The sequence below is a fragment of the Actinomycetospora chiangmaiensis DSM 45062 genome (assembly GCF_000379625.1).
Classification (GTDB): domain Bacteria; phylum Actinomycetota; class Actinomycetes; order Mycobacteriales; family Pseudonocardiaceae; genus Actinomycetospora; species Actinomycetospora chiangmaiensis.
This window is the reverse complement of record NZ_KB903243.1, coordinates 375,089-462,485: the sequence shown is the minus strand read 5'-3', so window position 1 is coordinate 462,485 and position 87,397 is coordinate 375,089. Positions and strand designations below refer to the sequence as shown.

Genomic DNA, 87,397 nt, shown 5'->3' with positions numbered 1-87,397 from the left:
GTTCGCGGGCGACCTGCATGGCGGTCTGCTCGCTGAGGCCCTTGGCCGCGTAGATCGCGGCGAGTTCCTCGAGTTCCTCCTCGGGGTCCTCGGCGAGTTCGCGGCGTTCCTTGGCGAGCAGGGAGCGTTCGGCGTCGCGTTGGCTGGAGACCGAGACGTACTCGCCGAGGGCCATGGAGACCGCGCCGGCNACNAGGCCGGCGACGCCGGCGGTGAGGATGGGGCCGCTGGCGATGGTGGCGCCGGCGACGCCGACGACGATGCCGGCGACCGAGACGATGCCGTCGTTGGCGCCGAGGACCCCGGCGCGCAGCCGGTTGAGCCGGTTCTCGTTCTGCTCGACGTGCGGCTCGTCCTCGTGGGTCGGCAGGACCTCGCCCGGCAGGTCGACCTCGGTCGGGTCGACGGTCTTCTCCTCGTTCACGCCGAGAAGTGCAACCCGCTCCCGGGCGACGGGCGAATCGGCTCCTCGGTCGCACCGTGCGGCGGGGTGAGCTGAGGCATTCCTAGATCCCGGGGCACCGTGGCCGTCGAACCGGACATCGGCGCGGTGTCGACGAGGCCGGCGCGGACGCCGCGTCGTCGAGCGGTCGGGAGTGCGCGCCGACTCCCACGGACTTCGGCGTCTTCCTGCAAGATAGGCATGCCTCAATCGACGGCGAGCGAGACGAGGCTCACGACGTGCGCGCCGCCCGATCGAGAGCTCCGTGTCGCGCGTACACGACCCTCTCATGATCCGGCCGTGACGATCCAGGGGTGAACGCTCCCTCCCCGCAGGGCGGACGGCTGTCCGCCCGCGTGCTCCCGGCCACGCCGCTGCGCACGGCCGCGACGAAGGTCCCCGAGGTCACGGCGTGGTTCTGGGTGGCCAAGGTGCTGACCACGGGCATGGGTGAGACGACCTGGGACTGGTCGGCGAACACGCTCGGACCGGTGCCGGCGATCCTGCTCTCCGGGATCGGGTTCGTCGTGGCGATCGTCCTGCAGCTGCGGTGGCCCAGCTACCGGCCCGCGGTGTACTGGTTCGCGGTCCTCATGGTCAGCGTGTTCGGGACGACGTGCGCGGACGCCGTCCACGTCGTGCTCGGCGTGCCCTACGCGGTGTCGGCCCCGGTGTTCGCAGTGGCGGTGCTCGTCGCCTTCGGCCTCTGGTTCCGTGTCGAGGGGACGCTGTCGGTGCACAGCGTCGACACCCGTCGGCGGGAATTGTTCTACTGGACCGCGGTCATCCTCACCTTCGCCCTGGGGACGGCGCTGGGCGACCTCACGGCCACGACCTGGGGCCTCGGCTACGCCGCGTCGATCGCGCTGTTCGGGGTGCTCTTCGCGGTGCCGTTGGTGGTGCACCGGTCGTCGACCGGTCCGGCGGTGGCGAGTTTCTGGTTCGCCTACGTGATGACCCGTCCGTTCGGTGCCTCGGTGGCCGACTGGCTCGGGGTGCCGCCGGCGCGCGGCGGAATCGGTGTGGGGACCGGAGTGGTGTCCCTGGTGGCGTTGCTCCTGATCGTCGCCGTGGTGGCCGGGATGGAGATCGCCGCCCGGCGTCCGGCTTCTCCCGGCCCGCAGCACGTGGACCGGTGAGTGTCCGCCAGGGGCAGCGGGGACGACACGACCGGTCCACCCGGACCGCGGTGACCCGGGCGTTCGCCGCGCCCGGGCGCGGCCGGTGGCTCCGGCGGTGCCTGGTCGCGGTGCTCGCCGTCGCCGTCGTCGTCGGGGCGGCGACCGGCCTCCTGCTGGCGGCGACACCGTCGGCCGCCGACGCGGAGGTGCGCACCCACCGGCTCGCGGCATCGCGGGGCGTCCTCGACGACGGCGCTCCGGTGCCCTCGACCTTCGCGACCGCGCTGATCGCCACCGAGGACAGTCGCTTCCTCGACGACCCCGGGATCGATCTCCGGGGCGTACTGCGCGCCGCAGGCGAGGGACTGGGGGTGCCCGGTGCCGCCGGCGGCGCGACGCTCGAGCAGCAGCTGGCGAAGCTGCTGTACTTCGACGGGCAGCGCACCACGGTCGACCAGGTCGAGGAGGTGGCCCTGGCGCCGAAGCTCGACGCGGCGTGGTCGAAGCCCGAGATCCTGCAGATGTACGCCGTGACCGCCTACTTCGGGCACGACGCCTACGGGCTGGACGCAGCGTCGTGCCGCTACTTCGGCGTGCCGCCCGCGGCGCTGGACTGGGACCGGGCGTCCCTGCTCGCGGGTCTGGTCCAGGCGCCCACGGACTACGACCCGTACCTGCACCCGGACCTCGCCCGGGCGCGCCAGGCGCACGTGCTCGACCGGCTCGTCGCGACCGGAGCCATCACGCGCGAGCGCGCCGACGCCGCCCGGGCCGCGCCCTGGAACCTCCGCGACCCCGGCGGGTCCGCGTCGACCGTGTGCCGGGGCTGAGCCGCGACGCGGATCGAGCCGGCGCGGCGGTGGGGCTCATCGGGTCGACGGCGGGACGGGCCGGCGGATGGTCCCGCGCGCGACGAGTTCGAGCACCACGGTGACCGCGACGGTCTCGGCGGCGAGCAGCCCGATGAGCACGAGCAACTGCGCCGCGGCGGCCTGCACCGGGTCGCCGCTGCCGATGAGCACCCCGACGAACGCCCCGGGCAGGGTGACCAGCCCGACGGTCCGGGTCTGGTCGAGCGGGGGGAGCAGCGCCTGGGTCGCGGACGGCCGGCACACGAGCATGGCGGCGTCGCGACGACGTCCGCCGAGCGCCAGCGCGCCCTCGTACTCGTCGCGGCGCGCCTCGAGCTCGTCGAGCGCGCGGCGCCCGCCCAGCGAGGTGGCCGTCATGGCCCCGCCGATGACGATGCCCGCGACCGGCACCACCGCGATCCCGCGCAGCGGGACGGTGCCACTGACCAGCGCGACGGCGAGCACGGGGGCCACGCCGGCCGCGATGGCGACGGCGGCGAGCAGACCCGTGCGGTCGCGGGTCATCCGCCGCGCCGAGGTCCACGACGCGGTGGCGAGCATCAGGACGACGAACACCACGGTCAACGGCCACGACCGCACCACCGCGACGATCACCGCGGCCACGAGGGCCAGCTGCACGACCGCCCGGACGGCCGCGGTGAGCAGGGCCCGGGAGATCGCGAAACGTGCCAGCACAGCGGTGCCCACCGCGACCCCGACGAGCAGGACGAGGGCGACCGCCAGGCCGGGACCCACGGCGACGGTCGCTCCACCCATGCGGGTCAGTGTGGGCGGCGTTCGTGAGAACACGAGGAGAGCGCACATCGTCGTCACATGACGGGTCGGCGAGCGTGGTCGCGTGCGACGACCCGTCGATCCCGCCCCGGCCACCGTCCGGATCCTCCCGGGCACGGAGACGACCGGCGGGACCTGCTCCGTCGAGATCGACGATCCGATCCTCGAGATGCTGGTCCGGGTCACCCTGGATACCACCGCCGCGCCCGTCGAGGTCATGTCCCTGACCCTGCTGCCGCGCGTCGGCGGCCGGCCGCTGCGGTCCGTCGTCCGGCCCGACCTCCGCCCGGACCTCTACGTCGCGCTGGCCCTCGCGACGGTCGCCGACGAGCACGATCGCCACGAGGCGTCGCCGCCGGAGACCGCGCCTGCGGCGGTCTCCCTGCCGCGGCGGCCCGGTGCGGTCAACGCGGCCCGTCACCGCCCTGACGATCTCGACGCTCCGATCGACCTGGCGCGGGTCGCCGCGGTCTACCGCGCGGCACGCGTCAGCGCGGATCGTCAGGAGCGCCGCGCGCCGGTCGCCGCGGTGGCCCGGGACCTGGGCGTCCACCGGACCGACGCCGCCCGCTTCGTCCGGGAGGCGCGGGCCGTCGGCCTGCTCGAGGCGGCCCCGCCGGGCGACCGCTACCGCGGCTGAGCCGACCCTGCCGGGGACAGGCCGCGCTCAGGGGACGGGGAGCGCCTCCGCGGACCGATCGTCTGTCGTCCGCCCGGGGTGGTCCCGGGTCGGCGGCGTCGAGTGGGTCACTGCGATCCCGGCGACGACGGCGACGGCCGACGCGGCGGCGAGTACGAGGGCGGCCGGGGTGGTGGCGATCCGTTCGCCGAACCAGGTGATCCCGGCGAGCAGGCCGACGACCGGGTCGATGACCACGATGAGGGAGACCGCGGCGGCGACGCGGCGGGCGCGGTGCAGCGCGTGTTGGCTCAGCAGCACCGCCGCCGGGCCGAGCACGGCCGCGACCCAGAGCGCGGGGTGGGTCAGGGGTGTCGACCAGCCCGCGGCGAGCTGGGCGCCGACGGACTTCAACGCCACGGCGGTGACGCCGTAGCCGAGGCCGGTCGCGGCGGCCAGGGCGAGGCCGCCGCCGGCCGACCACCGGGCCCGCAGCGCGGCGACGGCGACGGCGGCGAGACCGAGGCCGCCCAGCACCGTCATGACGGCCGCGCCGGGGGTGGCGGCCGTGGCCGTCGTCGGGGAGAGCGCCCCCAGGACCCCGACGAGCCCGGTCGCGGTCAGGGCCGTCCCGGCCCACCCCCGGAGCCCGGGACGGCGGCCGAGCAGCAGCCACTCCGCGAGCGTGGTGGCCGCGATGCTCGAGACCATGGTGGTCTGGACGACCACCAGCGAGCCGAGGCTGAGCGCCAGGAACTGCAGCGCGAGGCCGCCGACGGAGGCCGACGTGCCGATCCACCACCAGGGGCTGGTCAGCAGGCCCGCCAGGAGCGGGCCCGAGGCGATCGGGCGGGTCATCCCGCGTCGCTGCGCGACGCTCGACACGCCGAGGAGCGCGGCGGCGAGCACCGCGATGCCCGCGGCCGCGAGGTCGGCGCTCATCGGCGGATGGAGGGCGTGAGGGCGGTCGCGAGGATGCCGTGCACCACGGCGGCGGGGTCGGCGCCCGCCGGCCAGAGGGTCCCGACGGCGGGTCCTCCCGCGACGACGCGGTCGACCGCGGCCGCCAGGGCCGCCGCGTCGTGGGGCCACGGCGCGACCCCGGCGCGGTCGAGCACCTCGGCGTTGGCGCGGCCGTGGCCGGGGATGGGGAGGTAGGTGATCGCGGGCAGGCCGACGGCGAGGGCCTCGGTCAGGGACAGCCCGCCCGCGTTGTGGACCAGGACGTCGCAGGCGCCCATGAGGGCGGGCACGTCGTCGCGCCAGCCCAGGGCGACCACGCGGGGGAGCCGGGCGAGCCGGCGCCGCAGCCGGTCGTTGCGACCGCAGAGCACGACGACCCGCAGCGTCGGATGGGCGATCAGGTCGGCCACGGTGCGCCGGACCGATCCCATGCCGAGCGACCCGGAGCTGATCAGCGCGACGGGGGCGTCGTGGGGCAGGCCGAGTTCCGCGCGGACCGAGGCGCGGACCGCGGCGCGGACCCGTCGTCGGGCGGGGGCGGCGAGCGGCCCGGTCGCGCGGGCCCGGACCCCGTAGCGGGCGGCGTCGTCGGCGGTGGCGCGGGTGACCGTGAGGTGGTGGTCGACGGCGGGGTGGCACCAGGTGGCGTGCGCGGCGGGGTCGGTGAGGTAGGTGACCGCGGGGACGGTGAGCCGGCCCCGCTCGCGCAGCGCTCCGAGGGTCTGGCCGGCGAGCGGGTAGGTCGTCACGACGACGTCGGCGTCGCGGGACCATCGCTCGACGGTCGCCTCCGCCTGGCGGCAGACCCAGTCGGTGACGCGACGCAGCGGGCCGTGGTGCTCGAGGCCGTGGAACAGCAGGTCGAACGCGACGGGCGCGTACTGCACGGTGGGGGCGTAGAGGTCCTTGAGGACGTGCCGGGCGTAGGCGGGCAGGGCGTCGAGGTAGTCGTGGACCTCGACCTGCTGCCCGCGCGCCCGCAGCCGGCGCGCGAGCTCCCGCGCCGCCCCCTCGTGCCCCTGACCGACGGTGGCGCTCAGGATGACCACCCGCCCCCGCAGCGCGACGGTGCCGGCGGACGGCAGCGCCGTCGGGGCGCGGCCCACCACCAGCGGCACCAGCCGACGGGCGGCGGGAGCGGGAGCCGGGGCAGCGGGAGCGGACATGGTCGACGGACCTCCGAGGCGTGATCAGCGGGCCGTGGGTGGCGGCCCGGACTGATCGCCAGGGTCGGCGGTGCGGGTGAGTCGGCGACGTGGTGCCGGTCAATGTCGGGTAAGAGCCGTGTGCGCTCGCTCACGATCTCCGTGGTCCGCGACCGGTGCCGCGCGGTGGGGCGGCCGTCGTGTCCTGCCGGGGCCGGGCCGAACCACCGCGGGACGCCGACCTGACGCACACGTGACGGACGCGTCCGTCTCAGTCGCCATTCATCGCGCCCACACATGGCGTCCCTAGCGTCGCCCGGCGTGACGGCGCTCGGTGTGGATCGCGTCCTGGACGTGTCGTTGCTCGTCGGGGTCGCGCCGGTGCTGGCCACCGCGTGCGGCGCGGTGGCGCTCGCGGGCCTGCTGTGCGGTCGCCACGGCGCCCGGCGCAGCCGCGTCGTCCCCTGCGCCGCACTCGCCGCGGCCGCCGCGGCCGCGCTCACGGCGCTCGTCGTGAATGTCGCCTGGCGCCCGTTCCCGGACGTCGTCCCGGTGGCCGTCTTCGTCTGGGTCGGGGTCGCCGCCCTCGGCATCGGCGCCGCCCTCCCGTGGGTGCGGCGGGGCACGGTCCGACGCCGGATCACCGCCCTCGTCGCTCTCGTGTCGGTGATCGGCGCCGCGGGCATCCAGGTCAACGTCCTGTACGGGTACGTCCCGACGGTCCGGACGGCCCTCGGGGTCTCCGACTCCCGCGACGTCGACTTCGCGGCGCTCCCGCCGCCCCGACCGATGCGGCGGGCCCGGGACGTGCGGAGCTGGCGCCTGCCGCTCTGGGCGTCGCGACGGGGCGCCGTCACGCACGTCGACATCCCCGCTCTCGAGTCCGGCTTCCCGGCGCGGACGGCCTCGATCTACCTCCCCCCGGCCTACGCCGTGACCGACCACCCCGCCCTCCCCGTCCTCGTGCTGATCGCGGGCGCCCCCGGCTACCCGCAGGACTGGCTCACGGCGGGACGGCTGGCCGAGGTGGGGGACGGCTACGCCGCGGCGCACGAGGGGCTCGCACCCGTCGTGGTGCTCGCGGACGGGACCGGTGGTGTCCTGGACAACCCGCTGTGCATGGACTCGCGCGCGGGCAACGCGGAGACCTACCTCGCGCGCGACGTGCCGCAGTGGGTCGACGGCCACCTCGACGTCGACCACGACCCGCGACACCGGGCGATCGGCGGCTTCTCCTACGGCGGCGCGTGTGCGCTGCAGCTGGCCACCAGGGCACCGGGCACGTACCCGACCTTCCTGGCCGTGAGCGGTCAGGACGAGCCGTCCCTCGACACCCACCAGGAGACCGTCGCCCTCCTCTTCGGCGGGGACGAGACGGCGTTCGCGGCGCGCAACCCGATGGAACTGCTCCGCACCAGGCGGTACGAGGCGTCGGCCGGGATGGTCGTGTCCGGCCGCGACGACGCGGTGGACCGGGCGGCCGCCGGGAACGTCGTGGCCGCGACACGGGGTGCGGGGATGGACGTCCGCGCGGTGGATCTCGTCGGCGGCCACACCTGGGCGGTCGCGATCGAGGCGTTGCGGACGGCCCTGCCGTGGCTCGCCTCGCGCAACGGTCTGGACGGGACGGACTCCGCGCCGGCCGGCCCGCGTCGTCTCCTGGCGCACCCGTGACCGCCCGTCTGCTCGTGGCGCTCGCCGTCGGGTTCCTGCTCGCCGGGTGCGCGGCGTCCGGCCCGCGGGCGCCCGAGGTCGGGGTCTCGGCGGAGTTCTGGAGCGACCCGGCGTCGAGCGCGGTCCGTCAGGCCGAGCAGTGGCGCTCCGGGGACCGCCGGGACGATGCCGCGCAGCTGGACAAGATCGCCCGACGTCCCCGGGCGGTGTGGCTGGGCAGCGGGGATCCGTTCCCGAGGGCCCGCGACGTCCTCTCGCGGGCCGGCGCCGCCGGCCGGACCGCGGTCCTGGTGGCCTACGACATCCCCGGCCGCGACTGCGGCCAGTTCTCCGCGGGCGGCGCCGGCAACGACGCCGAGTACCGCACGTGGACCGGCCGCCTCGCCGAGGCCGTCGTGGGGCAGCGGCGGCCGGTCGTGGTCCTCGAGCCGGATGCACTCGCGCAGTCCCTGTCCTCGTGCCGCGACCGCGCGGTCCAGGCGCGGCGGGAGGCCCTGCTCTCCGGGGCGGTCGCGACGCTCACGGCCGTCGGCGCGGAGGTCTACCTCGACGCCGGGAACCCCGGCTTCGTCACCGACACCGCGACCCTGGCCGACTCGCTGCGCCGGGCCGGGGTGGGCCGGGCCGCCGGGTTCGCGCTCAACGTGGCCAACTTCCACCCCACCGACGAGGTCGTGGCCTACGGTCGGGCGATCTCCGACCGGCTCGGCGGCGCGCGGTTCGTCGTCGACACCGGCCGCAACGGTCGGGGGGTGTACGCCGGCCCGGACCGACCGACCTGGTGCAACCCGCCGGGCCGCGCCCTCGGTCCGCCGCCGACGCGCTCGACGGGGGATCTGCGGGTGGCGGCCTTCCTGTGGATCAAGGGACCGGGCGAGTCGGACGGCTCCTGCCACGGGGCGCCGGCCGCCGGCACGTTCATGCCGGACTACGCCCTGGACCTGGCCCGCGCGAGCGATCCGTGACCTCGGTACGAGCCGGCGCCGAGCAGGACGACACGCGGGCGGGCGCTCATCGACCGCACACCATCGGGGGACGAGAGTGGGCAGCGTGAAGGACTCCAGCCCGGGCCGGCCGACCGCGAGCCGGCCGTGATGCACGACGCGGTGCTCGGCGCCGTCCTGCTGCACGTGCTCGGGGTCGGCTTCCTCGCGGCCGCCGCGTCCTCCTGGTTGCGACGGCGGGCGACCGGCGCCGGGCGGCGTCCCGGCGTCGCCGTGAACGCCCTCATCGCCGTGCTCGCGATGGTCGACGCGGGCGTCACCGTCGTCGACGAACCCTTCCGCCTCGCGCAGTGGTCGGCAGGGGTGCTGCTCGCCGCGCTCGTCGTCGGTGTCGTCGTCGTCCGTCACCGCCGGCCGACGCGCCGCCGGTCGGCGACCGCTCCGCCCGGTGCCGTGCCGGCTCCCCGCACGGCCGAGGCGGACCTGCCGCTCACCTCGACCCGGACCTAGCGTCCGCCCGGTGGTTCCTCCTCCCACCGGCTCGTCCCTCACGGGCCGTGCCCGGGCCGGTCAGCGCACGGCGAACCAGATCAGGCAGCCGATCCCGACGGCGATGCAGTAGACGCCGAAGGGGCGCAGGGAGCGGTGCTCGAAGTAGCGGGTCAGGAAGCGGACCGACAGGTACGCCCCGACGAAGGAGAGCAGGCTGCCCGCGAGGATCTGGGGCCGGACGCCGTCGCCGAGCGGGCCGGCGAGATCGCCGAGCTTGAGCACGCCCGCGGCCAGGATGACCGGGGTGGAGAGCAGGAACGAGAAGCGGGCGGCGTCCTCGTGGGAGAGGCCACGCAGCAGTCCGGTCGCCATGGTGACGCCGGAGCGGCTGATGCCGGGGCACAGGGCGGCGATCTGGGCGGCGCCGATCCCGACGGCGCGCGGGACGGGCATCCGGGCCAGTCGGGTGTCCGCGGCGACCCCGTCGCCGGTCGGGGCCGCTCCGGTGCGGGGGCCGACCTGCAGGGCGACGGTGCGTGCCGCGGGGTCCCCCTCCGCGCTGGAGGCGGGGACGCGCGCGGTGTCGGGAGCCGCCGCGCGCCGTCGGAGGGCTTCCGCGCCGAGCAGGACGAGGCCGTTGAGGACGAGGAAGAGTGCGGTGGGGACGGGGCGGGAGAGGTAGACCCGGAACGCGTGCTCGAGCAGGAGGCCCGCGAGCCCGACCGGGATCGTCCCGAGCACGAGGAGCCAGGCGAGCCGCTGCTCGGAGGAGACGACCTCGCGGCGAACGACGCTCGTGACGAGCCCGCGGACGATGCGCACCCAGTCACGGCGGAAGAAGACGATCAGGGCCAACGCGGTGGCGACGTGCAGGCCGACGATGAAGGCGAGGTAGGGCGACTCGGGGGCGGACACGTCGAGGTCCTGCGCCCAGCTCCCGCCGACGACGGCGGGCAGCAGGATGCTGTGGCCGAGACTCGAGACGGGGAAGAGTTCGGCCACGCCCTGGAGCGCCCCGATCACGATCGCCTCGAGCCAACTCAACTGGTGCACGGCGGGAACTCCTGGGAGCGCGGGCGCGGGCGGGCCCCCTGGGCCCGCCCGCGCGCGATGGACGACGGACGGATCGTCGTCGATCCGCGTGTGACGGTGATGAGAATGGAGGTCAGCCCAGCGCGTTCAGGAGGTCGTCGAGGGCCGCGGTCTCGGCTCTCGGGTCGGGGTTGTCGGCACGCAGGGCCTTGAGCACGGTGTCGATCTTGCGGTCCACCCGGGTCCAGGCGGCGTCGTCGCGGGCCTGCAGCCGGCCCTGGGCCTGGTCCCAGGCGGTCTCGAGGTCGGTGACGCGGTTCGTGGCGCCGGCCTGGTCGCCGCGCTGGAGCAGCCCCCGGGTGTCCGCGGTGATCGTCCGGAACGACGACAGGTCCCCGAGTGAGGCGTTCGGACCGCCGGCCGCCGCGGTGCCCGGGGCGCCTCCGGGCGCGGCCGCGCCGGCGGACGTCGGGGCGGTGTCGGCGCCCAGCGCGTTCACCCGCGCGACGTAGCCGACCGCGGACAGCACGAGCAGGACGGCGACCACCACCACGGTCTGCAGCAGTCCGTGGCGGGCGGGGGCGCGGACGGCGCCGGTCTCGGCGGCCGCATCGTCACCGATCACGTCGACGCGGGAGATCTGCAGGTAGGTCACCGCGCCCAGGATCGCGACGAGGAACACGATGCTGGTGACGGTGGTCCCGATGCCGAGGCCGCCCTGGTCGGTCGGCTGGGCGAGCAGGTCGCCGAGCGAGGCGCCGAGTGGGCGGGTGAGCACGTAGATGATCCAGAACGCGAGCACCGGGTGCAGGCCCAGACGCCACCCGATCGCGACGACGGCGATGACCGCCAGGACGACGAGGGCCGAGACGACGTAGCCCAGGCTCAGTGCCTGTCCCATGAGGTCGCCCGTCGCGGTGCCCAGGGCGAAGGTCACGAAGATCGCGAGCCAGTAGAACGTCTCGCGGCGGCGGTTGGTGATTGCGTGGATCGAGAGCGTTCCTTCCGCCGAGTACCAGGCCCCGAACACCACCGCGAGGGCGATCCCGAAGACCAGCGAGCTCAGCAGCAGCGGGACACCGAGGTTGTCGGTCAGGTTGTCGGTGACCAGCGTGCCGAAGACGCTGACCAGCGTGACGGTCGCCCAGTAGAGGCCGGGCACGTACTCCCGCGCCCGCAGTTGCAGGGCCAGCAGGATCGCCAGGACCACCCCGGTGACCACCGACGTGCCGGTCAGGCCGAGGCCGAGGTCGACGTTGAGGAAGTCCGCGGCGGTCTCGCCGACCGTGGTGCACAGGACCTTGATCAGCCAGAACCAGACGGTGACTTCCGGGACCTTGTTGAGCATCGTGCGCGGCGCGGTCGCCGCGTATGGGGAGGACATGGGGCGAAGGGTGCGAACGGTCGATGTGAGGACGGTGTGGACCATCCGGTCGAGTTCCCGGCGCCGGGGTGGGGCGGGACGGTGGGGGGCGCCGTCCCGCCCCGGGCGTGACGGGACCCGTCAGCCCTGGCCGGGCGCGTCCGGGGTGTCCCCCGCCTCGGGTGTGTCGACCGCGCCCGGAGCGTCGGGGGTGTCCCCGGGCTCGGGGGTGTCGACCGCGCCCGGGACGTCCGGCGCGTCGACCCCGGCGGTGGCCGGAGCGGGCGCCGTCGCGGCGGTGCCGGCCACGGCCACCCCGGTGCCGCCTCCGACGATCGCCACGGCGGCTGCGGCCGCGATCAGGTATTTCCTGCGCATCGGGTTCTCCTCTCGTGCCCGACCCTCGGGCGCCACGAGACTGCTCAGCCGCCGATGAGACCGTGATGTACCGCTACTGAACGCCCCCGACCGGCGCCGGGCCGGTGTCGGTCCGGTCGGCAGCGACGGGGAGATCGATCGTCACGAGGGCGCCGCCGTCCGGACGGTTCTCGGCCCGGACGGAGCCCCCGTGCGCGACGGCGATGGTCTCCACGATGGCCAGGCCGAGCCCGGAGCCGCCGTCGGAGCGGGCCCGGGCGCTGTCGGCGCGGCGGAACCGTTCGAAGGCGTGCGGGAGGAAGTCGGTGGGGAACCCCGGGCCCTCGTCGGCGACCGTGAGGGAGACCGCGCCGTCGTGCCGGACCACGGCGACGGTGACCCGCCCGTGCTCGGGCGAGTGGCGCAGCGCGTTGGCCACGAGGTTGTCCAGGGCCTGTCGGAGCCGGTCGGGATCGACGTCGGCCTCGAGGTGGCGTGGCGCGTCCACCACGACGTCGACGTCCCGGGCGTCCCCGACCGCGGCGGCGGCCCGGGCGGTCTCGGCGGCGACCCGCGTGAGGTCGGCGGGGCGGACCCGCAGCAGGCCGTCGCCGTCGGCCCGGGCGAGGGTGAGCAGGTCCTCGGCGAGCCGGATGAGCCGCTCGGTCTCGGTGGCGGCGGAGGCGACGGCGTCGGCGAGGTCCGCGCGGTCGCGCCCCGGCCGGCCGGCCAGTTCCAGTTCCGCGCGCAGGGTGGCCAACGGCGTGCGCAGTTCGTGGCTCGCGTCGGCCACGAAACCGCGTTCGCGCTCGAGTGCCTGTCGTTGCCGGTCGAGCAGCGCGTTGAGCGTGGTCGCGAGCGCGGCGATCTCGTCGCGGGTGGCCGGGACCGCGAGGTGGGTGCCGTCGTCGTGTTCGGCGAGCTCGGCGCTCTGCCGCCGCATCCGTTCCACCGGGCGGAGGGCGGCGCCGGAGAGCCACCACGCCCCGATCCCCGCGAGGAGGGCCGCGATCGGGCCGCCGATCAGCAGGCCGACCTCGACGTGTTCGTCCGCGGTGTCGGCGATGTCGGTCCCGGTGCCGACCACCAGGATCAGCCCGGCGGCCCGGGAGAGCCACGCGGCGCGGTAGCGGGTGCCGTCGTCGTGCTGGTCGACGGTGAACACGGACGACCCGTCGCCTTCCACGCGGCCGGCCACGAGGTCGTCGAGGGTGGGGCGGTCCAGGACGGGGCGCGGGCCGAGGTCGGGTGAGGCGAGGACGACCCGGCCGTCCGTTCCGATCACCTGGACCGGCTCCTCGTCGCGGAAGGTCCGTAGCGCGCCGAGGCCCCCGGTGGCGTACTGCTCGGTGAGGGTCGCGGCCCGGCTGGCGAGTCCGACGTCGAGCGTGGCGTACAGACTGGTGCGCAGCTGCAGGACGAACCCGAGCCCGACGACCGCGACGAGCAGGAAGACGCCCAGCATGAAGCCGAGCGTCAGACGGACCCGTAACGGCACACGAGCCTCCTCGGTCGGGTTCGGTCTCAGCGTCCGGGCACGGTGTCCGCGGACGGGGCACCGGTCGCCCGCAGGCGGTAGCCGGCGCCGCGCACGGTCTCGAGCATCTCGCTGCCGTAGGGCTTGTCGATCTTGCGGCGCAGGTAGGAGACGTACTGGTCGATGACGTTGGAGACGCCGTCGTAGGCGAAGTCCCAGACGTGCTCCAGGATCACGGTGCGGGACAGGACCTGGTCGGGGTGGCGCAGGAAGAGCTCCAGCAGCGCGAACTCCTTGGCCGACAGGGCGAGCTCGTCCTCCCCGCGCCACGCCCGGCGGCCGGCCGGGTCGAGCGCGAGGACCCCGACGCGCAGGATCGTCGGCCGGTCGGTGGCGCCGCGGCGGATGAGGGCGCGCAGCCGGGCGGCGAGCTCCCCGAAGCTGAAGGGCTTGGGCAGGTAGTCGTCGGCGCCGGCGTCCAGGCCGCGGATGCGGTCGCCCACGGTGTCGCGGGCGGTCAGCATGAGGATCGGGGCCCAGCGTCCCGACTCGCGCAGCCGTCGGCAGACCTCGAAGCCGTCGGCGCCGGGCAGCATGACGTCGAGCACGATCGCGTCGTAGCCGAACTCCTCGGCCTGCCAGAGCCCGTCGGCCCCTGTGGCGGCGACGTCGACGGCGTACCCGTCCTCCTCGAGCCCGCGCCGGATGAGCGCGGCCATCCGCACCTCGTCCTCGACCACCAGCACCCGCATGTGGCGCATCCTGCTGAGCCGATGATGAGCCCGACATGTGAGGTCGGAGAGAGTGCTCTCATCTACCTGACACGGTCGGCGGACCACGCTCGCCGGCATGACGACGACATGGCAGCTGCGTCGTCGCCGCGCTGGGCCTGCTCGAGCCCGCGCTGGCACCCGCGCCGCAACCGGGAGCTGGGACCCTGCCGGCGTGACGTCGTCCGCCCTCCTGCGCCGTGGTCTCGTGCCGCTGCTGGTGGCGGTCGTCGTCGTGCTCGCGGCCGGGGCGTCGGCGGTGGCGCGCCCGACCGGGGAGGCGCCGGTCGGGGGCGGCCGGCCGCACCCGTCGTCGGGAACCGGCCCCGACCTGCGGTCGGTGTTCACGTCGACCTCGGACGGGACCCCGCTCCACGTCTCCTTCTGGTTCCCGACGGGTGCGGCGCCGGCTCCCGTACTGGTCTGGGTCCACGGCGGGGGGTGGATCGCCGGCTCCGACGTCGACCGGCCGGCCGACCTGCGCCGTTTCTCGCAGGAGGGCTGGCTGGTGATGAGCGTGGAGTACGAGCTCGCCGTGCCGGGGCGGCCGACCTGGGATCTCGCCGGGCCGCAGGTCGCCTGTGCCCTCGGCCGGTTCGCCGCCGAGGCGGGCCGGCTGGGCGGGGACCTCGGGCGGATGGTGCTGGCCGGGGCGTCGGCGGGCGGTCAGTTGGCGGTGTCGGTGGGCTACCGGGCGGCGACCGGGACGCAGGACTCCGCGTGCGGGCTGCCGGTGCCGGCCCCGCGGGCGGTGGTCGCCGAGTACCCGGCGCTCGACCCGGTCGACGGCTACGAGCACGGGCTGCCCCACGCCGACGCCCGCGCCTTCAAGCGGGCCTACACCGGAGGCTCGCCGGCGGAGGTCCCGGAGCGCTATCGGGCGGTGTCGGGGATCGACGCGTTGAGTCCCGTGGCCCCGCCGACCCTGGTGGTGCAGGGGGGTGTGGACCGGCTGGTCCCGGCGGCGGGTCTGGACCGGTTCGTCGCGGCGGCGCGGGCGCGGGGGGTCGAGGTCGACCGGATCGTCGTGCCCGGGGCCGACCACGCCTTCGACGCCGTCGACGGGTCGCCCGGACAGCGCGTCGGTCACCGGGTGATCTCGGACTGGGCCCGACCACGCGTGGCGTGCTGCTGACCGGGCGCCCGACGGGACCGCACCGTCAGCTGCGGGTGTCGGGGGTGGGCAGGAGGTAGAGGGCGGCGAGCAGGAACATGAGGCCGAGGAACACCGGCACGCTGAACAGGCCGATCGCCGTGGCGACGGGATAGCTGAGCAGCCCGAGGTTGTACCGGCGGTTGCGCACCGCGAGCAGCTCCGGCGACACGCCCGGCTTGTGCAGCTGCGGGCGGCTGATCAGGTAGCGCCACATCGTGTTGAAGGCCACGGCCATGGCGGTGCTGGTCAGACCGTAGATGAGGACCGTGGTGATCTGGTCCGCGCGGTCGGCGTCATAGGTGTACTCGGCGAGCAGCGCCGTGGGCCACGGCAGGACGCTGACCGGGAGCAGCAGCAGCAGGTTGTGCAGCTGCAGGCGGTGGTCGGTCCGGGCGAGCAGGTTGACCGTGGCGTGGTGGTTGAGCCAGATGATCCCGACGATGAAGAAGGACGACAGGTAGGCCACGTACTGCGGCCACTGTTGTCCCAGCGCCGCGGCGAGGTGCCCCTCCGCGCCCGTCGGGACCTTGATGTCGAGGATGAGCAGCGTGATGACGATGGCGAAGACGCCGTCGCTGAACGCCTCGAGCCGGCCCACGCTCATCCCGAGACCGCGCGGCGTGCTCGCGCCCGGTCCGGCCAGGGGTTCGTCCACCGTTCCGCTCCTCGCTCGTGCCCACCGCGCCGGCGTGGTGAGCCTAGTCGCCGATCCGCCTTGACCGTCCCGACGTGACAGCGATAGCTTTCGCAAGTCATGACTAACGCGAGGTCGATGATCGAGGCGCTGGGTGAACCGATGCGCGTGACGCTGCTCGAGCGGCTGCTCGACGAGCCCGCGACCGCGACCGATCTCGCCCGCGGGTTGCCCGTGACGCGGTCGGCCGTGTCCCAGCACCTGCAGGTGATGAAGGCCGTCGGGCTCGTCAGCGACGTGCCGATCGGGACGCGCCGTGTCTACGCCGTCGACCCGGACGCGTTGGCGCTGCTGCGCTCGTACTTCGACGCGTTCTGGAGCCGCTCGCTGGACGCGTTCCGCCACGCCGCCGAGGCCGGGGCACCCGGCCCGGCCACGACACGGCGACCGGACGTCGCCGACCACCACCGGGAGGATTCGTGACGAACCAGTCGGGATCGACGTGGGTGAGCACCCGGATCGACGTCGCCGCCCCGCGCGAGCACGCGTTCCGCGTCTTCACCGAGGGCATCGCCACCTGGTGGGACGAGGACAAGCACATCCTGCAGGCGCCCCTCGCGGACATGGTGTTCGAGCCGTACGTCGGCGGCGGCATCGTCGACCGGGGCACGGACGGCAGCGAGTGCCGCTGGGCCCGGGTGCTGGCCTACGAGCCCCCGGACCGCGTCTGCTTCAGCTGGGACATCAGCCTGTCCTGGCAGATCGAGACCGACCCGGCGCGGACCAGCGAGGTCGAGATCACCTTCACCGAACTCGATCCCGCGCGGACCCGTGTCGAGCTCGTCCACCGCCACCTCGACCGTCACGGGGAGGGCTGGGAGGGGATGCGCAACGCGGTCAGCTCGGGGTGGAGCCTCGAGGGCTTCGCGAAGACCGCGGAGCAGCCCTTCAGCGGGGTCGCGCTGGGCCGGTCGCTGCCCGTGGTCAGCGACGCGACCATGCAGGAGCGCCTCGCGGGCACGAGGGACTACACGGCGGTGGTGCTGGCGGCCACGGAGTCGTTCGCCCGCCCCGCCCACGACGCGCTGGTCTGGGAGCACGGCCGGCGGAACATGGCCCTCGTCGAGGCCGGCCTGCTCACGGTGGTACTGCCCGTCACCGACGGGAGCGGTGTGGCGGGCTACGGGGTGTTCACCACCGACGTCGAGCAGACCCGGCGGATCCTGGACGACGACCCCGGCGTGCGCGCCGGCATCTTCCGCTACGAGGTCCACCCGGTCCGCGGCTTCCCCGGCGCCGCCCTGCCCTGAGCCGACGTCCGCCGTGGTCGCCGGCGCGGTCGGCGACGGCACGCTCCGGGCCTCAGGGCGCCTCGAGATGGTGCTGCAGGGCGTCGAGCCGGTCGTCCCAGGAGTGCGCGAGCGCCGTGAGGAACTGCCGGGCGAGCTGTACCGGCGCGGTGCGCAGCCGGTAGCGCACGCGGCGGCGCTCGCCGTGTTCCGGGGTGACCAGACCGGCGTCGGCCATCAGGGCGAGGTGTTTGGCGACGGCCTGACGGCTGATCGGGAGCCGGGCGGCCAGGTCGGTCGCGGTGGACGGGCCGTCGGTGGCGAGGGCGGCGAGGATGGCGCGGCGGGTCGGGTCGGCGAGCGCGACGAAGACCTGCTCGGCGGCGGCCTCGATGTCGACGACGTCAGCCGCCATCGACGTGCTCCGCCAGCTCGGTCAGCTCCCGCGACCAGCCCTCGTCGTGCGACGTGTAGGTCTCGCGGCGGATGTCGACGGGGAGCTGGGCGAAGCCGCTCTCGACGACGCGCAGCAGGGTGCCGGCGCCGGCGGGTTCCAGCGTGAACTCGACGTAGGTCCGGCGGGGGTCGTCCGCCGGCAGGTCGGGCAGCCGCCAGGTGTAGGCGAACACCGTGGGTGGCTCGACGCGCTCGATCCGCATGTCGACCGTCATCCCGCCCGCGAAGGTGATCGTGGCTGCGCCGCCGGGACGCAGGTCGATCGTCGCACGCTCGCCGAACCAGGCACCGAGACCGTCGGCCGTGGTGAGTGCCTGCCATACCTCGTGCGGTGCGCGCTCCAGGGTCACGGCACGCTCGATACGGTCGGGGAAAGCCATGACTCCGCCCTTCGGGAAGCGACTCGTCGATGATGTCGGGCCGGTCCAGCCGGCCCGGGAACGGCCCGGGCCAGGCCGGGCCGTCCCCGGCGGAATCGGCGTCAGCGGCCTTCGGCGGCCCGACGGGCGAGGTCACGCGGACTGCGGTTGGGAGCGCCGGGGCCGCCCTCGACCAGCTCGCGCAGGCTGGTGCCCACGAAGTGGTCCCAGCTGCGGCTGCACATGTCCTTGCACTCGAGCTCGTCGGTCAGGCCACGGTGCTCGAAGGTGATCTCGCTGTGGTCGTCGTCGAGCGGCGTGATGGTGAAGGTCGGCCGGGTGCCGACCCAGTCCGGCATGAAGGTGCACTCGGCCACCGTCCAGCGGACGGTGCCCGGACGGGTCGCCTCGTCGACGTGGACGAGGAGCGGTGGCTGGCCGGCCACCATCGGGAACCGCAGCTCGCCCCCGGTCAGGCCCGAGCCCGTCACGGGACTCCACCAGGCGGCGAGCCCGCTGGTCGTGGTGACGGCGTCGAAGACGACCTCGGCCGGAGCGTGGACTCGGACGGTCGTGCGGTAGTCGGTGCTGGTGGGCATGGTGCTCTCCTCGGGTCGGACCGGCATGGCAATCAGCTGGTTGCTACTCTGCAGCAACCGATGGGTTGCGTCAACGCCCGGACCTCGGGGCGCGTCCGTGTGCGGCACGGCCGCCTGCCAAGGAGCGCGTTGCGGACGCGCGTGGAGCGGCGAGCAGGGCAGGATCCACCCCCATGGGGCGTCCGCTGCGGAACGTGCTGGCGGTCGTGGTCCTCGGCGTGCTCCTGGCCGGCTGCGCGACCACCGAGCCGTCGGTCCCACCGCCGTCGCCGGTGCCGTCGACGGCGTCTCCGAGCCCGTCACCCGTTCCCGCTCCCGACGACGGGCCCGGTTCCCCCGGCACGGCGGGCTGGCAGGTGAGCCACCCCGGACCCGAGCACGCGATCGAGGGGTTCGCCGACCACACCAGCGTCCTGCCCGGAGCGCCCGTGCGGTTGTTCGTCTCCACCGTGTCGCCGACCTTCACGGTCACCGCGTTCCGCATGGGGGCCTATGCGGGGTCCGAGGCGCGGCAGGTCTGGACGTCGGCGCCCCAGCCGGGCACGCGGCAGGCGCCGCCCGCCGTCGCGCCGGGCACCCACACCGTGACCGCGCCCTGGCGCCCGTCGCTCGACGTCCCCACCGCGGGATGGCGCCCCGGCGACTACCTCCTGCGCCTGGACGGGGGAGGGGCCCAGCAGTTCGTGCCGCTGACGGTCCGCAGCCCGACCAACGAGGGGCGGATCGTCGTGGTCAACGCGGTGACGACGTGGCAGGCCTACAACCGCTGGGGCGGCTACAGCCTCTACCAGGACCCCGCGGGACACGGCGCGGGCCGCGCCCGGGCCGTGTCCTTCGACCGGCCCTACCAGGCCGACGTCATGCAGGGCGCCGGCGACTTCCTCTTCTTCGAGCTGCCGTTCGTGCTCTTCGCCGAGCGCACCGGCGTGCCGCTGGGCTACGCCACCGACGTCGACCTCGACGAGGACCCCCACCTGCTCGACGGTGCCCGCGCCGTGATCACGCTCGGGCACGACGAGTACTGGTCACCGGGCATGCGCGACGCCGTCACCGCTGCCCGGGACCGCGGCGTCAACCTCGCGTTCCTCGGCGGGAACGAGATGTACCGGCACATGCGCTTCGGCGACACCCCGGTCGGTCCGCACCGCCTCGAGATCGACTACAAGTCCTTCGTCGAGGACCCGGTGCACCTCACCGACCCCGCCGCGGCCACGCCGCAGTGGCGCGAGGGACCCGTGCCCCGCCCCGAGAGCACCGTGCTGGGCAACTTCTACCAGTGCAATCCCGTCCAGGCCGACCTCGTGGTCGCCGACCCGGAGAACTGGTTGCTGGCGGGCATCGTGGCGCCCGGTGAGCACTACGTCGACCTCGTCGGCAACGAGTACGAGCGCGTGGACCTCACCGTGCCGACCCCTCGGCCCCTCGAGGTGCTCTTCCACTCCCCGGTCAGCTGCCGGGGGAGACCCGACACCGCCGACACGACGTACTACACCGCCGTCGGGGGCGCGGGTGTGTTCTCGGCCGGCACCCAGTACTGGATCTGCGGTCTCGACCCGGGGTGCACACGCGCTGCCCGCAGCCCCCGCACGCTGCCCGTGATCAGCGCGATCACCCGGCGCCTCCTGCTCGCGTACGCCCAGGGACCGGTCGGGCTCGTGCACCCCGCCCAGGACAACCTGGCCGCGTTGCACATCGACGCCCGGGGTGCCGTCCCGCACTGACCGAGGGACGGGCGGACGACACGGAGCCGGCGGGCGTCTCTCAGGTCCTCGTGCCGGTGTCGGTGGTCACCGTCCGCCGCTTGTCCGCTGCCTGCTCGGCGGCGCCCCACGCGAGGACGACGGCGACCGGGGCGACGATCATCGACGCCTTGCGGGCAGCGAATCCGAGGACCTTCAGGGTGAAGCCGAGGACGACCATGACACTCCCAGGGGCGCGGGCGGACGGAGGGCGGACGGAGGAGAAAATAGCGTGTGCGGACCTCGTCCGGCCTGCTCTGATCCCGGCCCGCTCCGGCCCGTCCCGGTGGGTGACCGCTCGATGACCGCGAGCACGGCATCCGAATGGTCGGTGCCCGGATGACCTGCGACCGGGTAGAAGAGTTCCCATGGCGGGCAACGACGGCTCGGTGGCGGTGCGGGAGGCTCTCGAGGCGCTGCGCGGGCTGGACGCCGTGCGGGACGCGCGGCCGGCGGGCATCGACCGGTTCTTCTGGTCGGCGGACGTGCTGGACGACCTCGCGCGGGTGGCGGCGCGGCTGGGACAGGTCGTGGAGGAGGTCTCGGGGGAGGAGGGCCCTGCCGTCCGCAGGGCCGCCGACGCCCTGGGCACGGCGATCGTCGCGCACCGCAACTCGCTGCTGCGGCACGGTCTCGGGAGGCTGGAGCGGGACGGCACGCCCGCGGCCTGAGCTGTCGACCTTCCGACTCCCCGGCGGTTCACGGTCCCGGTGGCATCGGGGGAGCGTCGTCCGGGACGAGCGTTGCCGCGATGCGGCGCCACAGCCGGTCGGCCATGTTCCGGTAGGCGCCCGTGGTGGGGTCGAAGGCGGCCTGGTCGAAGGTGACGGCGACCGCGATCGCGACCTTGCGCGACGGCAGGGAGGCGAAGGCGCCGGCTTCCCCGGCGAACATCGGGTTCTGCATGACCCAGTCGCCGGTGGAGACGACGCCGAGGCCGTAGGTGTAGTTCGACGACTGGGGGAAGCAGGTCGTGCACCCGGGCAACGTGGTGGTGCGCCCGATCAGGTCCCTGGTCAGCATCGCCTGGTGTGAGGCAGGTGAGAGGAGCGTGCCGCTCCCGACGGCCGTCGCGGTCGTCGCGAGGTCGTCGATGGTCGTGGTCTGGATGGCGCCGCGGGTGATCGTCCACGAGGGATCCCAGTAGGTCGATTCCTCGAGGAACGGGCCGCCTGCCGGAATCCCGAGGAACTGGCGGCGCTCGGCGGTGTAGGCGTGCAGGGCGGGTTCGGGGATCGCCGGTGTGCCCGGGTCCACCGTGTCGACGAGCCCCAGCGGCCGCAGCACGGTGTCCTGCAGGAACTCGGCCATCGGCCGGCCCGTGGTCTTCTCGAGGGCGAGTCCGAGGATCACGTAGTTGGTGTGCGAGTAGTTCCAGTTGGTGCCGGGCGGATAGAGCAGCGGCCGTCGGGTGCCGAAGGCGATGAGTTCCTCGGGCGTGAACCGTCGCAAGGGGTCGGCGTACTGCGCGGCCGTGAGCTCCGGGGTCGACACGTAGTCGACGTAGCCGGACGTCATCTGGGCGAGCTGTCCGAGGGTGACCTGGTCGCTGTACGGGATCTCGGGAAGCCACCGTGACACCCGGTCCTCGAGCGAGACCTTGCCGTCGTCGACCAGGCGCAGGAGTGCCGTCGCGACGTAGGAGATGGCGACGGCGCCGTCGCGGAAGTGCATGTCCGGGGACGCCGGCACCCCGGGCATCGATTCGCCCGTGGCACGGCGCAGGACCTCCCGACCGTCCACGGTGACCTTGACGATCGCCGCCCGGAGGTGATCCGTGGTCATCGCGGCGTCGACGACCGCTGCGATCGCACGAGCCTGATCCGTCGACGGGGACGGTGCCGTCACCCCGCCGGCCCCGGTCGACGCCGCGCACCCCGTGCTCAGGACGGCGACCGCGAGCAGCGCGGTCACGCGTCCGCGGAGTCCCCGGCGACGAGCTGTCGACGTCATCGATGCCACCACCGCTCTGCTGCCGGTCTGCGGGTGCCGCCCTCGGCGTTAGGCCATCCGAGTGGCGAGTCGGGAGAGTAGGGACCAGAAGGCTGCTCCACAAGAGTTGTTCTTTGCTGGTATTGGAGTAACTTGCCGTGTTCAGCAGGGCCGAACGAATGATCTTGTGGACGGTTCTGTCCGTTTCGGCGTCACTCTCGGTGTCTTCTGGAGGCCGGTATGAAGCTGGCAACCGGCGTCGCCCCGCTCCTCGCGGTCGCGGCGCTCGTCCTCGCCGCCTGCGGCGGACCCGGTCCGGCGACCGCCGGTGCGGCGGGCCCGGCGACCGCCGGTGCGGCGGGCCCGGCGACCGCCGGTGCGGGCCCGACCTCCGCGGCGCCCGGCGAGCCCGCGTACGCGGCACCGGTGCGGCAGCGGGTCACCGCGGCGATGGCGGAGAACGTCATCCCCGGCGTCGTCGTGCGCGTCGTGTCGCCGACCCAGGGGGACTGGACCGGCACGTTCGGCACCCGCACGCTCGGCCGCGACGACCCGATCACCGCTGCCGACCACGTCCGCATCGGCAGCGTCACCAAGACCATGACGTCGACGGTCATCCTGCAGTTGGTGCAGGAGGGCAAGCTGTCGCTCGACGACCCGATCGCCCGGTTCCGCCCGGGCGTCCCCCACGGTGACCGGATCACGATCGCGGACCTCGCCGAGATGCGCAGCGGGCTCTTCAGCTACACGTTCGACCCGACGTTCAACGAGACCCTCGACCGCGATCCCGCGAAGGCGTGGACGCCCGACGAGCTGTTGGCCATCGCCTTCACCCATCCGCCGCAGGCCGAGCCGGGCACCACCTTCGACTACAGCAATACCAACATCGTCCTGCTCGGCGAGGTGATCGAGCGGCTCACCGGGCAACCGCTGGAACGGGCGTTCGCGGACCGCATCTTCACCCCCCTGGGCCTGAGCCAGACCTCGCTGCCGGTGCGGACCGACGCGACCATCCCGGCGCCGTTCGCCCGCGGCTACGCGTTCGGGACCAACGTCTCGACGATGTCGTCCTACGCCCTGCCACCCGACCAGCAGGTCGCGGCGAAATCGGGGGCGCTGGCGCCGAACGACGAGACCGACGCCAACCCGTCCTGGGCGTGGGCCGCCGGCGGGGCCATCTCGACGGTCGGGGACCTCACCACCTACGTCCAGGCCCTGGTCGGCGGCCGCCTGCTGAACCCCGCGACGCAGCAGGCGCGGATGGCCAGCATCCGCCCGACCGATCCGGCGCATCCCGACGGCGGCGGGTACGGCATCGGGATCGCCGCATTCGGACCCCTGATCGGTCACGACGGTCAGATCCCGGGCTACATGACCTTCGCCGGTCAGGACCCCGCGACCGGACTGACGATCGTGATCGCGACCAACCTCGCCGCCGTGCCCTCCGGCGAGGGGTCGGCGCTCACCGTACTCAAGGCGATCCTCCCGATCTTCTATCCGGGCATGCAGGCGCCCGGCAATCCGGCCGCCGCCCCGACCCGGTGACCGACGGGACGAGCTTCCGTCCGCGTCGACGGCGGCCGACCATTCATCCCGGGCCCAGCCCGTCGCAGCTGAGGGGGCACTCATGGACCAGGACGTGGTCGTCGTCGGGGCCGGCCCGGTCGGCCTCACGGTCGCCGTCGAGCTCGCCCGGCGCGGGGTCCGCGCGCGGGTGATCGACGAGCTCGCGGCGCCCCGGCAGTACGCCAAGGCCGTCGGGCTGCAGCCGCGGACCCTCGAGCACTGGGAACGCTCCGGGATGCTCACGGCCGCGCTCGACGAGGTCCGGGCGCTGCGGGGGCAGCTCGTCTACCGCGACGGCGAGCTCGTCGCCCGGCAGGACCTGCACCTGCCGGCGGACGTCCCGTACGGCTTCACGACGCTGCCGCAGTACACCACCGAGCGGCTGCTCGCCGAGGAGCTGCGCCGGCACGGCGGCACGGTGGAGCGCTCGACGGCGCTGCGCGGGTTCGACCAGGACGACGACGGCGTCACGGTGCGGCTGGACACCCCCGGCGGCGAGGAGACCGTGCGCACCCGCTACCTCGTCGGCGCCGACGGCGCGCACAGCGTGGTGCGCAAGGGTCTCGGACTCGTCTTCCAGGGCGACGCGTTCGCCGAGGAGTACATGCTCGGCGACGTCGTCCTCGACTGGTCGCTGCCCGCGGGGTACGGCGTCCGGCTCACCCGCCCGGTCACCGACGGCCCGGACGACGTCCTCGTCGCCGTCCCGCTCCCCGGCGACGGCCGCTACCGCATCTCCATGCTGGCGGCTCCCGATCTCCGACACCGTCGGGACGAGGCGGCCGGTGACGGCATCGCCCACGGCCTGGAGGCGGACCGTGCTCCGACGCTGCACCACCTGCAGGCGGTCGTGGACCGCCTCGCGCCCGAGCCGACCACGGTCTCCGACCTGCGGTGGTCGTCGGTGTTCCGCATCAGCCACCGCCTCGCCGCGCGCTACCAGCTCGGGCGGGTCCTCATCGCCGGCGACGCCGCGCACATCCACCCACCCNCCGGTGCCCAGGGCATGAACACCGGCATCCAGGACGCGTTCAACCTGGCCTGGAAGCTCGCCCTCGTCGTCGAGGGCCACGCCGAACCGTCGTTGCTCGAGAGCTATCACGCCGAGCGGTACCCGGTCGGGGAGGAGGTCGTCGGGCGGACCGTGCGCCACGCACAGGACGGCTACGACCCGACGGCCGCGATCCGTCGGGAGGCCCAACTGCTCGTGGCCTATCCCGAGAGCCCGATCGTCGGGTCGAGCGGGGAGCCCCTCGGTGTCCGACCGGGCGACCGGGCGCCCGACGCCCGGGGGATGCGGCGGGCGACGGTCACCGACCCTGTCCGGCTCCATGCCGTCCTCGCGGGCACCGATTTCGCCGTGCTCGCCTACGTCGAGGACCTCGCCGAGGTCGACGAGGTGGTCGCAATCCGGGAGCACACGACGGCGTCCGGTTTCCCGATCCGCGTCTACGTCGTCGCCGCGCCGGGGATCGCGGACGTCCTCGCCGAATCCGGCGAACCGTGCCTGGTCGACTCTGCCGGCGAGCTCGCCTCCGCCTACGGGATGCAAGGCGGTGACGCCGTCCTCGTGCGACCGGACGGCTGTGTCGGGTGGACGGCGCGACCCCTCGGGCGGCGCGCTCTGGCCGCCCATCTGGAGCTCCTCGCAGGTCGGTCGTCGACGCTCCCGGATGGGGTCGCCCCCGCCTGAGCTCCCGAACCCCGGTTGGTCCCGGCAGGGCGAGCCGGGACGGCCATCTCGCCCTGCGATGTCGATGTGTCGCCGCGGTAGCGGTGTGACGGTGGTGGGGACCGATCACGGCCAGGACGACGAATCGAGGCAGCGGACGATGACCGACAGCCCTTCCCCCGTCACGGCGCCGCCGGAGCGCCCTGCGGTGCCGAGCGCCGCGTCGCGCCGGTCCATCGGCAGCTTCCCGGACTACGCCGCCGCGGAGCAGGCCGTCGACGCCCTCTCCGACCGCGGCTTCCCCGTCCACCGGGTGGCCATCGTCGGGCGCGACCTCGAGCTCGTCGAGCAGGTCACCGGTCGGCTCGACTACCCCCGCGCGGCGCTGCGCGGCGCGGCCGGTGGCGCCGTGACCGGCGCGCTGCTCGGCTGGCTCTTCGGGCTGTTCAGCTGGATCGTCCCGCTGATCGGTCTGCTCCTGCTCACGGTGTACGGCCTCATCTTCGGCGCGGTCGTCGGCGCCGTGCTCGGACTGCTCGTCCACGCCCTGCAGGGAGGACGCCGGGACTTCGCCTCCGTCACCGCCATGCGTCCCGCGAGGTACGAGGTGATGGTCGACGAGGACGTCGCCGACGACGCGGTCCGGCTCCTGGGATGGGACCGTTGACGGCAGGCTCGGTCGGCGACCGGCGCCCCACGGCGCCGGACGGTGTCCCGGAGGCGGGCGCGGGGCGAGGGCATCACCGCTCGGTGGCCCAACCCCACGTCGACGCGGAGGGGCCGATCGCCGAGGCCGAGGCGGCCGCCGCGCACTCGAGCACCGCGCAGCAGCCCCTCGGCCCGCTGGGCTCCCCGCTGGATCGCCGGTCGCCGTTCCTGATCGGGCTCAGTGCGGCGCTCGGCGTGGCGGTCGTCATCGCCGTGGCCCAGCTGGTCACCGGCGCGGCCGACGTCCTGATCCTGATCGGGGTCGCGCTGTTCGTCGCGCTCGGGCTGGAACCGGTGGTGTCCTGGCTCGCCCGCCGCGGGCTGCGGCGCGGGACCGCGGTCGCCCTCGTCTGCGTCGGGTTCATCGCGGTCCTGGGTGGATTCCTGGCGCTGGCCGTCCCGCCGATGATCGAGCAGGCGGCCACTCTGCTGCAGCAGACCCCGCGGTACCTGCAGCTGCTGCAGGACCGCAGCTCGACCGTCGGGCAGCTCGACGCCCGGTTCGGACTGCAGCAGCACCTCCAGCAGACCCTCGCCGACAACAGCTCGGCGGTGATCAACGGCGTGCTCGGGGTGGGGTTGGCGATCCTGGGCTGGTTGGGCGACACCCTCGTCGTCGTCGTGCTCACGGTCTACTTCCTCGCCACGCTGCCCGCGATGCGCCGCGCGGCGTACCGGCTGGCGCCGGCGTCGCGGCGGCCCCGCGCCATCCTGATCGGCGACGCCATCTGCGTGCGCTTCGGGGGCTACGTGCTCGGCAACGTGGTGATGTCGGTGATCGCCGGCGCCGCCACGTTCGTCTGGCTGCTGGTCCTCGGGGTGCCCTTCGCCCTGTCGTTGGCGGTGCTGGTCGCCCTGCTGGACCTGGTCCCCGTCGTCGGGGCCGTGATCGGCGGCGCCGTGACCACGCTCGTGGCACTGACCGTGTCCTGGCCCGTGGCGCTGGCCACGGCCGGCTTCTTCGTGGTCTACAAGCTCCTCGAGGACTACCTGCTGATGCCGAAGATCATGGGGAGGACGGTCGACGTCCCCGCCGTGCTCACCGTGGTCGCGGTGTTGATCGGCGGTGCACTGCTGGGAGTCATCGGAGCCGTGGTGGCCATCCCGGTCGCCGCCGCCGTGCTGCTCGTCGTGCAGGAGATCGTCTACCCGCGACTCGACCGCAGCTGAGTCCGGCACCGGCCGTCGCCCGGCGGTCGGGAGTTGCGGTCCGCGGATCGACCGCGCCCCCCTCGCTCCACGAGTCTCCGGGCACCGGCCCCGGCGTCCCCAGGGCCTCGACGGTGTGGGAGCGAGCCGGTTCGATGCAGCCCGACGACGATCCGGTGGACCCCCGACCCACGGGCACCAGCTCCGTCCCCCGGGCCGGTCTCGAGCCCGACCGGAGATGCATCCGGCCGCGCACGGCCGAGGACGCGGCCCGGCGACGCCGGTCCGACGCGGGCAGGCCGTCGCCGTCCTCCGGTCCCGGACGACCGGCCGGAGCCTCGACCACGCACCACGAGCGCCCGCTGCGGGCGGCGAGGACGGCGGCGATGCTCGACGACCTGATCGACCGCGCGGGCGTCGCCAGGACCTCCGCGGGACGCCTGGTCGAGCGGGCCGCCCGGGCCTTGCAGTGCAGCGCCACCCTCGAGGTGTCGCTCCCGAAGACCCCGTAGCAGCGACGCACGGACGGCCTACGACGGGCGTCCCGCCTGACGGGGTGCCCGGACGACGTCGAGGAAGGCGTGGACGAGGGCGTCGTCCGCACCGTGCCGGTGGGCGACGACGACGTGGACCGGGTCGATGTCGACCACCGGCACCCCGACGAGGTCCGGGCGCAGGCCACCGTCGAGCACCGCGGCCGTCGCGAGGGCGACCGCCTCTCCCGACGCGACGACCTCGAGGCGGTCCTCCGGGGTGTCGACGACGGGCCCGGACGGGGCGGAGCCGCCGAGCCCCGGCCCGTCCGCGGATCGCACTCGGCGTCGGGGCGGGGGGGCTGCGGGACGGGTCCGGACCGGGTCGCCCGGGGGGAAGGCTGGACGGCCCGGACCCGTCCCGCGCCGGCCGCCCGTCGCTGGGGAAGGCGATCGGGCGTCCGGTCGGGGAGGTCCGTCCGGCAGGAGCCCGCGGTGTGGTGCGGGCTCCGGGGAGCGTCGGACGAACCGCGCAGAGATCTATCCAGCACGGGCGGCAGCGGTCCATCCGCGTACGGCAACCAGCGGCCGTTCGGCGACGAGGGGTCCGGACGACGGTGCCCGGTCCGCTCGCGAGCGGAAGCCCATGCCCCCGGGAGGTCCAACGCCGGCGCCCACCTCCGTCCTCCGGAGCCGACGCGCACGGTGGGCCGCTCCAGCAGAGTGCCAGCAGCGGAACGGGCGAGGAGTTCCTCCGTCCGGTCCTCGGGACCCGCACCCCTGGCGAGCACGGGAGACGATCCATGGCGACGAAGGCACTGTTCGTGAAGCTCGAGGCCAAGCCCGGTCAGGAGGACGCGGTCGAGGAGTTCCTGCGGTCCGCCCTGCCTCTGGTCCGGGAGGAACCCGACACCTACCCGTGGTTCGCGGTCCGCTTCGATGCCACCACCTTCGGGATCATCGACGCCTTCCCGGATGAGTCCGCCCGGAAGGCGCACCTCGACGGCGCGGTGGGCAAGGCCCTCGGTGAGCGGAGCGAGGAACTCTTCGCGTCGGCACCCGAGATCAGCCCGATCGACGTGCTCGCCGAGAAGTTGTGACCCGGACGGCCCGCGGGTGACCGACGGGGCCCGGGCGACCACCCGACAGTCCGGTCACCCGAGGTCCCCGCGGCGTCACCCCACGTGGCCTGGCAGGGCGACTGGAACGTCGCGCGGGTCCGCGGGCGGGCGGCGCGGCCCACACTCGGTGGCGAAGGAGACCGTCGCCGGAGGAGCACGCCGTGGCCGACCCGAACCCCCGCCCGCCCGGGGCCCGCCCGATCCCCGGACCCCCGGGACGACCCCTGGTCGGCAACCTGTTCGACCTGCCGCGCGGTCGCATGATCCGCACGATGACCGACCTCGCGCTGCAGTACGGCCCGATGATGAAGATCGACATCCTGGGCGGCGAGCGGTACGTCGCCTCCGGCCTGCCGATGTTCGACGACCTCTGCGACGAGTCACGCTTCGCCAAGTTCGTCGCCAAGCCCCAGTACACGCTGGGGAGCGCGCTGCCGACCCGGGGACTGTTCACCTCCGAGTCGGACGACCCGCTGTGGAAGAGCGCCCACGACGTCCTCCTGCCCGCGTTCTCGATGCGCTCCATCCGCGGCTACACCCCGCTGATGGTCGACATCGCCGGCCAGCTGATGCTCAAGTGGGAGCGTCTGAACCGGGGCGAGCCGGTCGACGTCACCGCGGACATGACCCGGCTGACGCTCGACACGATCGCGCTGTGCGGCTTCGGGTACCGGTTCAACTCCTTCTACCGCAGCACCATGCACCCGTTCGTCGAGGCGATGATGGTGATGCTCGCCGAGGGCCAGGCGCGGACGCGGCTGCCCGACGCGGTGGCGAAGGCCCGCCGTGGGGCGCTCCGCCGTTTCGACGCGAGCGTCGAGCTGATGACGACGACCGTGCAGAGCATCATCGACCGGCGCCGCGCGTCCGGGGAGCCCGGGGACGACCTGCTCGGCTGCATGCTGGCCGGCGTCGACAAGAACGGGGCCCGACTGCCCGACCGCGACATCATCTCCCAGTGCATCACCTTCCTCGTCGCGGGCCACGAGACGACGAGCGGCCTGCTGGCGTTCGCCGTCCACTACCTGTCCCGGCACCCCGAGATCGCCGGCCGGGCGCGGGACGAGGTCGACGCGGTCCTCGGCACCGACCCGACGGTCCCGCCGACCGACGCCCAGCTCGGACGGCTCCCCTACGTCTCCCAGATCCTCGAGGAGACCCTGCGGCTCTGGCCGACGGCGCCGGCCTTCTTCCGCCGCCCGCTCGAGGACACGACGGTCGGCGGGTACGAGTTCGCGGCCGGCACCCCGATCATGGCGCTGACGATGGCGCTGCACCGGCAGCCGGACGTCTGGGGGGCCGACGCGGAGCGGTTCGACCCCGACCGCTTCGCGCCGTCCCGGCGGGCCGCGCTCCCGGCCAACGCCTTCAAGCCCTTCGGGACGGGGATGCGGGCCTGCATCGGCCGGCAGTTCGCCCTGCAGGAGGCGGTGCTCGTGCTGGCGATGGTCGTCCACCGCTTCGACCTGGTCGCCGACCCCGGCTACGAGCTCGACGTGCGCGAGTCGATCACGATCAAGCCGGAGGGTCTCCGGATCACGGTCCGCCCGCGGTGGGGCCGGAGACCGAGCTCGGCCCGCCCCGACGACCTCGCGCGGGCGCGCTCCCGGGTGTAATCAGCGGCGTGCGCCGCGAGACATGGGTCGAGGTACCCCACGACGGCAGGGCGGACGTCCCGTCGGGACCGGTCCCCGGCGGTGCGGGCGACGGTGATCGGGAGACGGCGGGATGACGCCGCACCGCGTCGTGGCGTTGGCGCTGCCGTCGGTCGTGGCGTTCGACCTGTCGATCGCGGCCCAGGTCTTCGGACACCGCGACGAGCGGTCGCGATACGACTTCACCGTCTGCTCGGTCGCCGCGGGCGCCGTGCCCTCGTCGACCGGGTTCGCCATCGACGTCCCCCACGGGCTCGACGCCCTCGCCCGGGCCGACACCGTCGTCGTGCCGGGCTTCCACCCGCTCGACGCGCCCGATCCGGCGGGTCTGGACGCCCTGCGCGAGGCGGCCCGGCGCGGCACGCGGATCGCGTCCGTGTGCGTCGGCGCCTTCGCCCTCGCCCGGGCCGGTCTGCTCGACGGCCGCACCGCGACGACGCACTGGCAGTACGCCGACGAGTTCCGCGCGTCCTTCCCGGCGGTGCGGCTCAACCCCGACGTGCTCTTCGTCGACGAGGGCCAGGTGCTCACCAGCGCGGGCATCTCGGCGGGGATCGACCTCTGTCTGCACCTGGTCCGTCGCGACCACGGGCAGGCCGTTGCCGGTGACGTCGCGCGGCGCATGGTCGTGGCCTCGCAGCGCACCGGGGGTCAGGTCCAGTACGCCCAGCGCCCGTTGCCGGCCGACGGCGGTCTGGGCGCCACGCGCGAGTGGGCCATCGCCCAGATGCAGCGTCCCCTGACGGTGGACCACCTGGCCCGCCACGCGGGGATGCCGGTGCGGTCGTTCACCCGCCGGTTCCAGGACGAGACCGGGTCGAGCCCGATGCGGTGGCTGACCGGGCAGCGGGTCCTCGAGGCACAACGGCTGCTCGAGGCCACGCGCCTGGGAGTCGACGAGATCGCCGAGCACTGCGGCTTCGGCAGCGCCACGACGTTGCGGCTGCACTTCGCCCGCCGGCTGGGTTCCACGCCGACCGCCTACCGCCACGCCCGCCGCCCGGTCGTGGGCTGACCACGCGCCGGAGGGCCGGGACGTGGCCGGAGCCCGACGATTTCCGGCCGTCGTGCCCCTCACCACCGGACCGGTCCCGGAGCACGCTCGAGACATGTCCGACCTCGACCACCTCCTCGTCGCCAACCGTCGTTTCGCCGCCACCGGCGCGAAGGACCGGGTGCCCGCGATCCCCTTCCTCCCGACCCGCCAGGTCTACCTGCTGACCTGCATCGACCCGCGGGTCGACCCCGCCGCGTTGTTCGAGCTCGACCTCGGCGACGCGATCGTGGCGCGCACCGTCGGCGGGCGGGTGACCGACGCCGTGCTCGACGACCTGGCGTGGATCAGCTACCTGCACGAGGTGAAGACCCCGGACGAGCCCTGGTTCGAGTTCGTCGTCATCCACCACACCGACTGCGGAACGGGCCTGATGGCCGACCCGGAGCTGCGCGCGGGCTTCGTCGCCCGGGGGTTCGACGACGCGACCCTGCAGCGCACCGCGGTGCTCGACCCGGCCCGTACCGTCCCCGGCGACGTGCAGCGCGTCCTCGAGGCGACCACGGTGTCCGGCGACGTCGCCGTCTCGGGCTACGCCTACGACGTCGCCACGGGGCTGGTCACGCAGGTCGTGGCGCCGACCTCGCGGAACGCCGTGCGGTCCGTGCAGCCCGGGTGACCGCGAGCCGGGGGCTCAGCCCGTGGTCGGGAGCTCGTGGTCCGCGTGCACCGTGGCCCCGACGACGTCGTGGCCGCCGAGCGCCGGTACGGCGATCACGTCGAACAGGTGCTCGGCGCGCGGGGCGAGCGCCGGCTGGTCCCCGAGCCACGCGAGGCCGGCGATGAGCGCGAAGAGGTCGGTGCCGTCCGTCCCGGGGCGGGCGGCGCCCGCGTCCTGCGCCCGGGAGAGCAACCGGGCACCGGCGGCCCGGAGCTCGACGCAGGACGCGTGCAGGGCGGAGTCGGGCTCCTCGATCGCGGCCACCATCACCTGGGTCACGCCGTGGTAGGTGGTGGTGAACCGGGTGCACTCGCGCACCCAGGTCAGGAGGGCCTCGCCCGGCGGGACGCTGCGCCCGAGGTGCTCGGCGCGAGCGGTCAGGTCGCCGAAGCTGCTGCGCAGCAACGCCTCGAGCAGGGCCTCCCGGGTCGGGAAGTGTCGGTAGAGGGTGCCGAGCCCCACGCCCGCCCGGCGGGCGATGTCCCGCAGCGAGGCGTCCGCCCCGTGCTCGGCGACGATGCCGCGGGCGACCTCGAGGAGATGGTCGTAGTTCTTCCTCGCGTCCGCCCGCATACCCCCAGCGTGACACACGGAGCACTGCTCCGAATAAGCTGAGCACCGCTCCGTTTCCACGGGGTGAGTCGAGGACGAGGTGGGGACATGTCGACGACCACGACGACCATGACGGCCGTCCGCCAGCACGGGTTCGGCGGCCCGGAGGTGCTGCACGCCGAGCCGGTGCCGGTGCCGACGCCGGGGCCGGGCGAGGTGCTGGTCCGGGTCCACGCGGTGGGGGTCAATCCCCCCGACTGGTACCTGCGGGCGGGGATGCCCGAGGTGCCGGCGTACCTGCGCCCGCCCATGGAACTGCCCATGACGCTCGGCACGGACGTCTCCGGCGTCGTCGAGGCGGTCGCCGACGGCGTCACGGAGTTCGTCGTGGGCGACGAGGTGTTCGGTCTCCTGCGCTTCCCCGAGCCCATGACCGCGGCCGCGTACGCCGAGTACGTGACCGCCCCCGTCACGGACCTGGCCCGGAAGCCCGCGAGTCTCGACCACGGCCGTGCGGCGGCGATCCCCATGGCGGGTCTGACGGCCTGGCAGTTCCTCGTCGAGGTCGGGCACGACCACCCCAACCCGTTCCAGGAGAGCCCGCACGTCCCGGTGCCCCTCGGTCCGGGGACGACCGTGGTGGTCAACGGTGCGGCGGGGGGAGTGGGGCACCTCGTGGTGCAGCTCGCGAGGTGGCGGGGCGCGCGCGTCGTCGCGATCGCGTCGGGCCGGCACGAGGCGTTCCTGCGCGACCTGGGTGTCGACGAGTTCGTCGACTACACGGTGCAGCGTCCCGAGGAGGCCGTGTCGGGCGCCGACCTGGTCGTCGACGTCGTCGGCGGCGCCGCGAGCGGGCGGTTCCTGCGCACCCTCAGGCCGGGCGGCGCGCTGTTCCCCGTCTACGTCGCCGAGTACGACCCGGACGAGGTGGCGGCGGCGGGCGTCACCACGTCGGCCACCCAGGTACGCGCCGACGGCACGCAACTGGCCCGGCTCGCGGAGCTGTTCGACGAGGGCGTGCTGCGCGTCGCGATCGACCGCACGTTCCCGCTCGCGGCGGCCGCCGCGGCCCACGCCCACGCCGCGGAGGGCCACCTGCAGGGGAAGATCGTGCTCACGGTCGAGGCCTGATCGGAGCTCCCCCGGGCGGTCCACCCGTCGTCCTGGTCGCGGGGTTCAGCGGAACAGCGTGTCCTCGGGGGTCTCGCCGACGGTCCGGGCGTACGCGGTGGCGAAGGTGCCCGGGCGCAGGAAGCCCCAGCGGATCGCGGTCGCGGCCACGACGGCGCCCGCTCCGGGGTCGGCGGCGAGCAGGTCGTCCCGGGCGCCGCGGAGCCGGGCGCGCCACAGCTCGACGGCGGTGGGGTGGCCACTCGCGCGACGGATGGCCCGGCCCAGTGCGGGCGCCGGGACGTCGGCCGCGTCGGCCCAGTCCGTCGGGGTGATCGGGTGGTCGGCGTACGCGTCGATGAAGTCCAGCGCGCGGCGGACGCGGCTCTCGGGCACGTGGCCGGTGTCCTCGCCGGAGGTGGGATCGGTCAGCGCGTCGTGGGCGGTGTTGGGGAACGCGGAGAGCGTCGCGGCGGCGATCAGCCGGAAGGTGGCCGTGAGGATGATCGGGTTGTCGGCCACCCCGGGGACCGCGAGCACGTCGTTCCAGGCGTGCGCCACGGCTCCCGAGAGGGCGCGCGCCAACGCCGGGCTCCGCGGCACGAGCTGGTGGAAGCGCAGCGCGTCGGGGGCGATGGGGCAGTGCTCGGCGGCGTAGGCCGCGAGGTTCGCGAGGTCGAGCGTCGTCGTGGTGCTGCGCAGGTCCATCGTGGTCGCGCGGTAGCTCTCGTCGGGCGGGGCGAGGAGCAGCCCGCCCCGGTTGACGACGTCGTGCCGGCGGCTGTGCAGCGACAGCTCCCCGCCGTGGGCGTCGTTCAGGGCGAGGGTGCCCTGCTCGCGGAGCGTGACGGAGGTGTCGTAGTCCAGTCGACCGCGGCTCGCGAGCGTGGCGATCGCGAAGCCAACGCCGAACCGGTTCTCGACGCGGGAGGAGAACCCCGACCCGGCGTCCCCCGCGATCGAGATGGTGCCCGCCGGGTCGGAGCCGCCGAACCGCGTCATCGACGTCCAGGACGCGGACAGCCCGGCGACGAGCCGGCGGGACGACGAGGACGACGAGGGGCCGAGGGACATGCGGCACTCCGGGAACGGGAAGGGCGGTCGGACATCGGAGGGGCCGGCGGTTTCCGGTGGCCGTCCGGTCCCTGGACGCCCGTGGCGTCCAGCGACCCGGTGTCCCGGACCGGGTGGAGCGGTCCCTCGGATGGACCCCGGGTACCCAGCTTCCCGGACGGCAGCCGAATCGTCTGCTCGCCAAGCGAAGGATGGTCGACGCCCAGGGTCGCACAGCGAAACGCCCGTCGAGCCGCCCCGCTCATCCTCTCGCGCCGCGACCGGCTCACCGGCGGCGTCCGCCCAGGGTGTGGCTCGGCGGCACCCCGTGCATGGCGCGGTAGGCCGCCGCGAACCGCGACAGGCTCCCGAAACCCCACCGGGTGGCGATCTCGGAGACCGTCGTGCGCCGGGGGTCGGCGGCGATCAGGTCGTGGTGGGCGCGCTCCAGCCGGACCGTCTGCAGGTAGCGCATCGGGGTGGTGTCGAGATGGCGCCGGAACGCCAGTTGTACCGCCCGCGGGGTTACGAAGGCGGCGGCGGCGACGTCGGCGACGGTGACGGCGCGTCCGGGGTTCGATTCGATGAACGCGATCGCCCGGCGCAGGGTGGCCGGACGTGGCGGGTGCGGGTCGCTGATGCCTCCACCCCCNCCCCGTCGGCGCCTTGGGGCACCGACGCCCCCACCGCCCTCCACGGCCCGGCCGCGAGCGGGTTTCGTTCCGCGACAATGTTATTTCGTTTGGAGTCCAGCCAGTGATCGACGCGCGGGCCGGGAGTTCGGCGCGTCCGGCGCGGTGACCGGTGGTCGACGTCGGCCGGACGCCGGTCGTCCCCCACCGGAGGGGCTGGAGGCCGTTCGCGCCGTGCTCGCCGCGACCACACCGCCGACAGCACCCCGCACGACGACGTCGCTCGAACGGTCTAACAACATGTGCCTGACACCGTCTAAGTTGACTGCCCGTCATCACAGGCGTGGCTGCGGGGGCCCACCACGACCGCTGAGGGGAACAACTGTGCGCACACCGTGGCGCGTCCGGTGCCTCGTCGCCATCGTCGGCACCCTGCTGCTCGGAGCCGGGCCGGCGTTCGCCGCCACCGGGACGCTGTGGCAGTCGGACTTCACCAACGCCGGGTTCGGGAACTACAAGTCCACACCGTGGAACGACGTCGGCGCCGCCGCACCGACGCTCGTGACGAGCACGGTGTACGCCCCGTCGCAGGCCGCCCGCTTCACCGTGCCCGCCGGGGGAACGCGCTCGGAGATCGAACCGAACGTCGCGAACTTCGTCGAGGGTGACGAGTACTGGTTCGGCGACACCTTCACGCTGCCCTCGTCGTTCCCGACGGCGGAGTCGAGCTGGCAGGTCCTGACGCAGTGGAAGAACGCCGACACCGGCTCGCCCCCGCTCGAGATCAAGATCGGGAGCGGCCACGTCATCCTCGACGGCGGGTACGGCTACCCCGGCGGCCCGGCCGGCAGCAAGTACTGGACCACCACGCTCGGCCCCGCCGCGACGGTGACGCCGACGAACCTCGTGCTGCACGTCAAGTTCTCCAGCAACCCGTCCATCGGCTACGTGGACGCCTGGCTCAACGGCACGCAGGTCCTCACCGGCTACCACCCGGTCGCGGGCACCCTCTACCCGTCGTCGAAGAAGACGAAGGCGACCGCCACGCAGGCCAAGGCCCAGAAGGCGGCGCTGGCCCGCACTCCCCAGCCCCAGGGCACGCCCAAGGAGCCCGCGGCGTCGACCGACACGGTCGTCACCGCGTCGACGACGAGTTCGCAGTTCAGCTACTGGAAGATGGGCATGTACCGCGACTCGGCGATCACATCGAACGCGGTGTACGACCTGGAGAACGCCCGGATGGGCACGTCGTACAGCGCGGTGCAATAGCGCGGCGACCCGCCGTCGGGAGCTGCTCCTGACGGCGGGACCCCGGCGTCCGGGGAGATGCTCCGGTTCCGGACGGTCTTGAGGCGCTACGAGGGACCCTCCTAACCTCGGTCGTCGGAGGTGAGGCGACGTGGCCACCGAGTCCGACGTGCGGGCGCCGTCGTCCGCGGAGCGCCGCGGTCGTCGTGCGCCTCCCGTCGTCGGGCGCCGACCGGGCACGACGAGCACCGCGACGCCGGGTGGCCGCGTGGGGATCGAGACGCCGGAGCGGGTGGCGGCGGTGCGGGCGTCGCGGCTGCTCGAGGACGACGGGGACGACACCGACGGGACGTTCGACCGGGTCGCGCGGCTCGCCGCCCGGCTGCTCGACGCGCCGACGGCGTTCGTCACCGTGGTGGACGACCGGACGTCGGTGATCACCGGGTGGTCCGGACCCGTCGGACCCCCCGGGCACCCCCGACCTCGCCCGCGCCGACTCCCGGCGCGCGACGCCGCCTGCCAGCTCGTGGTGGACACGGGCACGGAGGTCGTCGTCCCGGACGTGCGCGAGGACGACCGGACCCGGGACCTCCCCGGCCTCGCCCTGATGGCCGCGCGCTCGTGGATCGGGCAGCCGATCACCGACGCGGCGGGGTTCGTGCTCGGCAACCTGTGCGTCATCGACGGCGAGGTCCGCGAGTGGACCGACGAGGAGGTGGCGGGGCTGCGGGACCTGGCGTCGGTCCTGGAGCGGACGGTCCGCCTGCGGGGCATCGCCGCCGCGCTGCGCACCTACGCCGACCAGGCGGAGGACCTCGCGGTGACGCTGCAACAGGTCCTGTTGCCGGCCTGGATCCCGACGGTGCCCGGCATCGAGATCGCCACGCGGTTCCAGCCGGGTGGGACGGGGGCCGAGGTCCTCGGGGACTTCTACGACGTCCTCCTGCACGACGACGGGTTCTCGGTGGTGATCGGCGACGTCGCGGGTCGGGGACCGAGTGCGGCGCGGACCGCGTCGCTCGCCCGGTCCGCGGTGCGCACCGCCGCCTCCGCCGACCAGGACCCGGTGTCGGTGCTCAGCACCGTCCACCGGGTCCTGCGCCACGACGGATCCGGGCCCGGCCGCTTCGTCACGATCGCCTACGCCAGCTTCGAGCGCGGAGCGCCGACGGCCGGCGGCTCATCGCGGTGGGACGTCGTGGTGTGCAGCGCCGGGCACCCGCCCGGCTTCGTGATCGGCCCCGACGGCGCCGTCACGGCGATCCGGGCGGGCGTGCGCTGGGCGTCACGGCGGAGCCCGCCATCGACGGTGACGCGTTCGCGCTCCGGCCGGGCGAGTCGCTCGTGCTCTACACCGACGGGCTGACCGAGGACCACGGGTCGCTCGGCGCGCAGCTCGAGGAGGACGGCGCCCAGCACGCGCTCGCCGTCGCGACCGATGACGCCGAACAGCTCGCGGACGGACTGCTCGCGGCCTCCCGCCGTCACACCGGTCGGCGTGGGGACGACCTGGCGGTCGTCGTCATCGGCGTGCGCTGACGTCCCGGCGCGATCCGCGCCGGGACGTCCGCCGCCGGGGACCGGCGGGTGTCACCCGGTGGTCCGGCGCCGGGAGCGGACGCGTCGCACGGCCCGCCGGACGGCACCGACGGCGGCGTCGCGGGCCGCCCCGGCGGCGAGGCGCAGCCTGCGGCCCAGCCGGACCTCCGAGACCGAGCCGGTCTCGGCGGCCTCGTCCACCCCCGTGGCGAACTGCTCGAACAGGCGGCGGGACACGTCGCCGGCCAACGCCCGGCCGAACTGCGCGACCCGGCCGGAGAGGTGCACGTCGGCGTGGGCGCTGAGCTCGGTGCCGCCGTCCGCGGTCGGCGACGCGGCCAGGACGACGTCGGCGGCGGTCGCGCTGCCGCCGGTGTCCTTGCCCTGGCCGTGGAAGCGGAGCCGGTGGGCGTCCGGGTCCCGCTCGACGACCTGGGCGAGTCCCTCGAAGGACAGCTTGACCGGGCCGAGCGCAATCGTGGCCCGCCCGCGGTGACGGTCCTCGTCGTAGGACTCGACCAGCTGGGCGCCGGGCAGGCAGCGCGCCAGCAGGTCGAAGTCGGTGAGCACCGCCCACACGCGGTCCACCGGTGAGGCCAGCTGCGAGGTCACGTCGACGACCGCCGACGGCGGTCCGGAGGGCAGCCGCACCTCGCTGGGCTGCGGGGCCGTCGTCGCGGCGTCCTCCGGGGCGTCGCCGGACCGTCCGGCCGAGGACCGGCCGACCAGCATCCGCGGCGCGCATCCCCGGGGTTCCGGCACGCCGTCGGGATAGGCCCCGGCGACGTCGGAGACGGCGGCGAGGATGCCGCGGTAGCCGGTGCAGCGGCACAGCACGCCCGACATCGCCTCGGGCAGGTCCTCGGCGGCCGTGTCCGGTTCGTTGGCGAGCAGGTCGTAGCTGCTCATCAGCATCCCCGGGGTGCAGAACCCGCACTGCAGGGCGTGGTGGGCGGAGAACGCCTGCTGCAGGGGGTGCTGGTCGTCGGGGGAGCCGAGGCCCTCCACGGTGACGATCTCCGCGCCCTCGCACTGCACGGCGAACAGCAGGCACGCCCGGGCGGCCTCACCGTCGAGGAGCACGGTGCACATGCCGCACACCCCGTGCTCGCAGCCGAGGTGGGTGCCGGTGAGCCCCAGCCGCTCGCGCAGCACGTCGGCGAGGTGCGCCCGGGGCGGCACGTCGACGGTGGTGCGGGTGCCGTTGACGGTGAACGTCACCTCGGTCGTCTCGTGGGCCTCGACCCGCGCCACCGGGGCGGGGACGCGGCGGGAGCCGGTGTCGGTGTCGGCGCGCGCGGGTGAGTCGGGTGCGGCGGTCATGTGGTGGTCCTCCCCTCGCGGGCGCGGTGCAGCGCCCGGGACAGCTCACGGGCGGCGAGGACGGCGAGGAGCCGCCGCCGGTAGCCGGTGGAGCCGTGCGTGTCGCCGCCGGTGTCGACGATCTGGGCGGCCAGCTCCGTGGTGGCGGGCCGGAGGTCCGCCTCGCGCTCGCCCGTGGCCAGCAGCGCGGTGACGTTGCGGGTGACGGCGCGGTCGGAGATGCCGAATCCGGTGAGGACGGCGGAGTCCACCGCGCCGGAGTCGGTCACCTGCACCCGGCAGGCCACGCCGGCGAGGGCGAAGTCCCCGTGGCGGCGGGCGATCTCGGCGAACCCGAACCCGTCCCCGGGGCGGGCGGTCGGGAAGGTGACCGCGGTGACGACGTCCTCGGGGCCGGCGGCGGTGGTCATGGCCCCGGTCACGAAGTCCCGCGCGGACACGGTGCGTGCCCCGCCGGGCCCGGACACCTCGACCTGCGCGTCCAGGCAGGAGGCCACGGCGGGCAGCTCCGCGGCCGGATCGGCGTGGGCGAGACTGCCGCACACCGTGCCGCGGCTGCGCAGCTCGCGGTGCCCGACGAACGGCATGGCCATCGCGATCAGGGGCACGGCCCGCGCGGCGGGGTCGTGTTCCACGACCCGCTGGCGGACCGCCGCCGCCACCCGGTACCCGGACGGCCCGGCCGGGCCGTGCTCGGTGAGCTCGGGTACGGCGGTGACGTCGACCAGGGTGGCGGGCCGGCCCAGTCGCATCGCGAGCACGGGGACCAGGGACTGACCGCCGGCGAGGACCTTGCCGTCGCCGTCGGCGAGCTCGGCGAGCACGTCGTCGAGCGTGGGTGGCCGGACGTAGGCGAACGGAGCTGCCTTCACCGGGTCACCGCCCGGTGAAGACGGGGGCGCGCTTCTCGCCGAACGCCTTCACACCCTCGGCGAAGTCGTGGGTGGCCCGCAGCATCGAGTAGGCCTTCCGCTCCAGCTCGATCCCCGTGTAGAGCGGCCCGTCGACGCCGCGGTCGAGCACCTCCTTCGCGGTGCGCAGCGCGGCGGGGGAGAGGCCGGCCATCTTCTGCGCCAGCGCGTCGGCGGCGGCGTCGAGCGCCTCGCGGTCGGGGTGGAGCTCGCCGGACAGGATCCCCCAGTCCAGCGCCTGCTGGGCCTGGATCCGGGTGGCGGACATGATGTGGAATTTCGCGCGGGACAGGCCGATCAGGCGGGCGAGACGTTGGGTGCCGCCGGAGCCGGGGATCATGCCGAGGTTCATCTCGGGCAACGCCAACTGGGTGCGGGCGGTGCCGAGCCGGATGTCGCAGGACAGCACCATCTCCAGCCCGACGCCGAAGCAGTAGCCGTCGATCGCCGCGATCACCGGCTTGGGGCTCCGGGACGCGGCCGTGACGTCGTGCCCGAGGTCGGTGAGGTCGATCGGGTCGACCTCCATGAACCCCGCGATGTCGCCGCCGGAGGTGAAGTGCTCGCCGTCGCTGCGCACGACCACGACCCGCACGTCGGGGTCCCGGTCGATCTCGGCGAACCGTTCGGCCACCAGCCTGCGCATGTGCATCGTCACGACCGTGTACTTGCCGTGGGAGAGCGTCACGTAGGCGACGTGGCCGTCGCGCTCGAGGGTGACGTCGCCGCCGGTCAGGGGCATCTCAGGCGTCCTTTCGATCGTGCATCAGCTGGTGGAGCACCTCGCCGTGCAGGGGCAGGGAGGAGACACCGATGCCGAGGGGCGCGAGGGCGTCGGCGACGGCGTTGGCGTAGGCGGCGGGGAAGCTCATCGAGGAGCCCTCGCCGCAGCCCTTGGCCCCGAGCGGGGTCAGGGGGGACGGCGACACCACGTGGTCGGTGAGCAGGTCGAAGCCCACTTCGGCCGACGTGGGGCACAGGTAGTCCAGGAACGTCGCCGCGGTCGGCTGCCCGGACGGTGCGTGCGTGAACTCCTCGTAGGCGGCGCCGCCGAGCCCGTGGACCAGGGCCCCGTACACCTGCCCGTCAAGCAGCGTCCGGTCGAGGACCGTGCCGGCGTCGTGCACCGACGAGACCCGGTCGACCGCGATCTCGAGCGTGTCCGGATCGATCCGCACCGCGACGATCTCGGCGACGAAGCCGTAGCACAGCGACGAGTTGATCCGGTCGTCCGCCGTGGCGGCCCGGGTCTCGCGCGGGGAGAACTCGGCCTCGGCGTAGAGCCGTGCCGGGACGCCCTCGGGGAGCGCGGCGGGGTCCCAGTGCACGACGCCGGCCGCGTGCCGGAACTTCACCGCGCGGCCGTCCGGGGCGCGGACCTCGCCGCCGTCGAGGACGAGGTCGGTGGGGTCGGCGCCGTCGAGCAGCGTCGACGCGGCGGCGCGCACGGTGGTGGCGATGGTGTCGGCCGCCGCGACGACGGCGCTGGTCACCAGGGGCGCGAACCGGGAGGAGTAGCTGCCGGAGGTGACCGTCCACGGTGTGGTCGCGGTGTCCATGTCGATCACGCAGCGGACCTGGTCGAGGGGCAGGCCGAGGCGCTGCGCGGCGACCTTGCGGGCGACGGTGGCGTGTCCCTGGCCCTGCGGGACCGAGCCGAGCATCACCGTGACGACGCCCTGGGGGTCGACCGACATCCGCACGTGCTCGGTGGACCCCGACTTGTCCCGTCCGGGGGTCCGCTGCTCGGCCGGGGTGGCGAGCCCGACGTAGCCGATGTTGGTGCCGGACGGGTCGACCACGAGCGCGGTGCCGATGCCGTAGAGGGCTCCCGCCGCGCGGGCCTCGTCGCGCCGCTTCTCCAGCTCCGGGAGGTCGGCGTTCTTCACCGCGAGGTCGAGCGCGGCGACGTAGTCCCCGGAGTCGTAGACGCCGCCGGTCGCGGTCTCGTGCGGGAAGGAGGTGATGAGGTTGCGACGACGCAGCTCGAGGGCGTCGACGCCGAGCTCGACGGCGATGTCGTCGAGGAGCCGTTCCAGCCCGAAGTACAGCTGCTGGCCACCGAAGCCGCGGTTCAGGCCGGTCGGCATCGTGTTCGTGACGACGGCCCGGGCCCGGATGCCGACGGCGTCGATCCGGTAGGGCCCGGTGATGTTGCCGAAGCAGCGGTACAGCGTCGACGGTTCCGGGGGCCGCAGGTAGGCGCCGACGTTGTCGACGAGGTCGGCGCGCAGCGCGGTGATGGTGCCCTCGGCGTCGAGCGCGGCCGAGAACTCCATCGACCGGTCGGCGCCCGACGAACTCGCGGTGAGGTGCTCGACGCGGTCCTCGGTCCAGCGCACCGGCGTCCCCGCGTGCTTCGACGCCAGCGCGAGGAGCACCACGTAGGGGTAGATGCCGGCCTTGATCCCGAAGCTGCCGCCGATGTCGGCCGGGACGTGGAGGCGCAGCCGCGACGTCGGGATCCCCAGCGCGCCCGCCATCACGGGCACCATGGAGAACGGCCCGTGGAAGTTCGCCCAGGCCTCGACGGCGGGCCCGCCGTCCTGCTCGGTCCAGTGCGCGATCACGGAGTAGCACTCCATCGGCACCGAGGAGTACCGCGGGAACTCGTAGCGGCGGGTCACCACGTGGGCGGCGGCCCGGAAGCGGTCGTCCGGCGCGCCGAAGGAGAAGATGCGGTCGGTGGCGACGTTCGACCCGGCGTCGGGGTGCAGCAGCGGGGCATCGTCGGCCAGCCCGGAACGGGCGTCGCTGACGGCGGGCAGGTCCTCGTAGTCCACCGCGACGAGCTCGGCGGCGTCCTCGGCGACGTAGCGGTCGGTGGCCACGACCACCGCGATGGGCTCGCCGACGAACCGGACCCTGTCGACCCCGGTCGGCAGGTAGGGCATCGCCGTGCCGGTCGACAGGGGGAACGGACGCAGTGCACCCCGCACCTCGTCGGGGCCGATGACCGCGGCGACCCCGGGGTGGCGGCGGGCCCGCGAGAGGTCCACGGAGACGAGCCGGGCGTGCGGCCGGGTGGAGCGCACCACCGCGGCCACCAGCGTCCCCGGCAGGGGGTCGAGGTCGTCGAGGAACCGGCCGCGGCCGGCGACCAGGGGCGCGTCCTCGTCACGGGACGGCGTCCACCGCGGCGCGGCCGTCTCGGTGGTCATCTCAGGCACGGGCCTCTCCTCGGGGGGTGTACTCGCCGGCGACCAGCGTCCGGCGCAGGGTCTTGCCGACCCCGGACCGTGGGATCGCGTCCACGGCGATCGCCTGCTTGGGCCGCTTGAGCGACGGGAGGTGCTCACGGGCGTGGGCGAGCGTGCGGGCGGCGGCCTGCTCCGGCTCGATCCCGGCCGCGGGCACGACGAAGGCGCTCACCGCGTGGCCCCACCGGTCGTCCGGCAGCCCGACCACGCAGACGTCGTCGATGGCGGGGCAGCGGATCAGCGCCGCCTCGATCTCGTCCGGGTAGATGTTCTCCCCGCCCGAGTTGATCATGTCGTCGGTCCGGCCGGACACCCAGAGGTCGCCGTCCTCGTCGAGGATCGCGAGGTCGCCGGTGTGGTACCAGCCGTCCCGGATCGCCTTGGCGTTCGCGTCGGGCCGGTTCCAGTAGCCACCGAACGCCTCGGCCGAGGCCATCGACACGATGACCTGTCCCTGCTCGCCGGGCCCGACCTCCTCGTCGACGGGGGCCCCCGGCGTGGGGGCGATCAGGCGCACGCGGGAGAACAGTCCGGCCCGTCCGACGCAGCCGGGCTTCGCGGCGACGTCCGTGCCGATCGTGAAGGTGTAGATCTCGGTCGACCCGAAGTGGTTGACGAACGAGCGCGGCCGCACCGCCTCGACCAGGGCCTCGGCCAGTGACGGGGTCATCGCCGCCCCGGCGTAGGCCAGGTTGTCCAGCCGGCGCGCCTCCCCGAGGCGACCCGTGCGCAGGAGCGACCAGTAGATCGTCGGCACCAGGTACAGCGACCCGATCCCCTCGTCGCAGATCAGGGCCATCGACTCGTCGGCGTCGAAGGCGGGCTGTGCGACCCACGTGCCGCCGAGCGTGATCGAGGCGAGGAGCGTGCGCAGCCCCATCGTGTGGAACAGCGGCATCACCCCGAGCGTGGCGACGCCCATCCGCTGCCCGGTCTGCATCACGTGCGCGACGGCGGCGGCGTGCTCGGCGCGGTGCGTCCGCGGCACGCCCTTCGGTCGGCCGGTGGTCCCGGAGGTGTAGAGCATGACGCTCACCGCGGACTCCTCCGGCGGAGGGCCCACCGCTCCCGCGGGCGCGACGGACGCCGCGGCCGCGTCGACCTCGGCGACGTCGCGGATCGGGACCTCACCGGCGGCCGCCTCCACCCGCGGGGCGTGCGCCGGATCGGTGACGACCATGACGGCGCCCGCGTCGGCGAGGCAGTAGGCGAGCTCGTCGACGCCGAACCGGGTCGACAGGGGCACCGAGACGGCGCCGAGCTTCTGCGCGGCCAGGTGCAGGCTGGCGAGCTGCTCGCCCCCGTGCATCACGAGCGCGACGCGGTCACCGGCGCGCACGCCCCAGGCGCGCAACGCCGCCGCGAGCCGCTCCGTGCGCTCGTCCCACTCCCGGTAGGTGAGCCGACGGCCCGGTCCGGACACCGCCCGGCGGTGCGGGTGGCGTTCGGCGGCCCAGCGGAGCATCGACGCGAGGTCCATGAGCAGCCTTCCCTTGGTGTGGATCGCACCATACGTTTCGTACGGTACGAGGGGAAGCGCAGGGTTGGCTAGAGTCGGGATGCCGATCTCGCGAGCAACGAAGAGGGCCGGATGCGTCTGTCGACCACCTCGTATCTGGTCCTGGGCATGGTGGCGCTGCGCGGACCGTCCACCCCGTACGAGCTCAAGCGGGCGACCAGCCGGTCGGTCGGCTACTTCTGGAACTTCCCGCACACGCAGCTGTACTCCGAGCCGGAGCGGCTGGCCGCATCCGGACTGCTCGCCGTCGACCTCGAGGACAGCGGCCGACGGCGCAAGACCTACTCGCTCACCCCGGACGGCCGGGCCGCCCTCCGGGAGTGGCTGGCCGCACCGACGCCCGAGCACTTCGAGATGCGGGACGTCGCCGAGCTCAAGCTCTTCTTCAACGAGGCGGGTTCGCCCGACGACGACGTCCCCAAGCTCGCGCAGGAGCAGATCCGCCAGCACGAGGAGCGGATCGCCGTCTACGAGGAGATGGTGTCCCGGTACGGGAGCGAGGACTGGGCCCGGCCACGCATGATCACCCTCGAGCTCGGCCTCGAGATGGAACACGCGGCGCTGCGCTTCTGGACGGCCCTCGCCGCCGGGACGATCGACGACCTCCGCCGCGAGCGGGAGGAGCGCGACGTGCGCTGACCGGTCCCGCACGGGCGGGGTCAGGGCATGATCAGGCCGCCGTTGACCGGGGCCCAGCTGCCGGTGGTGAAGCCGGCGTCGTCGCCGGCGAAGTGGGCCACGGTGCGCGCGACGTCCTCGGGTCGGGCGAGGCGGCGCATCGGGGTGGCGGCGGCGAGCTGTTCCCTGAGTTCGTCGGGGAGCCGTTCGCTGACCGCGGTGTCGTCGACGGTGGAGGGGGCGACGACGTTGGCGGTGATGTTGTGGGGGGCGACCTCGGCGGCGACGTAGCGCACGAAGGAGTCCAGGGCGGCCTTGGCGACGCCGAGGGCGATCATCCCGGTGCGAGGGCGTCGGGACAGGCCGGTGGACAGGTAGACCAGCCGCCCGTAGCCGCGGTCGGTCATCCCCGGCAGCACCGCGTGGGTCAGCAGGTGCGCCGCGCGCAGCTCCTGGTCGAGCTTGGTACCGAGCTGGTCCCAGCGCAGGTCGGCGAAGGAGGTGACGGGGAACGGGGTCATGGCGTTGTGCACCAGGACGTCGAGGCGCCCCCACCGCTGCTGGGCGGTGTCGACGAGTCGGGTCACGTCGCCCGGGTCGGTGACGTCGGCCTGCACCACCTCGGCGTCCCCGCCGGCGGCGCGGACGTCGTGGGCGACGGCGTCGGCGGCGGGGGCGCTGTCGCGGTGGTTGACCACCACGGCGTAGCCGCGGCCCGCCAGCTCGCGCGCCGTCGCCGCCCCGATGCCCCGGCTGGCCCCGGTGATCAGACATACCCGCTCGGTCACACGATCTCCCCGCTGTCGATCTCGCGGCGGGGAGTCCCCGGCCCGACGGGCGCCGAACCCGACGTTTCTCCGACGGCCCGGCCCCGCCGGGGCGACGGCGGGCGGACGGACCGCTCCCACCCGCGACGTTCTCCTGCCCGCCGGGCCGACGTCGTCGCGCCGCCACCGGGCCGGACCAGGCTGATCACGCAGGAACGGTCCGGCTCGCGGGCCGAGGTGCAGGGCCCCGGTTCCCGAGGAGGGCACTCGTCGCATGGCGCTCGAGTCGTCGCGTGCCGCGTTCGAGCGGGCCCGCCGGAGCGTCGGCGGCGGCGTGGGGTCCGGCCTGCGCGCGGCGACGCGTCCCCACCCGCTGTTCGTGCGGGAGGCCCGGGGCGCGCACGTCTGGGACCTGGACGGCGACCGGTACGTCGACTACGTCATAGGCTGGGGCCCGCTGGTGCTCGGCCACGGCGACCCCCGGGTGCTGTCCGCCGTGTCCCGGGCCACGAGGACGATGCAGGTCGTCGGCACCGGCCACGCGCTCGAGTACCTCGCCGCGGAGGCGGTCCTCGAGGCCGTACCCCATGGCGACCGGCTGCTGTGGAGCAACACCGGGACCGAGGCGGTGCAGGTCGCGCTACGACTCGCCCGCGCCGCGACGGGCCGGCGCCGCGTCCTCAAGTTCGCGCGGAGCTACCACGGCTGGCAGGACTCCGTCCTCGCCGGGATGGCCGAGGACGAGGGCGACCGCGCCGCGCGACCGGCCGGTAGGGGGCAGTCGGCCGGCGTGCTCGACGACCTGGTCGTGGGGCGCTTCAACGACGTACCCCTGGCCGAACGTCTCCTGGGGGAGTCCGTCGAACGCGACATCGCGGCGGTGCTCGTCGACCCGATCAAGAGCAACGCCGGTGTCGAGGCGCCCACGCCGGACTTCCTGTCCGCGCTCCGGACCGGCTGCGACCGACACGGTGTGGTCCTCGTTCTCGACGAGGTGATCACCGGCTTCCGGATCGCACGGGGCGGGGCGGCCGAGAAGTACGGCCTGCTCCCCGACCTGTCGGTCTACGGGAAGGCGATGGCGGGGGGTTTCACCCAGAGCGCCGTGGTGGGCCGGGCGGACCTGGTCGATCAGGTCACGGCCGGCGTGGCCCACGCCGGGACGTTCAACGCCAACCCGGTCGCGCTCGCGGCCGTCGAGGCCACCATGCGCGTCCTGGCGGACCCCGAGGTCTACGAGGTGCTCGAACGGAACTCGGCCACCTTCCACTCCCTCGTCGGCGACGCGCTGGCGGGACCCGGCGGCGGCTTCCGGCGCATCGGCTCGCTGCTCCAGTACGTCCCCGCCGACGGGAGCACCGGGCTCCACGGCACCGGCGGCCGATGGGCCGAACTCCTGGCGGGGCTGCTGGCGCAGGGCTTCCTGTTCATGCCCGACGGCCGGGTGTTCCTCAGTACGGCGCACACCGCCGCAGACAGCGAGGCGACGGCCGAGGCGCTCGCGATGCTGTCCCCGCGCTGACCGCGGGCGCACCCGGCCGTCAGAGCCGTCAGGGCCGTCAGGTGCGGTCGATGTCGTCCAGCCAACCGACGAACGTCCGCCCGGTCAGACCGCGGGCGGTCCCGAGCAGCTCCCGGAGTCGACGGACGAGCGCCTCCCGCGAGACCCGATCGACCTCGGGCGCGTCCAGGAGCCGACAGATCTTCCTCACCTCGGTGAGCTCGGCCCCGAGACCCTCCTGTTGCAGCGACTCGAGATTGGCCATGACCGACCGCGCGACGACCCGGGCGTGTTCACCGTGATTGGGGTCGATCACACACATCACCTCTCGGGCAGGTCGGCGGGGTCAGTCGGCCTCGACGTCGGTCACCGTGACGTGGACCGCCCGTCCCGCGAGGAGGGGGGAGAGGGCCGTGCGCAGCGCCGCGGCCGTCGTCGGGACCGCGTGGCCCGCGGCGAGCACGACGTCGACCTCGACGTGCCTCTCGAAGACCCGCAGCGCCCCGGCCGGGGTCGCGTGCAGGGAGGGGTCGAGGCCGTCGTGGTGATCGGCGAGACGGGCCACACCGGGGACGCCGAGGGTGCGCAGGCGCAGCGTGTCGAGGTCGGGAGTCATGGCGGCTCACCTCCGTCGAGGCGGCGGCCGGGGCCTGGTGGGACGCGGGGTTCTGGGTCGTGCCCGCGAGCGGGCCCGGCCGGTTCGGATCGTTCACGCGTAGGACACGCCGCGCGGCGGGTTCGTCATCCCCCGATCGCGTGATGGCGCTCACCCGGTGCGACCGGCACGGCTCGGCTCACCGCTCGAGGACGGCGGGACTCCTCCGGGTGCCGGTCCGGCCGCGCAGCACCAGGGCCGCGCCCGCCGGAGAGCCCTCAGGCCCCCACGGCGCGCTCGTGTGCGATCCCGGACAGGGCCGGGCCGGTGACGCGGGGCGGCGTCAGACCGCCGCGGCCGTGAGGGCCCCGTCGCGGTTCCGGCGGTCGACGCCGGGGGCGAGGAGCTCGAGGGTGCGGTGCTGGTGCTGCTCCTCGGTGGCGGCGTTGACGACGATCAGCTCGTCGGCGCGGACCTCCTCGGCGAGGGCGTCGAGCCCGGCGACGACCTCGGGGCCGGTCCCGACGAGGGTGCGGCGCAGCATGCCGAGCACCTGGCGGCCCTGGGGGTGGTCGCGGAGCACGGCGAGCTGGTCGTCGGTGAGGTCCCGCCCGCGGCCCAGGATGGAGCGCAGCCACTCCAGCTCGGTTTTCCGGTACTGCTCGGCCGCGGTGTCGGCGTCGTCGGCGGCGATGACGTTGGCCGCGGCGATGAAGTACGGGGTCGCATCCGGGCCGGCGAGCGGACCCGACGGGTCGAACCGCGCACGGTAGGCCTGTGCCGCGGCCTCGAGGTCGTCGGGCGCGAAGTGGGACGCGAAGGCGTAGGGCAGGCCGAGGTGCGCGGCCAGCTGCGCGCCGTAGAGCGAGGAACCGAGGATGTAGAGCGGGACGCCGGCGCTCCCGTGTGGGAAGGCGTGGACGCCGGGCACCGTCGTCTCGCCGCGGAGGTAGCCGTTGAGCTCGATGATGTCCGACGGGAAGTGCTCGGAGGCGCGCGCGTCGCGGCGCAGGGCCTGCATGGTCGCCCCGTCGGTCCCGGGCGCGCGGCCCAGACCGAGGTCGATCCGGCCCGGGAACAGGGTCTCGAGCAGCCCGAACTGCTCGGCGATCACCAGCGGGGAGTGGTTGGGCAGCATGATCCCGCCGGCCCCGACGCGCACGTTCGTAGTGTGGGCGGCGATGTGCTGGATGTAGAGCGAGGTCGCCGAGGACGCCAGGTTCGGCATGTTGTGGTGCTCGGAGATCCAGATCCGGCGGTAGCCGAGGCCGTCGGCGGTCTGCGCGAGACGCACGCTGCGGGCGACGCCCTCGGCGGCGGACTCGGTGGGCCGGACCCTGGCCAGGTCCAGGAGGGAGAGCGGGACGGATGTGGCCATGGTGGTCCTCTGGTGCTCCGGAGGGGAACGATCGGTGCCGGTCGGCGGTCGAGCGGAGGTGCCCGCTGCCCAGCCTACGCGGAGGGAGCCTCCGCTACGGTGGAGTGCGAGCGCGTCCGACGGGAGGGGCGATGGCGAGCACCGAACGGCCCCGGCGCGCGGACGCCCGCAGGAACCGTGACCTGCTGGTCGAGGTCGCCCGGCGGCACGTGCGGCGCCACGGGATCACCACGTCGCTGGAAGCCGTCGCCCGGGACGCCGGGGTGGGTCCCGGCACGCTGTACCGGCACTTCCCCGACCGCGAGAGCCTGCTCGCCGAGATCCTGCGCCGCGAGAGCGACGACCTCGCCGCGGCCCGCGAGCGGGCCGCCCGGACCATCGACGTCGCGGAGCGGCTGGACACCTGGCTCGGCGAGGTGGAACGGCACATCGCGGCCTACCGCGGGCTGTCCGGTCTCCTCGTCGGGTCCCTCGGGGACACGGCGCCCACTCCGCTGGGCCTCGCGTGCCAGGAGATGATCGCGATGACCGAGGAGTTCCTGGCCGCCGCCCGGCGCGCGGGGGTGGCCCGTCCCGGGGTCACGGCCCGGGACCTCGTCGGCTGCGCGGCCATGGTGGCGTGGCTCGGGTCGCTGGGTCCCGGGGGCACCCGGCAGGCCGACGGTGCCCGGGACATCCTCCGCCACGGGTACCGCGCCGCCCCCTGAGCCCGGCGATCCGGTCAGCGGACGAGGCGGAAGAAGCCGCGGATCTGCTCGACGAGGGATTCGGGCTGTTCGAGGGCGGCGAAGTGGCCGCCGTGGGGCAGCTCGGCGTACCAGCGCAGGTCGGTGAACCGTTGTTCGGCCTCGCGCCGCGACGGGCGGACGATGTCGCGCGGGTAGACCGACAGCCCGGAGGGTGCGGTGACCGGCACGCGGACGTCGGCGAAGCTCTCCCAGTACAGGCGCGCGGAGGACGTGGCGGAGGCGGTGAACCAGTAGACGGAGATCTCGTCGAGGATGGCCTCCCGGGGGACGGCGGTCTCGTGGTCGCCGTCGTGGTCGGTCCAGGCCCGGTACTTCTCGGCGATCCAGGTGGCCTGGCCGGCGGGGGAGTCGGTGAGGCCGTAGCCGACGGTCTGCGGTCGGGTCATCTGGATTGCGGAGTAGCCGCGTCCGGTGCGGGCGTGCTCGCGGGCGGCGGCGTGGGCGGCTTGTTCGGTGGGGGTGGGGTCGGCGAAGGTGCCGAGCGGGACCCTCCCCATGTTCAGGTGCACGCCCGCGACCCGCTCGGGCGCGACCTCGCTCAGGGTGGCGGTCACCTCCGAGCCCCAGTCGCCGCCCTGGGCGCCGTAGCGGTCGTAGCCCAGCGAGACCATCAGCGTGTCCCAGGCGCGGGCGATCCGTCGGACGCCCCAGCCCGTCGTCGTGGGCTTGTCGGACCAGCCGTAGCCGGGCAGGGAGGGCGCGACGACGTGGAAGGCGTCGGCCGGGTCGCCGCCGTGGGCGCGGGGGTCGGTGAGCGGGCCGAGGACGTCGAGGAACTCGCACACCGAGCCGGGCCAGCCGTGGGTGAGCACCAGCGGGAACGCACCGGGTTCGGGGGAGCGGACGTGCAGGAAGTGGATCCCGAGCCCGTCGACGGTGTCGCGGTACTGCGGGAAGGCGTTGAGGCGGTCGGCGAACCCGAAGTCGTAGTCCTCGGCCCAGTGGCGGCACAGCTCCCGGGCGTAGGCCGGCGGGACGCCCTGGGACCAGTCGTCGACGGTCTGCGGCTCGGGCCACCGGGTCCGCCGCAGCCGGTCGCGCAGGTCGGCGATCTCGGCGTCGGTGACCCGGACGACGAACGGCTCGGCCACCGGCGGCGTCCTCTCCTGGCGGGATGACGGTCTGGGGGGACCGTACTGCCGTTCCGGACCGGTTCATCGTCGGCACATCCGCGCGGGCGACGATGGACCCGTGCGGCTGCCGAACGAGTACGAGGTCCTGCCCGTGCGACGGGGACGACACGACGCGCTCGCGTGCGCGTCCGTCGTGGGCGGGATCGTCGCGGTCGTCGCCGCCTACCTCCTGGGCGTCGTCTCCCGGCGGGGACGGGGCCTCGACGAGCGGGTCCTGCGGGCCATGGAGCGGTGGGGCGCCGCGGTGGAGCGGCCGGTCCACGCCCTGATCGCCTACGGCGCCCCGCTCGTGGTGGTGATCGGCCTGGTCGTCCTCGCGACGGGCGCGCTGCGACGCGGCGACCGGGCGACGGCCCTGCGCGTGGTGGCCCTCGTCGTGGTGCCCGAGCTGATCACCCAGCTGCTCAAGCTCGCGCTGCCGCGCCCCGGGGGCGGCGTCAACACCCTCCCGAGCGGACACGTCACCGCGATCGCGGCCTTCGTCGTCGTGCTCGTCGCGTCGGCCCGACGACCCGCCCGGGCCGCCGCGCTCGGGGCGGTCGCCGTCGGGGCGAGCGCCCTCGCCGTCATGATCGTCAGCTGGCACCGCCCGAGCGACATCGTGGCGGCCGGTGGGGTGGTCGCGGCGTGCTTCGGGGCGGCGCACCTCGTCGGCCGACGCCTGAGGCCGACATCTGACGCCGGCGCCTGAGGCCGGCGCCGGGGAGGGGCTCGCTCAGGGGAGGGCGGAGGAGCGCCGGACGCGCAGCACGACGGCGAGCGCGAGGCCGTCCGCGAGCACGGCCAGGCACCAGCCGGCGAGGACGTCGCTCGGGTAGTGCACGGCCACGACGAGCCGCGACGTCCCCACCGCGACCACGATCACGACGGCGAGGACCACCGTCGTCAGGAAGACCCGCCGGTGGCGCGGGTCGACGAGCAGGACGAGCAGCAGCAGGGCGCCGGCCGACCACAGCGAGTGGCCCGAGGGGAACGACAGGCCCTGGGCGGGCATGGCGTGCCAGACCAGGGGGGGACGGGGGCGGGCCACGATCGCCTTGACCCCGTTGTCGAGGGCGGAGAGCAGCGCCACGGCGAGCACGGCCGCGACGGCCGGCCACCACGACCGTGCCGCGCGGGCGACCAGGAGGCTGCCGAGCAGCATGATCGCGATCATGACGGCGGGCTGGCCGACCTCGCTGACCACCCGGGCGGCGACCACGAGCGGCTCCGGCCGCACGGCCACCAGCCAGGCGTCCACGCCGGGGTCGAGCGCCGCGAGGAGCGTGCCGGTGACGACCCCGGTCCACAGCACCGCCACGGCGATCACCGCGACCGCGAGTGCGGTGGCGGCGACCGCGGGGCGCAGGTGTCCCGCGGCCGGCTCCCAGGTCGTGGCCCGGACGGGGGCGGGTGCCGTCATCGTCGTGTCCTCCCGGAGGTCGTGGATCAGGAGCAGTGCGAGGACACAGCATGCTCGGGGACCGGGGTGTCCCGCCGGACACGGCTCCGCGACGGGGCGATCACGTGGCGAGCCTCGTCCGGACCGGATGAGAGGACCATGAACGGCGGCACTCATCGACCACACACGGTCGGGGGGCCATCGTGACCCGCATGACCGGCGCGGTGATCCTCTTCCTCGTGGGTGCGGCCTTCCTCGGTGCCGCGGCCCGGGGTTGCTGGACGCGTCGGACGGGCGCCCGCCGGACGCAGGGGCGGCTGGCGATCGGGGTGGACGTCCTGGTGGGGGTGGTCGCGCTGGGCGACGCGGCGACGAGCGTCGTCGACCAGCCGTCGCGCCTGCTCCTGTGGGGCGGTGGCAGCGTGGTCCTCGTCGTGGCCTCCGCGCTCCTCGTCGCGCACGTCCTGCGGCAGCGCCGCGCCGCCTCGGACCGGAGCGGTTCTCACCCGGGGTACACGGTGGGCGCCTAGGGTCCGTGCCCGTGAGGGTGCTGGTGGTCGAGGACGAGGTGCGGATGGCGGCACTGCTGCGCCGCGGCCTCGAGGAGGACGGGTACGCCGTCGACGTCGCCGCGACCGGGCCGGACGCCCTGTGGCAGGGCCGCGAGGTCGACTACGACGCCGTGGTGCTCGACGTCATGCTCCCCGGCGCCGACGGCTTCGAGGTGTGCCGACGGCTGCGCGAGTCGGGACGCTGGGCCCCGATCCTCATGCTGACCGCCCGCGACGCGGTGGACGACCGCATCCGCGGCCTGGACGCCGGCGCCGACGACTACCTGCCCAAGCCCTTCAGCTTCGGCGAGCTCGCCGCCCGGCTGCGCGCCCTCATCCGCCGCGGCGCCACCGACCGGCCGACGGTGCTGGCCGCGGGTGACCTGCGGCTCGACCCGGCCAGCCGCCGGGCCTGGCGCGGGGAGGACGAGCTCGCCCTCTCGACGAAGGAGTTCGCCCTGCTCGAGCTCTTCCTGCGCCACCCCGACCAGGTGCTCTCCCGCACGACGATCCTGGAGCACGTCTGGGACTTCGCCTACGACGGCGTCTCCAACGTCATAGACCAGTACGTCTCCTACCTGCGCCGCAAGATCGACAAGCCCTACGGCAGCGAGATGCTGGAGACGGTGCGGGGTGCCGGGTACCGGCTCCGGGCCCCGGGACCGTCCGGCGACCCCGTCGCCGGCTGAGGGGGCGGAGGACCGTGCCGTTGCGCGTGCGCCTGGCGCTCGGCGTCGTGCTGGGGACCGCGGCGCTCATCGCGGTGGTCGGCTTGGCCTTCGTCCTGCAGCTGCGCACGAGCCTGGAGGCCACCCTCGACGTCGCGCTCACGGGGCGCGCCACGACCTTCGAGCAGCAGTTCGCCGCGGGCGGGCTCCCCGCGCTCCGCGTCGACCGCTCCGACGCGCCGGTGCAGGTGCTGACCACCGACGGCCGGGTCGTCCTCTCGACCCCCGACCTCGCGGGGCGTCCCGTCCTCGACGCCGCCGCGCTCGGGCGGGTGCTGGCCGGACGGGTCGACGGGACCGGGCCGTACGCGTTCACCACGGGGGAGGACGACGACCGGACCCGCTACCGCGCGTCCGTGCTCTCCGACGAGCAGGGACTGGTCCTCGTCGTGGGGGCCGACACCGGGATCGCCGACACCGCCGACGAGCACGTCGACGCCGGGCTGGTGGTGGGCGGGTCGGTCGCGGTCGTCGTCGCGGGCCTCGGGGCCTGGTGGCTCTCGGGCGCGGCGTTGCGGCCCGTGGAGCGGATGCGGCGGCAGAGCGCCGACCTCGCGTCGCACGACGACGGGACCCACCTCGCGGTCCCGGCGACGCGCGACGAGATCGCGGCGCTGGCGGTGACCCTGAACGCGCTGCTCGACCAGCAGCGCCACGCGCTGGCCCAGGAGCGGCAGGCGCTCGAGCGGGAGCGGGGGTTCGTCGCCGACGCCGGGCACGAACTGCGGACACCGCTCGCGACCCTGCGCGCCGAGCTGGAACTGGCGGGACGCCCGGGCCGGGACCGCACGGAGCTGGTGGAGGCGGTCGCCTCGGCCGCCGTCGAGACCGACCGGCTGATCCGGCTCGCCGAGGACCTCCTCACCCTCGCCCGGGCCGACGGCGACACGCCGTTCCTCCGGCTCCGCCCCGCCGACGTCGTGTCCGTCGCCCGGGACGCCGCGCGGGCGGCGGCCGCCGTCGGCGACCGGCGCGACGTCGACATCGTCGTCGAGGCGCCCCCGGCCCTGGAGGCGGCGCTGGATCCCGACCGGCTGCGGCAGGCCCTGGACAACGTGCTGGCCAACGCCGTGCGGCACTCCCCGGACCACGCCGTGGTCACCCTCTCGGTGGTCCCCCGGGGCGACCTCGCCGTCGTGTCCGTGGCCGACGACGGGCCCGGGTTCCCGGCCGAGTTCCTCCCGCACGCCTTCGAGCGCTTCCGCCGCGCCGACGGAGCGCGCACCCGCTCCGACGGCGGGTCCGGGCTCGGGCTGTCGATCGTCGACACCATCGCCCGCGCCCACGGCGGCGCGGCCCGGGCCACCAACCGGCCCGCCGGGGGCGCCCTCGTCGTCATCGAGCTGCCCGTCACGGCCTCGCCCGTCGGCGTGCTCACACCGCACTGAGGCCTGCCCGACCGTCACGATCCCGGTCCGGCGCCGTCACGGTGGCGGTTTGACCCGACGCCGGGAAGGGGGATCACGGCTGACTGCGGTCCACCCCCGGGTCCGTGGCCGGCACGCCCGACGACCGACGACCGACCACGACGAGAGGTGACCCGTGGGCAGCGAGACACCGCACGGCGCCGCACGGGCGCACGAACGGGCCCAGGATGCCGTCGACGCGGCCCGCGGCGCCCGCGAGCGCAGCGACCGGCTGCGGGGCGACGTGGAGCTGCGCCGACGGCGGGCCGAGCGCTGCCGCCGTTCCGTCGATGCCGCGACGGCGGCGGCCCGGCGACACCGGTGGGGTTCGCGGCTCGCCGGCACGTCCGCGCGGCCCCCGTCGCGCTGACCGGGCCACCGGTCGTGGAGGTGCCGGGCCGTCCCCGTCTCGCTACGTTCCCCCGGGTGACCACCGCGACGCTCGACTGGTACGGCTGCGCCACCTTCCGGCTGCGGACCGCGGAGGGCCTCACGGTGATGCTCGACGCCTACCTCGACCGGGTGCCGACGGCGGCGCAGAGCGGCGTGGGCGTCGCGGAGGTCGGGGCCGAGCTGGGCCCGCAGGACTGGATCCTCGTCGGGCACGCGCACTTCGACCACCTCTACGGCGCCGAGCGGCTCGCCGCGACCGGCGCCCGGATCGTCGGGTCCTACGAGTCGGTGCGGGTGATGGCCGCGTGGGGGGTGCCCGAGGAGCAGCTGGTGCCGGTCTCCGGCGGCGAGCGGGTCCGTCTCGACGCGGCGACGACCGTCCGGGTCCTGCCGGGCCTGCACTCCTGCGTCTGGTCGCGGGTGCCGTTCCCGGACGCCGACCAGGTGTGTCTCGGCGAGGCCGGTGGCACGTGGCAGGAACACCAGGAGCAGCTCCGTGCCATGTTCGCCGGGCTGCCGGACCTGGGTCCGGAGGTGGCGGCCCACCTGCAGGCGGCCTCGCAGGGCGAACGCGGCGACGGCGGGGCGCTCGTCTACGTCGTCGAGACCTCCGAGGGCTCGCTGCTCGTCCAGGACACCGCGGGCGCCTGGAGCGGGCTGCTCGCGAGCGAGTCACCCGACGTCGCGATCCTCGCCGCCGCCGGGCGGGCCAACCGCGACGGCGAGCCGGTGCAGGGGACGCTCGCCGGGTTCGTGGCCGAGGAGGCGGGCTGGCTGCGGCCGCAGCGACTGGTGCTCTCCCACCACGACGCCTGGCTGCCCGGGTTCGCCGGTGCGGTCGACGTCGGACCGATCCGCGAGGCCGTCGCGGCGGCGGCGCCGGACACGGAGTTCTGCGAGCTGGAGTACGCCTCCGGGTTCCGGCTCTTCGACGGGTGCGCTCCGCGCTCGTGAGCAGAAAGTGGGGCCATAGCCCCACTTTCTGCTCACGAGCGCGAAGCGCCCCTAGTGGAAGCGGTTCTGCGCCGGTTCCAGGCCCTCGGTGAGCAGCGCCTCGACGGCGTCCGCGGCCAGCTCGAGGGAGACGTCCAGCTCCTTGCGCTCGGTCGACGACCACCGCTTGAGCACGAAGTCCGCCGGGTCCTGGCGGCCCGGCGGGCGCCCGATCCCGAAGCGGACCCGGAGGTAGTCCTTCGTGCCCAGCGACTTCGAGATCGACCGCAGCCCGTTGTGCCCGCCCTCGCCGCCGCCGCGCTTCAGGCGGACGACACCGAAGTCGAGGTCCAGGTCGTCGTGGACCACGATCAGGTCCTCGGTCGGGACGGAGAAGAACCGCAGCGCGTTCGTCACCGGGCCGCCGGAGAGGTTCATGTAGCCGCGGGGCTTGGCCAGCACGGCCTTCCGGCCGGCGAGGCGCCCCTCGGCGACGTCCGCGCCGGACTTCCGGTGCGCGGAGAACCGCCCGCCGACGCGCCCGGCGAGCACGTCGGCGACCGCGAACCCCACGTTGTGCCGGGTGCCCTCGTACTCGGCCCCCGGGTTGCCGAGCCCGGCGACGAGCACGGGACCCGCGCCCGTCGTCGGGCCGGTCATCAGCTCTCGTCCGAGGTCTCGTCGGAGGTGGCGCCCTCTGCGGCCTCCGGGGAGGAGCCGGACTCGGAGTCCTCGGCCGCCTCGTCCTCGGGCGCGTCCTCCTCGACGCCCGCACCCTCGGCGTCGATCTCCTCCTCCATCTCGTCCTCGGTCGGCGCCTCGGTGACGTTGACGACCAGGAGCTCGGGGTCGGAGAGCAGGGTGGCGCCGTCGGGCAGCCGGATCTCGCCCGCGAGGAACTGCGTGCCGATCCCCGCCTCGTCGATCACCACGGTGATCTCCTCGGGGATGTTCAGCGCGTCGGCCTCGATCGAGAGCGTGTCCTCGTTCTGGAAGACCAGCGTGCCCGCGGCCGCCTCGCCCAGGGTGACGACGCGGACGTCGACCTGGACCTTCTCGCCCCGCTTGATGGTCACCAGGTCGACGTGCTCGATGAAACCCTTGATCGGGTCACGCACGACGCTCTTGGTGAGGGCGAGCTGGTCGGAGCCGACGCCGGTGACGGTGAGGACGGCGTTGCGGCCGTTCTCACGCATGACGGCGGCGAACTCGACGGTGTCGAAGCTCAGGTGGACCGGGTCGGTGCCGCGCCCGTAGAGGACGGCGGGCACCCGGCCCGCGCGGCGGGTGCGGCGCGCGGCGCCCTTGCCGAACTCGGTGCGGGACTCGGCGGCGATCTTGACGTCAGCCATGGCTGCTGGTGCTCCTGCGGTGGTGCGGACTCGGCGGGCGACGCCGGGCACCACGGCGGTTCGCGCCGGGATGCACACCGCGTCGATCACGGCCGGAGACCGGCCCTCGCCGAAGTGGATCGCCTCCGAGTCTAGCGACCGCCTCCGATCGCCCCTGCACAGCGTCCTGGCGACGCAGCGTCATCGGCGACCGACCGTCAGCGAGGAGATCCCCTCTAACGACCGTACGGGGGTTGATCGACGTCACCTTCCGTAAGTTCAGGCTTGTACGACGGACCATTTGCGCTAATGATGTACTCCGAACGGGGCAACGCTTCCCGAGCAAGCCCCGCTCCATCACACGCAACGTCACCACGTCGCCCTCTCGAGACCTGAGGAGATCCCGATGCCGCGGCCCGCCCTCCCGACACTCTCCGTCATCGTTCCTGCGCGGAACGAGGCGCGGAACCTGGAGATCGTCCTGCCCTACCTGCCCGCCGACGCGGAGATCGTCCTCGTGGACGGTCACTCGACCGACGACACGGTGGCGGTCGTCCGCCGGCTCCGGCCGGACGCCGTGGTGCTCACCCAGACCCGGCGGGGCAAGGGGAACGCGTTGGCGTGCGGGTTCGCCGCGGCCACGGGCGACGTGATCGTCATGTTCGACGCGGACGGCTCGGCCGACCCCCACGAGATCCCGGCGTTCGTGGCCGCGCTCGTCGCCGGGGCCGACGTCGCGAAGGGCACCCGCTTCGCCCGCGTGGGCGACGCCGAGGCCGGCAGCGAGGACATCACCCTGCTGCGCAACCTCGGCAACGCCGGCCTCAACGGCCTGGCCAACCTGGCGCTGCGCACCCGGTACAGCGACCTCTGCTACGGCTACAACGCCTTCTGGCGGGACGTCCTGGAGGTGCTCGACCTCCCCGCGCTCGACCTCGCGGGACCGGCGGACCGCATGGTGTGGGGCGACGGCTTCGAGATCGAGACGTTGTTGACCTGCCGCTTCTCCCTCGCGGGCCTCGAGATCACCGAGGTCGCGAGCATCGAGCGCGAGCGCATCCACGGCGTGTCCAACCTGCGCACCTTCGCCGACGGCCTCCGCGTGCTCCGCACCCTCGGCCGCGAGTGCGCCCCGCGCGCCCGTCGTCGCCCGGCCCGCCGCGTCGCCGTCATGGCCACCGCCGCGCGCACCGCGATCGTCCCCCTCGCGATCGTGCCCGACCTGTCGGCCGCGCCCGTCGAGGCCCAGCCGGCCGTGCAGTCGCCCACCGAGTCACCCGCTCAGCCGGCCGCTCAGCCGGCCGCTCAGCCGACCACTCAGCCGACCACTCGGCCGACCACTCGGCCGACCACCGCCGACCGTCCGCTCGCGGCCTGAGCCCACGGCCCCCGAGAACCGCAGGAGAGCTGCCATGACCACCCCGGCCCCGTCGGACCACGCGGACCGCGCCGCCCTCGCGACCAGCGCCGTCGTCGTGTGCGCCTACACCGAACGCCGGTGGGACGACGTCCGCGCCGCGATCGCCTCGCTGGCCGCCCAGACCCACCGGCCCGACCAGGTCCTGCTCGTCGTCGACCACAACCCGGAGCTCGCCGTCCGGGCGCGCGGGTTCTTCGGCGCTCCCGTGCAGGTCCTGGAGAACCGTCGCCGGCGCGGGCTCTCCGGGGCGCGCAACACCGCGATCGACGAGCTCGCCGAGTCCGTCGGCGGGCTGCCGGAGATCGTCGCGTTCCTCGACGACGACGCCGCGGCCCGGCCGGACTGGCTGGCGCGGATCCTCGCCCCGTTCGAGGACCCGGCGGTGGCGGCCGTGGGCGGCGCGGCCGCGCCGCGCTGGTCGGCGGACGACCCGCGGGCCGCCGCGGGCGCCCCGGCGGTGCTCCCGCCCGAGCTGTGGTGGGTCGTGGGCTGCAGCTTCCCCGGTCAGACCGGACCGACCGGACGGCGAGGCACCCCCGGCGCGGGGGGTGCGGTCGAGGTCCGCAACGTCATGGGCTGCTCGATGGCGTTCCGGCGGGACGTCCTCGTCGCCACCGGCGGGTTCGGGGAGGACATGGGTCGGGTGGGCACCGTCCCGCTCGGGTGCGAGGAGACCGAGCTGTGCCTGCGGCTCCGGCGCCTGTTCCCCGGCGCGCGGATCGTGCTCGATCCCGACGCGGTGGTCGACCACCACGTCTCGCCCGACCGCACCGGGTGGCGCTACCTCGTGCGTCGCTGCCACGCGGAGGGCATCTCGAAGGCCGTCGTCACCCGGCGCAGCGGCACCCGCGCCGGGCTCGCGAGCGAGCAGGCATACACGCGGCACGTGCTGCCTGCCGCCGTCGCCCGGGAGCTGCGGGAGACCGGCAACGCCGTGTGCCGGCGCGACCGGGCGTCCGCGGTGCGCGGTCTGGTCGGTGCCGCCGCCATCCCCGTGGCACTCGCCGCGGCCGGCACCGGCTTCGTCCGCGGCCGGCTCTCCCGGGTCGCCCCGTCGACCACGCCCGCGGTCGACGGTCACCTGCTGCAGGTGGCGTCGTGACCGGCGAGCGGCTGATCCCGGCGGGACTCGCCGTGCTCGGCGCGCTGGCCGCCGCGACGGCGCTCGCCGACACGACCATCCCGACCGGCCTGGTCCACCCGGTCCGGCTGGTCGCGACGATCGCTTTCGGTCTCGTGGGGCCGGGCTGGGCGCTGACCGCCCTGCTGCGGCCCCGGGACCTCGCCGAGCGGACCGTCGTCGCGGTGGGCGCGGGCGTCGCGCTCGCCCTGGTCGTGGGGCAGGCCATGGTGGTGACCACCGCGTGGCACCCCGTGGCGGCGCTGCTGGCGCTCGTCGTCGTCTCGGTGCCCGTCCTCGTGGTCCAGGCCGTGCGGCCGCGCCCGCCCCGGCGGGCCGCGGCATGACCGGGGCCGGGAAGGACGGGTCGCTGCACGACGGCCTGGCGATGGCGCTGGCCTCCGGTGGCTCGGCGCTGGTCGGGATGCTCGGCTGGATCCTCGCCGCCCGCGTTCTCGACACCGCCGAGCTCGGGCTCGCGACCGCCTTCGTCTCGGCCTTCCTCCTGATCGCCGGCGCGACGGAGCTCAACGTCGGGATCGGGCTGCTGCGCTGGTTGCCCGGCGCCGGCGGCTCCTCCCGGCGGCTCCTCGTGACCGCCCTCGGCGCGGTCGCCGCGCTGTCGGGCACCGTGGCCGCCCTCTACCTCCTGCTCCCGGGCACCGCGGTCATCATCCGGGCCGTCACCGGCACCGCCCCGAGCGCCACGGCGAACGCGGCCGGCGTCGGCCTGTTCGTGCTCACCGCCGTGCTCTACGCGCTCTTCCAGCAGCAGGACTTCGTCCTCGTCGGCCTCGGCCGACCCTGGTGGGCCCCGACGCGGACACTCCTGTTCGCGGTCGGGCGTCTCGGCATCGTGCTGGCGGCCGGGGCGTCGCTGACCACCGAGATCGTGGTCCTGTCCTGGGTGGCCCCGCTGCTCGCCTGCGTCGCCCTCGTCGGGCTCCAGGCGGTCGTGCTGACGCGCCGCCGGCGCCGCGCGCCCGGCCGGCTACCGGCGCTGCGTGAGGCCGCGGGCTTCCTCGGCCCGACCTACCTCGGGCAGGTGGCGACCTCGGTGCTGTTCAACCAGGTCCCGCTGCTCGTGGTCCTGCGCTTCGGTCCGGAGGTCGGCGGTCGCTTCTTCCTGGTCTGGCAGGCCGTCACGGTCGTCGACGTCCTGGCGACCTACTTCGCGGCCTCGCTCGCGGCCGGCGTCGCCCGCGAGCCGGGGCGGGCCGACGAGCTCTCCCGGGCCGTCCGCCGCCGCCTGCTGGTCCTCGTCGGCCCGGCCCTGGTCCTCGGTGCCCTGCTCGCCGAGCCGGTGCTGGCGCTGTTCGGGCCCGCCTATACCGCCGAGGCGTGGGTGCTGCGCATCCTGCTGCTCGGCCTGGGACTGCGGCTGCTCGTGGTGCACCGCCTCGCCGAGCACCAGGCCCACGGCCGCGGGTTGCGCTTCGCCCGCCTCGCCACCGCCACGACCGTCGGGGTCGTGGCCGTCGTCGCCCTGGTCCCGGCCGGCCCTGCCGATCCGCTCGTCACCTTCGCCGTCGGCTTCGTCGGCGTGCAGGTCCTCGCCGCCGGCGCGGTCCTGCTGCGCCGCCGCCGCGACCCCGCCCCGCTGCCCCGCCCGACCCAGGAGCCCGAGGAGACCACCACCGTGACCGAACCCCTCGCCGCCGCGGCGCCCGTCCTCGTCACCGGTCGGCCCCGCACCGGAGCCCGCGTCGCCGTCTGCATCCCCGTTCACCAGGGCGGGCGCCACCTCGCGGCCACCCTGCGCTCGGTGCTCGACCAGGACGTGGCCGGCCTCGAGGTGGTGGTCCTCGACAACGCCTCCACCGACGAGACCCCCGCCGTCCTCGCCGGCTTCGACGACGCCCGCCTCACGGTGTGGCGCCACGACGAGACCGTCGACATGGTCACCAACTTCCGACGCGTGGTGGCCCTCTCGCACGCCCCGCTCGTCAAGATCCTCCCTGCCGACGACCTCCTCGAGCCCGGCTGCCTCGCCTCCGCCGTCGCCGCGTTCGACGCCGACCCCGGCCTCGCCCTCGTCGTCGGGCGCAAGCACCTCGTGGACGAGCACGGGCGGGTCCTCGCGCGCGGCCGCTTCCTCCGCGGCCTCGCGGGCGTCCACAGCCGCCCCGCCGTGGTGCGCCGGGTGGTGCGCTCGGGAGCCAACCCCATCGGCGCGGACGCCGCGGCCACCTTCCGCCGCGACGCCTACGACGCCGTCGGCGGCTACCCCGACGACGCCGGGCTCGCCGACCTCGACCTCTGGCTGCGGCTGCTCGAGCACGGCCGCTTCCTCGGTCAGACCGCGACGGTCGCCCGGTTCCGGGTGAGCGGGCAGGCCGCCTCCGCCGCCACCCACCGCCGCGACTACCGCGCCCAGCGGGCCTTCACCGCCGACATCGCCCGCCGGTCCCGGCCCGTCGTGCGCCGCCGCGACGTCGTCGCCGGACGCGTGCACGCCCCCCTCGCCCGCCGACGTCGGGAACTGCTCTACGCGGTCGCCGGCGTCTCCTCCCGCCTCCGGAGCGTGTGATGGCCACCGCGACCCGCACCCGGCCGCTCGTCACCCCGATCGGTCTCCTGCTGCCGAACCCGCACCCGGCTCCGGTGCCCGCACCGCCGTCGCCGCCGACCGCCCCGACGCCCCGCCCCGCGGCGCGGCGTCGCGGGCGCGCCGCGCTCACCGTGGTCGCCCCGGTGGCCGCCCTCCTCGGGGTCGGGCTGCTCGCGGTGTCGGGCGTCGACCAGGACGCGATGACCGGGCTCGGCCTCGCCGGGGTGCTGCCCGCGACCGCCTGGACCGGGATCGTCCTCGTCGCCCTCGCCGCGGGCGTCGAACTCCTCGGACCGGCACGCCCCCGGGTCCTCACCGCCCTCACCGCAGGCCTCGCGCTCGCCACCAGCGGGGTCGCCTCCGTCGTCGAGCCCGGCGCCCGCATGGCCGTGGCATGGCTGCACCTCGGGTTCATCCAGGCCATCGCGGCCGGTGGGCAGGTCCCGACCGGGGTGGACTCGCGGTTCAGCTGGGCCGGGTTCTTCTCCCAGTGGGCCTTCCTCTCCGACGCCGCCGGCGCCGGGCCCACCGACCTCGACGGGGTGCTGCGCTGGACCCCGCCCGTCGTCGCGCTGGTCTGGTCGCTCGCGGTCCTGGTCCTCGCGCGGCGCCTGCTCGGCGGCACCCGCGCCCCGTGGGCGGCGACCTGGCTCTTCCTCGGCCTGAACTGGATCGAGCAGGACTACTTCTCCCCGCAGGCCACCGCGATGGTCCTCGTCGGCGTCGTCTGGGTCCTCGTACTCGGCCCGCTCGCTGCCCGCCGGACGCCCGGCAGCGGCTGGCGGACCCGCCACCCGCGCCGGACCGACCCGGGCGTCGTCGTCACCGCGTGGGGCGTGATCGCGCTCTGCATGATCGCCCTCGCGGTCTCCCACCAGCTGACCCCATTCGCCCTGCTCGTGCAGCTCGGCCTGCTCGTCGTCGCCGGCCGGGTCTACGGCGGCCGCGGCCTGCTGCTCACGCTCGTCGTCGCCGTGGCCGCCTGGGTGGTCCTCGGCGGCCAGGAGTTCTGGCTCAACCAGCTCGCCCTGGCCACCGGGGGCGTCGGGAACGCGGGCGGCTCGATGACGGTCGCCCTCGCCGACCGGCTCGTCGGTGACCCCGGCCAGCTCGCCGTGAAGATCGCGCGGGTCGCGTTGGCAGGGGCCGCGGTCGCCCTCGCCGGTCTCGGGGCACTGCTGCTGCGCCGCCGCACCGGTGACCTCGTCTGGCTGCCGGTCGCGCTGGCGCCGGCCGGGCTCGTCCTCGTCCAGAGCTACGGCGGCGAGGTGCTCCTGCGGGTGCTGCTCTACGCCGCCCCCTTCCTGGCCGTGCTCGGCGCCGAGGCGCTGCGGGCCGCGTACCGCCGGCGGCGCGCGCTCACGGCTCCGGTGCTCGTGGTGGGCCTCGCCCTGCTCGCGTGCGTCTGCGTGACGGTCCGCGGCGGCAACGACGCCTACACCGCGCTCCGCCCCTCCGAGATCGCCTTCACCCGGGCCGTGCTGGCGGGCGCCCCCGCCGGCTCGACGGTCCTGCCGCTCTCGAGCACCGCACCGACCCTCGTCACGCGGGTCGGTCAGGTCACCCAGACGCCCCGCGTCTGCGACCAGATCTCCGACGACCCGGCGCGTTGCGCCCTCGTCGAGGACCCCGCCGAGATCTTCTCCCTCCCGACGATGGACGCCGAGGGCGTGGTCCTCCACGGCCGCACGCCCGGCTGGAGCCGGCAGGCCCTCGCCGCCGTCGTCGCCACCGGCCACTACCGCGTCGCGGTGGACGACGGCCTCTCCGTCCTCCTCGTCCGCGTCTGACCCGAAGGAGTTCCCGTGTACGACACCCCCGTCACCCCGCTCGACGTCGTCGCCTGGGCCCTCGCGGGTCTCGCGCTGCTGCTCGCGGTGGTGCGCGCGGTCCGCGTGGAGTACCGCGCCGCCGTCGCGCGGGGCGGCCCCCGCCCCGCCGGGCACATCGATGGCGCGCTCGACGCGACCCTCGGGCTCGCCCTCGCCGGCCTGGTGGGGGTCCTCGTGACGATCGTGTGGGCCGGGCTGGGATGAGGTCCTCAGCGCACCGCGGCGCCGAAGGCGGGCAGGGACGTCCCGCCGACCTCCACCGGGTCGGCCCCCACGTTGACCAGCAGGACCCCGTCGGGCGCCCGGAAGCCGAGGACGCGGCCGTCGGGGGAGCGTCCGAGGTCGACGGACCCCGCGCCGAGGCGGGGGACCAGCCAGGTCCACGCCGCGGTCAGGGCGCCCGGCCGGCCCCCGTCGGGGTCCGCGGTGTCGGTCCACAGCGCGGCGTACGGGAACGGCGGGTCGGCCTGGGGCTGCCACAGCAGGGCGCCTCCGGCCCCCGCGCGGGCGAGGGCGGCGACGGTGGCGAGCGTGATCGCCGCCCGCGGCGCGCCGGTGGGGTCGTCCGCCCCGTCGACGGCCGGGGGCTCGGGGTAGAACTCCGCCCACCACACCGGGAGGTCGGTGCGCTCCCGCAACCAGCGGGTGACGGCCGCGACGCTCTCCACCGCGGCGAACGGGTCGCCCAGCACCCCCTGGTCGCGGGTCGCGGTCCGGCCGTCGACGACGACGAGGTCGGCGCCCCGCTGCGTGGCGAGCCAGGTCTCGACGGCCGCGAGGGCCCGGCCGTCGGCGACGCCCCACGGCCCGCGGACGTCGCTCGGGGCGACGGTGTCCGAGGCCCAGAGGTCGATCGGGGCGTAGGGGCCCCCGACCAGCACGTCCGGCCGGACCGCCTTCACGGCGGCCGCGACGCGGTCGTGCAGCGCGGTGTAGGTGGCGATGTCCCAGGCGTTCCGCGCGTCGTCGAAGAATCCCTTGAGCTCGTTCCACACCAGCACGGTGCGCACCTGCGGATAGCGGCGGACGGCGCGGGCCGCGAGCGCGGCGAGGTCGTCGGCGTGCTCGGGGCGCGGCGCGACCTCGATGCGGGAGAAGTCGGTGGTGCCGGGCTCCCCGCCCTTCATCCAGTCCGGGGCGGCGGCGACCGTCAGCACGCTCGTGCCGAGCGCCATGCGCGGATCGAGGGAGGAGAAGTCGTCCTGTCCCGGAGCCGGCTCCGGGTTGAGCGCACCCCACCCCATGAGGTGCTGGTTGCCCGTCCCCGCGCGGTCGAGGACCGCGCGGCCCCGCGCGAGCGCCTCCGGGGGGTCGCTCGGCGCGAGGGAGTACTGGGTGTGGGTCACCCCGAGGGCGAGCGGACGCCCCTGGCGGACCCAGCCCCACGCGGGGCCGTCGTCGTAGGACTCCGCGACCGGGCGCGCGCAGCCCGCCGCACCCGCCGTCAGGAAAGCCCCGGCAGCGAGGAACGATCGACGCCCGAACGGCGGCACGAGCTGAGCCTAACGGCGGATGTCATTCCGCTGCAGCCGCACACGCGCCGCCGTGGGGGTGACGTCAGGCGTTCCCGTCGAACAGGTTGGTGACCGAGCCGTCCTCGAACACCTCGCGCACCGCGCGGGCGATCACCGGGGCGATCGAGAGCACCGTGAGCTGCGGGAACCGCTTCTCGTCCGGGATCGGCAGGGTGTTGGTGATGATGACCTCGCGCGCGCCGCAGGTCGACAGGCGCTCGACGGCGGGCCCGGAGAGCACCCCGTGGGTCGCGGCGATGACCACGTCGGACGCGCCGTCGGCGAGCAGCGCCTCGGTCGCCTTCGCGATCGTGCCGCCGGTGTCGATCATGTCGTCCACGAGGATGCAGCAGCGGCCCTCGACGTCCCCGACCACGCGGTTCGCGACGACCTCGTTGGGACGCGTCTTGTCGCGGCTCTTGTGGATGAACGCCAGCGGGACGCCGCCCATGGTGTCGGCCCACTTCTCGGCGACGCGGACGCGGCCCGAGTCGGGCGCGACGACGGCGAGGTCCTCGTCGGCGTAGGCGTCGCGCAGGTGCTCGGCGAGCACCTTGTTCGCCAGCAGGTGGTCGACCGGCCCGTCGAAGAAGCCCTGGATCTGGTCGGTGTGCAGGTCGATCGTCATGATCCGGTGCGCCCCGGCGGTCTTCAGCAGGTCGGCCACGAGGCGCGCCGAGATGGGCTCGCGCCCGCGGTGCTTCTTGTCCTGCCGGGCGTAGCCGTAGAACGGCACGACCGCCGTGATCCGCTTGGCCGACGCCCGCTTGAGGGCGTCGATCATGATCAGCTGCTCCATGAGCCAGGTGTTGATCGGGGCGGTGTGGCTCTGGATGACGAACGCGTCCGAGCCGCGGACCGACTCCTCGAAGCGGACGAAGATCTCCCCGTTGGCGAAGTCGTACGCCGCCTGCGGGGTGATGGTGACGTCGAGCTCCTTCGCGACCTCCTCGGCCAGCTCCGGATGGGCCCGACCCGAGAAGAGCATGAGGTTCTTCTTCGGGGTCGTGGACACTGCGCTCACGTCTACTGCTCCTCCTGGTCACGGCGGTCGGGCGCCGATGCCGATCCGCCCGGTCCCCCCTCGGGTGACGACGCCCGGGCGGCGGACTCGGCCGCCGCGGTGCCCGGTCGTCGCCGTTCCACCCAGCCCTCGATCGTCCGTTGCGGACCCGACGACACCGCGAGCGCGCCCGGGGGCACGTCCGCGCGCACCACGGTGCCCGCTCCGGTGTAGGCGCCGTCGCCGATGGTGACGGGCGCCACGAAGGTGTTGTCGCTGCCGGTCCGGACGTGGTCGCCCACCACGCTACGGTGTTTGGCCACCCCGTCGTAGTTGACGAACACGCTCGAGGCACCGATGTTGCTGCCCTCGCCGATCGTCGCGTCGCCGACGTAGGTCAGGTGCGGCACCTTCGAACCGCGCCCGATGCTCGAGTTCTTCACCTCGACGAAGGTGCCGATCTTGCCGCGCTCGGCCAGCTCGACGCCGGGGCGCAGGTACGCGAACGGCCCGACGGACGTCTCCGGCCCGACGACGGAGTTGCTGCCGTGGGTGCGCACGACGGTCGCCCGGGCGCCGACCGCGACGTCGGTGAGGGTGGAGTCGGGGCCGATCGTCGCGCCCTCGGCCACGCTGGTGGTGCCGTGCAGCTGGGTGCCCGGGAGCAGCGTGACGTCGCGCTCGAGGCGGACGCCCACGTCGATCCAGGTGCTGCGCGGGTCGATCACGGTGACGCCGGCGCGCATCGCCCGCTCTACCAGCCGGCGGTTCAGCTCGGCGCCGAGCGCCGCGAGCTGGACCCGGTCATTCACCCCGGCCACCAGCCACGGGTCGGACAGCTCCACGGCGCCGACGTCGAGGCCCTCGCGGTGCGCGACCGCGACCACGTCGGTGAGGTAGAGCTCGCCCTGGGCGTTGTCGGTGCCGAGACGCGCGAGCGCGGTGCGCAGCAGGGCCAGGTCGAAGGCGTAGACCCCGGAGTTGACCTCGGTGATCGCGAGCTCGTCGAGGGAGGCGTCGGACTGCTCGACGATGGCGGTGACCCCGCCCTTCTCGTCGCGCACCACCCGGCCGTAACCGGTCGGGTCGTCCATCTCGGCGGTGAGCAGCGTGACGGCGTTCCCGGCGTCGTCGTGCTCGGCCACCAGCGCCCGCAGCGTCGCGGTGTCGAGGAGCGGGACGTCGCCGTAGGAGACGAGCACGGTGCCCCCGGCGGCCGCGGGCAGCGCGTCCACCCCGCAGGCGACGGCGTGCCCGGTGCCCCGGCGCCGGTCCTGCACCGCCGTGCGCACGTCGCGCCCGAGCTCGGCGCCGACCTGGGCGCAGTGGGTGCCGACCTCCTCGCGGCCGTGGCCCACCACGACGACGAGGTGCTCGGGCCCGGTGCCCGCGGCGGCGTGCAGCGCGTGGCCGAGCAGGCTGCGACCACCGACCGGGTGCAGGACCTTCGGGGTGGCCGACCGCATGCGGGTGCCCTCACCCGCGGCGAGGACGACCACCGCGGTGGGGCTCGGCGCCATCGGCTCTGCTGCTCCTGATCCGGTGGGTGTCATCGACTCCGACGTCGTCGGGACGTCGCGGAGCACACGCACCGGCGCCCCGGTAGGACCGATCCTCCCACCTCGTCGGGCGTGACCGGCGACGGGGGCGGCGCCTCAGCCGCGGCCGTGGTCGAGCTCCGCTGCGCTGCGTCTCCCGTGTCCGAGGTCGAGCTCCGCTGTGCTGCGTCTCCCGCCGACGAGCAGCCCGTCGGCCGGGGTGTCGGTGCTCGCGTCGAGGACGACGGCGCCCCCGCCCGCGTGCTTGGCCTCGTACATCGCGCGGTCGGCGCGCGCGAGCAGGGTGCCGGGCGTGACGCCGGAGTGCACGGTGCCCGCCACGCCCACCGACAGCGACACCCACGAACCGTCGCCGACCGGCACCCCGGCCACCGCCGCCGCGGCCCGCTCCAGGGCCGCCCTGGCGTCGCCCGGCGAGCTGCCGGGCAGCACGGCCACGAACTCGTCGCCGCCGTAGCGCGCGACGAGGTCGTCGGCGCGCAGGCAGCGGCGCAGGGTCTCGGCGACCAGCCGCAGCACCTCGTCGCCGCGGGCGTGGGAGACGCGGTCGTTGATGGTCTTGAAGCGGTCGACGTCGACCATCGCGACGGCGAGGACCGACCCGCGGCTCGCGACCGTGGTGAGGTGGTCGGCCAGGGCGTCGTCGAGGGCGCGCCGGTTCGGCAGCCCGGTCAGCGGGTCGGTGCGGGCCTGGGCGGCGACCTCGCCGTGCTCGCGGCGCAGCTGCTCGTGCGCGATACGGGTCCGCAGCGAGAGCACCCGGGCCTGCTGCAGCGTCCACAGCTCGCGTTCCAGGTCGGCGGTGTAGTCGCGCAGCGCGCGGCGCGCCGGGACCGCGCCCGCGCCGTCGGCGGTAACGCCGACGAGCTCGCGGCTGACGGCGAGCGCGAGCCCGGGCTCGCCCCGGGGCCGCCGGTCGCGGGCCGCGGCGAGGTGGGCGGCGGCCTCGTCCCGGCGCCCCAGCGCGGCCAGCGCCCGCGAGCGGGCGAGGACGACGAGGAGGTGGTCGGTCAGTCCCGCCGCGGGCAGGTGGTCGGCCCCGAGCGCCTCGAGGTCGGCGCGCGCGGCGCCGACGGCCTCGGCGGTCCCGGCGGGGGAGTGGCCGTGGTCGGTCGGGCGCGCGAGGGTGACGAGGGCGCGCTGGGTGCGGCGGTGGTCGGCCCCCAACAGGGCGGGCTCGGCGTGCAGCTCGGCCGCCCGCAGGGCCGCCTCCTCGAGGTGGGGGAGACCGTCCCGGCCGGCCCGCGCCAGCCGCAGGCCCCACGCGGCGAGCACCCGGAGGTGCTCGTGCTCGCAGCGTGCCACCGCAAGGAGGTCACCGTCGTCCTCGGCGATCACGCGGGCCCGGGTGAGCAGCGGCTGCGCGCTCTCGTGCAGCCCGAGGGCCGCCAGCGTCCCGGCGACCAGCCGGTAGGTGTCCTGCAGGTTCGCGCGGTGCTCCCGCTCGGTGGGCGCGCGGTCGACGGCGGCCTGCTCGTCGAGCCGGGTGAGGGCCCGGGTGACGGCGGCGAGGGCGGACTCCTCGTCGTCGGCGAGCAGCGCCCGGCGGGCGAGCAGCGCCTCGGCGTCGACGGCGAACAGCGTCAGCCCGTGCTCGGCGACCACGGCGACGAGCTCGTCGAGCATGCGCTCGGCGGCGTCGGTGTCGACGGGCCCGTCGCCCGGGCACGTCCCGGCGCCGCGCACGGCGAGGAGGGCGGCGGCCGCCTCCCGCAGCAGCACGGCCCGGGTCGCCGGCTCGCGGTCCCGGACGCGGTCGACGAGGTCGGTGAGGGTGGCGAGGTCCGCTCCGGGCGCCGGGTGCGGCACGCGGGCGGCGCGGGCGCCCGCCGCACGGGCGAGGGCCAGCAGGCTGCCGCGGGGCGCGCCGCCGGGCCCGACGAGGGTGCCGCCGAGCGGCGGGGTCAGGTCGTCCGGGACGGTGTGTCCCACGTGTGACCTCCCTCGCCGCCGGTCGGGCGGGTGGGTTCACCCGCCTCGATCACGGAGCGCAGGCCCGTCGTAGCTCCGTGTCACCCCGAATTCTGCACATGCGAACGCACGGGGCGCAGCCCGGGTCCTCCTGGGTCGTTGTACCCCGCATGGCGGACAGCGGAGCGAGGACCGACGGCCCACGGCTCGTGTCGACCACCGGGCGCCGCGCGGTGGTCCCGACGGTCGTGCTCGGGGTGGTCGTCGTCGGCGTGCTCGCGGTCCGGGTCGCCGGGACGTCCTCGGCCGGGCCCCTCGACCGCGCCCTGGCCGCGCTCGTCCCGATGCACCACGGCCTGCGCGCCGTGGTGGGGTCGGCGTTCGCCGCCCTCGGTGACCCGGTGCCCGTCGTCGTCCTGCTGCTGCTCACGGCGCTCGGGGCCTGGTGGGGACGCGGCGGACGCGGTCTCGCCCTGGTGCTGGTCGCCCCGCCCGCGGCCATGGTGACCACCTCGCTGGTGCTCAAGCCGATCGTCGGCCGCACCCGGGGCGGCGAGCTCGCCTTCCCCAGCGGTCACACGACGGCGGTGGCCTCGCTCGCGGCCGTCGCCGCGGTCCTCGTGCTCTCCGCGCCGGCCCTCTCCCGGGCGTGGCGCACGGGCGTCGTCATCGCTCTGGGAGTCGGCGTCCTCGCCGTCGGGGTGAGCCTCGTCGGCCGGGACGTCCACGACCCGAGCGACGTGCTCGCCGCCCTCGGGGTGGTGGCGGCCGTCGTCGGGCCGGCGGCGCTCGCGGTCGACGCGTTCGCCGACCTCGGGTCGGCGGACGCGGCCGGGCCGGGGGCGGACGAGGTGGCGACGCGGCGGTTGCCCGCGCTGCGCTGAGGCCGTCAGGCCTGCGCGGCCGACCGGTCGAGCGACTCGTGCGGGAGCCGGCGGGACAGCGTGACGACCGTGCCGGGCTCGCCGCGGTCCACCCGGGTCTCGGCGAGCCGTTCCATCATCTCGAGCCCGCGGCCCCGCGAGCTCGGTCCCGACGGCGGGTCGCGCCAGCGGCCGTGGTCGGTCACCACCACGGCGACCGTGCCCTCGTCGACCCGGGCCTGCAGCCACATGGAGCCCGGGTCGCCGGCGCCCGCGTAGGCGTGGTCGACGACGTTCTCGAGCGCCTCGCTCGTCGCGAGCACCAGGTCGTCCGCGAGGTCCTCGAGGTCGTCCGACGCGCCGCCCGGCGTCGGGGACACGGCGTCGAGCACCTCGCCGAGCCAGCGGCGCAGGGCGCGGCGGAAGGCGCCGACCTGCGGCGGGACGGCCTGCGCGGTCAGGTCGAGCTCGGGTGGGGCCTGCGGGGTCACGGACGGGTCGACTCCCGGGTGCGACGGCGTGAGACCCCGTCTACTACCCGTGTGCCCGGCCCAGGAAACGGGCGCGTTACGGCTGACCGGTGCGCACCCGTTGCTCCACCGGCAGGTAGCCGGTCCGGTCGTCCAGCGGCGTGCGGACGTCGTAGCGGCACTCGTCGTGCACGACGGCGGGTCCCCACACCCACACCCGGGGCGCCTCCCGCGGGGCGAGGCCCACCACGCGCACCGTGCCGTCCGCGTCCGGGGCCACGGTGCGCAGGCACACCGGACAGCGGGCGGCGGGTGCGCCGGCGGCGCGGGCTCGGGTCGGTGTGCGCATCGGCGGGCTCCCGGCGGCGAAGGGCCTGTCCGGCCGGACAGGATGACCCCATCAGATTGCCCGCAACTGAACGGAGAGGCAAGACCTGCCCGGCCGGACGGGGCGTCCGACGGGGCCGGGCGGTCTCAGGCCTGGGCGACGGGCTGCTGCTCCTGCAGCGTCGTCGCGGTGCGCAGTCGGTCGGCGAGGTCGTCGAGCTGGCCGCGCAGGGAGGCCAGGTCGGGCCCGCTCATGCCGGTCGCCCGCTCCACCTCACGCTGCACGACGCGCGCGTGCTCGAAGAGTGCGCGGCCCTCGTCCGTGCACGCGATCTCCAGGGTGCGCTCGTCCTCGGGACGCCGGCGACGGGTGACCCGCCCCTGCTTCTCCAGGCGCTTGAGCAGCGGCGAGAGCGTGCCGGAGTCGAGGTGCAGCTGCTCGCACAGGAACCCCATCGACACCGCCTCGTGCTGCCAGAGGACGAGCATCACCGCGTACTGGCTGTACGTCAGTCCCAGGGCGTCGAGGCCCTGGCGGTAGCAGGCGGTCATCGCCCGCGATGCGGAGTGCAGTGCGAAGCACAGCTGCCCGTCGATCGTGAAGGGCTGCGTGCCCGTTCCTGCCTCGGCCGTGGTCATCGCACCAGGGTAAACGCTTGTTGCACCCCTTGTGAGATCCTTACTGTCCGGACACGAACGAACTCGGATCGTCACCCCGGCAGCAGGCCCGCCCGGTCGAGGATCCCGAGCAGGTCGGTGGTCAGCGGCAGCGCGGCCATCTCCGCGGCGGTGAACCACCCGACGTCGGCCGCGTCGTCCCCGGCGCGCAGCTCCCCGCCGACGACGGTGGCCACGAAGTCGTGGATCTCGAAGACGACACCGTCGGGGCCCGGGCGCTCGAGCACGAGCCACTCCCGGCCGACCGTGACGACGAGGCCGGTCTCCTCGGTGACCTCGCGGGCCGCGGCGGCCGCGGGCGACTCCCCGGCCTCCACCCGCCCGCCGGGCAGGGTCCACCGCCCGGCCTGCGGCGCGTGGCCCCGCCGGACGAGCAGCAGCCGTCCGGTCGCGTCGTGGACCACGGCACCGGCCGCGGGGACGCGCCTGCCCTCCACGACCCGGCCTCCCCGTGGCTCGCGTGCTGCTCCGCCGCCTGGATTCGAACCAGGATCATCGGAACCAAAATCCGAGGTGTTGCCCTTACACCACGGCGGACCGCGGGCGCGGGGCCCGCACCGCTCATGGTGACACGGCGATCCCGCGTCCCGGCGTCGGCACCGAGGGGTGCGCGGTGTTCGAATCGTGATCTCACGTGACGTCATCGTTGTGTCACCACTGGTGACATTGTGCGCGTCCATTACGACGAACGGACTATGACCGAGTCCACTGTCAGTCCACCGGATCGCCAGGTCCGGAACCGCAGGCGCAAGAACCGCGTGCTGCTCGCCATCGCCGTGATCGCCGTGGCGGCCGTCGTCGCCGTCCTCGCGGTGGGGCAGCACGTCGTCGGGCGCACCGTCCGCTACCCGGACGTGTTCGGGTCGATCCCCGAGTCGAGCCGGCCGGCGCCCGCGGCCGACGGCGCCCAGACCTTCCTCCTCGTCGGCACCGACGAGGGGTCCCCGACCCGGGCGTTCTTCGGCAGTGCCATCGCCGCCCAGACCGTCCAGCTCGTGCGCTTCGCCCCCGACGGGGAGAGCGCCCAGGTGATCGGCATCAGCCGCGACACGCTCGTGCAGCTCCCCGGCGGCCCCGGCCCGCTCGGCGCGGCGCTGGTCGGCGGCGGGCCCACCGGGCTCGTGCAGGCCGTCGAGGGGCTCACCGGCGTGCGCGTCGACCACTTCGCGACGATCGACTTCCCGGGCTTCACCGGCCTCGTCAACCGCTTCGGGGGCATCGACGTCGGGGTTGCGGCGCCCACCGCCGGCGGCGCGCCGGTCGTCCGGCTGGACGGGACCCAGGCCCTGGCGTACCTCCGCGGCGCCGACGCCCCCGGCGCCGAGACGACCCGGCTCGCCCGCGAGCAGAACGTCCTGCGGGGCCTGCTCACCGGGGCCGCCCGCGCCAGCGTGTTCTCGCTGCCCGGCGTCGTCGCCGACCTGACGGGGGCGATGGGCTTCGACGACACGATGGGTGTGGTGTCGATCTCCCGTCTGGCGGTGGACCTCGGGACGATGCGTGGTGACGCGATCACGTTCGTCACGGCGCCGATCGCGGGGGAGGGGGCCCCGGGTGACCGCGGCCGCCCGCTGCAGCTCCTCGCCCCCTCGGCGACGACGCTGTTCCAGGCCGTCCGCGACGGCCGCGTCACCGACTGGGTCACGCAGAACCGGGCCACCCAGCTGGCGACGACCCCCCGCTGACCGGGGGCGGGACGCGGTCACGCACGGTTCCCGACGGCGGGTGGGGCCACCCGCCGTCGGGACGCTGCGGCCGTGACCGGGGCACGGTGGCCTCGTTGATCCCCGTCAGGAGCCGTGGCCGGACCGCAGGACGTGATTCCCGCGGGATCGGCGCGCAACCCGTCCGGTGGACACGCGTCCTTCGTGGTGGAGAACCCGATCCGCCGGCCGGTGGCGGACGCCGTGCGAAGGAGGTGAGCGGGTGGTCGAGGCACGAGACGTGTGCGCGGGACCCCCGCTGACCCACCCCCACCACCGCACGGGCGACGATCGACGTCGGGCGACGGGGGCACGGCCGGTGGGCCGGGCCACGACGCTCAGAACAGGGGCGAACGCGTGAGCGGCACCGAGCTGGACGGCCGGACCGATCCGACCGACACCGGCGGGATCCCGGCCACCCCGCAGCGACGGCACGACGGGGCCCGGCCCGGGCAGCCGGAGACGCAGGCGGCCCCCGAGCCGTTCGTCGACCCGGACCCGACCGCGCCGGGCTTCATCCGCATCTGGGACGACGAGGGACCCGGTCAGCCGGGCAGCGTCGCCACCGCCACGAGCTGGCAGTCGAAGTTCGCGCTGGCCGTCGCGGCGAGCGACCTGCTCGTCCTCGCCGTCTGCGTCACGCTCGGCGCCCTCATCGGCTTCGGCGCCGGGACCGGGGACCAGGGCACCAACCCGTGGGCCCTGGCGGCCGTGTCGATGTTCCTCGTGCCGATGTGCATCGGCGCCGCCCGCGCCTGGGACGCCCGCGTGCTCGGTCAGGGCTCCGAGGAGTGGAGCCGCCTGATGCGCGGCTACGTCAGCGCCGCGATCCTGCTCGCGCTGGCGGGCCTGGTGCTCGAGCGCACCGGGGTGCGGCCGTGGGTGTTCGGCATCCTCCCCGTCGCGGGCCTGCTCTCCATGGCCGGCCGGTACACGCTGCGCCGCTGGCTGCACCAGGCGCGCAAGCTGGGCCGCGGCCTGCTGCCGGTGCTCGCGATCGGCACCGAGGAGTCGGTCCGCGACCTCATCGAGCGCACCCGCCGGGTGGCGCACATCGGGTGGGTCGTCACCGGGGCCTGCACTCCCACCGGGCTCGGCGAGGAGGGGCAGGGCCACGTCGCCGGCGTCCCGGTGATCGGCGACCTCGACTCGCTGCCCGCCTCCGTGCGCTCCGGCCGCTTCGGCGTGGTCGCCGTCGCCCAGACCCCCGGCTGGAGCCCCAAGCGCCTGCACCGGCTGGCGTGGGACCTCGAGGGCACCGGCTCCGAGCTCGTCGTCGACCCCGGTCTCATGGAGGTCGCCGGTCCCCGCCTGCACGTGGCGCCGGTGGACGGGCTGCCGCTGCTGCGGCTCACCGAGCCGCGCCTGTCGGGCGTGCCGCGCATCGGCAAGCTGCTCTTCGACCGCGCCGCCTCGATCGCCCTGGTCCTGGCCCTCGCGCCGGTCTTCCTGGTCATCGCGCTGTTCGTCAAGCTCGACGGCGGACCGGTGTTCTACCGCCAGACCCGCGTCGGGCTGCGCGGCCGGACGTTCCGCATGGTCAAGTTCCGCTCGATGGTCCCCGACGCGGACCGGCTCCGTGCCCAGGTGGTCGCCGGCGGTAACGACGGATCCGGCCCGCTGTTCAAGCTGCGGCGCGATCCCCGGGTGACCCGGATCGGCTCGATGCTGCGCCGCTACTCTCTCGACGAGCTCCCGCAGCTGTTCAACGTCGTCGGGGGCTCGATGTCGCTGGTCGGGCCCCGCCCGCCGCTGCCCGGAGAGGTCGACGCCTACTCCGACGCCGCCAAGCGCAAGTTCCTGGTGCGGCCGGGCATGACGGGACTGTGGCAGGTCAGCGGCCGATCCGATCTGTCGTGGGAGGAGTCGGTCCGGTTGGACCTGCGTTACGTGGAGAACTGGTCGCCCGCCATGGACCTGGTCATCCTGTGGAAGACGGTCTCGGCCGTCTTCCGGGGTGACGGGGCCTACTGATGGCGAGCACGACGCCCGGGCTCGTCTGCCGCCTCTGCGGCTCCACCGAGCTGGAGAGCTTCGTCGACCTCGGGGCCACGCCGCCGTGCGAGCTCTTCCTCACCGCCGAGGCGCTCGAGGGCCCGGAGCCGACGTTCCCGCTGCACCCCCGGGTGTGCCGGTCGTGCCTCCTGGTCCAGCTGCCCCCGCTGATCGACCCGGACGAGACGTTCACGGAGTACGCGTACTTCTCGTCGTTCTCCACCTCCTGGGTCGACCACGCGCGCCGCTTCGTCACCGCGGCCACCGAGCGCGCGGGGCTGACGTCGGACTCGCTCGTCGTCGAGGCGGCGTCCAACGACGGCTACCTGCTGCAGCACGTGGTGGCCGACGGGATGCGCGCCGTCGGCGTGGAGCCGAGCGTGAACGTCGGTCAGGCGGCCCGCGACAAGGGCGTCCTGACCGTCACCGCGTTCCTCTCGCCCGAGACCGGGGCGGCGGTGCGGGCCGAGCACGGTCCGGCCGACCTCGTCGTGGCGAACAACGTCTACGCGCACATCCCCGACGTCGTGGGCTTCACGCAGGGCCTGCGCGCGATGGTCGCCGACGACGGCTGGGTGTCGATCGAGGTGCAGCACCTGCTGACCCTCGTGGCCTACCGGCAGTTCGACACGATCTACCACGAGCACTTCCAGTACTACACCGTCGGCACGGCGATCCGGGCGCTCGCGTCCGGCGGCCTCGACCTCGTCGACGTGGAGCTGGTGCCCACGCACGGCGGGTCGATCCGGCTGTGGGCCCGGCCGGCCGAGCTGGGGGCCGAGCGCGCACCCGCCGTCGGGAAGGTCCTCGCCGACGAGGCGAAGGCCGGGCTGGACACCGTCGAGGGGCACGCCGGGTTCGCCCGCGAGGTCTCGCGCATCCGCAACGACCTGATGCGCTTCCTCATCGACGCGGCCGACGCCGGCAAGACCGTGGTGGGCTACGGCGCGCCGGGCAAGGGCAACACGCTGCTGAACTACTGCGGCATCCGGCCCGACCTCCTCGCCTACACCGTGGACCGGAACCCCTACAAGCACGGGCGCTACACGCCCGGCACGCGGATCCCGATCCACCCGCCGGAGCGCATCGACGCCGACCGTCCCGACTACGTGCTCGTCCTGCCGTGGAACCTCCGCGACGAGATCACGGCGCAGCTCGCGCCGGTGGCCGAGTGGGGCGGGAAGCTCGTCTTCCCGATCCCGGCCCTCGAGGTCGTGGAGCCCGGCAGCACGCCCGCCTGAGCCAACTCGAGAGGGAAGTACTGCAGTGAAGGTCGTCCTGTTCTGCGGCGGTTTCGGCATGCGGATGCGGGAGGGGGACTCCGACGTCCCCAAGCCGATGCAGATGGTCGGTCCGCGCCCGCTGATCTGGCACGTGATGCGCTACTACGCCCACTTCGGGCACAAGGAGTTCATCCTCTGCCTGGGCTACGGCGCCCACCACATCAAGGACTACTTCCTGAACTACCGCGAGACGGAGTCGAACGACTTCGTGCTGCGGGAGGGCGCGGTCGAGCTCGGCGGGTCGGACATCGCCGATTGGACGATCCACTTCGTCCACACCGGGCTCGAGTCGCCGATCGGGGAGCGCCTGCGCCGGGTGCGCCACCTCGTCGACTCCGACGAGATGTTCCTCGCGAACTACGCCGACGTGCTCACCGACGCCCCGCTCGACCAGATGGTCAAGCGGTTCGCCGACTCCGACGCCGAGGCGGCGCTGCTCGCGGTGCTGCCGCAGGCGGTGTTCCACATCGTCGAGTCCGACGAGGAGGACCGGATCACCTCGATCCACCCCGTCACCGACATGGGCGTGCGGGAGAACGGCGGCTACTTCGTGCTGCGGCCGTCGGTGATCGACCGGATCCCGGAGAACGGCGACCTCGTCGGCGACGCCTGCACGGCGCTCGCCGCCGAGGGCAAGCTCATGGGCTACCCGTACGAGGGTTTCTGGCTCCCGGCCGACACGCTCAAGGAGCGCAACCAGCTCGAGGCCTCCTACCGGGCCGGCAGCCGGCCGTGGATGCTGTGGGAGAAGGAGCAGGAACCCGACCTCACGCCGCTGGAGAGCCTCGTCACGCAGCACCTGCAGTCCTAGATGCAGCGCCTGGTCCCCGAACGGCTCGACGAACTCGTCCTGCTCGGCGCGCACTGCGACGACGTCCCGATCGGTGCCGGCGGCACGGTCCTCACGCTCTGCCGGGCGCGGCCGGGGCTGCGGGTCCGGGCGCTGGTGCTCTCCGGGGGCGGCACGCCGCGCGAGGCCGAGGAACGGGCGGCGCTCGCGGCGTTCTGCCCGGGAGCCGACCTCGAGGTCACGGTGCTGGACATGCCCGACGGGCGTCTCCCGCACCACTGGAACTGGGCCAAGGAGGCGCTGGAGACCTTCCGGCGCACCACCGAGCCCGACCTGGTGCTCGCCGGGCACCGCGCCGACGACCACCAGGACCACCGCGAGCTGGCCCGACTGGTCCCCACCGTCTTCCGCGACCACGCGACGCTCGGCTACGAGATCCTCAAGGCCGAGCCCGACCTCGCGCAGCCCCCGCTGCTCTGGCCGCTGTCGCCGGAGGCGGTGGACGACAAGATCCGGCTGCTGCACGAGCACTACCCCTCGCAGACCGGTCGCACCTGGTTCGACGACGAGGCCTTCCGCGGCCTCGCGCGGATCCGCGGGGTGCAGGCCGGCGCCCGCTACGCCGAGGGCTTCCACCCGACCCGCCTGCTGGTGGGTGTGTAGAACACCGAACGGAGCTGTTGCACGTGCGCGTCCTGCTGACCGGCCACCAGGGCTACCTGGGGACCCTGGCCTCCCCGATGCTCGCCGCCGCGGGCCACGAGGTCACCGGCCTCGACTCCGGGCTGTACGCCGACTGCATCCTCGGCGAGCTGGAGCAGCCCGACCCGCCGGCGCTCGCCGTCGACCTGCGCGACGTGACCGTCGAGCAGCTGCAGGGCTTCGACGCCGTCATCCACCTCGCGGCGCTGTCGAACGACCCGCTGGGCTCGCTCGCCCCGGAGCACACCTACGACATCAACCACCACGCCTCGACGCGGCTCGCGCGGCTGGCCAAGGAGGCCGGCGTCACGCGCTTCGTCTACGCGTCGACCTGCTCGGTGTACGGCGCGTCGGGTACCGCCGACGTGCTCGACGAGGAGGCGCCGATGAAGCCGGTGACCCCCTACGCCGAGTCCAAGGTGCGCGTCGAGTCCGACCTGGTCGACCTGGCGTCGGACGAGTTCGTGCCGGTGTCGATGCGCAACGCGACCGCGTTCGGCTTCTCGCCGCGGCTGCGCGCCGACATCGTGCTGAACAACCTCGTCGGCCACGCCGTGCTCTCCGGGCGCATCCTCGTCATGAGCGACGGCACCCCCTGGCGCCCGCTCTGCCACGGCCGCGACATCGTCGCCGCCGCGATCGCCGCGATGGAGGCCCCGGCCGACGTCGTGCGCGGCCGGGCCTTCAACGTGGGGCGCACCGACAACAACGTGCAGGTCCGCGACATCGCCGAGGCGGTGAAGGTCGCGGTGCCCGAGGCCGAGCTGATCGTCACCGGCGAGACCGGCGGCGACCCCCGCTCCTACCGCGTCGACTTCTCCCGCATCGAGAAGGAGCTGCCGGAGTTCACCGCCGCCTGGTCGGTGGCCGACGGTGCGGCCGAACTGCTGCGTGAGTACCGCGCCCGCGGCCTGACCCAGGAGACGTTCGACCGGCGCTTCACCCGCCTCGCCGTGCTGCACGCGCGGCAGGAGGCCGGGACGCTCGACGCGACGCTGCGTCCCGTCTAGCGGACCTGTGCGGAGGATCTGGTCTAGAGCGTCTCCACCAGGTCCTTCCACGAGCCGGCGCTCCGGTCGCGCTCGGAGATCGCGGTGACCTCGACCGGCCAGACGATGGCCAGGTCGGGGTCGTCGTGGGCCACCCCGAGATCCTCGCCGGGGGCGTGCGGCCGGTCGATGCGGTAGCAGACGTCGGCGTCGCTGATCGCCTGGAAGCCGTGCAGCAGGCCCGCCGGCACGTAGAGGTGGTGGTGGTCGACGTCGTCGAGGCGGAAGCTCGCGACGACGCCGAACGTGGGCGACTGCGGCCGGGCGTCGACGAGGACGTCGTGCACCGCGCCGTGCGCCACCCGGACCAGCTTCGCCTCCCCGGCCCCGCGGCGGCCGTGCATCCCGCGGATCGTCCCCGCCCGGGACCGCGACTGGCTGTCCTGGGCGAGGGCCCCGAGGTCGACCCCGTGCTCCGTGCCGATCGCCGTGTCGAACGTGCGGGTGAAGAAGCCGCGGTCGTCCCGGTGGGGCGTGGGGACGAACACCAGGACACCGTCGATCGCGCTCGTGCGAACCTCCATGCCTCCACCCTCCCAGGACCCACCGACCCGTCGTCAGGAAGGACCCCCCGTGCCGATCCGCGAGGTCTCCGACACCATCACCTGCCGCTGGTGCGGCTCGACCGAGGGCACCCTGGTGCTCGACCTCGGCGACCAGCCGGCGGCGGACCACTTCCCGGCGGTCGACGACCCGGGCCCCGACCCCGTCCACCCGCTGCGGATGTGGCTCTGCGGCGGCTGCGGCCTCGCGAACCTCGCCGAGGACCCGACCACGCCCGAGGAACCGCGCGGTGCGGAGCCGCAGGCCATGGTCGACCAGGCCCGCGACGCGGTGTCGCGCGTCCGGGACGCCGGACTGCTGACGGCGCCGCGGGGCACGGCGCGCACCACGGTGACCGAGTTCGGCAGCCCGCACGGCGGGTCGTGGTTGGACCTGCTCGACGCCGTCGGGCTCTCGCCGGTGCCCGAGGGGGCGGGCGCGGACCTCGTGATCGACTGCTTCGGGCTGATGCACGACGCCGACCAGGCGGCGGGGCTCGCGCGCCGCGCGGCGGCGGTGGCGCCGGAGGGCACGCTGCTGCTGCAGTTCCACACCCTGGCGGCGATCGTCGCCGACGGCGGGTGGAACGCGCTGCGCCACGGGCACTTCGCCTACTACTCGACGCCCGTGCTGGTCCGGATGCTCGCCGAGGTCGGGTTCGAGGCCACGCACGCCTTCCGCTTCGACCTCTACGGCGGGACGGTGCTGCTCGCGGCCCGCCGGACCGGCGTGGGCGGGCCGACGGACCCGGACTCGGTCACCGCGCTCGTCGAGGCGGAGACGGCCGCCGGGGTGCTGGACCCCGCCGTCGTCGGGACCCTCGAGGGGGCGACCGCCGCCAGCGCCGACGCGCTGGCCGAACACCTCACCGCGGTGCGCGACGCGGGCCGGTCGGTCGTCGGCTACGCCGCGGCGTCGCGGGCCGTGCCGCTGCTCAACCGGGCCCGGATCGGGCCGGACCTGCTGCCCGCCGTCGCCGACGGGTCGCCCGGCAAGCAGGGGCGGCGGTTCCCGGGCGTGCCGGTGCCGATCGTGGCCGCGGGCGACGTCGCGGACCGACGGCCCGACGAGGTCGTCCTGTTCGTCACCGACCTCCTCGAGGAGATGCGCGACCGCATCCCCGAGGTGGAGGCCGCGGGCGGGCGGTGGGTCGTCGTCGACCCCGTCGTGCGCGTCGCGGCACCCCGCCACGGCTGAGTGAGCCATGCCACCGGTGACGCACCGGTGGGTCCGGCGCGGCGTCTTGCGGAACGGTCGGCCCGGACGGCGCTGCCCACCGGCGGGTGGGGAGGCGGTCGGGGGTCGGCCCTAGACTGCCCGGGCGGGAGCGGCCGACGCCGCCGTCCGGCCGAGGCCGGACGTGTGACGGGAACCGTACGGCCGAACCGACACGATCGAGGGATGGGACGCGTGGCATGACGGCAGTCGAGGCCCAGCGGGCACCGGGCATCCCGCCCGGCCCCCCGGGCCCGCGGCAGCGGCCGGGTCCGACGACGGGTCGGCGCGGCAGCCCGCACCTGTACGTCGCCACCGCGGTCGTCGTGCTGACGACGCTCCTCGCGGGCGGCATCACCTTCGCCGGGGTGTTCTCCTCGGTAGGGCGCTGGCAGTCCACCTCCGAGGTGGTCTTCAACAGCACGATGCCGACCGACGAGAACATCGCCCGCGGCTCGCGCTACGTGCAGGACCGGCTCACCACCTGGGAGACGCTCGGCGGCAGCGAGGCCGTGGCCCGCCGGGCCGCCGAGCTCGGGGCGCGTCCCGGCAACACGCCGTTCGACCCGACGCGGGTCTCGATCTCCTCGAAGCACCTCACGGCCACCGAGATCCTCGAGGTCACGGTCACCTCCGACGACGAGGCGACGGTCCCGGCCGACGCGGGCACCGCGGCGCAGGCCCTCGCGGACGTCGTCGTGGGCAGTGAGCGCTACCCCGGGTCGGCCAACTCGAAGGTCACCGCCCGGGTGGTCAGCCCCGGGGGTCCCGCGACCGACCACGGGGTCGAGCAGGCCCGGTGGTGGGGGATCCTCGGCGCGGTCGCCGGGTTCATCGTGTCGCTGCTCGCGTGCTCGCTGCTGCGGCCCGGGCGCTGGTCGCGCGACCTCGCCCCCTTCACCATCCGGTCCCGGCGCCGCATGGTCGAGCTCAACCAGGCGGTGATGCACGAGGCGCTGCGCGACCTGGTGATCACCGGGCTGCGCTCGCCGGTCGGCAAGATCACCGTCGGGCTCGCGGCGCTGTCGATCGCCGGCTACGGCCTGACCGGCTTCGCGATCTTCCCGTTGATCCCCGTCCTCGCCGCCGCGGTGTGGACGTGGAAGAAGGCCGACCCGCGCTGGTCCTCGGCCGCGCTGCTGTTCACCGGCGTCGGCGTGTTCCCGGAGAAGGTCGACCTCGTCAAGCTCGGGCCCGTCACCCCGACGGTCCTCGAGCTCTCGCTGGTCCTCGCGTTCGTGCTGCTGCTGCGCGGGCGGGGGATCGCCCGCTCGCCGAAGCCGGTGTTCACCTGGCCGGTCATCGCGATCCTGGTCGCCGCCTCGATCGGCGCGGCCGCCGCGCTCGCCCTCGGCGGCGCGTTCAGCCTGATGATCGACAACTACCGCGCGCTGCTGATGGTCGCGGCCTTCTTCCCGGTGTACTTCGCCTTCGCCCGCCGCCCCCACCAGCTGATCTCGGTGATGCTCGCGATCGCCGGCGTGTGCAGCTCGGTCGTGCTGGTGGCGGCGGTGATGGGTTGGTCCCGGCTGCTGGTCGACGAGCGCAGCTCGGTCATCACCGGCTCCGACACCTCCGACGTGGCGCGCCTCTCCGGGCCGACCCTCAACATGTGGGCGCCGTTGCTGATCCTGCTGCTCTCGGCGCTCATGCCGCGTCGGCCGCGCTGGCTCTGGATCGGGCTGGTGCTCATCGGCGTGCTGCACGAGGCCGCGAGCTTCAACCGGTCCACCTGGGCCCCGCTCATCCTGCTGGTGGTCGCCGTCGCGGCGGTCACCCACGGTCCGAAGGGGCTCGTCCGACGCGCCGCGGTGCTCGTCGTCATCGGGGCCGTCGGGCTCAGCGTCGCCCTCACCGGCCTCGCCGGCGGGCAGGCCAAGGCCATCGCGCTCCGTGCCACCAGCGTCGTCACCGGCCAGGCCTACGGCGAGGACAGCCTCCCCGACCGTCTGCGGGAGAACGCGGCCGCCTACGCGACGCTCGAACAGCAGCCGCTCCTCGGGGTCGGTGTCGGGCAGTACTACGGCGGGGAGCTGCCGCAGTACAACAACGACCTGAGCCGGCCGTACGTCGACCCGCGCCCCTACATCCACAACCAGTACCTGCGCATCTGGCTGTACATGGGGGTGTTCGGCCTGTTCGCCTACGCCTTCGCGGGCACCCGCATCCTCTCGACGGTCCTGCTGTCCTGGCGGCGGAGATCCCCGGGCGCACCGATGGTCGTGGTCGTCGGGATGGGGCTCGCGTGCCTCGCGGCGCAGTCGAGCCTGCAGACGATGCTCGTCGACCGACCCTCGATCATCACCACGGTCACCCTGATGGCGGCGTTGTCGGCGTTTGCCACGTGGTCCCCGTGGCCGACCCGACCACCCTTCCCGGCGCGTCGTCCCGGTCCTCCCATGGGCGCCGGGCCGATGCGCCCGCCGGGTCCACCACCCCGACGTCCTGCCGTCCCCGCAGGCACCATGGAGGAGTGAGCACACCGATGACCGTGACGTCAGCACTGCGCAAGGCGTGGTGGGTGCTCGTGCTCGGTGCCGTGCTCGGCGCCGTCGTGGGTCTCGTCGTGGACCTGCGGGTCTCGGGGCAGGGCTACACGTCCTCCTCGCAGGTCCTCATCTCCGGCGGCGGGGGCGGCGACGCCGACCAGGTCTACAACGCCAACCAGTACGTCAACCAGCGGATGTCGACGTACGCGGAGTTCGTCACGAGCGACCAGGTCCTCGGCCCGGCCGCCCAGCAGCTGGGCATCTCCGAGCCCGACCTGGCCTCGCGGGTGACCGGCAACGCCGGCAGCGAGACGACGGTCCTCTCGATCGCCGTGCGCGGCTCGACGCCCGACGACGCCGTGCGCGCCGCCCGTGCGGTCACCCAGTCCTTCACGCAGGCGGTCACGGTCCTCGAGACCCCGCAGCAGGGCCAGCCACCCCGGATCACGACGCAGGTCACCGGTGACCCGTCGACGCCCACCCAGAGCCAGTCCAACTCCGTGCTGCACGTCGCCGGCGGGGCGCTCGCCGGTCTGCTGCTGGTCCTGATCGGGGTGGTCCTCTACGGCTCCCGGTTCGTGCGGCGCACCACCGGCAAGGTGCTGGCCTGGGTTTCCAGCGACCCCGACGGCGCCCGGCCGCCGATGATGGGCCCGCCCACGGGCGCGAACCCGATCATGGGTCCGCCGCCCGGGTACTACCCGCCGCCCGGCCGGCCGCTGCCCCCGCCGCCGCGGCCCTCCGGGCCGCCCGCGCCGCAGCCGGCCGTCGACCCCACGCCCACCACCCCGGTGTCGGCCGCCCAGCTGGCCGCCGCCCGCGCCGCCGCTCCGGGCTCGTCCGAGAGCACGTCGCGGAGCGACGCGCCGTCGGGCACGGAGGGGTCCTCCGCGTCCGGGGGCAAGGAGACCAGCGGTGCCGGCAAGGCCGGTGCGGTCGCCGCGGGTGCGGCTGTGGCCGGGGCCGCGGGTGCCGCCGCCGCCAAGGCCGGCTCCGGGTCGAAGCCCGGCGCCGCGTCGCCGTCCGGGGGTCAGGGCTCCGGCCCGCAGTCGCCCTCGAAGCCGGGGTCGGGTCCGCAGTCGCCGTCCGGGGGTCAGGGCTCCGGCCCGCAGTCGCCCTCGAAGCCGGGGTCGGGTGGGCCGGCCGGTGGCCAGGGCTCCGGTCCGCAGTCGCCCTCGAAGCCGGGGCCCGGTCCGTCGCCGTCCGGGCCCGCGCAGAACGGTCGGCCGGGTCCGGCGCCGCAGGGCAAGCCGTCGCCCGCCGGGGCCGCCCCGGGTGGGCCGTCCTCGGGTGGGCCGTCTGCGTCGGGTGGCGCGAAGCCGAGCCCGGGTGCGGGCGCTCCCGGCCCGGCCGGCGGGCAGGGTGCCGCCCGTGGCGGCCAGGGGCCGAACGCGCCCCAGCCGAACGCCAACGGGGCGGCGCAGAAGCCCACCCCGTCGTCCGGCGGTCAGGGGCAGCAGGGGACCCCGAACGCTGCGCAGAACGGGCCGAAGGGTCAGCCGCAGGGCGCGGCCCCGGGCGGCTCGCAGGGTCAGGGCCAGCCGCAGGGTCAGGGCCAGCC

General features: G+C 74.7%; 88 protein-coding genes, 1 tRNA gene and 1 pseudogene. 48 read left to right on the top strand and 42 right to left on the bottom strand.

Annotated features, from left to right (window positions below; translation table 11 throughout):
• On the bottom strand, positions 1-385 hold a 385-nt coding region (locus tag A3CO_RS39765), incomplete at its 3' end, for a VIT1/CCC1 transporter family protein (protein ID WP_033414835.1).
• Between the two features lie 371 nt (positions 386-756).
• Here A3CO_RS39765 and A3CO_RS0121755 point away from each other — a divergent pair.
• On the top strand, positions 757-1,581 hold the full coding sequence (locus tag A3CO_RS0121755; RefSeq protein ID WP_018334364.1) for a COG4705 family protein: 825 nt from the start codon (positions 757-759) through the stop codon (positions 1,579-1,581).
• Positions 1,578-2,393: a biosynthetic peptidoglycan transglycosylase gene (locus A3CO_RS33710; protein WP_084682111.1), complete on the top strand. Its 816-nt coding sequence runs from the start codon at positions 1,578-1,580 to the stop codon at positions 2,391-2,393. The genes A3CO_RS0121755 and A3CO_RS33710 overlap by 4 nt, the downstream gene beginning before the upstream one ends.
• 36 nt (positions 2,394-2,429) lie before the next feature.
• Here the strand turns inward: A3CO_RS33710 and A3CO_RS0121745 are convergent, their stop codons facing one another.
• On the bottom strand, positions 2,430-3,191 hold the full coding sequence (locus A3CO_RS0121745) for an ABC transporter permease (RefSeq protein WP_018334362.1): 762 nt from the start codon (positions 3,189-3,191) through the stop codon (positions 2,430-2,432).
• A gap of 82 nt (positions 3,192-3,273) precedes the next feature.
• On the opposite strand from A3CO_RS0121745, the gene A3CO_RS0121740 reads away from it, so the two are divergent.
• Positions 3,274-3,849, top strand: a complete 576-nt coding sequence (locus A3CO_RS0121740) for a hypothetical protein (protein WP_018334361.1) — start codon at positions 3,274-3,276, stop codon at positions 3,847-3,849.
• 27 nt (positions 3,850-3,876) lie between these two features.
• On the opposite strand, the gene A3CO_RS33705 is transcribed toward A3CO_RS0121740, so the two are convergent.
• Together A3CO_RS33705 and A3CO_RS0121730 are read right to left on the bottom strand one after the other, a co-directional pair.
• Positions 3,877-4,770, bottom strand: a complete 894-nt coding sequence (locus tag A3CO_RS33705) for a DMT family transporter (protein WP_018334360.1) — start codon at positions 4,768-4,770, stop codon at positions 3,877-3,879.
• Positions 4,767-5,957, bottom strand: a complete 1,191-nt coding sequence (locus A3CO_RS0121730) for an MGDG synthase family glycosyltransferase (protein ID WP_157647760.1) — start codon at positions 5,955-5,957, stop codon at positions 4,767-4,769. Before A3CO_RS0121730 ends, A3CO_RS33705 begins: the two co-directional genes overlap by 4 nt.
• Before the next feature lie 300 nt (positions 5,958-6,257).
• Here A3CO_RS0121730 and A3CO_RS33700 point away from each other — a divergent pair, with 300 nt between their 5' ends.
• From A3CO_RS33700 to A3CO_RS0121715, 3 genes are all read left to right on the top strand, one after another.
• Positions 6,258-7,610: an alpha/beta hydrolase gene (locus A3CO_RS33700; RefSeq protein ID WP_018334358.1), complete on the top strand. Its 1,353-nt coding sequence runs from the start codon at positions 6,258-6,260 to the stop codon at positions 7,608-7,610.
• The gene (locus A3CO_RS0121720; RefSeq protein WP_018334357.1) at positions 7,607-8,575 is read left to right on the top strand and encodes a glycoside hydrolase family 6 protein; all 969 of its coding nucleotides are present in this window, start codon (positions 7,607-7,609) and stop codon (positions 8,573-8,575) included. Before A3CO_RS33700 ends, A3CO_RS0121720 begins: the two co-directional genes overlap by 4 nt.
• 126 nt (positions 8,576-8,701) lie before the next feature.
• Positions 8,702-9,064, top strand: coding sequence for a hypothetical protein (locus tag A3CO_RS0121715; RefSeq protein ID WP_018334356.1), 363 nt, complete (start codon positions 8,702-8,704; stop codon positions 9,062-9,064).
• Positions 9,065-9,124: 60 nt separating this feature from the next.
• Here the strand turns inward: A3CO_RS0121715 and A3CO_RS0121710 are convergent, their stop codons facing one another.
• The 5 genes from A3CO_RS0121710 to A3CO_RS0121690 all read right to left on the bottom strand — a co-directional run bounded on the left by A3CO_RS0121710 (position 9,125) and on the right by A3CO_RS0121690 (position 14,027).
• Positions 9,125-10,099 (bottom strand): undecaprenyl-diphosphate phosphatase, encoded by a 975-nt coding sequence (locus A3CO_RS0121710; RefSeq protein WP_018334355.1) that lies wholly within the window; start codon positions 10,097-10,099, stop codon positions 9,125-9,127.
• Positions 10,100-10,211: 112 nt separating this feature from the next.
• Positions 10,212-11,462: a COG4705 family protein gene (locus tag A3CO_RS0121705; protein ID WP_018334354.1), complete on the bottom strand. Its 1,251-nt coding sequence runs from the start codon at positions 11,460-11,462 to the stop codon at positions 10,212-10,214.
• 120 nt (positions 11,463-11,582) lie between these two features.
• Entirely contained in the window at positions 11,583-11,819 is a 237-nt protein-coding gene (locus A3CO_RS33695) for a hypothetical protein (protein WP_018334353.1), read from the bottom strand.
• Between the two features lie 73 nt (positions 11,820-11,892).
• On the bottom strand, positions 11,893-13,296 hold the full coding sequence (locus tag A3CO_RS33690; protein ID WP_018334352.1) for a sensor histidine kinase: 1,404 nt from the start codon (positions 13,294-13,296) through the stop codon (positions 11,893-11,895).
• Between the two features lie 26 nt (positions 13,297-13,322).
• Positions 13,323-14,027 (bottom strand): response regulator transcription factor, encoded by a 705-nt coding sequence (locus tag A3CO_RS0121690; RefSeq protein WP_018334351.1) that lies wholly within the window; start codon positions 14,025-14,027, stop codon positions 13,323-13,325.
• Positions 14,028-14,220: 193 nt separating this feature from the next.
• Here A3CO_RS0121690 and A3CO_RS33685 point away from each other — a divergent pair, with 193 nt between their 5' ends.
• Complete coding sequence (locus A3CO_RS33685; RefSeq protein WP_051086024.1) at positions 14,221-15,180, top strand: alpha/beta hydrolase; 960 nt, start codon at positions 14,221-14,223, stop codon at positions 15,178-15,180.
• 25 nt (positions 15,181-15,205) lie between these two features.
• Here A3CO_RS33685 and A3CO_RS33680 read toward each other — a convergent pair whose 3' ends face one another.
• On the bottom strand, positions 15,206-15,856 hold the full coding sequence (locus A3CO_RS33680) for a TMEM175 family protein (RefSeq protein ID WP_018334349.1): 651 nt from the start codon (positions 15,854-15,856) through the stop codon (positions 15,206-15,208).
• 117 nt (positions 15,857-15,973) lie between these two features.
• Between A3CO_RS33680 and A3CO_RS39130 the strand changes: the two genes are divergently transcribed.
• Together A3CO_RS39130 and A3CO_RS39125 are read left to right on the top strand one after the other, a co-directional pair.
• On the top strand, positions 15,974-16,318 hold the full coding sequence (locus A3CO_RS39130) for an ArsR/SmtB family transcription factor (protein WP_018334348.1): 345 nt from the start codon (positions 15,974-15,976) through the stop codon (positions 16,316-16,318).
• Positions 16,319-16,341: 23 nt separating this feature from the next.
• The gene (locus A3CO_RS39125) at positions 16,342-17,145 is read left to right on the top strand and encodes an SRPBCC family protein (protein ID WP_211214514.1); all 804 of its coding nucleotides are present in this window, start codon (positions 16,342-16,344) and stop codon (positions 17,143-17,145) included.
• A gap of 52 nt (positions 17,146-17,197) precedes the next feature.
• Here A3CO_RS39125 and A3CO_RS0121665 read toward each other — a convergent pair whose 3' ends face one another.
• The 3 genes from A3CO_RS0121665 to A3CO_RS0121655 form a co-directional block, all read right to left on the bottom strand.
• Positions 17,198-17,539, bottom strand: a complete 342-nt coding sequence (locus tag A3CO_RS0121665; RefSeq protein ID WP_018334346.1) for an ArsR/SmtB family transcription factor — start codon at positions 17,537-17,539, stop codon at positions 17,198-17,200.
• Positions 17,529-17,960: an SRPBCC domain-containing protein gene (locus tag A3CO_RS0121660; protein WP_026204852.1), complete on the bottom strand. Its 432-nt coding sequence runs from the start codon at positions 17,958-17,960 to the stop codon at positions 17,529-17,531. The genes A3CO_RS0121665 and A3CO_RS0121660 overlap by 11 nt, the downstream gene beginning before the upstream one ends.
• A 101-nt stretch (positions 17,961-18,061) precedes the next feature.
• Positions 18,062-18,538 carry an SRPBCC family protein gene (locus A3CO_RS0121655; protein ID WP_018334344.1) on the bottom strand — a complete coding sequence of 159 codons (477 nt, stop codon included), beginning with the start codon at positions 18,536-18,538 and terminating at the stop codon, positions 18,062-18,064.
• A 173-nt stretch (positions 18,539-18,711) separates the two neighbouring features.
• Here A3CO_RS0121655 and A3CO_RS0121650 point away from each other — a divergent pair, with 173 nt between their 5' ends.
• The gene (locus A3CO_RS0121650; RefSeq protein WP_018334343.1) at positions 18,712-20,259 is read left to right on the top strand and encodes a N,N-dimethylformamidase beta subunit family domain-containing protein; all 1,548 of its coding nucleotides are present in this window, start codon (positions 18,712-18,714) and stop codon (positions 20,257-20,259) included.
• Positions 20,260-20,299: 40 nt separating this feature from the next.
• On the opposite strand, the gene A3CO_RS38355 is transcribed toward A3CO_RS0121650, so the two are convergent.
• Positions 20,300-20,458 carry a hypothetical protein gene (locus A3CO_RS38355; RefSeq protein ID WP_018334342.1) on the bottom strand — a complete coding sequence of 53 codons (159 nt, stop codon included), beginning with the start codon at positions 20,456-20,458 and terminating at the stop codon, positions 20,300-20,302.
• A gap of 187 nt (positions 20,459-20,645) precedes the next feature.
• Between A3CO_RS38355 and A3CO_RS0121640 the strand changes: the two genes are divergently transcribed.
• On the top strand, positions 20,646-20,948 hold the full coding sequence (locus A3CO_RS0121640) for a hypothetical protein (RefSeq protein WP_018334341.1): 303 nt from the start codon (positions 20,646-20,648) through the stop codon (positions 20,946-20,948).
• Positions 20,949-20,976: 28 nt separating this feature from the next.
• Here the strand turns inward: A3CO_RS0121640 and A3CO_RS0121635 are convergent, their stop codons facing one another.
• The gene (locus A3CO_RS0121635; protein WP_018334340.1) at positions 20,977-22,191 is read right to left on the bottom strand and encodes a serine hydrolase domain-containing protein; all 1,215 of its coding nucleotides are present in this window, start codon (positions 22,189-22,191) and stop codon (positions 20,977-20,979) included.
• A gap of 258 nt (positions 22,192-22,449) precedes the next feature.
• Between A3CO_RS0121635 and A3CO_RS0121630 the strand changes: the two genes are divergently transcribed.
• From A3CO_RS0121630 to A3CO_RS40125, 5 genes are all read left to right on the top strand, one after another.
• Positions 22,450-23,754 (top strand): serine hydrolase domain-containing protein, encoded by a 1,305-nt coding sequence (locus A3CO_RS0121630; protein ID WP_018334339.1) that lies wholly within the window; start codon positions 22,450-22,452, stop codon positions 23,752-23,754.
• Positions 23,755-23,836: 82 nt separating this feature from the next.
• Positions 23,837-25,468, top strand: coding sequence for an FAD-dependent monooxygenase (locus A3CO_RS0121625; protein WP_018334338.1), 1,632 nt, complete (start codon positions 23,837-23,839; stop codon positions 25,466-25,468).
• Positions 25,469-25,607: 139 nt separating this feature from the next.
• The gene (locus A3CO_RS0121620) at positions 25,608-26,114 is read left to right on the top strand and encodes a YflT domain-containing protein (protein ID WP_026204850.1); all 507 of its coding nucleotides are present in this window, start codon (positions 25,608-25,610) and stop codon (positions 26,112-26,114) included.
• An 83-nt stretch (positions 26,115-26,197) separates the two neighbouring features.
• Positions 26,198-27,325 (top strand): AI-2E family transporter, encoded by a 1,128-nt coding sequence (locus A3CO_RS0121615; RefSeq protein ID WP_026204849.1) that lies wholly within the window; start codon positions 26,198-26,200, stop codon positions 27,323-27,325.
• A 365-nt stretch (positions 27,326-27,690) separates the two neighbouring features.
• Complete coding sequence (locus tag A3CO_RS40125) at positions 27,691-27,816, top strand: hypothetical protein (RefSeq protein WP_281167697.1); 126 nt, start codon at positions 27,691-27,693, stop codon at positions 27,814-27,816.
• Positions 27,817-27,834: 18 nt separating this feature from the next.
• Here the strand turns inward: A3CO_RS40125 and A3CO_RS0121605 are convergent, their stop codons facing one another.
• Positions 27,835-28,119, bottom strand: coding sequence for a hypothetical protein (locus A3CO_RS0121605; protein ID WP_018334334.1), 285 nt, complete (start codon positions 28,117-28,119; stop codon positions 27,835-27,837).
• A gap of 461 nt (positions 28,120-28,580) precedes the next feature.
• On the opposite strand from A3CO_RS0121605, the gene A3CO_RS0121600 reads away from it, so the two are divergent.
• From A3CO_RS0121600 to A3CO_RS0121585, 4 genes are all read left to right on the top strand, one after another.
• Positions 28,581-28,877 (top strand): putative quinol monooxygenase, encoded by a 297-nt coding sequence (locus A3CO_RS0121600; RefSeq protein ID WP_018334333.1) that lies wholly within the window; start codon positions 28,581-28,583, stop codon positions 28,875-28,877.
• A 182-nt stretch (positions 28,878-29,059) separates the two neighbouring features.
• Positions 29,060-30,514: a cytochrome P450 gene (locus tag A3CO_RS35055; protein WP_018334332.1), complete on the top strand. Its 1,455-nt coding sequence runs from the start codon at positions 29,060-29,062 to the stop codon at positions 30,512-30,514.
• Between the two features lie 112 nt (positions 30,515-30,626).
• Entirely contained in the window at positions 30,627-31,568 is a 942-nt protein-coding gene (locus A3CO_RS0121590) for a GlxA family transcriptional regulator (protein ID WP_018334331.1), read from the top strand.
• Positions 31,569-31,662: 94 nt separating this feature from the next.
• Complete coding sequence (locus tag A3CO_RS0121585; protein ID WP_018334330.1) at positions 31,663-32,226, top strand: carbonic anhydrase; 564 nt, start codon at positions 31,663-31,665, stop codon at positions 32,224-32,226.
• A 15-nt stretch (positions 32,227-32,241) separates the two neighbouring features.
• Here the strand turns inward: A3CO_RS0121585 and A3CO_RS0121580 are convergent, their stop codons facing one another.
• Positions 32,242-32,841, bottom strand: a complete 600-nt coding sequence (locus A3CO_RS0121580; protein ID WP_018334329.1) for a TetR/AcrR family transcriptional regulator — start codon at positions 32,839-32,841, stop codon at positions 32,242-32,244.
• An 87-nt stretch (positions 32,842-32,928) separates the two neighbouring features.
• Here A3CO_RS0121580 and A3CO_RS0121575 point away from each other — a divergent pair, with 87 nt between their 5' ends.
• The gene (locus A3CO_RS0121575) at positions 32,929-33,951 is read left to right on the top strand and encodes an NADP-dependent oxidoreductase (RefSeq protein WP_018334328.1); all 1,023 of its coding nucleotides are present in this window, start codon (positions 32,929-32,931) and stop codon (positions 33,949-33,951) included.
• A gap of 45 nt (positions 33,952-33,996) precedes the next feature.
• Here A3CO_RS0121575 and A3CO_RS36195 read toward each other — a convergent pair whose 3' ends face one another.
• Complete coding sequence (locus A3CO_RS36195) at positions 33,997-35,004, bottom strand: helix-turn-helix domain-containing protein (protein WP_018334327.1); 1,008 nt, start codon at positions 35,002-35,004, stop codon at positions 33,997-33,999.
• Positions 35,005-35,269: 265 nt separating this feature from the next.
• Positions 35,270-35,680, bottom strand: coding sequence for a helix-turn-helix domain-containing protein (locus A3CO_RS0121565; RefSeq protein ID WP_018334326.1), 411 nt, complete (start codon positions 35,678-35,680; stop codon positions 35,270-35,272).
• 319 nt (positions 35,681-35,999) lie between these two features.
• Between A3CO_RS0121565 and A3CO_RS0121560 the strand changes: the two genes are divergently transcribed.
• Both A3CO_RS0121560 and A3CO_RS0121555 read left to right on the top strand, forming a co-directional pair.
• A complete protein-coding gene (locus A3CO_RS0121560) occupies positions 36,000-36,884 on the top strand; it encodes a heparin lyase I family protein (protein WP_018334325.1) in 885 nt (294 codons plus the stop codon).
• Positions 36,885-37,014: 130 nt separating this feature from the next.
• Positions 37,015-38,402, top strand: a pseudogene (locus A3CO_RS0121555) (PP2C family protein-serine/threonine phosphatase).
• 51 nt (positions 38,403-38,453) lie between these two features.
• On the opposite strand, the gene A3CO_RS0121545 reads toward A3CO_RS0121555, so the two are convergent.
• Genes A3CO_RS0121545 through A3CO_RS0121525 form a run of 5 tightly spaced genes read right to left on the bottom strand, consistent with a single transcriptional unit; the run spans position 38,454 to position 45,316 of the window.
• On the bottom strand, positions 38,454-39,725 hold the full coding sequence (locus tag A3CO_RS0121545; protein WP_018334323.1) for a xanthine dehydrogenase family Fe-S subunit: 1,272 nt from the start codon (positions 39,723-39,725) through the stop codon (positions 38,454-38,456).
• Entirely contained in the window at positions 39,722-40,597 is an 876-nt protein-coding gene (locus A3CO_RS0121540; RefSeq protein ID WP_018334322.1) for an FAD binding domain-containing protein, read from the bottom strand. Before A3CO_RS0121540 ends, A3CO_RS0121545 begins: the two co-directional genes overlap by 4 nt.
• Before the next feature lie 4 nt (positions 40,598-40,601).
• A complete protein-coding gene (locus tag A3CO_RS0121535; protein WP_018334321.1) occupies positions 40,602-41,378 on the bottom strand; it encodes an enoyl-CoA hydratase/isomerase family protein in 777 nt (258 codons plus the stop codon).
• A 1-nt stretch (position 41,379) separates the two neighbouring features.
• Positions 41,380-43,797: a xanthine dehydrogenase family protein molybdopterin-binding subunit gene (locus A3CO_RS0121530; protein ID WP_018334320.1), complete on the bottom strand. Its 2,418-nt coding sequence runs from the start codon at positions 43,795-43,797 to the stop codon at positions 41,380-41,382.
• Position 43,798: 1 nt separating this feature from the next.
• Positions 43,799-45,316 carry a class I adenylate-forming enzyme family protein gene (locus A3CO_RS0121525; protein ID WP_018334319.1) on the bottom strand — a complete coding sequence of 506 codons (1,518 nt, stop codon included), beginning with the start codon at positions 45,314-45,316 and terminating at the stop codon, positions 43,799-43,801.
• Between the two features lie 111 nt (positions 45,317-45,427).
• Between A3CO_RS0121525 and A3CO_RS0121520 the strand changes: the two genes are divergently transcribed.
• A complete protein-coding gene (locus A3CO_RS0121520) occupies positions 45,428-45,994 on the top strand; it encodes a PadR family transcriptional regulator (RefSeq protein WP_018334318.1) in 567 nt (188 codons plus the stop codon).
• 20 nt (positions 45,995-46,014) lie between these two features.
• On the opposite strand, the gene A3CO_RS0121515 is transcribed toward A3CO_RS0121520, so the two are convergent.
• Entirely contained in the window at positions 46,015-46,761 is a 747-nt protein-coding gene (locus tag A3CO_RS0121515; RefSeq protein WP_018334317.1) for an SDR family NAD(P)-dependent oxidoreductase, read from the bottom strand.
• Positions 46,762-47,014: 253 nt separating this feature from the next.
• Between A3CO_RS0121515 and A3CO_RS0121510 the strand changes: the two genes are divergently transcribed.
• Positions 47,015-48,262, top strand: coding sequence for an aspartate aminotransferase family protein (locus A3CO_RS0121510; protein ID WP_018334316.1), 1,248 nt, complete (start codon positions 47,015-47,017; stop codon positions 48,260-48,262).
• A 37-nt stretch (positions 48,263-48,299) separates the two neighbouring features.
• Here the strand turns inward: A3CO_RS0121510 and A3CO_RS0121505 are convergent, their stop codons facing one another.
• The 3 genes from A3CO_RS0121505 to A3CO_RS0121495 form a co-directional block, all read right to left on the bottom strand.
• Positions 48,300-48,557, bottom strand: a complete 258-nt coding sequence (locus A3CO_RS0121505) for a hypothetical protein (protein WP_018334315.1) — start codon at positions 48,555-48,557, stop codon at positions 48,300-48,302.
• Positions 48,558-48,587: 30 nt separating this feature from the next.
• Positions 48,588-48,857 carry a hypothetical protein gene (locus A3CO_RS33655; protein WP_018334314.1) on the bottom strand — a complete coding sequence of 90 codons (270 nt, stop codon included), beginning with the start codon at positions 48,855-48,857 and terminating at the stop codon, positions 48,588-48,590.
• A 322-nt stretch (positions 48,858-49,179) separates the two neighbouring features.
• Positions 49,180-50,214: an LLM class flavin-dependent oxidoreductase gene (locus tag A3CO_RS0121495; protein WP_018334313.1), complete on the bottom strand. Its 1,035-nt coding sequence runs from the start codon at positions 50,212-50,214 to the stop codon at positions 49,180-49,182.
• A gap of 131 nt (positions 50,215-50,345) precedes the next feature.
• On the opposite strand from A3CO_RS0121495, the gene A3CO_RS33650 reads away from it, so the two are divergent.
• The gene (locus A3CO_RS33650; protein ID WP_018334312.1) at positions 50,346-50,921 is read left to right on the top strand and encodes a TetR/AcrR family transcriptional regulator; all 576 of its coding nucleotides are present in this window, start codon (positions 50,346-50,348) and stop codon (positions 50,919-50,921) included.
• 14 nt (positions 50,922-50,935) lie between these two features.
• Here the strand turns inward: A3CO_RS33650 and A3CO_RS0121485 are convergent, their stop codons facing one another.
• Positions 50,936-52,054 (bottom strand): epoxide hydrolase family protein, encoded by a 1,119-nt coding sequence (locus A3CO_RS0121485; protein ID WP_018334311.1) that lies wholly within the window; start codon positions 52,052-52,054, stop codon positions 50,936-50,938.
• Between the two features lie 100 nt (positions 52,055-52,154).
• Between A3CO_RS0121485 and A3CO_RS36190 the strand changes: the two genes are divergently transcribed.
• Positions 52,155-52,787 carry a hypothetical protein gene (locus A3CO_RS36190; protein ID WP_018334310.1) on the top strand — a complete coding sequence of 211 codons (633 nt, stop codon included), beginning with the start codon at positions 52,155-52,157 and terminating at the stop codon, positions 52,785-52,787.
• Positions 52,788-52,811: 24 nt separating this feature from the next.
• On the opposite strand, the gene A3CO_RS36185 is transcribed toward A3CO_RS36190, so the two are convergent.
• Entirely contained in the window at positions 52,812-53,498 is a 687-nt protein-coding gene (locus A3CO_RS36185) for a phosphatase PAP2 family protein (RefSeq protein WP_018334309.1), read from the bottom strand.
• 191 nt (positions 53,499-53,689) lie between these two features.
• Between A3CO_RS36185 and A3CO_RS0121470 the strand changes: the two genes are divergently transcribed.
• The 5 genes from A3CO_RS0121470 to A3CO_RS0121450 all read left to right on the top strand — a co-directional run bounded on the left by A3CO_RS0121470 (position 53,690) and on the right by A3CO_RS0121450 (position 57,509).
• On the top strand, positions 53,690-54,007 hold the full coding sequence (locus A3CO_RS0121470; protein WP_157647757.1) for a hypothetical protein: 318 nt from the start codon (positions 53,690-53,692) through the stop codon (positions 54,005-54,007).
• A gap of 11 nt (positions 54,008-54,018) precedes the next feature.
• Positions 54,019-54,717 (top strand): response regulator transcription factor, encoded by a 699-nt coding sequence (locus A3CO_RS0121465; RefSeq protein ID WP_026204845.1) that lies wholly within the window; start codon positions 54,019-54,021, stop codon positions 54,715-54,717.
• Positions 54,718-54,731: 14 nt separating this feature from the next.
• Positions 54,732-56,144: a sensor histidine kinase gene (locus tag A3CO_RS33635; protein ID WP_033414726.1), complete on the top strand. Its 1,413-nt coding sequence runs from the start codon at positions 54,732-54,734 to the stop codon at positions 56,142-56,144.
• 154 nt (positions 56,145-56,298) lie between these two features.
• On the top strand, positions 56,299-56,532 hold the full coding sequence (locus A3CO_RS0121455; protein WP_018334305.1) for a hypothetical protein: 234 nt from the start codon (positions 56,299-56,301) through the stop codon (positions 56,530-56,532).
• Between the two features lie 56 nt (positions 56,533-56,588).
• Entirely contained in the window at positions 56,589-57,509 is a 921-nt protein-coding gene (locus tag A3CO_RS0121450) for an MBL fold metallo-hydrolase (RefSeq protein WP_157647756.1), read from the top strand.
• Between the two features lie 51 nt (positions 57,510-57,560).
• Here A3CO_RS0121450 and pth read toward each other — a convergent pair whose 3' ends face one another.
• Together pth and A3CO_RS0121440 are read right to left on the bottom strand one after the other, a co-directional pair.
• Positions 57,561-58,148 carry an aminoacyl-tRNA hydrolase gene (gene pth, locus A3CO_RS0121445; protein ID WP_018334303.1) on the bottom strand — a complete coding sequence of 196 codons (588 nt, stop codon included), beginning with the start codon at positions 58,146-58,148 and terminating at the stop codon, positions 57,561-57,563.
• Entirely contained in the window at positions 58,148-58,840 is a 693-nt protein-coding gene (locus tag A3CO_RS0121440; RefSeq protein ID WP_018334302.1) for a 50S ribosomal protein L25/general stress protein Ctc, read from the bottom strand. The genes pth and A3CO_RS0121440 overlap by 1 nt, the downstream gene beginning before the upstream one ends.
• Before the next feature lie 385 nt (positions 58,841-59,225).
• Here A3CO_RS0121440 and A3CO_RS33630 point away from each other — a divergent pair, with 385 nt between their 5' ends.
• From A3CO_RS33630 to A3CO_RS0121410, 6 genes are read left to right on the top strand one after another with little or no spacing between them, the layout of a single operon-like run.
• A complete protein-coding gene (locus A3CO_RS33630) occupies positions 59,226-60,197 on the top strand; it encodes a glycosyltransferase family 2 protein (RefSeq protein WP_018334301.1) in 972 nt (323 codons plus the stop codon).
• Positions 60,198-60,231: 34 nt separating this feature from the next.
• Positions 60,232-61,341 carry a glycosyltransferase family 2 protein gene (locus A3CO_RS33625; RefSeq protein WP_018334300.1) on the top strand — a complete coding sequence of 370 codons (1,110 nt, stop codon included), beginning with the start codon at positions 60,232-60,234 and terminating at the stop codon, positions 61,339-61,341.
• Positions 61,338-61,706 carry a hypothetical protein gene (locus A3CO_RS0121425; RefSeq protein ID WP_018334299.1) on the top strand — a complete coding sequence of 123 codons (369 nt, stop codon included), beginning with the start codon at positions 61,338-61,340 and terminating at the stop codon, positions 61,704-61,706. The genes A3CO_RS33625 and A3CO_RS0121425 overlap by 4 nt, the downstream gene beginning before the upstream one ends.
• Complete coding sequence (locus A3CO_RS36180) at positions 61,703-63,889, top strand: glycosyltransferase (protein ID WP_018334298.1); 2,187 nt, start codon at positions 61,703-61,705, stop codon at positions 63,887-63,889. The genes A3CO_RS0121425 and A3CO_RS36180 overlap by 4 nt, the downstream gene beginning before the upstream one ends.
• Positions 63,889-65,700, top strand: a complete 1,812-nt coding sequence (locus A3CO_RS0121415; protein ID WP_018334297.1) for a hypothetical protein — start codon at positions 63,889-63,891, stop codon at positions 65,698-65,700. The genes A3CO_RS36180 and A3CO_RS0121415 overlap by 1 nt, the downstream gene beginning before the upstream one ends.
• A gap of 15 nt (positions 65,701-65,715) precedes the next feature.
• Positions 65,716-65,946: a hypothetical protein gene (locus A3CO_RS0121410; RefSeq protein ID WP_018334296.1), complete on the top strand. Its 231-nt coding sequence runs from the start codon at positions 65,716-65,718 to the stop codon at positions 65,944-65,946.
• A gap of 5 nt (positions 65,947-65,951) precedes the next feature.
• Here A3CO_RS0121410 and A3CO_RS33620 read toward each other — a convergent pair whose 3' ends face one another.
• The 4 genes from A3CO_RS33620 to A3CO_RS40120 all read right to left on the bottom strand — a co-directional run bounded on the left by A3CO_RS33620 (position 65,952) and on the right by A3CO_RS40120 (position 71,750).
• Positions 65,952-67,235 carry a hypothetical protein gene (locus A3CO_RS33620; RefSeq protein WP_018334295.1) on the bottom strand — a complete coding sequence of 428 codons (1,284 nt, stop codon included), beginning with the start codon at positions 67,233-67,235 and terminating at the stop codon, positions 65,952-65,954.
• Between the two features lie 64 nt (positions 67,236-67,299).
• On the bottom strand, positions 67,300-68,280 hold the full coding sequence (locus tag A3CO_RS0121400; protein ID WP_026204843.1) for a ribose-phosphate diphosphokinase: 981 nt from the start codon (positions 68,278-68,280) through the stop codon (positions 67,300-67,302).
• 2 nt (positions 68,281-68,282) lie between these two features.
• Positions 68,283-69,779 (bottom strand): bifunctional UDP-N-acetylglucosamine diphosphorylase/glucosamine-1-phosphate N-acetyltransferase GlmU, encoded by a 1,497-nt coding sequence (glmU, locus tag A3CO_RS33615; RefSeq protein ID WP_018334293.1) that lies wholly within the window; start codon positions 69,777-69,779, stop codon positions 68,283-68,285.
• 135 nt (positions 69,780-69,914) lie between these two features.
• Entirely contained in the window at positions 69,915-71,750 is a 1,836-nt protein-coding gene (locus A3CO_RS40120) for a GGDEF domain-containing protein (protein WP_018334292.1), read from the bottom strand.
• A 149-nt stretch (positions 71,751-71,899) separates the two neighbouring features.
• On the opposite strand from A3CO_RS40120, the gene A3CO_RS36175 reads away from it, so the two are divergent.
• Positions 71,900-72,613: a hypothetical protein gene (locus A3CO_RS36175; protein WP_157647755.1), complete on the top strand. Its 714-nt coding sequence runs from the start codon at positions 71,900-71,902 to the stop codon at positions 72,611-72,613.
• A 5-nt stretch (positions 72,614-72,618) separates the two neighbouring features.
• On the opposite strand, the gene A3CO_RS33600 is transcribed toward A3CO_RS36175, so the two are convergent.
• The 5 genes from A3CO_RS33600 to A3CO_RS0121350 form a co-directional block, all read right to left on the bottom strand.
• On the bottom strand, positions 72,619-73,083 hold the full coding sequence (locus tag A3CO_RS33600) for an ATP-binding protein (protein ID WP_018334290.1): 465 nt from the start codon (positions 73,081-73,083) through the stop codon (positions 72,619-72,621).
• A 76-nt stretch (positions 73,084-73,159) separates the two neighbouring features.
• The gene (locus A3CO_RS0121365) at positions 73,160-73,411 is read right to left on the bottom strand and encodes a hypothetical protein (protein WP_018334289.1); all 252 of its coding nucleotides are present in this window, start codon (positions 73,409-73,411) and stop codon (positions 73,160-73,162) included.
• A gap of 125 nt (positions 73,412-73,536) precedes the next feature.
• Positions 73,537-74,028 (bottom strand): MarR family winged helix-turn-helix transcriptional regulator, encoded by a 492-nt coding sequence (locus A3CO_RS0121360; protein ID WP_018334288.1) that lies wholly within the window; start codon positions 74,026-74,028, stop codon positions 73,537-73,539.
• 71 nt (positions 74,029-74,099) lie between these two features.
• Positions 74,100-74,504, bottom strand: coding sequence for an NUDIX hydrolase (locus A3CO_RS0121355; protein WP_018334287.1), 405 nt, complete (start codon positions 74,502-74,504; stop codon positions 74,100-74,102).
• A 29-nt stretch (positions 74,505-74,533) separates the two neighbouring features.
• Positions 74,534-74,604, bottom strand: a tRNA-Gln gene (locus A3CO_RS0121350).
• Positions 74,605-74,825: 221 nt separating this feature from the next.
• Here A3CO_RS0121350 and A3CO_RS0121345 point away from each other — a divergent pair.
• The 6 genes from A3CO_RS0121345 (at position 74,826) to A3CO_RS0121320 (ending at position 81,550) form a co-directional block, all read left to right on the top strand.
• Positions 74,826-75,752 carry an LCP family protein gene (locus A3CO_RS0121345; protein ID WP_018334286.1) on the top strand — a complete coding sequence of 309 codons (927 nt, stop codon included), beginning with the start codon at positions 74,826-74,828 and terminating at the stop codon, positions 75,750-75,752.
• Positions 75,753-76,127: 375 nt separating this feature from the next.
• Positions 76,128-77,744, top strand: a complete 1,617-nt coding sequence (locus A3CO_RS0121340) for a sugar transferase (protein ID WP_018334285.1) — start codon at positions 76,128-76,130, stop codon at positions 77,742-77,744.
• Complete coding sequence (locus tag A3CO_RS0121335; RefSeq protein ID WP_018334284.1) at positions 77,744-79,006, top strand: class I SAM-dependent methyltransferase; 1,263 nt, start codon at positions 77,744-77,746, stop codon at positions 79,004-79,006. Before A3CO_RS0121340 ends, A3CO_RS0121335 begins: the two co-directional genes overlap by 1 nt.
• 25 nt (positions 79,007-79,031) lie before the next feature.
• Positions 79,032-79,859 (top strand): sugar phosphate nucleotidyltransferase, encoded by an 828-nt coding sequence (locus A3CO_RS0121330; protein WP_018334283.1) that lies wholly within the window; start codon positions 79,032-79,034, stop codon positions 79,857-79,859.
• Entirely contained in the window at positions 79,860-80,501 is a 642-nt protein-coding gene (locus A3CO_RS0121325) for a PIG-L deacetylase family protein (protein WP_018334282.1), read from the top strand.
• Positions 80,502-80,524: 23 nt separating this feature from the next.
• Positions 80,525-81,550 carry an NAD-dependent epimerase/dehydratase family protein gene (locus A3CO_RS0121320; RefSeq protein ID WP_018334281.1) on the top strand — a complete coding sequence of 342 codons (1,026 nt, stop codon included), beginning with the start codon at positions 80,525-80,527 and terminating at the stop codon, positions 81,548-81,550.
• Between the two features lie 23 nt (positions 81,551-81,573).
• Here the strand turns inward: A3CO_RS0121320 and A3CO_RS0121315 are convergent, their stop codons facing one another.
• Positions 81,574-82,113: a dTDP-4-dehydrorhamnose 3,5-epimerase family protein gene (locus A3CO_RS0121315; RefSeq protein ID WP_018334280.1), complete on the bottom strand. Its 540-nt coding sequence runs from the start codon at positions 82,111-82,113 to the stop codon at positions 81,574-81,576.
• A 49-nt stretch (positions 82,114-82,162) separates the two neighbouring features.
• On the opposite strand from A3CO_RS0121315, the gene A3CO_RS0121310 reads away from it, so the two are divergent.
• From A3CO_RS0121310 to A3CO_RS40455, 3 genes are all read left to right on the top strand, one after another.
• A complete protein-coding gene (locus A3CO_RS0121310) occupies positions 82,163-83,329 on the top strand; it encodes a class I SAM-dependent methyltransferase (protein ID WP_018334279.1) in 1,167 nt (388 codons plus the stop codon).
• A 218-nt stretch (positions 83,330-83,547) separates the two neighbouring features.
• Positions 83,548-85,824 carry an O-antigen ligase family protein gene (locus A3CO_RS0121305; RefSeq protein WP_018334278.1) on the top strand — a complete coding sequence of 759 codons (2,277 nt, stop codon included), beginning with the start codon at positions 83,548-83,550 and terminating at the stop codon, positions 85,822-85,824.
• A gap of 8 nt (positions 85,825-85,832) precedes the next feature.
• Positions 85,833-87,397 (top strand): YveK family protein (locus A3CO_RS40455; RefSeq protein ID WP_425393420.1); only part of this gene is annotated, 1,565 nt, incomplete at its 3' end.

What these genes read in the sequence shown, in the direction of transcription:
- A3CO_RS0121745 (WP_018334362.1), bottom strand. Translation starts at nt 3,191, where the DNA reads ATGGGTGGAGCGACCGTCGCCGTGGGTCCCGGCCTGGCGGTCGCCCTC.
- A3CO_RS33705 (WP_018334360.1), bottom strand. Translation starts at nt 4,770, where the DNA reads ATGAGCGCCGACCTCGCGGCCGCGGGCATCGCGGTGCTCGCCGCCGCG.
- A3CO_RS0121730 (WP_157647760.1), bottom strand. Translation starts at nt 5,957, where the DNA reads ATGTCCGCTCCCGCTGCCCCGGCTCCCGCTCCCGCCGCCCGTCGGCTG.
- A3CO_RS0121705 (WP_018334354.1), bottom strand. Translation starts at nt 11,462, where the DNA reads ATGTCCTCCCCATACGCGGCGACCGCGCCGCGCACGATGCTCAACAAG.
- A3CO_RS33695 (WP_018334353.1), bottom strand. Translation starts at nt 11,819, where the DNA reads ATGCGCAGGAAATACCTGATCGCGGCCGCAGCCGCCGTGGCGATCGTC.
- A3CO_RS0121690 (WP_018334351.1), bottom strand. Translation starts at nt 14,027, where the DNA reads ATGCGGGTGCTGGTGGTCGAGGACGAGGTGCGGATGGCCGCGCTCATC.
- A3CO_RS39130 (WP_018334348.1), top strand. Translation starts at nt 15,974, where the DNA reads ATGATCGAGGCGCTGGGTGAACCGATGCGCGTGACGCTGCTCGAGCGG.
- A3CO_RS0121665 (WP_018334346.1), bottom strand. Translation starts at nt 17,539, where the DNA reads ATGGCGGCTGACGTCGTCGACATCGAGGCCGCCGCCGAGCAGGTCTTC.
- A3CO_RS0121660 (WP_026204852.1), bottom strand. Translation starts at nt 17,960, where the DNA reads ATGGCTTTCCCCGACCGTATCGAGCGTGCCGTGACCCTGGAGCGCGCA.
- A3CO_RS0121655 (WP_018334344.1), bottom strand. Translation starts at nt 18,538, where the DNA reads ATGCCCACCAGCACCGACTACCGCACGACCGTCCGAGTCCACGCTCCG.
- A3CO_RS0121650 (WP_018334343.1), top strand. Translation starts at nt 18,712, where the DNA reads ATGGGGCGTCCGCTGCGGAACGTGCTGGCGGTCGTGGTCCTCGGCGTG.
- A3CO_RS38355 (WP_018334342.1), bottom strand. Translation starts at nt 20,458, where the DNA reads ATGGTCGTCCTCGGCTTCACCCTGAAGGTCCTCGGATTCGCTGCCCGC.
- A3CO_RS0121640 (WP_018334341.1), top strand. Translation starts at nt 20,646, where the DNA reads ATGGCGGGCAACGACGGCTCGGTGGCGGTGCGGGAGGCTCTCGAGGCG.
- A3CO_RS0121630 (WP_018334339.1), top strand. Translation starts at nt 22,450, where the DNA reads ATGAAGCTGGCAACCGGCGTCGCCCCGCTCCTCGCGGTCGCGGCGCTC.
- A3CO_RS0121620 (WP_026204850.1), top strand. Translation starts at nt 25,608, where the DNA reads ATGACCGACAGCCCTTCCCCCGTCACGGCGCCGCCGGAGCGCCCTGCG.
- A3CO_RS40125 (WP_281167697.1), top strand. Translation starts at nt 27,691, where the DNA reads ATGCTCGACGACCTGATCGACCGCGCGGGCGTCGCCAGGACCTCCGCG.
- A3CO_RS0121600 (WP_018334333.1), top strand. Translation starts at nt 28,581, where the DNA reads ATGGCGACGAAGGCACTGTTCGTGAAGCTCGAGGCCAAGCCCGGTCAG.
- A3CO_RS0121590 (WP_018334331.1), top strand. Translation starts at nt 30,627, where the DNA reads ATGACGCCGCACCGCGTCGTGGCGTTGGCGCTGCCGTCGGTCGTGGCG.
- A3CO_RS0121585 (WP_018334330.1), top strand. Translation starts at nt 31,663, where the DNA reads ATGTCCGACCTCGACCACCTCCTCGTCGCCAACCGTCGTTTCGCCGCC.
- A3CO_RS0121580 (WP_018334329.1), bottom strand. Translation starts at nt 32,841, where the DNA reads ATGCGGGCGGACGCGAGGAAGAACTACGACCATCTCCTCGAGGTCGCC.
- A3CO_RS0121575 (WP_018334328.1), top strand. Translation starts at nt 32,929, where the DNA reads ATGTCGACGACCACGACGACCATGACGGCCGTCCGCCAGCACGGGTTC.
- A3CO_RS36195 (WP_018334327.1), bottom strand. Translation starts at nt 35,004, where the DNA reads ATGTCCCTCGGCCCCTCGTCGTCCTCGTCGTCCCGCCGGCTCGTCGCC.
- A3CO_RS0121545 (WP_018334323.1), bottom strand. Translation starts at nt 39,725, where the DNA reads ATGACCGCCGCACCCGACTCACCCGCGCGCGCCGACACCGACACCGGC.
- A3CO_RS0121535 (WP_018334321.1), bottom strand. Translation starts at nt 41,378, where the DNA reads ATGCCCCTGACCGGCGGCGACGTCACCCTCGAGCGCGACGGCCACGTC.
- A3CO_RS0121530 (WP_018334320.1), bottom strand. Translation starts at nt 43,797, where the DNA reads ATGACCACCGAGACGGCCGCGCCGCGGTGGACGCCGTCCCGTGACGAG.
- A3CO_RS0121525 (WP_018334319.1), bottom strand. Translation starts at nt 45,316, where the DNA reads ATGGACCTCGCGTCGATGCTCCGCTGGGCCGCCGAACGCCACCCGCAC.
- A3CO_RS0121520 (WP_018334318.1), top strand. Translation starts at nt 45,428, where the DNA reads ATGCGTCTGTCGACCACCTCGTATCTGGTCCTGGGCATGGTGGCGCTG.
- A3CO_RS0121510 (WP_018334316.1), top strand. Translation starts at nt 47,015, where the DNA reads ATGGCGCTCGAGTCGTCGCGTGCCGCGTTCGAGCGGGCCCGCCGGAGC.
- A3CO_RS33655 (WP_018334314.1), bottom strand. Translation starts at nt 48,857, where the DNA reads ATGACTCCCGACCTCGACACGCTGCGCCTGCGCACCCTCGGCGTCCCC.
- A3CO_RS0121495 (WP_018334313.1), bottom strand. Translation starts at nt 50,214, where the DNA reads ATGGCCACATCCGTCCCGCTCTCCCTCCTGGACCTGGCCAGGGTCCGG.
- A3CO_RS33650 (WP_018334312.1), top strand. Translation starts at nt 50,346, where the DNA reads ATGGCGAGCACCGAACGGCCCCGGCGCGCGGACGCCCGCAGGAACCGT.
- A3CO_RS36185 (WP_018334309.1), bottom strand. Translation starts at nt 53,498, where the DNA reads ATGACGGCACCCGCCCCCGTCCGGGCCACGACCTGGGAGCCGGCCGCG.
- A3CO_RS0121470 (WP_157647757.1), top strand. Translation starts at nt 53,690, where the DNA reads ATGACCGGCGCGGTGATCCTCTTCCTCGTGGGTGCGGCCTTCCTCGGT.
- pth (WP_018334303.1), bottom strand. Translation starts at nt 58,148, where the DNA reads ATGACCGGCCCGACGACGGGCGCGGGTCCCGTGCTCGTCGCCGGGCTC.
- A3CO_RS0121440 (WP_018334302.1), bottom strand. Translation starts at nt 58,840, where the DNA reads ATGGCTGACGTCAAGATCGCCGCCGAGTCCCGCACCGAGTTCGGCAAG.
- A3CO_RS33630 (WP_018334301.1), top strand. Translation starts at nt 59,226, where the DNA reads ATGCCGCGGCCCGCCCTCCCGACACTCTCCGTCATCGTTCCTGCGCGG.
- A3CO_RS33625 (WP_018334300.1), top strand. Translation starts at nt 60,232, where the DNA reads ATGACCACCCCGGCCCCGTCGGACCACGCGGACCGCGCCGCCCTCGCG.
- A3CO_RS36180 (WP_018334298.1), top strand. Translation starts at nt 61,703, where the DNA reads ATGACCGGGGCCGGGAAGGACGGGTCGCTGCACGACGGCCTGGCGATG.
- A3CO_RS0121415 (WP_018334297.1), top strand. Translation starts at nt 63,889, where the DNA reads ATGGCCACCGCGACCCGCACCCGGCCGCTCGTCACCCCGATCGGTCTC.
- glmU (WP_018334293.1), bottom strand. Translation starts at nt 69,779, where the DNA reads ATGGCGCCGAGCCCCACCGCGGTGGTCGTCCTCGCCGCGGGTGAGGGC.
- A3CO_RS36175 (WP_157647755.1), top strand. Translation starts at nt 71,900, where the DNA reads ATGGCGGACAGCGGAGCGAGGACCGACGGCCCACGGCTCGTGTCGACC.
- A3CO_RS0121365 (WP_018334289.1), bottom strand. Translation starts at nt 73,411, where the DNA reads ATGCGCACACCGACCCGAGCCCGCGCCGCCGGCGCACCCGCCGCCCGC.
- A3CO_RS0121360 (WP_018334288.1), bottom strand. Translation starts at nt 74,028, where the DNA reads ATGACCACGGCCGAGGCAGGAACGGGCACGCAGCCCTTCACGATCGAC.
- A3CO_RS0121335 (WP_018334284.1), top strand. Translation starts at nt 77,744, where the DNA reads ATGGCGAGCACGACGCCCGGGCTCGTCTGCCGCCTCTGCGGCTCCACC.
- A3CO_RS0121325 (WP_018334282.1), top strand. Translation starts at nt 79,860, where the DNA reads ATGCAGCGCCTGGTCCCCGAACGGCTCGACGAACTCGTCCTGCTCGGC.
- A3CO_RS0121315 (WP_018334280.1), bottom strand. Translation starts at nt 82,113, where the DNA reads ATGGAGGTTCGCACGAGCGCGATCGACGGTGTCCTGGTGTTCGTCCCC.
- A3CO_RS0121305 (WP_018334278.1), top strand. Translation starts at nt 83,548, where the DNA reads ATGACGGCAGTCGAGGCCCAGCGGGCACCGGGCATCCCGCCCGGCCCC.